This window comes from Acinetobacter terrae (genome assembly GCF_002135195.1).
GTDB classification, from domain to species: domain Bacteria; phylum Pseudomonadota; class Gammaproteobacteria; order Pseudomonadales; family Moraxellaceae; genus Acinetobacter; species Acinetobacter terrae.
In genome coordinates this window covers 57,672-173,014 of record NZ_NEGF01000005.1, presented here as the reverse complement: position 1 = coordinate 173,014, position 115,343 = coordinate 57,672, and the positions used below count along the sequence as shown (strand labels likewise).

General features: G+C 40.3%; 99 protein-coding genes, 2 tRNA genes and 1 pseudogene (2 of these 102 cut by a window edge). 52 read left to right on the top strand and 50 right to left on the bottom strand.

Annotation, left to right across the window (positions count from 1 at the left end):
• Together B9T23_RS07800 and B9T23_RS07795 are read left to right on the top strand one after the other, a co-directional pair.
• Positions 1-179, top strand: partial view of a hypothetical protein gene (locus tag B9T23_RS07800; protein ID WP_086193691.1) — the 3' portion only. 97 nt of this gene lie to the left of the window's left edge; only the last 179 of its 276 coding nucleotides appear in the window; its start codon lies beyond the left edge, outside the window; the stop codon is at positions 177-179.
• Between the two features lie 133 nt (positions 180-312).
• Positions 313-810, top strand: a complete 498-nt coding sequence (locus B9T23_RS07795) for a DUF2505 family protein (RefSeq protein WP_086193690.1) — start codon at positions 313-315, stop codon at positions 808-810.
• A gap of 49 nt (positions 811-859) precedes the next feature.
• Here the strand turns inward: B9T23_RS07795 and B9T23_RS07790 are convergent, their stop codons facing one another.
• Complete coding sequence (locus tag B9T23_RS07790; protein WP_086193689.1) at positions 860-2,200, bottom strand: MFS transporter; 1,341 nt, start codon at positions 2,198-2,200, stop codon at positions 860-862.
• A 122-nt stretch (positions 2,201-2,322) separates the two neighbouring features.
• Positions 2,323-2,526, bottom strand: a complete 204-nt coding sequence (locus B9T23_RS16955) for an amino acid transport protein (protein WP_086193688.1) — start codon at positions 2,524-2,526, stop codon at positions 2,323-2,325.
• A gap of 223 nt (positions 2,527-2,749) precedes the next feature.
• Between B9T23_RS16955 and def the strand changes: the two genes are divergently transcribed.
• Entirely contained in the window at positions 2,750-3,229 is a 480-nt protein-coding gene (gene def, locus B9T23_RS07780) for a peptide deformylase (protein WP_086193687.1), read from the top strand.
• Positions 3,230-3,664: 435 nt separating this feature from the next.
• Entirely contained in the window at positions 3,665-4,525 is an 861-nt protein-coding gene (locus B9T23_RS07775; RefSeq protein ID WP_165493764.1) for a GGDEF domain-containing protein, read from the top strand.
• 273 nt (positions 4,526-4,798) lie between these two features.
• Here B9T23_RS07775 and dhaK read toward each other — a convergent pair whose 3' ends face one another.
• The gene (dhaK, locus tag B9T23_RS07770; protein ID WP_086193685.1) at positions 4,799-6,529 is read right to left on the bottom strand and encodes a dihydroxyacetone kinase subunit DhaK; all 1,731 of its coding nucleotides are present in this window, start codon (positions 6,527-6,529) and stop codon (positions 4,799-4,801) included.
• A gap of 314 nt (positions 6,530-6,843) precedes the next feature.
• Here dhaK and B9T23_RS07765 point away from each other — a divergent pair.
• A pseudogene (locus B9T23_RS07765) lies at positions 6,844-7,209 on the top strand (endonuclease domain-containing protein); the annotation flags it as partial.
• Positions 7,210-7,295: 86 nt separating this feature from the next.
• Here B9T23_RS07765 and B9T23_RS07760 read toward each other — a convergent pair.
• Both B9T23_RS07760 and metH read right to left on the bottom strand, forming a co-directional pair.
• On the bottom strand, positions 7,296-7,898 hold the full coding sequence (locus tag B9T23_RS07760) for a TIGR02391 family protein (protein ID WP_228139739.1): 603 nt from the start codon (positions 7,896-7,898) through the stop codon (positions 7,296-7,298).
• 472 nt (positions 7,899-8,370) lie between these two features.
• A complete protein-coding gene (gene metH / locus B9T23_RS07755; RefSeq protein ID WP_086193684.1) occupies positions 8,371-12,063 on the bottom strand; it encodes a methionine synthase in 3,693 nt (1,230 codons plus the stop codon).
• Positions 12,064-12,493: 430 nt separating this feature from the next.
• On the opposite strand from metH, the gene B9T23_RS07750 reads away from it, so the two are divergent.
• Positions 12,494-14,113 carry an inorganic phosphate transporter gene (locus B9T23_RS07750; protein ID WP_086193683.1) on the top strand — a complete coding sequence of 540 codons (1,620 nt, stop codon included), beginning with the start codon at positions 12,494-12,496 and terminating at the stop codon, positions 14,111-14,113.
• 236 nt (positions 14,114-14,349) lie between these two features.
• Here B9T23_RS07750 and B9T23_RS07745 read toward each other — a convergent pair whose 3' ends face one another.
• The 3 genes from B9T23_RS07745 to B9T23_RS07735 all read right to left on the bottom strand — a co-directional run bounded on the left by B9T23_RS07745 (position 14,350) and on the right by B9T23_RS07735 (position 17,795).
• Positions 14,350-15,900 (bottom strand): hypothetical protein, encoded by a 1,551-nt coding sequence (locus tag B9T23_RS07745; protein WP_086193682.1) that lies wholly within the window; start codon positions 15,898-15,900, stop codon positions 14,350-14,352.
• Positions 15,901-16,067: 167 nt separating this feature from the next.
• Positions 16,068-17,018, bottom strand: a complete 951-nt coding sequence (locus tag B9T23_RS07740) for an ABC transporter substrate-binding protein (protein ID WP_086193681.1) — start codon at positions 17,016-17,018, stop codon at positions 16,068-16,070.
• Positions 17,019-17,177: 159 nt separating this feature from the next.
• Positions 17,178-17,795, bottom strand: a complete 618-nt coding sequence (locus B9T23_RS07735) for a rhomboid family intramembrane serine protease (protein WP_086193680.1) — start codon at positions 17,793-17,795, stop codon at positions 17,178-17,180.
• A gap of 159 nt (positions 17,796-17,954) precedes the next feature.
• Here B9T23_RS07735 and nfuA point away from each other — a divergent pair, with 159 nt between their 5' ends.
• From nfuA to B9T23_RS07720, 3 genes are all read left to right on the top strand, one after another.
• Positions 17,955-18,593 carry a Fe-S biogenesis protein NfuA gene (gene nfuA / locus B9T23_RS07730; RefSeq protein ID WP_067724307.1) on the top strand — a complete coding sequence of 213 codons (639 nt, stop codon included), beginning with the start codon at positions 17,955-17,957 and terminating at the stop codon, positions 18,591-18,593.
• A 172-nt stretch (positions 18,594-18,765) separates the two neighbouring features.
• Positions 18,766-20,799, top strand: coding sequence for a TonB-dependent receptor plug domain-containing protein (locus B9T23_RS07725; RefSeq protein WP_086193679.1), 2,034 nt, complete (start codon positions 18,766-18,768; stop codon positions 20,797-20,799).
• Between the two features lie 74 nt (positions 20,800-20,873).
• Entirely contained in the window at positions 20,874-22,166 is a 1,293-nt protein-coding gene (locus B9T23_RS07720; RefSeq protein ID WP_086193678.1) for a class I SAM-dependent methyltransferase, read from the top strand.
• 25 nt (positions 22,167-22,191) lie between these two features.
• On the opposite strand, the gene B9T23_RS07715 is transcribed toward B9T23_RS07720, so the two are convergent.
• Both B9T23_RS07715 and B9T23_RS07710 read right to left on the bottom strand, forming a co-directional pair.
• Positions 22,192-23,199: a hypothetical protein gene (locus B9T23_RS07715; protein WP_086193677.1), complete on the bottom strand. Its 1,008-nt coding sequence runs from the start codon at positions 23,197-23,199 to the stop codon at positions 22,192-22,194.
• Positions 23,200-23,213: 14 nt separating this feature from the next.
• Positions 23,214-24,245: an alpha/beta fold hydrolase gene (locus tag B9T23_RS07710; RefSeq protein ID WP_086193676.1), complete on the bottom strand. Its 1,032-nt coding sequence runs from the start codon at positions 24,243-24,245 to the stop codon at positions 23,214-23,216.
• 310 nt (positions 24,246-24,555) lie between these two features.
• On the opposite strand from B9T23_RS07710, the gene B9T23_RS07705 reads away from it, so the two are divergent.
• Positions 24,556-25,170, top strand: a complete 615-nt coding sequence (locus tag B9T23_RS07705) for a carbonic anhydrase (RefSeq protein ID WP_067724303.1) — start codon at positions 24,556-24,558, stop codon at positions 25,168-25,170.
• A 35-nt stretch (positions 25,171-25,205) separates the two neighbouring features.
• On the opposite strand, the gene B9T23_RS07700 is transcribed toward B9T23_RS07705, so the two are convergent.
• The gene (locus tag B9T23_RS07700) at positions 25,206-25,790 is read right to left on the bottom strand and encodes an arylesterase (RefSeq protein WP_407640419.1); all 585 of its coding nucleotides are present in this window, start codon (positions 25,788-25,790) and stop codon (positions 25,206-25,208) included.
• 56 nt (positions 25,791-25,846) lie between these two features.
• Here B9T23_RS07700 and B9T23_RS07695 point away from each other — a divergent pair, with 56 nt between their 5' ends.
• Both B9T23_RS07695 and B9T23_RS07690 read left to right on the top strand, forming a co-directional pair.
• On the top strand, positions 25,847-26,575 hold the full coding sequence (locus B9T23_RS07695; protein ID WP_086193674.1) for an ABC transporter ATP-binding protein: 729 nt from the start codon (positions 25,847-25,849) through the stop codon (positions 26,573-26,575).
• Between the two features lies 1 nt (position 26,576).
• Positions 26,577-29,039 carry an ABC transporter permease gene (locus B9T23_RS07690; RefSeq protein ID WP_086193673.1) on the top strand — a complete coding sequence of 821 codons (2,463 nt, stop codon included), beginning with the start codon at positions 26,577-26,579 and terminating at the stop codon, positions 29,037-29,039.
• 32 nt (positions 29,040-29,071) lie between these two features.
• On the opposite strand, the gene B9T23_RS07685 is transcribed toward B9T23_RS07690, so the two are convergent.
• The gene (locus B9T23_RS07685) at positions 29,072-29,884 is read right to left on the bottom strand and encodes a rhomboid family intramembrane serine protease (RefSeq protein WP_086193672.1); all 813 of its coding nucleotides are present in this window, start codon (positions 29,882-29,884) and stop codon (positions 29,072-29,074) included.
• 79 nt (positions 29,885-29,963) lie between these two features.
• Here B9T23_RS07685 and mtgA point away from each other — a divergent pair, with 79 nt between their 5' ends.
• Together mtgA and ppk1 are read left to right on the top strand one after the other, a co-directional pair.
• Positions 29,964-30,638, top strand: a complete 675-nt coding sequence (gene mtgA / locus B9T23_RS07680) for a monofunctional biosynthetic peptidoglycan transglycosylase (protein ID WP_086193671.1) — start codon at positions 29,964-29,966, stop codon at positions 30,636-30,638.
• A 112-nt stretch (positions 30,639-30,750) separates the two neighbouring features.
• The gene (gene ppk1, locus B9T23_RS07675; RefSeq protein ID WP_086193670.1) at positions 30,751-32,832 is read left to right on the top strand and encodes a polyphosphate kinase 1; all 2,082 of its coding nucleotides are present in this window, start codon (positions 30,751-30,753) and stop codon (positions 32,830-32,832) included.
• 83 nt (positions 32,833-32,915) lie between these two features.
• On the opposite strand, the gene B9T23_RS07670 is transcribed toward ppk1, so the two are convergent.
• The 5 genes from B9T23_RS07670 to rubA form a co-directional block, all read right to left on the bottom strand.
• Positions 32,916-33,434, bottom strand: coding sequence for a response regulator (locus B9T23_RS07670; protein WP_086193669.1), 519 nt, complete (start codon positions 33,432-33,434; stop codon positions 32,916-32,918).
• 422 nt (positions 33,435-33,856) lie between these two features.
• Positions 33,857-34,762, bottom strand: a complete 906-nt coding sequence (gene oxyR / locus B9T23_RS07665) for a LysR family transcriptional regulator OxyR (RefSeq protein ID WP_086193668.1) — start codon at positions 34,760-34,762, stop codon at positions 33,857-33,859.
• A gap of 6 nt (positions 34,763-34,768) precedes the next feature.
• A complete protein-coding gene (gene estB / locus B9T23_RS07660) occupies positions 34,769-35,716 on the bottom strand; it encodes an esterase EstB (protein ID WP_086193667.1) in 948 nt (315 codons plus the stop codon).
• 56 nt (positions 35,717-35,772) lie between these two features.
• Positions 35,773-36,951, bottom strand: a complete 1,179-nt coding sequence (locus B9T23_RS07655) for an NAD(P)/FAD-dependent oxidoreductase (RefSeq protein ID WP_086193666.1) — start codon at positions 36,949-36,951, stop codon at positions 35,773-35,775.
• 69 nt (positions 36,952-37,020) lie between these two features.
• Positions 37,021-37,185 carry a rubredoxin RubA gene (gene rubA, locus B9T23_RS07650; RefSeq protein WP_067723781.1) on the bottom strand — a complete coding sequence of 55 codons (165 nt, stop codon included), beginning with the start codon at positions 37,183-37,185 and terminating at the stop codon, positions 37,021-37,023.
• Between the two features lie 534 nt (positions 37,186-37,719).
• On the opposite strand from rubA, the gene B9T23_RS07645 reads away from it, so the two are divergent.
• Positions 37,720-38,262 carry an adenine phosphoribosyltransferase gene (locus B9T23_RS07645; RefSeq protein WP_067723782.1) on the top strand — a complete coding sequence of 181 codons (543 nt, stop codon included), beginning with the start codon at positions 37,720-37,722 and terminating at the stop codon, positions 38,260-38,262.
• A 44-nt stretch (positions 38,263-38,306) separates the two neighbouring features.
• Here B9T23_RS07645 and B9T23_RS07640 read toward each other — a convergent pair whose 3' ends face one another.
• Positions 38,307-38,813 (bottom strand): YqiA/YcfP family alpha/beta fold hydrolase, encoded by a 507-nt coding sequence (locus B9T23_RS07640; RefSeq protein WP_086193741.1) that lies wholly within the window; start codon positions 38,811-38,813, stop codon positions 38,307-38,309.
• Between the two features lie 300 nt (positions 38,814-39,113).
• Here B9T23_RS07640 and B9T23_RS07635 point away from each other — a divergent pair, with 300 nt between their 5' ends.
• Entirely contained in the window at positions 39,114-39,551 is a 438-nt protein-coding gene (locus tag B9T23_RS07635; RefSeq protein WP_086193665.1) for an SRPBCC family protein, read from the top strand.
• A 125-nt stretch (positions 39,552-39,676) separates the two neighbouring features.
• The gene (lysS, locus tag B9T23_RS07630) at positions 39,677-41,203 is read left to right on the top strand and encodes a lysine--tRNA ligase (protein WP_067723784.1); all 1,527 of its coding nucleotides are present in this window, start codon (positions 39,677-39,679) and stop codon (positions 41,201-41,203) included.
• A gap of 376 nt (positions 41,204-41,579) precedes the next feature.
• On the opposite strand, the gene trpS is transcribed toward lysS, so the two are convergent.
• Positions 41,580-42,593 (bottom strand): tryptophan--tRNA ligase, encoded by a 1,014-nt coding sequence (trpS, locus tag B9T23_RS07625; protein ID WP_086193664.1) that lies wholly within the window; start codon positions 42,591-42,593, stop codon positions 41,580-41,582.
• A gap of 196 nt (positions 42,594-42,789) precedes the next feature.
• Between trpS and B9T23_RS07620 the strand changes: the two genes are divergently transcribed.
• Positions 42,790-43,716, top strand: coding sequence for a DUF808 domain-containing protein (locus tag B9T23_RS07620; protein ID WP_067723786.1), 927 nt, complete (start codon positions 42,790-42,792; stop codon positions 43,714-43,716).
• Between the two features lie 51 nt (positions 43,717-43,767).
• Positions 43,768-44,673: a KPN_02809 family neutral zinc metallopeptidase gene (gene ypfJ / locus B9T23_RS07615; protein ID WP_086193663.1), complete on the top strand. Its 906-nt coding sequence runs from the start codon at positions 43,768-43,770 to the stop codon at positions 44,671-44,673.
• Positions 44,674-44,737: 64 nt separating this feature from the next.
• Here ypfJ and B9T23_RS07610 read toward each other — a convergent pair whose 3' ends face one another.
• Positions 44,738-45,295 (bottom strand): hypothetical protein, encoded by a 558-nt coding sequence (locus tag B9T23_RS07610; RefSeq protein ID WP_086193662.1) that lies wholly within the window; start codon positions 45,293-45,295, stop codon positions 44,738-44,740.
• A gap of 235 nt (positions 45,296-45,530) precedes the next feature.
• Here B9T23_RS07610 and B9T23_RS07605 point away from each other — a divergent pair, with 235 nt between their 5' ends.
• Both B9T23_RS07605 and B9T23_RS07600 read left to right on the top strand, forming a co-directional pair.
• Positions 45,531-47,030, top strand: coding sequence for a cation:proton antiporter (locus B9T23_RS07605; RefSeq protein ID WP_067723789.1), 1,500 nt, complete (start codon positions 45,531-45,533; stop codon positions 47,028-47,030).
• Between the two features lie 82 nt (positions 47,031-47,112).
• A complete protein-coding gene (locus B9T23_RS07600; protein ID WP_086193661.1) occupies positions 47,113-47,448 on the top strand; it encodes an MGMT family protein in 336 nt (111 codons plus the stop codon).
• A gap of 72 nt (positions 47,449-47,520) precedes the next feature.
• Here the strand turns inward: B9T23_RS07600 and B9T23_RS07595 are convergent, their stop codons facing one another.
• Entirely contained in the window at positions 47,521-47,961 is a 441-nt protein-coding gene (locus B9T23_RS07595) for a universal stress protein (RefSeq protein WP_086193660.1), read from the bottom strand.
• A gap of 616 nt (positions 47,962-48,577) precedes the next feature.
• On the opposite strand from B9T23_RS07595, the gene B9T23_RS16950 reads away from it, so the two are divergent.
• Positions 48,578-49,381 carry a hypothetical protein gene (locus B9T23_RS16950; protein WP_228145910.1) on the top strand — a complete coding sequence of 268 codons (804 nt, stop codon included), beginning with the start codon at positions 48,578-48,580 and terminating at the stop codon, positions 49,379-49,381.
• 60 nt (positions 49,382-49,441) lie between these two features.
• Here the strand turns inward: B9T23_RS16950 and B9T23_RS07585 are convergent, their stop codons facing one another.
• The 4 genes from B9T23_RS07585 to carA all read right to left on the bottom strand — a co-directional run bounded on the left by B9T23_RS07585 (position 49,442) and on the right by carA (position 55,365).
• Positions 49,442-50,068, bottom strand: coding sequence for a CatB-related O-acetyltransferase (locus B9T23_RS07585; RefSeq protein ID WP_086193659.1), 627 nt, complete (start codon positions 50,066-50,068; stop codon positions 49,442-49,444).
• A 344-nt stretch (positions 50,069-50,412) separates the two neighbouring features.
• The gene (gene greA / locus B9T23_RS07580) at positions 50,413-50,889 is read right to left on the bottom strand and encodes a transcription elongation factor GreA (protein WP_086193658.1); all 477 of its coding nucleotides are present in this window, start codon (positions 50,887-50,889) and stop codon (positions 50,413-50,415) included.
• A gap of 91 nt (positions 50,890-50,980) precedes the next feature.
• Positions 50,981-54,211: a carbamoyl-phosphate synthase large subunit gene (carB, locus tag B9T23_RS07575; RefSeq protein ID WP_086193657.1), complete on the bottom strand. Its 3,231-nt coding sequence runs from the start codon at positions 54,209-54,211 to the stop codon at positions 50,981-50,983.
• 14 nt (positions 54,212-54,225) lie between these two features.
• Positions 54,226-55,365 (bottom strand): glutamine-hydrolyzing carbamoyl-phosphate synthase small subunit, encoded by a 1,140-nt coding sequence (carA, locus tag B9T23_RS07570; protein WP_086193656.1) that lies wholly within the window; start codon positions 55,363-55,365, stop codon positions 54,226-54,228.
• Between the two features lie 310 nt (positions 55,366-55,675).
• Here carA and B9T23_RS07565 point away from each other — a divergent pair, with 310 nt between their 5' ends.
• Positions 55,676-56,149 (top strand): hypothetical protein, encoded by a 474-nt coding sequence (locus tag B9T23_RS07565; protein WP_067724245.1) that lies wholly within the window; start codon positions 55,676-55,678, stop codon positions 56,147-56,149.
• Positions 56,150-56,282: 133 nt separating this feature from the next.
• Here the strand turns inward: B9T23_RS07565 and B9T23_RS07560 are convergent, their stop codons facing one another.
• Both B9T23_RS07560 and yhbY read right to left on the bottom strand, forming a co-directional pair.
• A complete protein-coding gene (locus tag B9T23_RS07560) occupies positions 56,283-56,822 on the bottom strand; it encodes a DOMON-like domain-containing protein (protein ID WP_086193655.1) in 540 nt (179 codons plus the stop codon).
• 5 nt (positions 56,823-56,827) lie between these two features.
• On the bottom strand, positions 56,828-57,151 hold the full coding sequence (gene yhbY / locus B9T23_RS07555; protein WP_067724243.1) for a ribosome assembly RNA-binding protein YhbY: 324 nt from the start codon (positions 57,149-57,151) through the stop codon (positions 56,828-56,830).
• A 195-nt stretch (positions 57,152-57,346) separates the two neighbouring features.
• Between yhbY and rlmE the strand changes: the two genes are divergently transcribed.
• The 3 genes from rlmE to folP all read left to right on the top strand — a co-directional run bounded on the left by rlmE (position 57,347) and on the right by folP (position 61,014).
• Positions 57,347-57,997, top strand: a complete 651-nt coding sequence (rlmE, locus tag B9T23_RS07550) for a 23S rRNA (uridine(2552)-2'-O)-methyltransferase RlmE (RefSeq protein ID WP_067724242.1) — start codon at positions 57,347-57,349, stop codon at positions 57,995-57,997.
• A gap of 131 nt (positions 57,998-58,128) precedes the next feature.
• Positions 58,129-60,018 carry an ATP-dependent zinc metalloprotease FtsH gene (ftsH, locus tag B9T23_RS07545; protein ID WP_067724241.1) on the top strand — a complete coding sequence of 630 codons (1,890 nt, stop codon included), beginning with the start codon at positions 58,129-58,131 and terminating at the stop codon, positions 60,016-60,018.
• A gap of 138 nt (positions 60,019-60,156) precedes the next feature.
• Positions 60,157-61,014 (top strand): dihydropteroate synthase, encoded by an 858-nt coding sequence (folP, locus tag B9T23_RS07540; RefSeq protein WP_067724240.1) that lies wholly within the window; start codon positions 60,157-60,159, stop codon positions 61,012-61,014.
• Positions 61,015-61,062: 48 nt separating this feature from the next.
• On the opposite strand, the gene B9T23_RS07535 is transcribed toward folP, so the two are convergent.
• A complete protein-coding gene (locus B9T23_RS07535; protein ID WP_143222511.1) occupies positions 61,063-61,617 on the bottom strand; it encodes a hypothetical protein in 555 nt (184 codons plus the stop codon).
• Positions 61,618-62,056: 439 nt separating this feature from the next.
• Here B9T23_RS07535 and B9T23_RS07530 point away from each other — a divergent pair, with 439 nt between their 5' ends.
• On the top strand, positions 62,057-62,371 hold the full coding sequence (locus B9T23_RS07530) for a DUF5713 family protein (RefSeq protein WP_086193654.1): 315 nt from the start codon (positions 62,057-62,059) through the stop codon (positions 62,369-62,371).
• A gap of 28 nt (positions 62,372-62,399) precedes the next feature.
• On the opposite strand, the gene B9T23_RS07525 is transcribed toward B9T23_RS07530, so the two are convergent.
• From B9T23_RS07525 to B9T23_RS07515, 3 genes are all read right to left on the bottom strand, one after another.
• Entirely contained in the window at positions 62,400-62,792 is a 393-nt protein-coding gene (locus B9T23_RS07525; protein ID WP_086193653.1) for a hypothetical protein, read from the bottom strand.
• 106 nt (positions 62,793-62,898) lie between these two features.
• Positions 62,899-62,984: transfer RNA gene (locus B9T23_RS07520), tRNA-Leu, on the bottom strand.
• Between the two features lie 209 nt (positions 62,985-63,193).
• Entirely contained in the window at positions 63,194-63,925 is a 732-nt protein-coding gene (locus B9T23_RS07515) for a hypothetical protein (RefSeq protein ID WP_067724252.1), read from the bottom strand.
• A 353-nt stretch (positions 63,926-64,278) separates the two neighbouring features.
• Here B9T23_RS07515 and B9T23_RS07510 point away from each other — a divergent pair, with 353 nt between their 5' ends.
• Positions 64,279-64,788, top strand: a complete 510-nt coding sequence (locus B9T23_RS07510; protein WP_086193739.1) for a hypothetical protein — start codon at positions 64,279-64,281, stop codon at positions 64,786-64,788.
• 76 nt (positions 64,789-64,864) lie between these two features.
• On the opposite strand, the gene B9T23_RS07505 is transcribed toward B9T23_RS07510, so the two are convergent.
• From B9T23_RS07505 to B9T23_RS07495, 3 genes are all read right to left on the bottom strand, one after another.
• Positions 64,865-65,146, bottom strand: a complete 282-nt coding sequence (locus B9T23_RS07505; protein WP_086193652.1) for a hypothetical protein — start codon at positions 65,144-65,146, stop codon at positions 64,865-64,867.
• Positions 65,147-65,210: 64 nt separating this feature from the next.
• Positions 65,211-66,539, bottom strand: a complete 1,329-nt coding sequence (locus B9T23_RS07500; protein WP_086193651.1) for a hemolysin family protein — start codon at positions 66,537-66,539, stop codon at positions 65,211-65,213.
• Between the two features lie 128 nt (positions 66,540-66,667).
• Positions 66,668-67,657 carry a LysR family transcriptional regulator gene (locus B9T23_RS07495; protein WP_067724250.1) on the bottom strand — a complete coding sequence of 330 codons (990 nt, stop codon included), beginning with the start codon at positions 67,655-67,657 and terminating at the stop codon, positions 66,668-66,670.
• A gap of 803 nt (positions 67,658-68,460) precedes the next feature.
• Between B9T23_RS07495 and B9T23_RS07490 the strand changes: the two genes are divergently transcribed.
• Positions 68,461-70,062, top strand: coding sequence for an isocitrate lyase (locus B9T23_RS07490; RefSeq protein WP_086193650.1), 1,602 nt, complete (start codon positions 68,461-68,463; stop codon positions 70,060-70,062).
• Between the two features lie 100 nt (positions 70,063-70,162).
• Here the strand turns inward: B9T23_RS07490 and B9T23_RS07485 are convergent, their stop codons facing one another.
• Positions 70,163-70,537 carry a diacylglycerol kinase gene (locus tag B9T23_RS07485; RefSeq protein ID WP_086193649.1) on the bottom strand — a complete coding sequence of 125 codons (375 nt, stop codon included), beginning with the start codon at positions 70,535-70,537 and terminating at the stop codon, positions 70,163-70,165.
• Positions 70,538-71,046: 509 nt separating this feature from the next.
• Between B9T23_RS07485 and B9T23_RS07480 the strand changes: the two genes are divergently transcribed.
• The 3 genes from B9T23_RS07480 (at position 71,047) to B9T23_RS07470 (ending at position 75,336) form a co-directional block, all read left to right on the top strand.
• Entirely contained in the window at positions 71,047-74,148 is a 3,102-nt protein-coding gene (locus B9T23_RS07480) for a multidrug efflux RND transporter permease subunit (protein ID WP_067724232.1), read from the top strand.
• A 215-nt stretch (positions 74,149-74,363) separates the two neighbouring features.
• Entirely contained in the window at positions 74,364-74,954 is a 591-nt protein-coding gene (locus tag B9T23_RS07475) for a DUF4112 domain-containing protein (protein ID WP_067724231.1), read from the top strand.
• Positions 74,955-74,985: 31 nt separating this feature from the next.
• A complete protein-coding gene (locus tag B9T23_RS07470; RefSeq protein ID WP_086193648.1) occupies positions 74,986-75,336 on the top strand; it encodes a VOC family protein in 351 nt (116 codons plus the stop codon).
• 68 nt (positions 75,337-75,404) lie between these two features.
• On the opposite strand, the gene htpX is transcribed toward B9T23_RS07470, so the two are convergent.
• On the bottom strand, positions 75,405-76,310 hold the full coding sequence (htpX, locus tag B9T23_RS07465) for a protease HtpX (RefSeq protein WP_086193647.1): 906 nt from the start codon (positions 76,308-76,310) through the stop codon (positions 75,405-75,407).
• A 142-nt stretch (positions 76,311-76,452) separates the two neighbouring features.
• On the bottom strand, positions 76,453-77,322 hold the full coding sequence (locus tag B9T23_RS07460; protein WP_086193646.1) for a lytic transglycosylase domain-containing protein: 870 nt from the start codon (positions 77,320-77,322) through the stop codon (positions 76,453-76,455).
• 499 nt (positions 77,323-77,821) lie between these two features.
• On the opposite strand from B9T23_RS07460, the gene ttcA reads away from it, so the two are divergent.
• Positions 77,822-78,742: a tRNA 2-thiocytidine(32) synthetase TtcA gene (ttcA, locus tag B9T23_RS07455; RefSeq protein ID WP_086193645.1), complete on the top strand. Its 921-nt coding sequence runs from the start codon at positions 77,822-77,824 to the stop codon at positions 78,740-78,742.
• Between the two features lie 216 nt (positions 78,743-78,958).
• The gene (locus B9T23_RS07450) at positions 78,959-79,342 is read left to right on the top strand and encodes an SCP2 sterol-binding domain-containing protein (protein ID WP_067724226.1); all 384 of its coding nucleotides are present in this window, start codon (positions 78,959-78,961) and stop codon (positions 79,340-79,342) included.
• A 59-nt stretch (positions 79,343-79,401) separates the two neighbouring features.
• Here B9T23_RS07450 and B9T23_RS07445 read toward each other — a convergent pair whose 3' ends face one another.
• Positions 79,402-80,511, bottom strand: coding sequence for an MltF family protein (locus tag B9T23_RS07445; protein WP_086193644.1), 1,110 nt, complete (start codon positions 80,509-80,511; stop codon positions 79,402-79,404).
• 364 nt (positions 80,512-80,875) lie between these two features.
• Here B9T23_RS07445 and greB point away from each other — a divergent pair, with 364 nt between their 5' ends.
• Together greB and B9T23_RS07435 are read left to right on the top strand one after the other, a co-directional pair.
• Entirely contained in the window at positions 80,876-81,370 is a 495-nt protein-coding gene (gene greB, locus B9T23_RS07440) for a transcription elongation factor GreB (RefSeq protein ID WP_086193643.1), read from the top strand.
• Between the two features lie 90 nt (positions 81,371-81,460).
• Positions 81,461-81,550, top strand: a tRNA-Ser gene (locus B9T23_RS07435).
• 328 nt (positions 81,551-81,878) lie between these two features.
• Here the strand turns inward: B9T23_RS07435 and B9T23_RS07430 are convergent.
• Positions 81,879-82,841: a LysR substrate-binding domain-containing protein gene (locus B9T23_RS07430; protein ID WP_067724223.1), complete on the bottom strand. Its 963-nt coding sequence runs from the start codon at positions 82,839-82,841 to the stop codon at positions 81,879-81,881.
• Between the two features lie 248 nt (positions 82,842-83,089).
• Here B9T23_RS07430 and B9T23_RS07425 point away from each other — a divergent pair, with 248 nt between their 5' ends.
• The 5 genes from B9T23_RS07425 to epmA all read left to right on the top strand — a co-directional run bounded on the left by B9T23_RS07425 (position 83,090) and on the right by epmA (position 89,522).
• Complete coding sequence (locus tag B9T23_RS07425; RefSeq protein ID WP_086193642.1) at positions 83,090-84,313, top strand: acyl-CoA dehydrogenase; 1,224 nt, start codon at positions 83,090-83,092, stop codon at positions 84,311-84,313.
• Between the two features lie 236 nt (positions 84,314-84,549).
• A complete protein-coding gene (locus B9T23_RS07420) occupies positions 84,550-85,956 on the top strand; it encodes an MFS transporter (RefSeq protein ID WP_086193641.1) in 1,407 nt (468 codons plus the stop codon).
• Positions 85,957-86,000: 44 nt separating this feature from the next.
• Positions 86,001-87,230 (top strand): CaiB/BaiF CoA transferase family protein, encoded by a 1,230-nt coding sequence (locus B9T23_RS07415; RefSeq protein WP_086193640.1) that lies wholly within the window; start codon positions 86,001-86,003, stop codon positions 87,228-87,230.
• Positions 87,231-87,465: 235 nt separating this feature from the next.
• The gene (locus B9T23_RS07410; RefSeq protein WP_086193639.1) at positions 87,466-88,533 is read left to right on the top strand and encodes a 4-phosphoerythronate dehydrogenase; all 1,068 of its coding nucleotides are present in this window, start codon (positions 87,466-87,468) and stop codon (positions 88,531-88,533) included.
• A 2-nt stretch (positions 88,534-88,535) separates the two neighbouring features.
• Positions 88,536-89,522: an EF-P lysine aminoacylase EpmA gene (gene epmA / locus B9T23_RS07405; protein ID WP_086193738.1), complete on the top strand. Its 987-nt coding sequence runs from the start codon at positions 88,536-88,538 to the stop codon at positions 89,520-89,522.
• A 149-nt stretch (positions 89,523-89,671) separates the two neighbouring features.
• Here epmA and B9T23_RS07400 read toward each other — a convergent pair whose 3' ends face one another.
• The 6 genes from B9T23_RS07400 to ahcY all read right to left on the bottom strand — a co-directional run bounded on the left by B9T23_RS07400 (position 89,672) and on the right by ahcY (position 99,557).
• Complete coding sequence (locus B9T23_RS07400; RefSeq protein WP_086193638.1) at positions 89,672-90,907, bottom strand: multifunctional CCA addition/repair protein; 1,236 nt, start codon at positions 90,905-90,907, stop codon at positions 89,672-89,674.
• An 87-nt stretch (positions 90,908-90,994) separates the two neighbouring features.
• Positions 90,995-93,268, bottom strand: a complete 2,274-nt coding sequence (locus B9T23_RS07395) for an NADP-dependent malic enzyme (protein WP_086193637.1) — start codon at positions 93,266-93,268, stop codon at positions 90,995-90,997.
• 149 nt (positions 93,269-93,417) lie between these two features.
• Complete coding sequence (locus B9T23_RS07390) at positions 93,418-96,279, bottom strand: bifunctional diguanylate cyclase/phosphodiesterase (RefSeq protein ID WP_086193636.1); 2,862 nt, start codon at positions 96,277-96,279, stop codon at positions 93,418-93,420.
• 171 nt (positions 96,280-96,450) lie between these two features.
• Positions 96,451-97,167, bottom strand: a complete 717-nt coding sequence (locus B9T23_RS07385) for a 16S rRNA (uracil(1498)-N(3))-methyltransferase (RefSeq protein ID WP_086193635.1) — start codon at positions 97,165-97,167, stop codon at positions 96,451-96,453.
• A 29-nt stretch (positions 97,168-97,196) separates the two neighbouring features.
• On the bottom strand, positions 97,197-98,033 hold the full coding sequence (gene metF, locus B9T23_RS07380; RefSeq protein WP_086193634.1) for a methylenetetrahydrofolate reductase [NAD(P)H]: 837 nt from the start codon (positions 98,031-98,033) through the stop codon (positions 97,197-97,199).
• Between the two features lie 141 nt (positions 98,034-98,174).
• Positions 98,175-99,557, bottom strand: a complete 1,383-nt coding sequence (gene ahcY / locus B9T23_RS07375; protein WP_086193633.1) for an adenosylhomocysteinase — start codon at positions 99,555-99,557, stop codon at positions 98,175-98,177.
• Between the two features lie 235 nt (positions 99,558-99,792).
• Between ahcY and B9T23_RS07370 the strand changes: the two genes are divergently transcribed.
• The gene (locus B9T23_RS07370; protein WP_086193632.1) at positions 99,793-100,317 is read left to right on the top strand and encodes a cysteine peptidase family C39 domain-containing protein; all 525 of its coding nucleotides are present in this window, start codon (positions 99,793-99,795) and stop codon (positions 100,315-100,317) included.
• A 54-nt stretch (positions 100,318-100,371) separates the two neighbouring features.
• On the opposite strand, the gene B9T23_RS07365 is transcribed toward B9T23_RS07370, so the two are convergent.
• From B9T23_RS07365 to radA, 3 genes are all read right to left on the bottom strand, one after another.
• The gene (locus B9T23_RS07365; protein WP_086193631.1) at positions 100,372-100,884 is read right to left on the bottom strand and encodes a tetratricopeptide repeat protein; all 513 of its coding nucleotides are present in this window, start codon (positions 100,882-100,884) and stop codon (positions 100,372-100,374) included.
• Between the two features lie 313 nt (positions 100,885-101,197).
• Positions 101,198-102,172 (bottom strand): Tim44 domain-containing protein, encoded by a 975-nt coding sequence (locus B9T23_RS07360; protein ID WP_086193630.1) that lies wholly within the window; start codon positions 102,170-102,172, stop codon positions 101,198-101,200.
• 115 nt (positions 102,173-102,287) lie between these two features.
• Positions 102,288-103,676, bottom strand: coding sequence for a DNA repair protein RadA (gene radA, locus B9T23_RS07355; RefSeq protein ID WP_067724836.1), 1,389 nt, complete (start codon positions 103,674-103,676; stop codon positions 102,288-102,290).
• 284 nt (positions 103,677-103,960) lie between these two features.
• On the opposite strand from radA, the gene B9T23_RS07350 reads away from it, so the two are divergent.
• The 6 genes from B9T23_RS07350 to B9T23_RS07325 all read left to right on the top strand — a co-directional run bounded on the left by B9T23_RS07350 (position 103,961) and on the right by B9T23_RS07325 (position 109,665).
• A complete protein-coding gene (locus B9T23_RS07350; RefSeq protein WP_086193629.1) occupies positions 103,961-105,364 on the top strand; it encodes an amino acid permease in 1,404 nt (467 codons plus the stop codon).
• Positions 105,365-105,497: 133 nt separating this feature from the next.
• Complete coding sequence (lptM, locus tag B9T23_RS07345; RefSeq protein ID WP_067724839.1) at positions 105,498-105,725, top strand: LPS translocon maturation chaperone LptM; 228 nt, start codon at positions 105,498-105,500, stop codon at positions 105,723-105,725.
• A 38-nt stretch (positions 105,726-105,763) separates the two neighbouring features.
• Complete coding sequence (lysA, locus tag B9T23_RS07340) at positions 105,764-107,014, top strand: diaminopimelate decarboxylase (RefSeq protein ID WP_086193628.1); 1,251 nt, start codon at positions 105,764-105,766, stop codon at positions 107,012-107,014.
• A 6-nt stretch (positions 107,015-107,020) separates the two neighbouring features.
• The gene (gene dapF / locus B9T23_RS07335) at positions 107,021-107,866 is read left to right on the top strand and encodes a diaminopimelate epimerase (RefSeq protein ID WP_067724842.1); all 846 of its coding nucleotides are present in this window, start codon (positions 107,021-107,023) and stop codon (positions 107,864-107,866) included.
• 255 nt (positions 107,867-108,121) lie between these two features.
• Positions 108,122-109,018, top strand: coding sequence for a tyrosine recombinase XerC (locus tag B9T23_RS07330; protein ID WP_171263075.1), 897 nt, complete (start codon positions 108,122-108,124; stop codon positions 109,016-109,018).
• 260 nt (positions 109,019-109,278) lie between these two features.
• Positions 109,279-109,665: a hypothetical protein gene (locus B9T23_RS07325; protein ID WP_228145909.1), complete on the top strand. Its 387-nt coding sequence runs from the start codon at positions 109,279-109,281 to the stop codon at positions 109,663-109,665.
• Here the strand turns inward: B9T23_RS07325 and B9T23_RS07320 are convergent.
• Together B9T23_RS07320 and B9T23_RS07315 are read right to left on the bottom strand one after the other, a co-directional pair.
• Complete coding sequence (locus tag B9T23_RS07320) at positions 109,662-110,222, bottom strand: GNAT family N-acetyltransferase (protein WP_086193625.1); 561 nt, start codon at positions 110,220-110,222, stop codon at positions 109,662-109,664. The two genes, B9T23_RS07325 and B9T23_RS07320, sit on opposite strands and share 4 nt — an antisense overlap.
• 9 nt (positions 110,223-110,231) lie before the next feature.
• Positions 110,232-110,726: an Lrp/AsnC family transcriptional regulator gene (locus tag B9T23_RS07315; RefSeq protein ID WP_086193624.1), complete on the bottom strand. Its 495-nt coding sequence runs from the start codon at positions 110,724-110,726 to the stop codon at positions 110,232-110,234.
• A gap of 114 nt (positions 110,727-110,840) precedes the next feature.
• Here B9T23_RS07315 and B9T23_RS07310 point away from each other — a divergent pair, with 114 nt between their 5' ends.
• The 4 genes from B9T23_RS07310 to gyrA form a co-directional block, all read left to right on the top strand.
• The gene (locus B9T23_RS07310) at positions 110,841-111,446 is read left to right on the top strand and encodes a LysE family translocator (RefSeq protein ID WP_086193623.1); all 606 of its coding nucleotides are present in this window, start codon (positions 110,841-110,843) and stop codon (positions 111,444-111,446) included.
• A 500-nt stretch (positions 111,447-111,946) separates the two neighbouring features.
• Positions 111,947-112,696 (top strand): electron transfer flavoprotein subunit beta/FixA family protein, encoded by a 750-nt coding sequence (locus tag B9T23_RS07305; RefSeq protein WP_067724855.1) that lies wholly within the window; start codon positions 111,947-111,949, stop codon positions 112,694-112,696.
• A 17-nt stretch (positions 112,697-112,713) separates the two neighbouring features.
• The gene (locus B9T23_RS07300) at positions 112,714-113,646 is read left to right on the top strand and encodes an FAD-binding protein (protein ID WP_086193622.1); all 933 of its coding nucleotides are present in this window, start codon (positions 112,714-112,716) and stop codon (positions 113,644-113,646) included.
• 577 nt (positions 113,647-114,223) lie between these two features.
• Positions 114,224-115,343, top strand: the beginning of a protein-coding gene (gene gyrA, locus B9T23_RS07295) for a DNA gyrase subunit A (protein WP_086193621.1). It continues 1,889 nt past the right edge of the window; 1,120 of the gene's 3,009 nt are visible here — the first part of the coding sequence; the start codon lies at positions 114,224-114,226; the stop codon falls past the right edge of the window.

Genomic DNA, 115,343 nt, shown 5'->3' with positions numbered 1-115,343 from the left:
TCTCTGATTTCTATAAGGCTGAATGGTTGAATGATTTTCCAAAAGGCACCACATGGGCAGCTACAGGTTTGGATGATGGTGCTGAACAATTCTATGCAATCATTGAATATAGAAGCCATTTCCTCAGTATTTCCTGTTCCGGGAAAATTGAAATACATTGTGGCGTATATGGTCAATAGTTCGGTAGATACGGTCAATGACAGCATCACTAAAATTCAATTAAATAAAAAGCGACAAAATGCGCTAGATCAGTGATGATCAAATGGTTTATAAGTATTCAAAACGACCAATAAAAAAACAAAGGATAGAAAAATGGCACATCGTTTTACTGTGAATTCTACAATTCAGGGCGTTTCAATTGATGAATTTAAACGACTTGCATCAGATACAGCTTTGCACGAAGCAGTATGCAGACGTATTCCAGGTGAAAAATTAGAAATTATTGAATCTAAGATTCAGGGCGAGACCTATACTTTACGCCGTGCTTATAATTTAGATGTGAAGATTCCGGATATCGCAAAAAAACTGCTCAAAGATGCATTTCGTTTGAAGCGTACCGATATCACCAATTTAGAAGCTTTAACTTCGACCATAGAATTGGGTGCAAATTTACCTCTAGTAGCCAGTTGTGAACGTGCAGTAACAGGGGATGATCGGCAAATTCACATCACCTTAAATTGGCAGGTTAAGATTAAAGTCCCTTTGGTTGCAGGCATGCTAGAAAAACATGCTGAAGGGGAAATTCGTAAATTCAGTGATGTGGAAATCCAGATTGTTGAAGATGAATTAAAGAAAAATCTCTCTGCTTAATGATGATAAAAAAGCCCTTTATTAAAAGGGCTTTTTTATTTATGAATGATTAATCTTTTAAGGTATTGTGCGGTGTAGAAATTGCAGATGCTACTAAATCCTGTTTTTCAAATTTGGCTCTATAAAGCATCGCAGTAAAGAACGAGACCAAGCACACCACCCAAATGTAATACATTGCGCCAATATTGCTATATAGGCTTAACCATTGCACCAACGGTAAAGTAATACCACCCGCTATGGCATAAGCAACATTATAGGAAAATGAAATGCCCGAGAAACGGATTTGAGCAGGGAACATTTTCACCATACTGTAAGACACCATACCTACGGTTCCCGAGAACAAACCAAGCAACATGTACAGCATGAACACAGTTGATGGAGCGACATGTCCCAAGCTGTTATAAAAAATACCCGCAATGATCGCGACAGCGAGTGAACCGAATAAAATCACTTTGCCTGCGCCAAAACGGTCAGCCAACAGTCCTGCCAAAATACAACCCAGCATTTGCATGACAATTGCGGCACTTTGCATTTTAAAGGCATCGGCGCGTTCAAAGCCGAAAGCACCCACTAACAGGTTTGGCATGGCTAAAATCAGAACCACTACGCAAGCAGTCAGGAACCAAGTAAATAACATGCCAATCACCACCGCGGTTTTATGTTCTGCTAAAACCTGTTTCACCGGCATTTCTTTAGAAAGTTCTTTACGTGCTTGCATCGCCTTAAATACTGGGGTTTCTTTTAAATAACTACGCAAATAGAGCGCAATTAAACCGAAAATACCCCCGGCAATAAAGGGAACGCGCCAAGCCCAGTCATGAATTTCTGTTTCTGAAAATTTGATGGAAATAAACAAGGACATCAATGCACCGAGTAAAATCCCTAAAGATAGACCTGCGGTGAGTAAGCCATTAGCAAAACCAATTTTCTTTTCCGGTACGTGCTCGGAAACGAAAGTCCAAGCCGCAGGAATTTCCCCACCAATGGCAATGCCTTGTACCACGCGCATCAGCAATAACAATAATGGTGCGGCATAACCAATGCTTTCAAAGGTCGGCATCACACCAATCATTAAGGTCGGGAGCGCCATCAGTAAAATGGACAGGCTGAATAGGCGTTTACGTCCAATTAGGTCACCAAAATGTGCCATGACCACACCACCGAGTGGGCGGAAGAAGTAACCTGCGGCAAAAATACCGTAAGTGTTCAGCATTGCCCAAAAAGGACTTAAGCCACTTGGGAAAAACAGTTCAGAAATGATTTTGGCGTAAAAGACATAAATAACGAAGTCGTAGAATTCGAGTGCGCCACCGAGGGAGGAAAGTCCAAGGGTGCGTTTATCTTCACTGCTTAGACGTGCAGGCGCTTCCGTGCTGGTTGTATTGGTCATCGCAGGTACAAATAGTGATAAAGTTTTTATTCTAATCAATTGCTATCTATATGAAAAATAATTCTTTCTTCTGAGTTCGACAACTTAAATTTATGAATAATGACTGGTGATCTGTGTGGATATTAGAGTCTTACGAAGTAGGGCAAAAGAGAGAGGAGGATGCCGATCGTCGTTAGCATCGTGGTATTTTCCACAAAATAAGGAAAGATCATTAGTACCAAGCCACAAATCAAGGGCACAGTGACTTTTTGCTTTTTCCCATACAGAAAATAGCCTAAGCCTATTGAGCTAAAAAGAACACCAAGAAGAAGTTGGGCTGTGGTCATTATTTTATATTTATAAAGGATTTGAGCTGATTATAACCAAGTAAAATTAAAATAGACTTAAAAGATTTTGCTAAGGAATAGCCAACCTTGATCTGCAAGAAAGGTGAAATACAAGGATTAAAATTGCATATGATCGATCTGTTTTTAGCGTTAAAATTTATACAGAATTTGTGATTTAAAACAGTATTGGATTTAGCTTTATATCTAACAAGGGAATGAGTTTATGAGTACCATTTTACCTGTAGCACAGCGTGGTGAAGCCATTCTGAACTTAACAGCGGCTGAAGTGGCAAAGTCTGAGCTGAATAGTGAATGGCTAAATCAACTCGCTGTAGCTATGCATGCCACCATGACGGAACGTAATGGTGTAGGTATTGCCGCCCCTCAGGTTTATGTCTCTAAACGGGTGATTATTGTCGCTTCACGTCCTAACCTGCGTTATCCCGATGCACCTGAAGTGGATGCAGTGGTGATGGTGAATCCTGAAATTCTAGAAAGGTCTGAAGCAACTGTTCTGGGTGAAGAGGGGTGTTTAAGTGTCCCCGATGAGCGTGGGCAAGTGGCACGGGCGGAAACAGTTAAAGTGCGTTATTTAACGCTGCAAGGTGAACCAATAGAAACGATCTATAAGGGTTTTCCTGCAAGGATTGTGCAGCATGAAGTGGATCATTTGGACGGAGTGTTGTTTATTCAGCGGATATAAGTCTCAATTGTTTAATTTTTGTGCTATAAATATAAAGCAATAAAAATTTTAGAAATTATAAATATAGTAAGTAAGTCTATGAACTTGTTTAAAAAAATACATACGCTGATTTTTCATTATTGGGGCAGATTTAGGTTTCATATACTCGAATCTGATAATTTAATTATTAACTGGCCTAATTTTGATAAAGGGGTATTGCTCCTGATTTTTGGGGCATTTTGCCAAGTCAGTGCAATTAAATGGTATCTGGTCAGTTATTTCTCCGCTGAAAATGCTGTCTGGATTAATGCGGACTTTTTTTTCATCCGTATTATCAGTGTGGTTATGACTTTAATCATTTTTATCATTATAGTTGGCTTTAGCTTCAGATATAAAAGAAATAGAAAATTCCGGAGATTTATTTCTTATTTTTCGCCGATGTTCTTTGGTGGTACCATGATTTATGCGGGCTATACCATCGGTATTTACAGCCCCGCGACCATTGCCGGATTTATCAATATCGTCCTGATTGGACTGGTATTCTATTCACGAAAAATTATTTATAGTATTGCGATTCCTGCTCTTATTTTTATCATCATTATTAGTTACTTAACTTTTAATGGTGTGATTCGTTACGCCCCTGTGTTTAGTGATGCGCTTACTAATGGCGAGTTTTATCATAATGAATTCTGGATCGGAAGTATGGCGGAAGTTTATCTGCCGATCTTGCTGGTTTCGATTTTGTTTTTTGAAATTTTACTTTCGCAATGGCGTCGCCGTGAAAAAAATATTAAAAGAATGAGCCAAACCGATGTGCTGACGAATGTGTTTAATCGTCGTTATATTGGTGAACAACTCACCGCTTTAGAACGCAAGAAAAAAACAGCTTATGCGGTAATTTTACTGGATCTGGATCATTTCAAACTTATTAATGACCAATATGGTCATGAAGTTGGAGATATGGTTTTGCAACGTGTTGCTGCAATTTTATGTGCCACTACACGGGAACAGGATATCGTTGGGCGTTTTGGTGGTGAAGAATTTATTCTGATTTTAAAAGAACAAAACTTACAGCAAGCGATTGAGATTGCAGAACGTTGTCGTAAAATAATTGAGCAGGAAGAAATTCAGTTAGAAACAAAAGAGATTTTAAAAATGAGTGCAAGTTTTGGTGTAGCACTCTCTCAAACCACTTTAAATAAAGAACAGACCATTCGTCTGGCCGATCGAGCTTTATATTTGGCTAAACGGCAGGGCAGAAATCAGGTAAGAAATTATCTGGAATTAGTTAATAATATGCCTTCACCTATCTATTGAATTGGAATGTTGTTTTAGTTGGTCGATAGTGATTTTCGGATTTATAGGGTGTGATTCAAGTGATTACTAAAATAGCTATTCAAAATTAAAAAAATCCATTCCGACCTCCTTTAAAAAAAGGGGGTAGCCACGTAGTTTATTTAATCAGATGACATCTCTATCCTTATAAATAAAGGCTTAGAAGCTGATTAGATAAAAATCACAGAGTATCATTTTTAGGCTAAAAAAAGCACCGAATTAATCCGATGCTTTTTGGATGCTGTTCTATAAGGATTACTTAATATGTTCCGCAATGTCGGTAAAGATCACGCCTAATCCATGCGCACCAGCGTCTGGATAACCTAAGCTTCGGTCACCGACTGTTCCGGCACGGCCCATGCGTGCAACGATGTCTTTTGTAGACTCTGCACCTTGAACCGCAGCTTGTGCACCTAAAGTGAAGTTTTCTTTAAAGGTTTTATTTGTATTTGATGACCATGTATCGGCACAAGGAACCAATGCATCGATTAAGGTTTTGTCGCCAACCACAGCACCACGGCCAAATGAACGCTCGCCTGTGGTTTGAATACCTTTCACCGCATCTTGCAGCATCACGGCAAAGTCGGAAACTGAAAGTATTTCCTTTCCTTTAATCGATTTACTTGCTGCGCGGAAAGCTGAGCCCCAAATCGGACCTGAAGCACCACCACAATGTTCCATAATGATGATTGAGCAGTTCAGTAAGAAATCATCCATGTGTTGATATTGCACAAGCGCGTCCCATTGGCGTTTAAGCTGTTTAAAGCCTTTAGCAACACTCATCCCAAAGTCGCCATCACCCGCATGGGCATCTAATTCACAAAATGGCACTTCATTTTTAATGATGCAGGCACTCATCACATCGATCACATAGCGCATATTTTCAATCGTAAATTGTTCATTCACGATTTCGGCATGTTCTGCGTGAGTTTCAATATCTACATTTAAGGTACGTTCCGCTTTGAAATCGTTTATTGTAAATTCAATGGCTAAGGCCACTGAACCGTCCATTTTAAAGGTAGGGGTGTTGGCAGGTGCATCTAAATAGCTTTTCAGTTCATCATCTAATGCTAATAACGAAACGGATGCGCCCGCCATGTCGATACTGGTCATATAGTTACCGACAAAGGTACGGTAAATCTTAATCCCTTTTTTCGCTAACTGTTGGCAAACATCTTGATTGAACAGATAAAGTTCTTGCATTGGTGTTGAACCAAAGCCGTTAATGAGTACCGCAACTTCTGTTAAATCAGGACGATCGAGGAATAGATCATCGACAATGCGCTGCGCCAATTCATTTGAAGGCAGAATTTTTTCACGGCAGATACCTGGCTCACCATGAATCCCCACGCCATATTCCATTTCATCATCAGCCAAGGTAAAGGTTGGGGTTCCTTTGGCAGGTACCGTACATGAGTTAAAGGCAAAACCTAAGCTGGTGACATTGTCCGCTGCTTTTTGAGCTATTTTTTTAACACGTGCCAAGTCATAGCCTTTTGATGCAGCTGCGCCAGCAATTTTATGCACAAATACAGTGCCGGCAACGCCACGACGACCGACTGTGTATAGGCTGTCTTTGACTGCAATATCATCAGCGACTTTGACGTAATCAACTTTGATTCCATCATCGACGGCAAGGGCAGCACCATTCTGGAAATTCATCATATCGCCAGAATAGTTTTTAATGATCATCAGTACGCCTTTATCAGACGCAACTTGCTGCAAAGCTTTATAGACTTGAATTTGAGAAGGTGATGCAAATACATCACCGCAAACCGCAGCATCTAGCATGCCTTGTCCCACAAATCCTGCATGTGCAGGCTCATGACCGCTGCCGCCACCACTGATTAAGGCCACGTTTTGGTGTTTTTCTTTACGTGAAATAATTTTAGATGATTCATTGAATGCGAGTTCAGGGTGTGCGAGGACAAAACCTTTGCACATTTCGACAACGATGTTTTCAGCACCGTTCATTAATTTTTTCATTGAAACACCAATAGTTATGAATTTGGGAGATAAATTTATTGCCCTATTATTATTGAAAGCAGCGAATTTTGCAGACTTAAAACTGTAAGAATGCACGATTTAGAGTTAATGGGTTAGAAAAGGGGCAGTTTTTTCAGTACACTCATTTATAAATTTAGAATCCCTCCCAACCTCCCTTTCTTGCACTTCATTTAAAGCAATGCTTTAAGTCGTGTTCAGGGAGGAGCTGTCACGTAATTCATTTAATCACATGACAAAGTCCCTCTTTTGAAAAGAGGGATTTAGGGAGATTAAAATAAAAAGAGAAAATAAAAATGAAACCCTACAATAAAGACTTAAAACAAGCCTCACGCGAATTACGCAACAACATGACAGAAGCTGAGAAACTACTTTGGTCACGGCTTCGTGGCAAGCAAATTTTAGGTTTGCAGTTCTATAGACAGAAACCAATTTTAAATTTCATCGTAGATTTTTACTGTCCAGTAGCCAATTTGGTGATTGAGTGTGATGGTGGGCAGCACTATACAATTGAAGGTTTAGAAGCTGATTCTATTCGTGATGTTGCTTTGGCAGAGTTGGGATTGAGGATGTTGAGGTTTTATAATCAGCAGATTTTGAACGAAACGGATGTGGTGGCTCAAGTAATTTATGACGTGATTACTCAGTTATTAGAATCCCCCTTTGATAAAGGGGGACTTCACACGAATTTAATGAAGACATGGAATTCACGGAGTTCCTCCCTTTTTAAAGGGAGGTTAGGAGGGATTTATAAAGATGTTCCTTGGTATATTTTCATAGGTTCAATGACATTATCTAATTTGCGATGTATGAGTGAAATCATTGAAAGGATATCTAAAGCATCTTGCTCATTAATAGTCCACGTAATTTTTGGAGCGTGTGCTGTAGTATTTCTAAAAGTACCAAATACACCTTTAATTAAATTCATAAAACCCTTTTGCTCGCTTTCTTCACTTTCTGTCATTAAATTGCTTAATGCTAGATAGGGAATCTTTCCTTTAAAAGCAAGTGTTTGATCTATTAATTTTGCTCCATCAGAAGTTAAATTAGTCTTATTTCGGATTTTCTCTGCAATACTTTTAGTCGCCTCAAAAACAGCATGGAAATAGTTATCTACTAATAATTCTGCTTTACAAAATAAGAGGACATCATTATGAATAATTCTATCTATCAGAACTTTTTTAAGTTTAAGCGCACGTTCTTCAGCTTCAGACAGGGTTTTTGAAGCAGTAATTTGCTTAATGATTCCTGTATGTTCTATTTCTAGCCCTTCAAATGACAGTATAAAATTAAGTTGATTACGTATTTCATGAAACCATTCATGATTCTTAACATGTCTTGATGGTTTCATTATATGTTGGATAAAATTAATTAAGTTATTGGAATATTTATCATTTCTTTGTTTGAGTTCGAGAGCATCATATAACTTTTTTCTTTTTAGTTGAATTTAATTGAGGATCATAGATGTCACATTCGGCTAAATATTTAGATATTTGAGTACCAGTTAAACCATTAGCTGTATCACCTAAAACTTCACATACCGATTCTAAGCTTGCTAAGTCAAATTTTTTTATTATTGCCATTTGAAATTATTCAGTGAATATCTAATCGAGAATTTTAAATATTTATTTTGATAATATCAATTTTAATCCCTCCCAACCTCCCTTTAAAAAGGGAGGAGCTGTCACGTAATTTATTCAATCACATGATATCCCCCTCTTTTTTAAAGAGGGGGTAGGGGAGATTTAAAGATTCATAAAAAAACCCTCAAATGAGGGTTTTTTTACTCCCTCCTTTGAAAAAGGAGGGTTGGGGAGGATTAGTTAAATCTCAATCGAATCATCTAAGTTTGGCATTAACCAACGCTTCGCTTCATCCATTGACCAGCCTTTACGCTCTGCATAACTATCCAACTGATCCTGCGCAATCTTACCGACATTAAAGTATTCAGATTGCGGATTGCTGTAATAGAAACCGCTCACACTTGAAGGCGGCCACATTGCAAAACTAGAAGTTAGTTCGGTACCAATGGCATTGGTTGAATCCAACCAGCTAAACAAGGTCGCTTTTTCAGAATGTTCAGGGCAGGCAGGGTAACCCGGTGCAGGACGAATCCCGACATACTTCTCTTTAATCAGCTCATCATTCGACAATTGTTCAGAAGCTTGATAACCCCAGAACTCTTTACGAATACGCTCATGCAAATGCTCGGCAAAGGCTTCTGCAAAACGGTCACCTAAAGATTGCGCAAGAATGGCAGAATAATCATCGCCTTTAGCTTTGTATTCATGTGCCATTTCTTCCGCACCAAAAATCGATACGGTGAAACCACCCAAGTAATCTTCTAGCTTGGTATCTTCAGGTGCAATGAAATCTGCTAATGAGAAGTTCGGTTTACCTGAAACTTTGTCCGACTGCTGACGGGTATGCTCAAACTTGTGCGTTGCGGTTTGATTTTCATCGTAAATCGAAACCGTATCTGCACCGGTACGTTTTGCAGGAGCAAGACTGAATACGGCACGTGCATCAAAACGTTTGTTCTCTACAATATCTTTCAGCATGATTTGCGCTTGTTCATACAAATCAGTTGCGGCTTCACCGACCACTTCATCCGTCAGAATTGCAGGGAACTTGCCTGCCAAGCTCCAAGAGATAAAGAATGGTGTCCAGTCAAAATAAGGTACTAAAGTTTCAAGCGGATAATTTTTCAGAACTTGCTGACCAAGAACATTCGGCTTAGGCGGAACATAGTTCACCCAGTCAATTTTCACGCCATTGGCAATTGAAGCTGCATAAGACAGTTTTGCAGCTTTGGGTTGCTTGTTGGCAATACGCTCACGCACTTTGGCATATTCTTCACGGTAACCTTTAATGAACTCAGGTTTCATTTCAGGTGAAAGAAGTGAAGTCGCAACACCGACTGCACGTGAAGCATCGGCGACATAAATCACCGCATCATTGGAATATTGTGGATCAATCTTCACTGCGGTATGCGCTTTAGATGTGGTCGCACCACCAATCATCAACGGAACATGGAAACCTTTGCGCTGCATTTCTTTGGCAACAAAAACCATTTCATCCAATGACGGTGTAATCAAACCGGATAAACCAATAATATCGACTTTTTCATCAATCGCGGTTTGCAGGATTTTTTCCGCAGGTACCATCACGCCAAGGTCAACAATGTCATAACCGTTACAGCCCAGTACTACGCCTACAATATTTTTACCAATATCATGCACGTCGCCTTTAACCGTCGCCATCAGGATTTTACCTTTGGTCTGACCCTCGGTTTTTCCCGCTTCAATGTACGGGTTCAACCAAGCTACGGCTTGTTTCATTACTCGGGCCGATTTCACCACTTGTGGCAGGAACATTTTACCTGCACCGAACAAGTCACCCACCACGTTCATGCCCGACATCAACGGCCCTTCAATCACATCTAAAGGACGAGTCGCTTTTAAGCGCGCTTCTTCAGTATCGACATCAATATAAGCGGTGATGCCTTTAACCAGTGCATATTCAAGACGTTTTTCAACGGACTGTTCACGCCATTCCAGGTTTTCAGCTTCACGTTGCGCACCACCTTTACCACGGTATTGTTCTGCAACTTCAAGTAATTTTTCAGTTGCATCCTGACCGCTTTCACCTTGGTTTTGGTTCAGAACAACGTTTTCAACTGCAGCTTTTAATTCGGCAGGAATGTCATCATAAATCGCCAACTGACCTGCATTCACAATCCCCATGGTCATGCCTTGTTGAATGGCATGGTAAAGGAAGACTGCATGAATCGCTTCACGAACTGGTTCATTTCCACGGAACGAGAACGATACGTTGGATACACCGCCAGAAATCATGGCATGCGGAAGGTTTTGTTTAATCCAGCCGGTTGCTTCAATGAAATCGACTGCGTAGTTGTTGTGTTCTTCAATACCGGTTGCAACTGCAAACACGTTCGGGTCAAAAATGATGTCTTCAGCCGGGAAGCCGACTTCATTGACCAAAATGTCATACGAACGTTTACAAATTTCACGCTTACGTGCTGCTGTATCGGCCTGACCAGCTTCGTCAAAGGCCATGACAATGACTGCCGCACCATACTGACGGCAAAGGCGCGCTTTTTCGACAAACTCGTCATAACCTTCTTTTAAGGAAATCGAGTTCACTACTGCTTTACCTTGTACGCATTTTAAGCCAGCTTCAATAATTTCCCATTTTGATGAGTCAATCATGAGCGGTACGCGGGAAATATCCGGTTCAGAGGCAATCAGATTGAGGAATTTCACCATCGCTGCTTGTGAATCCAGCATGCCTTCATCCATGTTGATGTCGACAATCTGTGCGCCACCTTGCACTTGATCTAAAGCCACTTCCAAAGCTTCGGTATAGTTTTCTTCACGAATCAAACGGGCGAATTTTTTTGAACCAGTCACGTTGGTACGTTCACCGACGTTTACAAACAAGGAATCTTTGGTGATGTTAAATGCTTCTAGACCTGAAAGACGGCAAGCGGGTTCAATCTCAGGAATCTGACGCGGTTTAATGTCTTTTACTGCATTATAAATTGCACGGATATGATCTGGAGTGGTACCACAGCAACCACCGGTAATATTGATTAAGCCACTTTCTGCAAATTCTTTAAGGAATGCTGCAGTTTGTTCAGGGGTTTCATCATAACCACCAAACGCATTTGGTAAACCTGCATTGGGATGCGCGGAAATAAACACATCAGCGACATCACCCACAGTTTTGACGTGTGGACGCATCGCATCTGCACCCAAGGCACAGTTAAAACCAACCGAAAGCAAATCACCATGACGAACCGAGTTCCAGAACGCTTCAGCAGTTTGACCAGTCAGGGTACGGCCTGAAGCATCGGTGATGGTGCCGGAAATCATTAACGGCAATTCATAACCCAACTGTTTGAATACTTCTTTCACTGCAAAAATCGCGGCTTTACAGTTCAAGGTATCGAATACAGTTTCAATTAACAGAATATCGGCACCGCCTTCAATCAGGGCGTGTGTCGCTTCAATATAGTTTTCTTTGAGGGCATCGAAGGTAATATTACGAAATGCCGGGTCATTTACATTCGGTGAGATCGAACAAGTACGAGATGTCGGTCCAAGCACACCGGCAACAAAACGTGGTTTGTCTGGTGTTGAATATTTTTTACATGCTTCTTTGGCAATACGCGCGGCTTCAAAGTTAATTTCGTGAACCAAGTCTTCCATGTGGTAATCAGACATTGAAACACGTGTGCCGTTGAAACTGTTGGTTTCAATAATGTCTGCACCGGCATCAAGGTAAGCTTCATGAATGCCTTGAATAATCTGCGGTTGAGTGAGGACTAAAAGGTCATTGTTGCCTTTCAGGTCAGATGCCCAGTCAGCAAAACGCTCACCACGATAATCCGCTTCTTCTAGTTTATGGCGTTGAATCATGGTACCCATGGCACCGTCAATAATCAGGATGCGTGTGGCGAGAAGCTCTTTCAGGGTGGCAAGCGTGGACATAAATAACCCCAATCCGATGGAATACAAAATGGGCATTATTTTAACAGAATTAGACTGTATTAGAGGAATATTCAGCCGACTTAGTGCAGTACAGCTTAAAATAAGCCCATTTGTGCTGAATTTTTCATCGAATTGAAATATGACCCCCTTAACATTCAACATGGAAAAGAAAAAGTTGAGTGATTGCTTGATCGGAAAGATTTTTTATACATGTATCCAGGTACTTTGAAATATTGAGGCACAAACTATTTTGGGCTTTAAATATTTTTAAATGATGGATTTAAAACAGTTCCACTCCCCAAGATAAGGTGGAGTGATTTAAAATAAGTCAATTATTAAAAATTGGCTTTATATGACAGCTTTTTGTCATATAATTGTCACAATTAAATTGAACAATAAGGGGATTTTATTATCCCCTTGAACCGTCTGCATGAATTCTAATATTCCTCCCGTCCAAGATCAGGCGCATTCAGCACCCGCGAAATCGACGAATGTGCATGTTGCTACACCTAAATTTTTTATGCCGGTGTTTCTTACGGTTATTATTTCTACTTTGGTGTACATCGGCTTTCAACTTTCTGCCGATTTGACACATGTTCCTGCATTAAGTTTATATTCCGTTATTCTGTTAGCGACCGCCTTGTTAATCGCTTTAGGCTTTGAATTTGTTAATGGTTTTCATGACACTGCCAATGCGGTAGCGACAGTCATTTATACCAATGCCTTGTCTGCACCTGTTGCTGTGATGTGGGCAGGTTTTTGTAATTTCCTTGGGGTGATGGTGGCAAGTGGCGCAGTAGCCTACGGCATCATTGCTTTATTGCCTGTTGAACTGATCATGAATGTCGGTTCAGGTGCAGGTTTTGCCATGGTTTTTGCCATGCTGATAGCCGCTATTTTATGGAACTTGGGTACCTGGTTCCTGGGTATTCCAGCGTCGAGTTCACATACTTTAATCGGTTCGATTTTAGGTGTGGGCATCATGAACTACCTGCTGAATTCGGGTAATGGTGCCAGTGGTGTCGACATGGACCAAGTGCTTAAAGTCGGTAAAGCACTGTTGTTTTCACCTTTGATTGGTTTCGCTTTTGCTGCGATTTTATTTCTGTTGGTGAAGAAAGTCTTTAAAAGACAAATGGAGTTGTTCCAACCTCCAAAAGGCAATAAACCACCACCACCTTTAATTCGTGCTATTTTGATTTTTACCTGTACCGGGGTAAGTTTTGCGCATGGTTCAAATGATGGCCAAAAAGGTATGGGCTTGATCATGCTGATCTTGATCGGTTGTGTACCTTTGGCGTACTCATTGAATAAAAATCTGGACGCAAATCATATCCAATCATTTGAACAGTTATCTGTGCAAACTGCGGCAGTTATTTATCCAAATCATCAGGATATTCCTGATACACAAGCTCGTGAAGTGTTGACCAAATATATTCAAACTAAAGTGATGTCACCTGAAGTGGTGCCTGCTTTGGCAAGTTTGACCGATCACTTGGGTAATCACGTTGCCGAATATGGTGATTTAAAAGATATTCCAGAAAAAGAAGTTTCGATTATTCGTAATGATATGTACTTAAGCACGACGGCATTCAAGCGTTTAGATAAAGCTGAACAGCTTCCTGTAATGTCAGAAAGTCAAGCCAAGACAGTCAAGGAATACCGTAAAAACCTCGATTCATTCCTGCAATATATTCCGACCTGGGTAAAAGTGGCAGTAGCGCTTGCGCTTGGTCTTGGAACCATGGTGGGCTGGAAACGTATTGTGGTGACAGTGGGTGAGCGTATTGGTAAAAGTCATATGACTTATGGCCAAGGCATGTCAGCCGAACTTGTTGCCATGACGACTATTGCCGCAGCAGATGGTTTAGGTATGCCAGTATCGACAACACACGTATTAAACAGTGCTGTTGCAGGTACCATGGTGGCCAATAAATCTGGCTTAAACTTCCAGATGGTACGCACCATTCTTTCAGCATGGATTTTCACGCTACCTGCTACGATTTGTTTATCAGGTGGTCTGTTCTGGTTGTTCTTACAGTTTGTTTAAGATATCTGTTTGAAATAAAAAAAGCTGCAATTGCAGCTTTTTTTATGCTCATAAATAAAGTTCTTGTTCATCAGGGATGAGGACTATATTCCGCAAGGGGTGAGGGAATTATAGAATGTAATCTACCTCTCCCTTGCGAACTCAGAATATATTCTGAGGATTCTCATCTCCTTAAAAGGAGAAAGAACTTCTGTAAAATAATGAAGGAATATATTCAATAAAAGTAATAGGAAAAACTACTTCTTAAACACTTTTAACATCTTCTTGATCGGTAGTTTTTCATTGGCAAAGCCATACAGTGCAGCAAAAGGCAGTGCGGTACGCGCCAAATAAGCCACACGCCATAAACCACCATGGTTGGCACCTTTCATCATCAACTCTAATGGATGATCCAAAGGCGTTTCCGGATTCGCTACCGATTCTGGATGACGCAAATCATAAATCCATAATGCTGCCATCAGTGCATTGGTCGTTTCAGGATGAAAAGATTCAACATCAAACAAACTTGCACCATTAAATGCGGCTTTCAATAACGGATTTTTAGTCACCGAATGCGTAGTGGTAGAGGGCGCAATATTGATGCTGACACGTTGTCCATAATGACGTGCCAGAGTCGCGCGCCATTGCTGAATGCGTTTTGCCAAAGCATAGTTTGGACCTTGCTCCACCACCAAGCAGTCTGCAATTCCATATTCATGGCCATTATCACAGCTGATTAATGCATCCAGATTTTTCTTGAAAAAGTGTTGAGCAGAAATCATCGAAATGCTTTCACTGATGATACGTTGCGATTTTGAGCGCTGTAGTAACTTAAGATTTGAAGCCTCTACAATTTCTTTAGGAATGGCATAGACATCAGTCGGGGTACACATGAACATTAGACTGGTGTCAGCCTTTTGCTCACTGACATACTGCATAATGCTGTCCATGGCCATGGATACGCGGACGTGTTTTTCACCATCTAGATAGGCAATCGCTGCAAGGTCTAGCTGACGTTCACTCTGGATTAGCCAATGGGCAATTTCAGGGGTTTGAGTGAGTAAATCGGCCCCCAATTTTTCTTTCAGTGTGGCAGTTGGAGTATCTTCTGCCAATTTTTCCGCACAGGGTGCATATAGGGTGGCATTGCCTTGTTGGACGGTGTTTAAAATTCTGTCCCAAACACGGCTATTGGGTAAGTCGACGGCCACAATATTGGCTTTCCATTTAGACAACCAGGTCAGTGGGCCGGCTTCAGAACCTGCACCAAATAAGACCATGGTGCGATCAGAAAGATCAAACCATTCAGGATGTGCATGTGCAGCACGTAAAGCATCGGCATGGCTGGGCTCGATAATGCCTGCACCTTGCCAGGTTTGAATTTGATCGAGTAAAGCTTGACCTTGTAATTTTTGCCCTTTATAAGGCACATACCATTCAGGGGCCGACTCACTTTCACCTTTCAGCTGAACCGTATACAAATTGGCTGTATCGATATCCTTCATGATGTCTTTCAGTAAATAGCGCTGACCATTTCTATAAAAGTCAAAGCTATGATGGGCCTTGTGTAAGCCTTGTTTTGCAATGCTAATTGGATTATTGATGTTACGAATGCCTTGTTCAACCAAGGCTTTAAAATAGATAGGATAACGCTTACGCCAGTTTTTTTCCGCAAGGGCATTCATTGATGCCTTGTTGTCAACAATCGATAAAGCTTCAGCAATAATTTCTTTGCCTGTCTGGGAGCTGCTGGGTTTATTGCTGGTGGGATTGATAGGGAATTGAAGACCATCTAATGAAGTGGACATGCAAAAAATCTCGTTTTTTTGATCATTAATATACAGATGTCTACATTATCTATGCCAAATTGATTTGATGGGTAGCATTTAATGACAAAATTGTGTAAATCTTTTTCAAAAGAAACGGCAAAACAGGAGCCGAAGCTCCTTGATGTGTAAATATTATCATTTCAGTATTATTTAGAAATGCCTTCAGAAATTTCTTTCAGCATGAATGCAGTATTATCCAGACCTGCGCCAGTAATATACCAGGCATCAGCATTCACAAAAATAACGCGATTCTGTTTTACCGCTTGAGACTGCCCCAAAATAGGATGGGTTTTAATGCCTTCCTTGGTGGCATATTTCTGGGTATTCACCGCACCACGATCCAGCACAATCAAATAATCCGGATTTTGTTGAATAGCAGACTTTAACAGTTCAGCATTTTTCTTTTGTGCTGCTAAAGCTTCTGCAGATCCAGCTTCAGGGCGGGCAGTATCCGTTTTTTCAGTCAGCGGAAGAACAGATTTAAAACCCGTTAACTCATGGATAAAACCAAAACGGTCATTTGCTGCATGCGGCATATAATGATCTCCGACAGCAAAGAGCATCACTGCTGATTTATTGGCGGTATGTTGCTGCACTTTCATCTGTAATTGATCTAAATCTTTTAATTTTTTATCGGCAATATCTTCACGCTTAAAGGCTTTAGCGAGATTTAAGGTGCGATTTTTCAAATCACTCATGTAATGGTTGGTATTGGCAGAAAGGTCTACCGTTGCTGCAATTGGTTGCAAGCTTTCAAGTGTTTTCGCTGAACGACCACCGACAAAAATTAAATCGGGTTTTAACTGTTTTAATTGATCTAAATCAGGTTCAAAAAGACTTCCTGCTTTCACAAACTGAGCTTGATTATATGTGGCTAAGCTGCTTGTAAAAGTGGTTTTAGGCACAATTTGAGCCTGAATGTTTAAGGCATTTAAAGTATCTAAAATGGAGAGGTCATAGACTGCAATTTTTTTCGGCGTTTGTTTGAGTTCAATGTTTTGCTTTTCTGTTGCCAGATTGAAACTTGCACTATGTGCCAAACTATTCAATCCCACTGAAGCCAAAATGGTGCTTAAAAATAATGCCTGAGTTTTCATTCGCAAGTGATCTTCTCTTAAATTTGTGCGACAGGGTAACAAAGAAATTAGATTTATTAAATAATAATCATTAACAAATAGGAATTATTTTATTTTTTGCCGTAAAAAAAGACGCTGAAAATTCAGCGTCTTGGAATATTTATAAGTGAACAATAAACTTTAGAAAGGTAATTGGATCAACTTGTTCAAAAAGTGTGGAACAATACGAGGTTCAAGAATGATGGTCATGATCACCCCATATGCAGCGCCCCAAAGATGTGCACTATGGTTGATGTTGGAATTGCCACGCTTGCCTGACCAAATACTATAAGCGATATATAAAATTGCAAAAATAATTGCAGGCACAGGAATAAAGAACACAAAAATCAGTTTCCACGGCTCAAATAAAATATAAGCAAACAAAACTGCCGAAACTGCACCGGAAGCGCCTAGACTTGCCCATCGATGGTCATTTTTATGTTTGAGATAACTTGGAATAATGGCAACAATTAAGCCGCCTAAGTAGAACAATACAAAGCCAAGATCAAAAAAATACTGTCGGTAAAAACTTTCAATCACACTACCAAAAAAGAATAGCGTAATCATATTAAAGATTAGATGCGCGCCATCGGCATGGACAAAACCATGGGTAATAAAACGGTCATATTGCCCGCGTTGCATTGCAGGGGGCCAAAAAATAAGACGGCTCATGACCTTCTGATTTGAAAATGCAATCAGTGAAACAGCCACTGTAATCAGGACCAGGCTAACAGTATGGTTAATCGGTAAATCTAGCATAAAGTGCAAGTTCAACTTTTAAATATTTATACTTAATAATGCCATTAAATGAAGTGTTAAGAGGAACTTTTATAATAATTCCGACAATTTTAGTTGATTTTTTTTTATTACCCCGCATCTTCAGTTAAAATGATAACTTCAGCTTGAGGAAATATGATTATGTCGACTGAGAACATCAGCGCTGCAGTTGCAGAAGAAATTCCAAATTTATTGATTACGCCAACGGCACAAGAGTATTTGTTTGATTTGCTTGAAAAACAAAATACTCCGGGTATTGCTGTACGTATTTTTGTGGAAAATCCTGGTACGCCACGTGCTGAATGTTGTATGGCATATAGTGCACCTGAAGAAGTGATTCCTACAGACTATAAACAAGATTACCCAAATTTTGCGGCTTATATTGATGCTCCATCTATCCCATATTTGTTAGATGCGGTGATTGATTACAATAAAGACCGTTTTGGTGGTCAATTGACATTCCGCGCACCAAACTCAAAAGTGCCACGCGTAGGGGCGGATGCTTCGATTGAAGAGCGTATCACTTATGTACTTCAGTCTGAAATTAACCCGGGACTTGCAGGTCATGGCGGTAACTGTGCTTTAGTTGAAATTATTGAAGATGAAGAACATGGCCTGACTGCAGTATTGAAATTCGGTGGTGGTTGCCAAGGTTGTTCATCGATTGATTTGACCTTGAAACAAGGCGTTGAAACAACATTAAAACAACATGTCCCTGAGTTGGCACGTGTGGTTGACCAAACTGATCACAGCAATACTGAAGGTGCTTACTTCAAGTAAAACCTGAAAGTACTTTAAAAATAACCTCCTATATGGAGGTTGTTTTTTGCCTAAAAACCAAACTGTAATGAGAATGATTCCTATAATTAATTGCATTAAGTTTATTTTTTGTTACACTGTGAAACGAAAATTACATTACTTATCCATTATTTTGCCACTTGGGGAAACTTGAATGACCAAGCGTATTGTTCGATCTGCACTATCACTTTCAATTTTATCTGTTATTGCTTCGGTTACATTTGCAGCTGATCAAAAAACATCTGCTGTTGCTGAGCCAGTCAAGTTAGAAACCATTGTGGTCACCGCAAGTGGGCAAGCGGTAGATGTGAAATCAGCACCTGCTTCGATTAGTGTGGTAACAAGTGAGGATATTCAACGTCAACCCTTTAATAGTTTGTCTGAAGTTTTGAGTGACTTACCAGGTGTGACAGGTGGATATTCAAATGCAGGTGCGGGATCTAAAATTACATTTCGTGGCATGCCGGATAAATACACGTTAATTTTAGTTGATGGAAAACGTATTGGTAACCAATCTTTATTAGGTCATCGTCCTGATAAGGTGGATCAAGATTTAAACTGGATCACACCGGATATGATCGAGCGTATTGAAGTGATTCGCGGATCAATGTCAACCCTGTATGGTTCTGAGGCTGTTGGTGGTGTAATTAACATCATTACGAAAAAAATTCCGAACCAATCAGCAGGCAGTGCATCAGTTAACTATAGTAAACCTGATACCAGTACACGTGGTGAAACTAAAAGCTATGGTGCGACTTTAGCTGGACCAGTATCTGATACTGTTGGCTTCCGTTTGGGTGTGAACCGAACTGATCGCGCTGCAGATAGTGATACAGATGAAGGTACATCAGGTTCTGTAGCCGATACTATAAATGGTCGTTTAACATGGGCTCCAAATGATGTACATACACTAAATTTAGATGCTTCATGGGGCAATGATAAATCTGAAACTATTCCAGGTGCTGGTGAGCAATTTGGCTATGAAATGGAACGAGTGGGCTTAGGTATTGGTCATGAAGGTCGATTTGCTAATGGTCTAAATACAAATATTGATTTATATCACAATGAAATTCAAAACAATGACCAAAGCTTTGTCAATGACGACAAAGTTGAAACTAAAGCGATTGAAACTGTACTTGATTTAAAAGCAAGCCAGGAGCGTCAAGTTTTTGGTAAGCGTAATGATCTAACGATTGGTGCTCAATACAAATATGAGCAAGTATCTAACGCAAGCAATATGGGTAACTTGGGTTCAGATGTTAATGGTAATAAATTAGAAAATAATGACTTAGAGCCAGATACTTATTCTTGGTCGGTTTTTGCTGAAGATCAAATTCATTTACAAGATAATTTGATTTTGACCTTAGGCGGTCGCTTAGATAACTATGAAGCCTTTGATCTGAATTTTTCACCACGTGGCTATTTGGTTTATCATCCAACAGATGCTTGGACAGTAAAAGGTGGTGTATCACGTAGTTTCCGTGCACCAAACTTACGTGAGCGTTCAGGTACTTCAAGTACCGGGTCTATGGGCATGGGCTGCAGTTCATTAATCTCTATTGGCTATCCAGGTGGTGGTTGCCAAATGTTAGGAAACCCAGATTTAGACCCTGAAACAAGTACAAACTACGAAATTGGTTTTGGTTATGACCAGAATGGTTATGGCTATGAAATGACTTATTTCTTGAGTGATATTGAAGATTTAATGCAAAATAGTTTCCTTGGGCAAGCACCAGATGGCACTTGGTATACTACACAGCGTAACGTTGAAGAAGCGCGTACTAGTGGTTTGGAAATGACATTTAAAATGCCAATTACTGATTACTTACGTTTCACTGGTAATGCGACATATATGATCGAGTCCAAAAATAAAATAACAGGGGCTTCGTTACTTGAAACGCCTGAGTGGACTGTTAATGGTCTGTTATTGTGGGATGCTACGGACAAATTAAGTTTACATACAAAAGTACAGTATCTTGGTAAACAAGAGCTTCAAATTGGTGATACAACGCCAACCTTTGCAAAAGCGTATACCACGGCAGATATTGGTGCGAACTATAGCGTTAATGATTACTTAACAATTCGTGCTGGCGTGCAAAACATCGCTGGTGTCAAAGTCGATACAGGCAGTGATTACGGTACAAGCAACCCCGCTGTTTACTATGCAGGCTTTACGACTCGCTTCTAAGCCGAAAGTGTTTTAAGTTAAGGCAGCTCATTTTTATGGGCTGTTTTTGTTTTATAAGTTACAAGAGTTGGAATATGAACTTATTACAAGATGGTTATGTTGTTGATGTCCCTTACCCAACCTTTGTACATCGTCAGGCGATGCCTGGCTGGTTAAGCAACTTGGTTCAGCTTCAAGGTAATCAGGCCCCAGATCTGACTAAACCTTACCGTTATCTGGAATTAGGTTGTGCTATGGGGATTCATTTGCATCTTACAGCAGCGAGTAATTCACTTGGAACATTTTTGGGGGTTGACTTTAATGCACAACAATTAATGGTTGCAGAAGAAGGGTTGAAAACAACAAAAATTGATAATCTTGAATTTATCCATGCTAGTTTTTATGAATTATTACAACAAAATTTAGAGCCTTTCGATTTTATTGTTACTCATGGTGTTTGGTCGTGGATTTCTGCGGAAAACCAAAAAATTATGCTAGAACTCATTAATAAGTTTCTAAAGCCTGGAGGGATCGTTTATTGCAGTTATATGAGCCATCCAGGGGCGACAGAATTAAGTTCTATTCAAAAACTTATGTTTGAAGTTTCGCGTAATTTACAAGGTGATTCAGCTACAAAAGCCGTGCAAAGTTTATCACTTGTACGTAATATTGCTAAAAGTCACATGGGCTTGTTTGAAAAAATTCCACATCTTACTCAAACACTTACTGAATTAGCACAAGATAAGCCAAATTATATAGCCCATGACTTTTTATCTGAACATTGGGAGCCGCAGCATTCAGCAGATATGATTCGTGCATTTGGTAACTTTGATATGTCTTTTATTACGGGAGCTGGCATTGCAGAATATTTAGACCAACTAAATTTACCTCTAGATATTCGTAAAATTATTAAAAGCTTACCTTTAATTACAATGCAAGAAACAGTCAGGGATATTGCGCTATATACCTTACAGCGTCAGGATGTCTATGTTAAATCTCGTCAGCGCTTAAGTCCTGTGCAACAACAGCAATATCTTGAGCGAGCAGTGTTTGGTAATTTACCTCAGGCACCTGTGGGTAAAAGCCTCAAAAATGATACTAAAATTGGTAAAATTCATGATGCAGTCCCCATTTTTGAGCAAATTTTAAGTCTATTGGCACAGCAACATTTAACGTTAAGTCAATTATTGGCTCAGTTGTCTCCACAAATTTATGCAATGCAACTTAAAGACATAATTTTAGTATTGATGTGGGCCGGATACATACATCCTATAAATCCAACGCCAAACGCACCTTATATAACCGCAACGAATCAATGGATGCAACAGCAACAGTTACCTTGGCAAAGTTTAGCTACCTTTGGTACAGCTATAGATATTCAGTCATAAAAAAAGCCGCTTCAAGCGGCTTTTTTTATTGTTCAGCTTTTAAAATATTCTGTGCGGTTTCAGCATAATAAAACTTTTCTAAATATACTCTTGCACGTTCTCGTAAGTATTCAGATGAAACTAGCTTTTGAATAACAGGCGCTAACAATTGCTGTAATTCATGTTGAATTAAAGCTTCATCAATATTTAAGTCGCGTAGTAACAAGTCAAAACTACGCTGCTGATTACGAGTATACCAAGCATAGACACCATCATGAACTTGTTGTTTTAAATATTCTGTTTGACGCAGGTGATCCCAAATTTCATGCCCTAAACCTATAGTATTAGGCAGGTCTTGAACTTCAATATAATTCTTTAAGACCGTTAAAGGCGTATCTTTAATTTTATGCCACAGATTAGCCTGGAAGTGATAGAGCTTTTCATCATCAAAATGTTGATTTAGAACATGCTCACTCATGTGGCTGAGTTTTAAAATATTTTTTTGCAGATAATAGCCAATCGTTTCATCCAGATTGGAGTCGGTCACCGTTTCTAAAACCGATTTACCCATTTTCATAAAACGTGAAACACCAGGAACACGTTTTGCCATTACTGAATTATCTAAATAATCCTGAATTGAATGTTGAATCAATTGCGTGATCATGGCTGAAAAAGCTGGGCTATTGACCACGGTTTTAATTAAACGTTGACGATGTCCACTTTTACTCGCGACATATTGGGCAATTTTATCGACGGTGAGTACAGGAATCACATCCGCAATTTGAGTGCTTTCATTGGCGGGGTGAATTAAAGCAAAACGAAGATGTTCGGTAATTTGCTCAATTAAAAAAGTACTCGCAGGTGTGGCTAAAATCTGCTTTTGCAATAGCGCGTTGATTTGTTCAAATGACCAGATATCCTGCAAGGTTTGTTTTCTAAACCACTGATAGAAATTTAAAAATTCGCTTTGAATAGTGGCAGTATGTGAAAACTCCTGCTCTAAAAAGTCAAGATGAGCTTCAATCAATTGCTCAATCATCGGATGTTTCGGCATACTGTCTCTGCAAGCTAATTTAATGGGATAAGTTTATCAGCAAGTGGGTTTTTTAACTTTTGGGTTTTTGCTAGAAAAGGTAAATAGTGGTTCGCCACTTGTTGTTCTGCTTCTAAAATAGGCATGTGCCCGACATTATTTAAAATAACCGGGGCTTCGGCCCGCTTCAATAAAGATTGTAATTCATTTGCCGCTTCCACATTAATTATTTTATCTTGCTTGCCCCAAAGGATTAGCGTGGGGGCTTCAATGGTTTGCGTCATTCGGGCAAACGATTCAGGCGTATAAATACGACTCAGGGTGATTAATTGGTCAATCATTTTACGGGTTTGCACTGACTGAGAAATCAGCATTTTTTCTTGTGCTTTTTTAAAATAAATCGGTAAATCCGGTGGGCTTTGCATGACTTGACCCATCACATCGTCCAGATCGCCCGGTTTAGACACAATGAGATGCTTTAAAAAATAAGGGTCTTTGGTATAGGCAGTATTGGCCTGTTTATAGATCCCGGCGCTATTGAGTAAAAACAGACTTTGAGTATCAAATGGATATTGTGATGCATAAACAGTGGCAATGGAGCCGCCGAGTGAGTGTCCGGCAATATTCAGTTTATCTTCAACATTAATGGCTTCAACAAAACGGCGTAAGCGCTGCGTGACATTGGGAACAGACAGATCAAAATTATCTGCAACTTTAGTTTCACCATTGCCTGGAAGATCGGGAATGATCACGTGGTAATAGGGGGTTAAAAAATGTGCCACACCATTCCAGTTATCCCGATTTCCCGCCAAGCCATGAATGAGTAATACGGCAGGTTTATTGCTGAAGCCACCTTCACTATAGCTCCAGCTAATATCATCAATTTTAATGGTTTTACTGCGTAAGCCGGCTACATTACGTTCTTTCACTAAATAATTTTCTAATGAGAGTTGAGCATCATGGGGTGTTTTATTTGTTGTTGCATAAGAATAAACAGGCGTGCTGATAGAAAGTGCCAAGCACGTCATTTGCAAAAAGCGGGATAAAATCGAGTGAAGCGGTGTCATTGATCATCATCCTAATGTGTTAATGACGATAATTCTTTATACGCAATCATATAAAAATCATCTGATTTTTACTGCATTTTATTTTTTTAAAAATGTCTGTAGTGTATTGTAATTATTATTAAATAATTGTCACTGAATAGTTTTTTGAATTCCGTTACGTCAAGCTTGAAAAGTGTGCACCAGATCAAATTTATGAGCTAAATAAAATATTTTGTAACTTTGTTATTAATTAATCAGCTATTCTTTTTGCAAGTGACTTTCCAATTTCATCGCATTAAAATACTGTAACTTAAAACCTTGGAAGACCAGCATGCTAACAGCAGAAGAAGCTTTAGATCGTTTAAAAAAAGGGAACCAGCGTTTTGTATCGGGGGAAACGACACACCCCAAACAACTTTCACATCAGCAAAGGGCAGAAATGGCAGGGAATCAAAACCCCTTTGCCATCGTCTTGGGTTGTTCAGATTCTCGTGTTCCTGCTGAAATGGTATTTGACCAGGGTTTAGGCGATTTATTTGTCATCCGTGTGGCAGGTAATGTGGTTGCACCTTCACAGGTAGGCAGTGTGGAATTTGCTGCAGAACGTTATGATTGTGCTGTCGTGGTGGTATTAGGACATAGTCATTGTGGCGCTATTCAAGCGACCATTGATACCTTAATGAATCCAGATCATCCACCTTCATTAAACCTGATGTCTATTGTGAATCGTGTTCGCCCATCGGTTGAAACATTGATGCAAACTGAATTGAAAAATGATTTGGCTAAACTGTCGAAACATGCAGTTCGTTCTAATGTCTTTGCCTCTGTGAATCAGCTGCGTCATGGTTCTGCGGTTTTAGAATGCCTGATTGCCAAAGGTCAGTTGAAAATTGTCGGGGCAGAATATTCTCTAGAAACGGGTGAAGTTTTGTTTTTTGATTTTTAAAATCAAATTAAGCTTCAGACTGAATAAAAGGCGCTTTATAAAGCGCCTTTTATATAGGGATAAGCATTGTTCAGTAAAATGCTTTGTGCATTTGCATTGGGATGAACTAAATCCTGTTGCATCAAGTTTTTCTTGCCTGCAATCCCTTCTAAAAAGAATGGCAGCAATTTTACTTTGTACTGTTGACTGACAATCTTGTAATTTTTTTCAAAAGCTTTGCTATAGGCTGTACCGTAATTGGGTGGAATTTTCATTCCAAAAACCAGCACGTTGGCTTTAGCTTTCTGACTTTGTTGAATTAAATGAGCCAGGTTCTTTTGAATCAATAGCGGTGATTGACCCCGTAAACCATCATTTCCACCTAACTCAATCACTATAATATGCGGTTTATGGATTTGCAATAATTTAGGCAAGCGCGCCAAGGCACCGCTGGTAGTTTCACCACTGACACTGGCATTGACCACTTTATGTTGTTTCGGATACTGTTGCTCTAGACGTTTTTGTAATAAATGCACCCAACCTTGCTGTGCTTGTATTCCATAGCCCGCGCTAATACTGTCACCCAGAATCATAATGGTTTTAGCAGACACCATGACTGGAGCAAGACACAGGCTGAACATCGCCGAGCAAGCAAATACACGAGTTTTTAGATTGCGATTTTGCATATAGGGATTTTATGATCCAAGTGACGAGCGACAATTCCATCATGCCACAAGCAATAATTTCTGCACAGCAACTCACACAAAAGATAAAACTTCCTCAAAAGGAATTTATTATTTTCGAAAATTTCAGTCTGGACATTTTGGCGGGTGAACAGGTTGCCATTACTGGACGTTCAGGTTCAGGAAAATCGACCTTGCTCGGAATACTGGCGACCTTAGATCAAGCCAGCTCAGGAAAATTGGTGGTTTGTGGTGAATCAATTGCAGAGCTGAATGAAGAACAACGTGCACTGGTACGCTTAAAATATATCGGCTTTGTGTTTCAGTCTTTCCAGCTGTTGCCGCATTTAACTGCGGTAGAAAATGTGATGTTACCGCTGCGCTTACAGAAGAATTTTAATTTTGCAGCAGCTGAAAAAAAGGCCTTGGCTTTACTTAAAAAAGTCGGTTTAGAACGTCAGGCGACCCAAACGCCCAAAGTGCTTTCTGGCGGGGAACAGCAACGTGTTGCCATTGCACGTGCTTTAATTAGCGACCCGAAAATCATTTTTGCAGATGAACCCACAGGGAACTTAGACACCCAAACCGCCAAAGAAATTGAGAAACTCCTATTTCAGCTGAATCGTGAATTTGGCACGACCCTGGTTTTGGTCACCCATGATCCAACATTAGCCGCGCAATGTCAGCGCCATTTTGAACTGCTTGATGGTCGCTTGATTGAACATCGTAACGGTGAGGGCTGAAATGAATCCGCTATTTCGACCCTTGCTGACGCAAAGTTTTAAAAGTACCGGTGTCTACTTACTGATCATTGCTTTGACTTTGGCCATTAGTGCGACCACGGCACTAAAATTCAGTAATGAACAGATCCAAAATGCCGTGGCATTACAAGCTGCTGAAATGCTGGCAGGGGATTTGGTCCTGAGTGACAATCAGCCGCTTGAAAAAAAGTGGCAAGAAAAAGCCAATCAGTTATCCCTGAAACAGTCTGAAGTCACCACATTCAGTTCGATGGCGCATACCAATGACCAATTTGTTATGGTCAATGTGAAAGCCATTGATGATGCCTTTCCTTTGCGTGGCGAAATTCGGGTGGCACCACAGGCACAAAAAATTCAGGCAGGAGAAGTCTGGTTGAGTAATCGTGCCATGGATTTGTTGCATGTCAAAGTCGGGGATAGCGTCAATATTGCCGATGGGACATTTAAAGTCAGCGCTAAAATTGAACATGACTCCAATCAGGAATTGGGCTTTTCTGGTTTTTCACCTACGGTGATTATTTCCCAAGCTGATGTTGCCCGAACCAATGCCATTCAAGTCGGCAGTCGGGTTGAATATCGTTTATTAATGGCAGGGCCTGCCCAACAGACCAAACAGTTTGAACAGGATTTCAATCAGCTGCATAAATCCGCTCAAAGCAAAATAGACAATGAACAAAGCAGCCTGAAGCTGCGTAATGCCAGCGAAGGCAATACCCGTTTAATGAAGCCAATTGCCAATTTAGATACCTTTCTGCAACTTACCAATATTTTGACCATTTTGCTGTGTGGTATTGCGATTGCCTTAAGCAGCCAGCGTTATGTGCAACAAAATCAGGATAGCATTGCACTGATGCGCTGTATCGGGGCAACAAAAAGACAAATTCTTAGCGCGTATCTGACTTTATTGGGTGTGGTCTTAATTGTCGCAATGGCGATTGGTAGTCTGGCAGGTGTAGCGCTTGGGTACGGTTTGTTGCAACTGATGTTACAGCTGATTCCCCATCTGCAAATTGAATTTTCTGCCTTGGACATGTTACTTGGACCTTTACCGATTGCAATGCTGACCAGTGCAGTGGTGTTGCTCGGATTTATCGTGCCAAGTTTATGGCAGTTACTGAATACACCGCCTATTCGTGTAATTCGCCAGCAAGAAAAATCAGTGCAATCAATGCTATGGATGTTGCTGATGGGTACAGCCAGTCTGGTGCTGTTTAGTGTTGTCCTAACTGAAAATATGGTACTGACTGCTTGGGTAATCGGTGCAATTATCATCTTGTGTACTGTGCTGTATATGCTGATTTGGGGCTGCTTAAAATTAATTAAAAGCTTGAAATGGTCCATTTCAGCTTATATACGTGCGCCTTATCAAACCGCCTTTCAAATTACCGCTTTGGCACTGGGTCTAAGTTTAATTACCGTATTGGCGGTATTACGAACTGATTTGCTCGAGCGTTGGCAACAACAATTACCTGAAGGCACACCGAATCAATTTGTTTATGGTTTGCCACCGTTTGATATGCCTTTATTCAAGGCCCAGCTTGAGCAGCGGGGTTGGCACAGTACTCCACTTTATCCCAATATCCGTGGACGATTGGTGGCGAAAAATGATCAGCCTTTTGCGGAAAGCTTGCTTAAAAGCAATGAGTCTTTGCGCCGTGAACTCAATTTGACTCAAACGGCAGAATATCCTACGGATAATAAAATCGTGCAGGGTACAGCAGCATTGAAACAGGTCGGTGATGTATCAGTTGAAGTAAAAACAGCGGAAGAATTGGGCATTAAGATAGGTGATCGGCTCACTTTTAGTTTACCTGAAGGTTTGATTCAAGCCAAAGTCATTAACTTGCGTAGTGTCGAGTGGGAAAGTTTTAGTCCAAATTTTTTCTTTATTTTTGCACCCAAAACCATGGATGAAAATGCCGGTAGTTATTTAGGCAGTTTTTATGTGCCCGAACAGGATAAAAAACAACTGGTTTCCGTGATTCAGCAATTTTCCAATACGGTTTTTATTGATGTCAGTTTGATTCTGGATGAGGTGAAACGCGTGGTAAATGTGCTGGTGCAAATTATTACCATACTCGCGCTATTAGTCAGTGTCTCTGGAGTTTTGGTTTTAGTGGCCTGTTTGAACTTGTTGATGGATGAACGCAAACGGGAAGTGGCTTTGCTGCGCTCATTTGGCAGTTCCAAACAAAAACTAAAACAGATGATGAGTGTGGAGATCGGTTTTATTGGATTCATGGCTGGCGTGGTTTCATGTCTGTTTGCAGAAGTGATTAGCGCGATTGCCAGCTATAAAATGAATTTGACCATTCAGGCACATTGGGAAATTTGGCTGATTTTACCGATTTTAATGACTTTGGTTTGTGCCTTGATTGGACGATATCGCTTAAGTTATCTCTGTGATATTCCGCCATTACAAAGTTTGCGAGAGATGAATCAATAGTAGGTTCATCTCACAAAAATGATTCATTAACATTAAAAATGCAGTTGTGCGCGCATGGCTGCAAGAATTTGACGCCAAATGGGTTCAAGGATTTGCACTTGTTGTATGCAGTAATCATAAAACACATAGCACGTCACTATGCCTATACCCAAACCTAGAATAAAGCCTAAATTGGGTTTATGGATGCGTTGTCCTACGTACCAAATAACCGCTAATAACGCACCCATCAGCATGCCGCCAATATGGGCTGCATTATTAATTCCCGGCATGGTAAAGCCAATGAACAGGTTAATTCCCATCACCATGACCAAGGTTTTTTTATCTAAAATAAAGCGCTGCTTGGGTAAGATGGGCAATAAAGATAAAACGGTCAAAGCACCACCAATACCCATCACCGCACCTGAAGCACCTGCACTCACGGTAGGAAAAAGTTTAGGATCATTGGTTTGCAGCAGTTCAAAGGTATTTTGAATATCGATAAAGCCACTGAGTAAACTTCCCATCAGGCCTGCAAGAATATATAAACCCAAATAATAGAATCGGCCAAAAAGTTGTTCCGCCACACTGCCGAAAATATATAAGGCCCACATATTGAGCATTAAATGGATTAAACCAAAATGAAAAAACATGCTGGTAAATAGGCGAGTGGGTTCCTCTAAAAAGGTTAAAGGTGCATAATCAGCTCCCCAATGAATAGCGTCTACCAGACTTGGGCTGGTAATATTGACCCCCGTGAGCACTTGCCAGAGAAATAAACCGATATTGATGGCAATAAAAAGTGCAGTCAGCCACCAAAGATGAACCTCGGGTTTACTTTGAATGCGGGGAGGTGAAAGTTCAGCCATGCTATTCTTTTATAATCTTTGCTATATTCAGCTTCAAGCTTAGCACGAAAAAACAGATATTTTGGAGTAACTCACTGACATGAAAGCTTTTATTGTTCGTAGTTTGTTAATACTTGTCAGTTTGGTGCTTTTAGTACAACTTTGGATTTTTTCAAGTCTGGTGTGGTGGCGAACCCATTCGGTTGACACGACCATGATGATGCGTCTGGATTATTGGTCTGAACCCTCTAAGCCGATCAAACATCAATGGCGTGATTACGATCAAATCAGTGACTATCTCAAACATGCAGTGGTTGCCGCAGAAGATGGCAAGTTTCTGCAGCATCACGGTTTTGATTGGGCCGGCATGCAATTTGCCTTAGAACGTAATAAAGACAAAGGCAAAGTTGTGGCGGGTGGTTCGACCATTTCACAGCAATTGGCGAAAAATCTATTTTTATATAATAAGCGTTCATTTCTGCGTAAAGGTCAAGAAGCTGTTGCAACATGGATGATGGAGCGCGTCTGGACGAAACAACGTATTTTAGAAGTGTATTTGAACTCGGTTGAATTTGGCGACAATATTTACGGTGTGGAAGCAGCAACACAACATTATTTTGGCAAAAGTGCGAGAAGTTTAAGTCGTGAACAAGCCGCCTTTTTAGCTGCCATTTTACCTAATCCAAAATATTACCAAGACCACCGTGATGACCGAAAACTACAATACCGTAAACGTATGATTCAAAAATATATGCGTTATAGCAATATTCCTTAACAGAACACTGTAATAAAAAGCCCAAAATTTCGGGCTTTTTTTATGAAATTGTCATAATTTTGAAGCATACTTATGAAGATACGGATCACTTTCGAATAATCATAGGTTAGGTATGAATACTGCAGCAGGCCCATCTCCTACACAAACAGAATATACATATAACGATCGCTACATTAATCGTGAACTTTCTATTTTAGATTTTCATCTGCGTGTATTAGAACAGGCGGTTGACCCACTGCATCCTTTACTTGAACGCATGAATTTTTTGCTTATTTTCTCGCGCAATCTGGACGAGTTTTTTGAAATTCGATTTGCGGGATTGATGGAGCAGCTTGATTTAGGCAATGAAAGTCACAGTCCAGATGGTTTAACCCCCAAGCAAGTATTAGAAATTATTTCTAAAACAGCCCATGCTGCCATCGAACGCCAATACCGTATTTTAAATGAAGAAATTTTGCCAAAACTGCGTGAAGAAGATATCTGCTTTTTACGCCGTGGAGAACTCACACCTGCTCAATCTGCCTGGGTTAAGAAGTATTTCCAAGAACAAGTGGCTCCAGTTCTGACTCCGATTAGCTTGGATCCAGCCCATCCATTTCCACGTTTAGTGAACAAAAGTCTAAACTTTATTGTCACACTAGAAGGTAAAGATGCCTTTGGCCGTCAGATTGATTTGGCAGTTGTGCCCGCACCGCGTTCATTGCCGCGTGTGGTCCGTTTACCAGATGAACTCACCGATGGCAAAGAACATCATGTGATGTTGTCCGCCATTATTCATGAGCATGTTTCTGATTTATTCCCGGGTATGACCGCCACAGGTTGCTATCAATTCCGTGTAACCCGAAATGCAGACTTGGCTTTAAATGAAGATGTTGAAGATTTAGCTAAAGCTTTAAAAGGGGAGCTAAATTCACGTCGTTTTGGCCGTGCAGTACGTCTGGAAGTGACTCAAAATTGTCCTGAACATATCTATGAATATTTGCTGGATGAATTTGATCTCGAAAAAGATCAGCTTTATAAAGTAGCGGGTCCGGTAAACCTTGCGCGTTTATTATCGAATTTTAAACGTCCGCATTTACGTTATGATACCCATACCCCGATTATTCCGAAAGTATTGAAGAAGTCTGAAAATATTTTTTCTGCCATGCAGAAGCAAGACATTCTTTTACATCATCCGTTTGAATCCTTTGCACCAGTCATTAATTTATTGCGTGAAGCAGCACGTGATCCGCAAGTGCTCGCGATTAAGCAAACTTTGTATCGTAGTGGAGCAGATTCTGAAATTGTTCAGGTACTTGCAGAAGCGGCACGAAATGGTAAAGAAGTCACAGCGGTCATTGAGCTGCGTGCGCGTTTTGATGAAGAATCCAATATTGAAGTGGCGAATGTACTTCAAGAAGCCGGTGCAGTGGTGGTATACGGTATTGTCGGCTATAAAACCCATGCCAAAATGATTTTGGTGGTGCGCCGTGAAAATAACAAACTGGTGCGTTATGTGCATTTAGGTACGGGTAACTACCATGCAGGCAATGCCCGTATTTATACCGACTATGGCTTGCTAACCACCGATAAAGAACTGTGTGAAGATGTGCATCGCATTTTCCAGGAATTGACTGGTATGGGCAAAATGGCGAAGTTGAAGAAACTGCTTCATGCGCCATTTACCCTGCATGCTCAACTGATCAATTTTATTGATGAAGAAATCGCCAATGCCAAAGCAGGCAAGCCTGCACAAATCATTGTCAAAGTGAATGCACTCACTGAAATGCAGCTGATTAACAAGTTATATGAAGCTTCGCAAGCCGGTGTGAAAATTGATTTAATTATTCGTTCAATTTGCTGTTTACGTCCCGGTTTACCGGGGCTTTCCGAAAATATTCGTGTACGTTCAATTGTGGGGCGTTTCTTGGAACATACCCGCGTGTATTACTTTGGCAATAATGGCAATGCTCGAATTTACTGTTCAAGTGCCGACTGGATGGATCGTAATTTATTTAACCGTGTTGAAGCTTGTTTTCCAATTGAAGACCCTGCACTGAAAAAACGTATTTATCAGCAGGGTTTACTGACGTATTTAAAAGACAATCAGCAAGCATGGTTGTTGCAAGGCGATGGAACCTGGTTGCGTGCGACAGTCGCAGAAGGTCAAGAGCCGCATAATGCACAAAGAATATTATTGGATATCATAAAATAACTCACTCAAGTGTAAATGTAAAAATAAGGGAGTCTTTGGACTCCCTTATTTCTATGCGATGGAAATATTGAAAATAAAAAGATCTAATTTTTTAAGCAGGCGATTTTTCGATAAGTGCTTTTAATATTGCCTTCAATTTTATAAAGAGAGGTGAAAGTCTGCTCTGCGACTTGCTGCAGGTTCAGACCCGCTGATACTAAATTTAAAATTTCATATTCAATTGCGCTTAAATATATTGGCGTGTTGAGTTGAGCGGTGGATATTATTTGCTTAGATTCTACTTGATGTGACAAAATATATTGCGCCAAAACATGATGGATAGGTGCTCCACCGCGCAGAATGCTTTTAATGTTCTTTAAAATTTCTGCTTCAGTATTTTCATGAAAAATATAACCTTGTGCACCTGCTTGAATAGCATCAAACAGTAAAGAGGTCTGTTGTTGCGTTAAGACTACAATAACATTTGCATCGGGATGGATTTTTTTGAGTTGCTTGATAAATGTAATCGTTGCTATTTGATCGAGAGATAAATCTATCAAAATCAGGTTAGGTAAATGTTGTTGTAATAGTTGTTCAGCTTCAACAAGATGATTAGTACTCATAATTAATTCCGCAGGATAACCTAATCCAACGAGAACGCACTCTAATAGATGATTAAAGACGGGTTGAGATAGGAACAGGCAACATCAGTTCAGCCACTAGGCTATTCTCACACTGGTTTAGATTTTATTGAATAACTTTGCTATACAATCCCTAAAAGTACTATCCCAAGAACTAGGTAATTTATCGAATTGAAGTAAACTTAAGTATTTAGAAAATAATAAAGAATTAAAAAACTTGGTTTTATGATGAACTGTTTGTGATTAAGTTTTTTATTCAAAGTGTCTTAATTTTTCTCCATTAAGAAAAATCCCTATTTCTTGAATATTAAGCAATGAAATTTATTCGAGCAAAAATAGTGGACAGGAAGAGAATTGGGCAATAAAAAAAGGAGCAATTGCTCCTTTTAATATATGGCTTATTTTTAATGAAGATTTTGCGTGATTTTTTGCAAGATTTGCAATAGCACATCAAATTCACTTTGCAATGGCGTGCTCTTACGCGTGACCAAAGCGAGCGTGCGGCTTGGTGCAGCTTCAATTGCTTTAACCACTAAATCTGAATTGGCTTTAATCATATTGGTATGAATCGCAATTTCAGGAAGCAGGGTAAAGCCTAAATCAGCAGAAACCATTTCAACCAATGTAGGTAATGAACTTGCTTTTAAACGATGATCATTTTTACGTTCGCCAATTGGGCATGCACTTAAAACATGATTACGTAAACAGTGACCTTCTTCAAGCAACACTAAACGCGATAAATCTAAATCATCTAGAACTTTGGCATTATGCGCATTTTGATCGGATTTGTGATGCACCAAATAAAGATTTTCTTTCGCAATTTCAGCAACTTTTAAACCACGAGTGTCAAAAGGCAGTGCCAAAACAATCATGTCCAGATTGCCGTGTTCTAATTTTTCGACAATTTTTTCGCTTTGCGCTTCATACAAATGCAATTGAATTTTAGGAAGTTGTTTATGCACTTCATCTAAAAGTTTTGACAAAATGAAAGGTGCAATAGTGGGGATGATCCCTAAATGTAAATCACCAGTTAAAGGCTCGCTCATCTCACGACTTAATCGCATCAGATCTTGAGCATCAGCCAATAAAACACGGGCTCGAGCAACAACCTGCTCTCCAAGCGGAGTTAAACGTACATTTTGGCGGTCGCGTTCAACGAGGACTCCACCTAACAAACGCTCTAACTCCATGATCCCGCCTGACAAAGTCGATTGGGTCACAAATGAACGGCGCGCAGCTTCAGTAAAATGTAGCGTTTCAGACAGTGTAACGAGGTATGACAGCTGTCTTAAAGAGGGTAATGCAGCCATAGTGTCCTAATGTTTTGATTTAAAGTGATCAGCAAATAATCCGCTAAGATATGGAATAAAATGCGGAGGCATATCATGCCCCATTCCATGAATTAATTCAAACTTAGCATCTGTAATTGCCTTTGCAACTGCTTTGCCATGACTCGGTGGCAGTAAACGATCACGAGAGCCATGTACCACAAGGGTAGGTTGCTGAATTTGCTTACTCAATTGTAGCAAAGAACCGGTACATAATATTGCTAAAAATTGTTGAAGTACACCTGCTGGATAATAACTTCGTTGATATAGTTTACGTGCGGTCTGCATAATCTCGATTTGGTTGATATATCCAGGTGAACCAATAATGTTAAAAACTTTCACGCTATGATTGACAATACCTTCTTCATCAGTCGATTCGGGTCGACCGATCAGGCTTAAAAGCTGTTTTGGAAAAGGCGGTGGTAATAAAGGCTGATTGTTACTGGTAAACATTAAACCCAGATTGCTGACTTTTTCAGGATGCAGGGCTGCCAGAATTTGTGCAATCATCCCGCCCATTGAAGCACCAATCACAGAAACTTTGTCTAATCCTAGATGATCAATGAGTAATGCGGCATCTGCAGCCATATCATATAAATCATAAGGTGCGCCTTGATTATCTAAACCTAAAGCAAAGCGACCCATCAGTTTTAAGGTATTGAGGCGTGGACCTGAATGACGAATTTTTGACGACAGTCCAATATCGCGGTTATCAAAACGAATAACACGATAACCTTGGTCAATCAGTGATTTACAGAAAAAATCAGGCCAAAACAACATTTGCGCACCTAAACCCATAATCAGCATGATTGCAGGATGTTCAGGATTTCCACCCATTTCGACATGCAGCTCTATTCCATTGCTTAAAGTCACTTTGGTTTCGTGCATGAAAGAAGTATAGGGAGAGCCTGTAAAATTAAGTGCGCTATGATTCATTGTTGTTTTCCCCAAAAAGGACATTTTGCTTAAAAAATGTCCTTACTATTAAACCCTTAAACGGCTACAGGAATCAAGTCAGGTACAAGTTTAGTTAGAGCTAAACGTTGTTTTGCTGCAGTAGCGCCTAATAGAACAAAACCACGCAAGGTGTTTTGACTATCTAAAGCTTTGGCAATCATGCCATCTTCAAGTTCTTCTGTATCCCAGGTGACATCCACGCCCACGGGTGCAGGAAGTACAGTCAGGGGAGCGGTAGGGGTTTTGACGGCAACAGGCATCGCTGGATAATGCACATGCGTTTGTTCACCATTTAAAGTTTTCGCTAAAGCACGCGCCTGTTGCATGATCGGCATCACATACGGCAAGAGCAAACCATTCACTTCTGCACAGTCACCAATCGCATAGATATCTGGCTGATTGGTTTCTAAATGACCATTGGTCAAAATACCGCGACTGCAGTGAATATCAGCAGCTTTTGCCAACTCTACATTCGGCTGTAAGCCAATCGCAGAAAGTACAACATCCGCTACAACAGACTGGCCATTGGCCAAAGTAATTTGATAGTCACCATTTTCAACTTTAATCACTTTTTCAACTGTTGTACCGAGGACAAAGTGAATGCCAATAGCTTCAAGTTTTTCTTGAAAAGACGCCGCAACATAATCAGGAATAAGACGTCCTAAAGGTTGCGGAGCCAAATCAATCACCGTCACTTGATGTTCTGTGTTTTGTAAGTCATTGGCAAATTCACAACCAATCAGACCTGCACCCAGAATCACCACACGTTTATCGTGATGTTGAGCAAGATTTTTACGGAAGGCTTTATAGTCATCCAAATTATTGACCACGTGAATGTCATCACTGCCATCGCCGGCAATCGCTAAGCGAACAGGATTTGCACCTACAGCTAGAACCAGTTTTGAATAGGGGTGAGTGGTTTGTTGTCCATCTTTCTCTAAAATGAGTTGATGCTGTTCAGCTTGAATTTCTTTCACCCAAGTATGCGCTTCAATACGCATCTTCAGTTGATCACTCATTTTAAGTGCATCACCCAAAGCAATTTGCTCAGGTGCTTTTTTTCCGGCTAAAGCGTTAGACAGTGTGGGTTTAGCATAGTTTACCGCATCATCTGCACAAATCATGACCAGTTCATGCTCGGGATTTAGCTTACGAAACTCACGCGCTGCGGTATAGCCTGCCATACCCGAACCAATGATGACGATAGGATGCATAGTTTTCTCCAAACTGTTTTCTATAAGACCTAAAAAAAGACTATTCACTATGGTCTTTGGTATCAATTGTTAGAATTCAACCATTTCAAAATCAACTTTTGATACACCACAGTCCGGGCATGTCCAGTCATCCGGGATATCTTCCCATTTTGTACCTGCGACAATACCATCTTGTGGCCAACCTTCAGCCTCGTCATAAATCCATCCACAAACGATGCATTGATACTTTTTCATTTGACTCTCCAAAACACTGACTTGCTAAAATGTGAAGTCAGTAAAATCCCATACACAGCATGACTCTAATGATATGACTTTTAAGGTACATATTCAGTCAAATTTTTACGCAGTTCTAGCGTTAATGTAAAGCAAATATCCGAGTTTAATCGGTGAATTTGAAACCAGAATTGCCTAGCAGGACAAAACTTGTCATAAAAATAGCTAAATATGGTTTTTGTCTAACAATTTAAATTGAATCTGAATTTTAAAATGTCCATCAATCTATGTTGGGTTGAGAAGCTCCAGAAAGGACTTTATCCAGTTGAAAAGCCGGGTTTAGACTAAGGTCGGGGAGAAAAAATAAACAGAATTTTTTAAATAAATATTAGATAAATCTATATCTAATATTTATTTAAAAAATGAATATATATAAATCAATGGTTTGTGGTTTATTTGTTTGTTTTTCTAGGTTGTAGGTGTGCTCATTTACTGGTCATGAACGACATAAAGCGTTAAAATTCACTTATTCTCCTTTAAATTACTTTTCTCCCCATGAGCAATTTGTCTGCAACTTTGTGGTCTCACATTCGTACTGTCCAAGATTTCCCTAAACCGGGTATTTGCTTTTTCGATTTAACACCATTATTCATGAGTAATATTGGGCCGTTAACCGATGCTTTAATTGCCAGTATTCCTGCTGAAAAACTGGAACAAGTCGACAGTTTTGTCGCTGTAGAAGCACGTGGTTTTGTACTTGCAAGTTTGTTGGCTCAGCGTTTGGGCAAAGGCTTATTACTTGTTCGTAAAGCTGGAAAATTACCACCACCGGTTGTTGGTGTAGGGTATAGCCTGGAATATGGTATGGACCGTTTGGAAATGTCGGCGAATATCGAAGCGCAAAAAATTATTATTGTGGATGATGTTTTGGCAACTGGCGGCACTTTAAAAGCGGTGAAACAGCTGGTAGATAAATGCAACCATGAAATTTTGGGGGCGAGCATTTTCCTCGATTTACCTGATTTGCACAGTGACTTGGGTTTAGATGTCTGGTCTGTGTTAGATGATAAATCTCAGCCAGAACAAGAAGTCGCTTAATCGATTTGATGTCATAAAAAAGCCTTGGTTTAACCAAGGCTTTTTTATTTTTTTAGAAAATGCGTTTGCATATGCTGAATTAAACCATTTATGTTTTCTGGACTGGCTAAACGGTGATGTCCACCTTCTAAGGCTTGAACGATCATATAAGGTTCGAGCTGTTCTTGAACTGCATACATATCCAGTATTTCATCGCCTAATTCTAAATAGGCAATTTGCGCAATGTCATGTTCCAGATCTGCTTCATTAATTGGAGGGTAGTCTTCACGAAAATTTGGACTTAAGCTTGGATTGGCAATCACAGTTGGAATCTTGCATAAGGCCGACATTTTTAATGCCCAATACGCGCCTAAGCTATGTCCCACCAAAATTTCAGGTTTAATTTTGGCAATAATATCGCGATAAAAATCGGCAACCGTTTGAAAATTTAGATTGCGATAATCTATATCGATGCAATATTTTTGATTGGCATCAATGGCGTGGAAATTAGTGGATTCCCGAGAGGAATCTAATCCATGTAAAAATAAGATTTTCGAAGTGCATGTATTCATTGTTTTATAGTTCACACTGTTTTTTTTCACAAAGATGGAAAAGTTGAATAGTTTCCTTTTCAACCATTTTGCTCAAATTATTGTAGGTGACTATGAGGAATAATGAAGTTAGCTTTTGGTCTAAGATATGAATTCAAGAAAGTCAAATAAACCCACTTACAAAATAAATTATTGATTAAAAATAGAGAGATAAAAGAATAAGATTGTTGATCTCACAAGCAATAACAAAACCTGCGTATCACGCAAAAATAAATTTGGATAGCTTTGTATTTATAAGATGAATCTGAGCTGGGTGAGCCTATGGAAATTTTAAATTATGAAATTTTGATTCACGCCTCTCCACAAAAGGTTTGGCGGATTTTGTGGGATCCAGACACTTATACCGAATGGACACAATATTTTGCTCCAGGCTCATCTATGCATTCCGATTGGCAAGTGAATGGACGAACTGTTTTTCTCGATGCTAATGGCGATGGCATGGTTTCGACCATTACCGAACTTGAAGAATTTAAAGTTGTGACCTTTAAACACTTGGGTATGCTGGAAGATGGAATTGAAGATTTGGACAGTGAAAGCGTGAAAAAGTGGAGCGGTGTTTTAGAAAAATATGTGCTTGAAGATGTAAATGGCTCAACCTTGCTGAGTGTAGAACTGGAAACGTCTAAACAACATGTGGAATTGATGAATAATGGCTTAAAAAGAGGCTTTGAGATTGTCAAACAATTAGCCGAAGCTTAAAATGTAAATCAGAGAAAGTGGTGTTTAGCAAATCAATGCTTTTGTTTGGCAATAAGTCATACGAAATTTTTGCTAAATCTGCTATCCTATGCAACTTCCGTTTTTTACACATATTCGAGGCAGAGATGACGCAACATAACGCTCAATCGACTTCTGAACCACAAATTTCCGAAAACGATTTAATTGCACAGCGTCATGCCAAGTTAAAGCATATTGAAAAACACGCTAAGGAAAAGGGAACCAGCCCTTGGCCGAACACATTTAAGCGTGAACATTACGCTCAAGACTTACAAGAACAATTTGCTGATAAGTCTAAAGAAGAAATTGAAGCTGGTGAAAAGGTTTATGTAAAAGTTGCGGGTCGCGTGATGTTGAACCGTGGTTCATTCATCGTGATTCAAGACATGACTGGCCGTATTCAACTGTATGTTGCACGTAAAGAATTGGATCCAGAAGTACTGGCGACCATTAAAGGTTTAGACCTTGGCGATATTATTGCCGTTGAAGGTTATATTGGTCGTTCGGGTAAAGGCGATCTGTATGTTCATATCGAACATTTCGAACTTTTAACCAAATCACTTCGTCCACTTCCAGATAAATTCCATGGTTTAAACGATACAGAAATGAAGTATCGTAAACGCTATCTTGATTTGATGGTGAACGACGAAACACGTAAAACTTTTGAAATTCGTGCCAAAGTGGTTGCGGGTATGCGTGAATATTTAGCCAATGAACGCTTCATGGAAGTTGAAACTCCAATGATGCATGTGATTCCGGGTGGTGCTTCTGCGCGTCCATTTGAAACACATCATAATGCGCTGGATATGCCTTTGTTCTTACGTATTGCGCCTGAGCTTTACTTAAAACGTTTGGTTGTGGGTGGTTTTGAACGCGTATTCGAAATTAACCGTAACTTCCGTAATGAAGGCGTTTCGACTCGTCATAACCCAGAATTCACCATGATTGAATTCTACCAAGCGTATGCAGATTACAAAGACTTGATGGCTTTGACTGAAAATATGCTTGAAAAATTAGCGATCGACATTTTGGGTACGACAGATGTGCCTTATCAAGGTGAAGTATTCAGCTTTAAAGGCCCATTCAAAAAAATCTCAATGGTTGATGCAATTCTTGAACATAACCCACAATTCACACCAGAAAATGTGGCTGATCGTGAATTCTTGGCTAAATTTATTGAAGAAGAATTGAAAGAGAAAGTGAAACCTGGTTTTGGTCTAGGCAAACTTCAAACCATCGTATTTGAAGAAACAGTTGAGACTAAACTTCGTCAACCTACTTTCATTACAGAATACCCTGCGGAAACTTCACCGTTGGCGCGTCGTAATGACACTAATTCACACATCACAGACCGTTTTGAGTTCTTTATTGGTGGTCGTGAATTGGCGAATGGTTTCTCTGAATTAAATGACCCGATTGACCAGGCTGAGCGTTTCCAAGCACAAGTTGCCGAGAAAGATGCAGGTGATGATGAAGCGATGCATTACGATGCTGACTTTATTGAAGCACTTGAATATGGTCTTCCTCCAACAGCGGGTGAAGGTATTGGTATTGACCGCTTGGTGATGTTATTTGCTGATGCAGCAAGTATTCGTGATGTGATTTTATTCCCGCATATGCGTCATAAAAACTAAGTTGTGTTGAAATAAAAAACCCGCTTAAAAGCGGGTTTTTTATTTTAAAGACAGAATAAATGTCGATCTTAATCAGTATGATGATATTCATTGGAATTATAGAAATTTTAGACAAAAAAATACGCAATGATTGGGGTGACCACTGCGTAGAACAACGAATCTGTTTGCACAGTTTCGGTTAAGGAGAATGTTAGAACTCTAATGAGGTCTAAGCACTAAAAGTATAATAAAGTGAATGGTCAGTCATTTCATGATGATTTGAGTAAAGTTGTGTAAATTCAGGTTAATAACGATTGGTGAGTGTGATTTGTTGCTCATTATTTTGGCATAAAAAAGCCCTTCTATTAAAAAAGGGCTTTTCCTGTTTTAGGGGCTTTTAGAAGTGAAAAACACCTAATCCTGCTTTAACTTCATCTAGGGTTTGCTGGGTAATATCACGACATTTATCGGTACCGGTCTTTAAAATATCCATGATGTAATCAGGATCTTTTTGAAGTTCCATACGACGTTCGCGAATAGGCGTAATCAATTCTTTTAAAATCCCTTCAAGACGTTTTTTCACCGTACCATCACCTAAACCACCACGACGATAATGTGCTTTTAACTCTTCAAGTTCTTCTTTATTGGTATCGAAAGCATCTAGATAAGTAAATACTACATTACCTTCAACCTGACCTGGATCTTCAACACGAAGATGGTTCGGGTCGGTATACATCGCATTGACTGCTTTCTTGATGTCTTTATCAGAAGCATCGAGCACAATGGTATTGCCCAAAGATTTCGACATTTTGGCTTTACCGTCAAAACCAGGTAAACGACCGACATTTGAAAGCAATGCTTTGCATTCTGGAAGTAAGTCATGACCAATTTGACGATTCAAACGACGTACAATTTCGTTGGTTTGTTCAATCATTGGAATCTGGTCTTCACCCACAGGGACAACCGTTGCTTTAAAAGCGGTGATGTCGGCTGCTTGTGCTACAGGGTAGCAAAGGAAACCTGCCGGAATATCACGTTCGAAACCACGCATCTGAATTTCAGATTTAATGGTTGGGTTGCGCTCTAAGCGTGACACAGTCACAAAGTTTAAATACAACATGGTCAGTTCATTCAAAGCCGGTAAGCATGATTGAACACATATGGTTGTTTTGGTTGGATCAATACCCACGGCTAAATAGTCAGTTGCCACTTCAATAATATTGCGACGTACTTTTTCAAAGTTATCGGCGTTATCAGTTAAGGCTTGAGCATCGGCAAGGAGGAGATGTTGATGGTGAGAATCTTGTAGTCCTACACGTGAACGTAAAGAACCAACAAAATGACCTAAATGAAGTTGTCCGGTTGGGCGGTCGCCAGTCAAAATAACAGGACGATTGTCTTGATTACTCATTATCTCTCTATTCCAAAGTAGTTAGCACTACACGTATATGCTGATGAATGGCCTTATTGTACGGCATAATGTTTTTGAATGTCAGGCACAATGAAAACACAACATAGAAAAAATAAGAACAATTTAATGAAGTTGATACAGTTTTTTTAAATATTTATCTTTAAAATGCAAGATAGAAACTTTAAGGAAAACAAGAATGGCGAGTAGCTTATTAATATTATTAGATGATATTGCGACTGTTTTAGACGACGTTGCTGTCATGAGTAAAATGGCAGCCAAAAAAACAGCAGGGGTGTTGGGAGATGATCTGGCACTCAATGCTCAACAAGTCAGTGGTGTGCGTTCTGAACGTGAACTTCCTGTGGTTTGGGGTGTTGCCAAAGGCTCTTTTGTTAATAAACTGATTCTTGTTCCTCTGGCCTTGCTGATTAGTGTGGTCGCACCGTGGCTGATCAATCCTTTGTTGATGATTGGTGGTTTGTTTCTATGTTATGAAGGCGTGGAAAAAGTGCTGCACAGTTTGCAGCATAAAAAAGCCACCACCAAAGAAGCTGCTGAAGCAGAATTCAATGCCATTGAAACCGATTTAGCAAAGTTCGAGAAAGAAAAAGTCAAAGGTGCGATTCGTACCGACTTTATTTTGTCTGCTGAAATTGTGGTGATTTCATTGGGCACAGTGGCGACTGCTGCTTTTGGTACTAAAGTCATGGTGCTTTCAACCATTGCAATTTTAATGACGGTGGGTGTGTATGGTTTTGTTGCCATGATTGTCAAAATTGATGATCTGGGATTGTACTTAACGGAACAGGCATCGAGTTTCAAGCAAAGCATTGGACGTGGTTTATTAGCTTTTGCACCAAAACTGATGAAAACCCTGACCATTGTCGGAACCATTGCTATGTTCTTGGTCGGTGGCGGTATTATTACCCATACCATTCCATGGTTTCATCATTTAACTGAAGATTCAGTCGATCAAGTGCAACACATTCCAACCATTGGAAATATTATCGGTGCACTTACTCCAACTTTAATCAATCTTGGTATTGGTTTTGTTGCGGGCTTATTGGTTTTATTGGTGATTACCACCATTCAAAAGTTTTGGCCGAAATCAAAACAGGCATAATCACAAAAGCTCGCTAAAATAAGCTAAAAGCCAACTATAAGGAATATCACTATGCGCTGGAAAGGACGTCGTGTAAGTTCAAATGTGGAAGACCGCCGCGGTGGAGCCGGAGCTAAAGCAGGTGGTATTAGTGTTTTAGGCCTTATCGTTGCATTTGTGGCCTGGAAATTTTTTGGCGTTGATCCTCAGCAAGCCTATCAGGCAACCAAACAGGTGACATCCCAATCACAACCGGCTGAAACCAGAGGTTTGGATAATCCAACTCCGGAACAGCAAGAGGCGATGGATTTTGTCGGGACGGTTTTGGCTGATACAGAAGATACCTGGACTCAAGTATTCCAGCAGCAATTGGACGCACAGTATGTCGCCCCTAAACTGGTGATGTTCAGTGGCGTGGTGAATTCAGGCTGTGGAACGGCACAATCTGCGATGGGACCTTTTTATTGTCCGGCAGATCAGAAAGTTTATATCGATACTACTTTCTTTAAAGATATGCGTCAGCAAATGGGTATTTCGGGTGAGCAAAACAGCACTGAACTCTCACGCCAAGATCAGGCAGGCGATTTTGCTCAAGCCTATGTGGTTGCGCACGAAGTGGGACATCATCTTCAAACGTTGTTAGGTATTTCAGATCAAGTGCAAAAAGCACGTGCTCAATCCAGTGCAGTACAAGGCAATCAACTCTCTGTACGTCAGGAATTACAAGCGGACTGTTTTGCCGGAATTTGGGCGCATCATAATCAGCAACGTACCCAATTCTTGGAACAAGGTGATATTGAAGAAGCGATGGATGCAGCGCATAAAATTGGTGATGACTATTTGCAGAAACGCTCTACAGGACAGGTGGTTCCAGATAGCTTTACCCATGGCAGTAGTCAACAGCGCATGAAATGGTTTCAAACAGGTTTGAAATCCGGTCAGATCAATGATTGCGATACTTTTAATCAGGCGATTTAATTTAAATGCTCATTCAAGCATAAATAAAAAAGAGGATTTAAAATCCTCTTTTTTATTTTGATTTTTAGCGAGTTAAAAACTTTTTAAAGTTGCGGATAATTCGAATGGAGACGTAAAGTGCCGCAAGTGCAAATAGCACAATACTAAAAACAATATATTTTAAACTGGCAATATCCGCCTGATAAAACTGCTGAATTTGTTGGGTAGAATAAGACCATTGTTGCTGCTTATTAGTGCGACTATCTTGATAACGGATATTTTCAATATAATGCTGCTGACCCACTTTTAACAAATCGAGCTGCTGGATTTGTCTGGTATGCAGCTGGTTATATTCATCTGTACAAATATCTTGCAGATAATGCTCGCAGTTTAATTTAGCAATATAACCATTCTGGGCAATCAAAATAAAAATGGCTTGATCCGGTCGCTTATTATTGGACACTAAAACCAATTGTTCTTGATCGGTCGATTTGAGTGAGATGTGTTTTGCTTGCTGGAATTGCTGATCTGCTTGTAAAATTTCTTTGCTTTTTGAATAGGCACTGAAAAACAAAGCCAATGTAATGAGAAAAATTACAACTGCAAAAAAAAGTCGAAATATTGTTTTAACTGTTTGATGCATGAATAAATTCAACTTAATGTGGAGATTGAAGAAAGTGTTGCTACACTAAATGCTCAGATGCTTGTCTATGTTAAATCATTGCTAAAAATATGTAAAAAAACTTAACTATTTTGTTTGCTCTACAAAAAATCGTTAAACTGATTCAGTTAATAAATGTTATCTAATGAAATATTTTACTTGGAAATAGTTGGATGAATTCGCTTTATTCCAATGCATCGCTAAAATTGGAACTTTAATGGGAAATTTCTTTTTTCTTCAAGTCTTTACTGTCATTTTTGCACTTTCTATTGCCACGACAATTTTTAATAAACGTATCTTGGGGTTCCCGCAAGCCATTGGTGTGCCGATTGTCTCGGCGATCTTTGTCTTTATTTTACAATGGGGCGCAAGTTTACTCAGTGGTAATCAGTTTATAACAATTAATATTCACAATATTGAAGAAGCGGTTCGTCATATTGATTTTTATGACTTTTTAATTAATGGGGTAATTTGTTTTATCCTGACATCTTCCGCTTTAAAATTTAAAGTCTCTGATTTAAAAAGCCACTGGAAGCCGATTAGTATTTTGGCCAGTATTGCGCTGGTACTTTGTGCGGTCTTTTTCGGGGTGACTTTATATGGATATCAATTCCTGATTGGCAACCATGTCGATTTACTGGTTTTGCTGTTATTAGGTGCTGCACTTGGGGCAACTGATCCGATTGGAGTGAAAGCTGTTTTAAGTTCGGTACGTGCACCTCATCATCTGATTGTGAAACTCGAAGGCGAGTCACTGTTTAATGATGCCATGTGTATCGCCGTGTTCATGACCTTACTGAATGTATTACAGGGCGAACACTTTACCATTATTGGTACTTTAGAAACCTTACTCTATGAGATTGTGGTTGCAGTCATCATTGGTTGGGGGTTTGGTCTGGGGATTTTAAGACTGCTTCGTGGTAAACACGAAATGGAATCTTTAATCTTAACCACAGCATTGTTGGCATGTGGTTCATATCTAGTTGCCTTATTTGCGCATGCGTCTGCACCGATTGCCTGTGTCATTGGTGGCTTGGTGGTGGGGAATAAGTGGAAAGAAATTCTGCAAGAACGTGAAATTCGTGAAGTAAACCATTTTTGGCATACCGTTGAAGGCATCATCAATTCATTCCTGTTTACACTGATTGGTCTGGAACTGTTTATTCTAGATTTAAGCATCAGTTTGATTCTGGGAGGTATCGTCGCGTTCTTTATTCTGCATGCTTCGCGCTTTGCTGCAAACTATTTGTCATTTGCCTTTTTCCCCAATTTTCGCAACAAAAGCTATAACGGTAGTTTGGCTATTTTATCGTGGGGCGGGGTGCGCGGAGGGATCTCACTTGCCTTGATCCTGGCGGTTGCCAACGTTCCTGAACTGAGTGAATATAGTAGTATCTTAATTGGTTATACCTTTATTGCGGTATTACTGTCCGGTTTAGTTTGTGGGCTGGGTTTGCCCGCGGTAATGAATGCGTTTTATTACAACCCGAATGAAGAAACGACGGGTTTTAAAGGATGGTATCAACGCATGTGTCATAAAATGAACCGGAAAGGTTTCCAGTATATTGTCGGTGAGGATGCCAATGGTAATGAAACCATTACGGTTTATAATCCGGATGCCTTAATTGATGAGAAAGCTGAAGATGGTGTTGCGGTGATGCATAATCCGGAAAAGGTACAGGTTGTGAAGCGCTTGGAAAGTCCAGATAATTTCTAATTGTAAAGCCCTGATAAAAGAAGCCTTTTAAAGGGCTTTTTTTATGCTCCAAAGTTCAAACTGGATGATTTAAGGATAATCTATGCCACAACATTCAAGTGTTTCTAGTGATGAATTAGCCCATCAAATCTTGCAGGTGGTTGCTCTCATTCCTTATGGAAAAGTGGCTTCGTACGGACAAATCGCAAAGATGGCAGGGTTGCCGAAACATGCGCGTTTAGTGGGTTATGTTTTAAAGCATCTGGATGCTGATGCAAAAACTCCTTGGCATCGAGTGATAAATTCGCAAGGAAAAATTAGCCTAAGTAAAGTGGATGATCGTGGTGACAATATTCAACGCTTGAAATTATTAGAAGAAGGCGTGATGGTGATTGGAGATAAAATTAATTTAAAACAATATCAATGGATAAATGATTGATAATAGCAATAAATGCTTTGGAGTTAGTAATTTCCCACCTTTAGAAAAAGATGGGAAAGGCCAGGCTAATTATTATTCACGGACAATCAGTACAGGAATATGTGATTCACCCAGTAAGCTTTGTGCGACACTGCCGAGGAATAGTTTTTTGAAGCCGGTACGACCATGAGAACCAATGATAATCAGGTCTGCATGATTTTCTTCTGCAGCTCTGATAATTTCACGATGAATTACTTGCCCTTCAAGAAGCTTGGTTTTTACCTCAATCCCTTTTTCATGAAATTTTGCTTTTGCGGCATCCAGCGATTCAATAATTGCTGCACGCGCACGTTCAATTAAATCATTGGTTTGATTGGCAGAGATATATTCTGCTGCAATATAGGGGTCAAGTGATAAAACTTGAACCACCGTAACTTTACTGCCAAATGCTTTAGCAAGTTCAACTGCCTTTGCTACCGCTGCATATGCAGTTTCTGAACCGTCCACTGGAACAAGAATATTGTGATAAGCCATGGGGAATTTCTCCTTATAATCATTACTTAAATAGATGCTTTTAGCAATATGATTTATTGTGTATTAAAACAGGTTAAAACTAGATGCTAGTTGTATTTCCGATAAAACAAAACCTAGTAATTTCATAGGGATATTTTACTTCCCAAAAAGATTTTATAAATTAATCTAACATGGATTGGTTGGGAAATTAGAGGGTTTAAAACTAAAGTATGATGAAATTGTAAGCAGATTTTTAATTTGAAATTATATGTAAAAAAATAGGAAAACTGCATTTGAAAATTGTCATATCATAAGTGTAGTAACTTATTAATAATGAATTAGAAATGACTGAAATAAAGCAATTGAATTGGCAGCGTGACAGTTTTGAAAAAGCATAGCAGTAAGAATCGCGGAATCGAAAATGTCTGAGTACTCAACTTAGCAATTATGTTAATTACTCAAAGTGTAGCTCTGTTGATTAGAGCGTAGTATTCATAATGCTCGGGTCACAGGTTCAAGTCTCATCTTAGCCACCATATTCTGAGAAAGCCCACTCCGATTGAGTGGGCTTTTTTATGCTTAAAATAATGAATGTGATTATACTAATTGAAATGTAAATAAATGAATTTTAATAAAAATGCTTAAACGTGATGAAGTTGGTAGATGGTTTAAAAAGTATTTAGGTAGTTGTCTTTCATGGGCGATTACGGTTGCTTGGCTAATTTTTATTTACTTTAAAATTCATAATGGAATCTTGCCTACAGATTTAAATGAGTTTGGTGATTTTATTGCAGGTGCTTTTGCCCCACTAGCATTCTTTTGGCTAGTAAGAGGCTTCTATCAGCAAGGTAAAGGACTTGAACAAAACTCAGAAGCTTTGAAATTGCAGGCAACAGAGCTAGAGAAAACGACTAAAGCTTTAGAATTGCAAGTACAAGAAATGAAGGCCTCTGTAAAACAGCAGTCACGCTTAGCTAAAGTATACGAAGAGGAGCTTCAGCAGAAACATTTTCAGGTTAAGCCAAATCTTGAATATAGTTTTAAACAGATTGCAAATTTTACTAAGAATGAACCTATTTGCGATGATGAGTACGAAGATAGAATTATCGAGTTTGAATTAGTAGTTAAAAATGTAGGAGAGACAGCCAGAAATTTACTAGTTAAGTCAATTAACAATACAGCATATATTAGAAAGTTTGAAATAACATTTCAGCATTTAGATGTTTTAACTATTGAGTTTGATATAAATGGTCAATGTGCTACATCGTTAAATGAAGAGGAAGGAGTTTTAACCTTTTTATTAGAGATTTCATATCAAAATGTATACGGGAAAGGATATGAAGATCACCTTACTTGTGGGGTGGAAAGTATTTTTGATAATGAGACAGAACAAATATATTTAAGTACGACATTAGAAACACTGCATACAAATAAGTATTAGTACGAAAGATTTAAATCGTATATTAGTTCTAGACTTATCTTGAGAGGAATAACTGAATCGTTATTCATTATCTAAATCTAAAAAATTAACTAATTTATCAATATCATCCGTCTGCAATTGCTCACGCATTTTTAAAAACTGTTTTTCATCCAAATCATATAACTTAAGTGAAAGCAGTTTTTTTATATCTTCTTCAGGAAAACGGTACTTAATAATTTGGGCAGGTACACCGCCGACAACAGCGTAAGGCGGTACATCTTTGGTCACGACTGCGCCTGTGGCAATAACAGCACCTTCACCAAGCGTTACACCTTGCATAATCATGGCACGTGAGCCAATCCAGCAACCATCACCAATAACTGTGTCTCCAGCAGGCACAAAACTGCGTGTATCGAACGGAAACGCTGAAATCCAGTCAGTACGATGCAACTGGTTACCACCCATCATAATCACGCATTCAGCGCCAAAACAGACGAAATTACCGATATGTAATTGGTCAATCGGTTTCTCTACGGTCGCAGGCTTGTCATGTAAGTAACGGACTACACAGCGTTCAAAACCTTGGTCCCAATAAGCTGAATAGTAAGAGTAATTTCCCTTGATATGGATATTTGGATTTTTCACTGTTTTTGAGATGAATTCAAATTCACACCAGTGTTTAACAGGGGAATTGATCAGATTATCCATAGATAAATGTGCAGCGTGGGAGATTGGGGGATTATAGCTTATGAAAGCCTTTCATTGTTAAGAGTAAAAGTCCCCCTTTGAAAAAGGGGGATTTAGGGGGATTCTGAAAATCATCTCCCTTAAAAAGGAGAGGGAATATTCCGGGAAAGTTTTAAGTTAATGCACAATGTTTAATGTGTAATGAAAGTTCCTTCTTCCTTTGGGAGAAGGTTAGGATGAGGGGGATTTAAAAAGTAACCTTTTCCTTGCACAGCAGTGCTGCTCATCTCCTGAAAGGAGAGGGAAAAGTAGGCAATAAAAAACCCCTCAAGAGAGGGGCTTTAAAAAGTATTCAATCTTTAAAATTAAAGATAAGCAACTTTCACAATTTCGTATTCCACTTCGCCTTGAGGCGTTACGATTTTTACTTCGTCGCCTTCGCTTTTGCCCAAAAGACCACGAGCGATAGGAGAGTTCACAGAGATCTTGTTGATCTTAAAGTCTGCTTCATCATCGCCTACAATTTGATAGGTCTTTTGTTCTTCAGTGTCTAGGTTTTCAATCGTTACTGTTACACCAAAAACGACACGACCGTTTTGTTCAAGTGTTTTAACATCAATCACTTGCATTGCACCGAGTCTACCCTCGATGTCTTGAATACGGCCTTCACAGAAACCTTGTTGCTCGCGAGCAGCATGGTATTCCGCATTTTCTTTTAAATCCCCATGTTCACGCGCTTCAGCAATTGCCGCAATAATACGTGGACGATCAATACTTTTTAACTGATGTAATTCTTTCTCTAGGGCAATTTTGCCTTCGGGAGTCATAGGATAACGTTTCATTGTTGTCCCTCTAAGTGAGTATAAAAATTAAGGGTTTATAAATAAAAAAAATCCCGTCACCAATAAGATGACGGGACTTATCGGTAATTTATTAACCTACTGTTAAATCTTGCAAGCGGTATACATCCATTGGCAATTTAATTGCTAAGGCTTGGCATACAGCATCAGCACCATTCAAGGTTGTGGTGTAATACACTTTACCTTGAAGCGCAGAGCGACGGATCGAGAACGAATCCTGCTGAGCTTGTTTACCTTCAGATGTATTGATAATGAGGTGAATCTCGCCATTTTTCAAGCGATCTACGATATGAGGGCGACCTTCGGTTACCTTATTCACACGTTCACATGCAATACCCGCTTCAGTAATCACTTTATGCGTACCACTTGTTGCTACAAGTTTGAAACCGTAATCAACAAGTTGTTGCGCAATGCGTGCAACATGCGGTTTATCTGACTCACGTACAGACAAGAATGCGTGTTTCACTTCACCTTCGGTTGGTTTACCTGGCAAGCGATCATTCGAGCCTAACACAGCTTTATAGAATGCTTCACCAAAAGTTGTACCCACACCCATCACTTCACCTGTAGATTTCATCTCAGGTCCAAGAATTGGGTCAACACCAGGGAATTTCGCAAATGGGAACACAGCTTCTTTAACAGCGAAGTGAGTCGGGATAATTTCTTTCGTAAATCCTTGAGATACCAAAGACTGACCCGCCATACAACGTGCAGCCACTTTCGCCAAAGACTCACCGATACATTTAGAAACGAAAGGCACGGTACGTGATGCACGTGGATTCACTTCCAGAATGTAAACGTCGTTGCCTTTAACTGCAAACTGTACGTTCATCAAGCCAATTACGCCAAGCTCTTTCGCCATGGCAACAGTTTGACGGCGCATTTCGTCCTGAATCTCTTGAGATAGAGAGTAAGGAGGAATAGAACATGCTGAGTCACCAGAGTGAATACCGGCTTGTTCAATGTGCTGCATGATACCGCCAATCACCACGTCTTTACCGTCAGATACACAGTCAACATCGACTTCGGTTGCATCATCAAGGAAGTGGTCAAGCAATACAGGCGCTTCGTTAGAGGCTTGAACTGCATCACGTAAGTAGCGTTTCAATTCGTCATCGTTATAGACGATTTCCATCGCACGGCCACCAAGCACGTATGAAGGACGTACTACAAGTGGGTAGCCCACTTTAGATGCTTCAGCCATACCTTCTTCAGCAGATTTTACAATGCTGTTGCTTGGTTGACGAAGTTGCAGGCGTTGAATCATTTGTTGGAAACGTTCACGGTCTTCTGCACGGTCAATCGCGTCAGGTGATGTACCGATAATTGGTGCACCAGCTTCTTCTAAAGCACGAGCCAATTTAAGCGGAGTTTGACCACCGTATTGCACGATAATGCCTTTAGGCTTCTCGATACGCACGATTTCAAGTACATCTTCCAGGGTAATTGGTTCGAAGTACAAACGATCTGATGTGTCGTAATCCGTAGAAACCGTTTCAGGGTTACAGTTCACCATAATGGTTTCATAACCGTCTTCACGCATTGCAAGCGCCGCGTGTACACAGCAGTAATCGAACTCGATCCCTTGACCAATACGGTTAGGACCGCCACCAATCACCATGATCTTGTCGCGGTTCGATGGATTTGCTTCACATTCTTCATCGTAAGTTGAGTACATGTAAGCAGTATCAGATTCGAATTCTGCAGCACAGGTATCGACACGTTTGTAAACAGGGGTCACACCCAAGTTCCAACGGTGTTTACGGAATTGTTTCTGTGAAATACCCATCAAATCTGCAATGCGAAGATCTGATAAACCTTTACGTTTGAACGAACGGATATTGTCCGCATTCAAATCACCAAAACCTAAAGTTTTGATTTGGTTTTCAGTTTTGATGATGTCTTCGATTTGGATCAAGAACCATTTGTCGATGTTGGTCGCAGCAAACACTTCGTCTAAAGTGAAACCATGACGGAAAGCATCACCGATAAACCAAATACGTTCTGGACCAGGTACTTTAAGTTCTTGAAGAATTTTCTCGCGTGCGCCATCAGCACCGACTTCGAGTTTTTCGTCAAAACCACATACGCCCACTTCAAGACCACGAAGCGCTTTTTGCAAAGATTCTTGGAAGTTACGGCCAATCGCCATTACTTCACCCACAGATTTCATCTGTGTAGTTAGAATTGCTTCAGCTTGTGGGAATTTCTCGAAGTTAAAACGAGGAATCTTCGTCACAACGTAGTCGATTGCAGGTTCGAATGATGCAGGTGTTGCACCGCCAGTGATGTCATTTTTCAATTCATCAAGGGTATAACCCACAGCCAATTTCGCTGCAATACGTGCAATTGGGAAACCAGTTGCTTTAGATGCAAGTGCAGATGAACGCGATACACGCGGGTTCATCTCGATCACAACCATACGACCGTCTTTCGGATTAATACCGAATTGAACGTTCGAACCGCCTGTTTCCACACCAATTTCACGTAGAACCGCAATCGATGCATTACGCATGATTTGGTATTCTTTGTCTGTCAAGGTTTGCGCAGGGGCAACAGTGATTGAGTCACCTGTGTGAACACCCATAGGGTCGAAGTTTTCGATCGCACACACGATGATACAGTTGTCGTTTTTGTCACGAACAACTTCCATCTCATACTCTTTCCAACCAATCAATGATTCATCGATTAACAGTTGGTGAGTTGGCGAAAGGTCGAAACCACGTTCACAGATTTCAATGAATTCGTCACGGTTGTAAGCAATACCACCGCCTGAACCACCCATAGTGAATGATGGACGAATAATAGAAGGGAAGCCGAGTTTTGCCTGAATCTCGAATGCTTCTTCCATGGTGCTTGCAACAGCAGCACGTGGACATTCAAGACCAATACGACGCATTGCGTCATCAAACAATTTACGGTCTTCAGCCATTTCAATGGCATCTTTACTCGCACCGATCAATTCAACATTGAATTTTTCTAAAATGCCGTGTTCATCAAGTGCAAGTGCACAGTTCAATGCTGTTTGACCACCCATAGTCGGAAGGACAGCATCTGGACGCTCTTTCTCGATGATTTGTGCAACAGTCTGCCAAGTAATCGGTTCGATATACGTTGCATCAGCCATTGACGGGTCGGTCATAATGGTCGCTGGGTTAGAGTTCACCAAAATAACACGGTAGCCTTCTTCACGAAGGGCTTTACATGCTTGCGCACCTGAGTAGTCAAACTCACATGCTTGACCGATCACAATCGGACCCGCACCAATAATTAAGATGCTTTTAATGTCTGTACGTTTAGCCATGATCGCTTCCTTAATTACTTCTTAGACGCTTCGATAAGTTCGATGAAATGATCGAACAAAGGGGCACAGTCATGTGGACCAGGACTCGCTTCAGGGTGACCCTGGAAGCTGAACGCTGGTTTATCCATGCGATGCATACCCTGCAGGGTTTGATCGAACAATGAGATGTGCGTCGCTTTCAGGTTTGCAGGTAATGTATCAATTTCCACTGCAAAGCCATGATTCTGAGAAGTAATCATCACTGTACCATCTTCAAGATTTTGTACAGGATGGTTTGCACCGTGGTGACCGTGAGGCATTTTCACAGTTTTAGCGCCAGAAGCAAGCGCGAGGATTTGGTGACCTAAACAGATACCAAATACAGGTAAGTTTGTCGTTTCAACAATAGTTTTTACAGCTTCAATTGCATAATCACATGCAGCTGGATCGCCAGGACCGTTCGACAGGAACACACCGTCCGGATTTAATGCGAGAACTTTTTCTGCAGGCGTTTGAGCTGGAACTACAGTTAGTTTGCATCCGCGATCAGTCAGCATACGTAAGATGTTGGTTTTGACACCGTAATCATATGCAACAACATGGAATTTAAGTTCAGGTTGAGAGAAGCCTTGACCAAGTGTCCATGAACCTTCGGTCCATTCAAAACCTTCTGGGTCGCAACATTCTTTCGCAAGGTCTAAACCGTTCAGACCGCCAAAGGCACGTGCTTTTTCTAAAGCCTCTTCTTCTGTAATGTTGTCACCCGCTAGGATGCAACCATTTTGCGCACCTTTCGCACGTAAAATTCGTGTCAATTTACGGGTGTCAATATCGGCAATCGCAACAACATTGTGTTGTTGAAGGTATTCACCCAAAGATTGATTCGCACGGAAATTGCTATGCAATAAAGGAAGGTCACGGATAATTAAACCGTTTGCCCATACTTTATGAATTCGACCTGACTCAGCGTCTTCATCATTACAACCTGTATTACCAATATGCGGGTAAGTCAAAGTCACAAGTTGCTGTGCATAACTCGGGTCAGTCAAAATTTCTTGATAGCCAGTCATTGCTGTATTAAAAACGACTTCACCAGTCGTACTACCCGATGCACCGATAGACGTACCTTTAAAGATCGTTCCATCTGCGAGGGCTAAAATGGCGGGAGTGCTCAAACCAAAGCTCCTGAAATTTAGGCTGTAAAAAAGCGAGAAGACGAAAAAAAAGGAAGGCTATTTTTTTAACCAACCCTCCTATGTCTGCTCGCTTGAACTTAACACGGCATTATACGCAGTCGACCTGTTGAAGTCCATGCTATTTATGCCGAATATGTAAGATAAATGCCTTGTGTTTTGAACGGAAGTCTGTTTTTGAGACAGTGTATGTAAAATGTAAGCAAATGATAATTGTCAGACAAATCAAAACTTAAATTTTATCGAATCGACTAGTCTGTATCTCTCATGTAATAACTCTAGGAACAAGGCCATGACTACAGAACAAAAACAAGTTAAAGCTAAACCTGCCTTAAAAGAGGTGGTCGCTGAGGGTGCTGAAAAGTTGGAACAAGCATCTAAAGAGGCACAGCAAAAAGTAACAGAAGCGGTTCACGAATCGGCTGAAACTGTTAAGGCTGAAGCGAAAGAACTACAGGAAAATGTACACGATCAAGTGCAAAATCTGAAACAGGATATTCTTCAGCGCATTGACACCATTAAGAAACAACTGAATTTTTCACAAAAAGATTTAGCTGAATTAAAGGAGTTTGTGAAATCTGAATTCAATGCTGTGATTGATGATTTATCAAAACTGGGTAAAGAGTTGAAAGACGATGTCAGTCAAATTTCTGTTAAGCATAAAGATCATTTAACTGAAACCTTCAAGCGTTCAAAAGAACATACTTTAGATGTCTGGAAAAAAGTGTCAGAGAAAGCTGAGGAAAAACCACCTGTAAAAAGCTGATTTATATTTCAGGCATAAATGCCAGATTAGGGGGCAGGAAATATGCAATATTTCCTCAATCTAAGGATTGAGAGCATAAAAAAGTGAGGTCGTATGCCTCACTTTTTTATTTGTCGAATATCAGTGTTACGCTTTAGAACTGATGTAGCCAATCACGTTTGTTGTGAAAGTCTGCATGAGGACTGCTGTGTTGCATCGCATAGTATTGATCACCTTGCGATGTTTTAAGTACAGCACTTAAACCCAAGAACATATTCGACCATTGTAATTTGTGCTTTAACATAAACTCGGTCAAATCCAGGCTCACATTCAAACCGTAATGTGTGCGTTTTAATTGATTGAGTTCAATGTCAGTTGCAGCTTGTGGAGGCATCTCTTCAGGATAACGATATTCCTCAAATTGATAGACCTGCCAAGCTTGTGAAGGGGAGAGGTTAATTTCTCGATAAAAATCTTCACCGTGAACGCCAATAAAAATTTCATAACAGGTATTTTCCCATAAGAAATCTTGACGTGGATTACCTTGCACCAAGTCAGGCCATTGCATGAATTGATTTGGATCACGTAACCAATAGCCCACATTTATACTATATGAGCCTTGTTGTTCAATCGCGCCCACTAAAGAGATGGATTGAAAGCGACGATCAAAAGCGTTAAGTTCGTAACTGGCCATACAGCTTAGTTAGACAAATGTGCGTGGCGTACAAGGTTCGAAAGTTTTGGATTTTGTTTTGCAGCTTTTTTATAAAGCAATACAATTTTACCAATCGTTTGTACAATTTCAGCGCCAGTCACTTGAGCAATTTCGTTAATTGCAGCAACACGTGCTTCGCGATCTTCACCGGCAATTTTAACTTTAATCAGTTCATGATCATTTAAAGCACGGTTTGTTTCTTCGATGACATTTTCAGTCAAACCTTGACCGCCAAGCATAACCACTGGGTTAAGTGCATGTCCGATTTGACGCAAACGCTTGCGTTCCTGAATTGATAAAGCAGCCATAAAGATAACCTAATTTTAAAAACGGCTTAGTATAGCAAATGTCGGGTTTAAACGCTTTATATTCTGTTGAAAAAATCAATTTCGATTATTGAAAAAAACATACCAAAGATCAGATTTAGATACAGATGTATACTGCAAGGTCTGTGTTTTTCACGTACAATCATGAATTAGAAGTTTTTTATTATTTAGAGAGTTATGGCGACACGCATTACCAACCAAAAGTTATCAAAAAGCAGTCGAGATTGGATGCGCGAGCACTTAGACGATCCGTTTGTGAAAAAAGCACAGAAGGAAGGCTATCGTGCGCGTGCTGCTTATAAGCTTCTTGAAATGCAAGAAAAATATAAAATTATTAAGCCAGGTATGACCGTGGTCGATCTGGGTGCTGCCCCAGGAAGCTGGTCGCAAATTGCCGGAAAATTGGTCGGCGATAAGGGTTTGCTGATTGCTTCAGATATCTTGGAAATGGATGCATTGCCTGATGTCACCTTTTTACAAGGTGACTTTCGAGAAGAAGAAGTTTTTGAAAAATTGTTAAATCTTTTAAACGGACGGACCGTAGACGTTGTAATTTCAGATATGGCCCCCAATACATCAGGTAACAAGGCTGTAGATCAACCGCGTCAAATTTACTTGTGTGAACTTGCTTTAGATTTCGCCACCAAGGTTTTAGGACCTAAAGGGCAGTTTGTAGTCAAGGTTTTCCAAGGCACAGGATTTGATGAATTCCGTAAACAAGTCGTAGATAGCTTTGATGTATTAAAGACAGCAAAACCTGCTGCTTCACGTGCCCGTTCTAAAGAAGTATTTTTGATCGGACAAGGGCGCAAGAAGGCTTCTAAATAAAGTTTACTTGCCAAGACGTTAAAAATTGTGCATTTTGTACATTTTTAAAATATTGCAAAGCTGATCTTCAGCTTAAATTAAGGTCACCCGTTTTGGGCATGATCAAATTAGATTGATATGGGAATAAAGCTTTGAGCGATCTCTTCAAGAATGCCGTATTGTGGCTGGTTATACTGGGTGTGCTGATTCTGATTTTCAGCAACATCAGTGACCGCAATCAACCGACTGCAATGAATTATTCAGAGTTTGTTTCAGCGGTGAATGCTGGTCAAATTAAGCAAGTCACAATTGATGGTGAAAGAATTCGTGGTGAAAAAACAAACGGTTCAGAGTTTGAGAGTATTCGTCCTGCGATTCAAGACCCTGAACTTATGCCAAGCCTCATTAAACATGGTGTTGTCGTAGAGGGTACTGCTCCTGCGCGTCAAGGCTTGTTGATGCAACTTCTTATTGCCAGCTTCCCTGTACTTTTGATCATTTTGTTATTCATGTTCTTTATGCGAAACATGGGTGGTGGTGCAGGTGGTAAAAGTGGCCCAATGAGTTTTGGTAAGTCAAAAGCAAAAATGCTTTCTGAAGACCAAATTAAAGTCACTTTTTCCGATGTTGCTGGTTGTGATGAAGCTAAGCAAGAAGTTGTGGAAATTGTCGATTTCCTGAAAGATCCAACCAAATTTAAACGTCTCGGTGCAAGTATTCCTCGTGGTGTTCTAATGGTCGGTCCTCCAGGTACGGGTAAAACTTTAATTGCGAAAGCTATTGCTGGTGAAGCAAAAGTTCCGTTCTTCAGTATTTCCGGTTCTGACTTTGTTGAAATGTTCGTGGGTGTGGGTGCGTCTCGTGTCCGTGACATGTTTGAACAAGCAAAACGCCATGCACCATGTATCATCTTTATTGATGAGATTGATGCAGTTGGTCGTCACCGTGGTTCAGGTACTGGTGGTGGTCACGATGAGCGTGAACAAACACTGAACCAGATGCTGGTAGAAATGGATGGTTTTGAAGGTAACGAAGGTATTATCGTTATCGCTGCAACCAACCGTGCAGATGTACTGGATAAAGCCTTACTTCGTCCGGGTCGTTTTGACCGTCAAGTGATGGTGGGTCTTCCTGACATTAAAGGTCGTGAACAAATTCTGAATGTTCACATGAAAAAATTGCCTTCAGTCACAGGTGTAGATGTAAAAGTTCTTGCACGTGGTACGCCTGGCTTCTCAGGTGCACAATTGGCGAATCTTGTAAACGAAGCGGCACTTTTTGCTGCACGTCGTAACAAGAACACAGTCGATATGCATGACTTCGAAGATGCAAAAGATAAGTTGTATATGGGGCCTGAACGTAAATCGATGGTGCTGCGTGATGAAGAGCGTAGAGCAACGGCTTACCATGAAGCAGGTCATGCGATTGTTGCTGAAAGTTTACCAGGTACAGACCCTGTGCATAAAGTAACGATTATGCCGCGTGGTTGGGCTTTGGGTGTAACTTGGCAGTTACCTGAGTTTGACCAAACTAGCCATTATAAAGACAAAATGTTGAATGAAATTTCAATTTTGTTTGGTGGTCGTATTGCTGAAGAAGTATTCATTAATCAAATGTCTACAGGCGCATCAAACGATTTTGAACGTGCAACCAAAATGGCACGTGCAATGGTAACCAAATACGGCATGTCTGACAAAATGGGCGTAATGGTCTATGAAGAGGATGCACAGCAATCTTTCATGGGCAGTATTGGTAGTCGCAGTATTTCTGAAACTACGCAACTAGAAGTAGATCGTGAAATTCGTCGAATTCTAGATGAACAGTATAAAATTGCACGCGATATATTGGAAAGTAAGAAAGATGTTGCTCATGCGATGGTGAAAGCGTTGATGGAATGGGAAACTATTGATCGTGACCAAATCCGTGACATCATGGAAGGTCGTGAACCTCAACCACCTAAGGTGTATATTGCTGAAAATCCAGTGATTGATGTAACACCTACTGATGGTCCAGCAACACCTCCACCATTACCTGCAAGCTAATCGTTTAGGTTTGGTGTGAAAAAAGAGTCTCAATTGAGGCTCTTTTTTATGCTTGAAAGTTTAGAGTTTGAAAAGATTTCAGTAAGAATAAAAGCAACTCTTGATACACTATAAGTTAGATATTTAAGGAGAGTTGTTATGCGGTTGATGCCATTACCAAAACGAGTATTACAATGTGGACGACTAAGTCTGGATTTATCTCAACCGCATGTCATGGGTATATTGAATGTCACTCCAGACTCTTTTAGTGATGGTGGAAAGCATAATGCAAAAGACCAAGCCATAACCTATGCACTGCAAATGATGGCTGATGGAGCGACTGTGATTGATGTAGGTGGTGAATCCACACGTCCAGGGGCATCTGCGGTAGAAGTGGATGAAGAAATACGCCGTGTAGTGCCTGTAGTAGAAGAATTATCAAAGCATGATGTGATTATTTCAATTGATACTTCACAACCAGAAGTGATGAAGGCAGCAGTCCAAGCGGGTGCACATATCTGGAATGATGTTCGCGCATTAACACGTCCGCAGGCACTTGAAACTGCGGCTGAACTGAATATACCTGTCATAATCATGCATATGCGTGGCGAACCAACGACCATGAATAATTTAGATCAATATGATGATGTAACGACAGAGGTGATTAAAGAGCTACAGCAGCGTGTCGATGATGCGATTCAGGCTGGAGTAAAACCTGAAAATATCATGATTGATCCTGGTTTTGGTTTTGCTAAAAATGCACAGCAAAATTTAAAATTATTAAATGAATTTTATAAATTAAATGATATGGGCTATCCCATTTTATCTGCACTTTCTCGGAAGCGTTTTATTGGCGAGGCACTGGGTGGGGCTGATGCACAAAATCGTGCCGTTGGTTCTGTTGCTGCTCATTTATTCAGTATTCAACAGGGCGCTTCAATGGTACGTGCACACGATGTCAAAGCGATGTCGGATGCAATTAAAGTTTGGAATGCAATGAATAATCTAGCTGTATAAATAAGAAAAAGCTCGATAAGGTATCGAGCTTTTTGCTTTAAGAGCTGATTATTTTCCTTTGTTCTCAAGCGAAGAATGGTGAACAACAATTCGTAATTTACCTGCATTATCTTTTACAAATTTCCAGGTTTTATCTACAGTCGTCACTTCACCATTCTTATTGGTGAAGTGAACTTTCCCTAAAGTGGTCGCACTGTTACCCGATATATTTATAGCTGCATTATCGATTTCGCAATTTTTCCACCCACCGAGTGCAAACCCTTTGTCACTAGGGAAATTTGGATTTCCTCCCACGAAATAAGACAAAGCCCCTTCTTTTGTAGTTCTGAATGTTTGTGGATTGGTTGTTAATGTGGGTTTAAATAAAACAGGGCCATCCTGATAAAAATATGCTGTATCAATCACCTTGCTTGCGAGATCATTTGCTGCCTGTTTTCCGCTTTTATCGTAGGTTGAACTGATATCAAGTAATGATTTACACCAAGCTTGTTGTGCCGCTATTACTTCGGGTTCAGAAATAATATTTTTTTGAGTATCTTGCGTTGGTGTTGTAGAGCATGCTGTTAATGTTATTCCAAGAAATGTAACTAAAATGGCTTTCATAACATTTCCCTATAAAAATTATGTTTTTATTTTATAAAGTAACTTTTATTTAAATCATAGTAATGCTATCGAATGTATCGAAAACTCCACCAAACCCCTACATTAAATTAAAAATTTTAAATAAATTAGTTATTTACTTTATATGGTGAGAAAGGTTGCAGGTCTAATTATCTTTTAGTATGCCCTAACTACAGAAAGTAAGAGCAAATATGAAAATAATCCATTTTAGGTTTTGATAGGGCAGGTTAATATTTTAGAAAAGCGATGAGCGATACAATTAAAGTGTGGCAGGTAATGAGCCAAGCTTAATTGCATGCAAGAAGTGTGAATAAAGTAGAGTGCGGGTAAAAACCACTCTATTTTTTGTGCTTTGGTTTGGTAATTTTGTTGCTTTGTGTTATACAGGCTCGCTTTAATGCGTGTCTTTTTTGAGTTTTGTATGTTTGAAGATTTACTTCTCCCGATGTTTGATGACGAATATTATCCCGATATTCTGGTGGCTGAAGTTAAGCAGACTATTAAACAGTTTGCGAAGAAAGTAGCAAAGTCTGATTTGTCTGAAGTGGAAATTTATCGTTTTGCTGCCGAAACCGTTGTTTTGATTAATAAGATGAAACCACAGTTTGAAGATCTAGATTCATCCTTAGATGATACTGCAGCCGATTATATTGCTGAAGCCATGATGATGGTGGTACAAGATCACGGTTATATGGATATTGAAATGGAAGAATTGGTATCCAATAGAGAGTGGTAAGTCACTCTCTATCAGTTAGTTTGATATTCTAAGATTTATTTAAATCAGACAATAGTTTGGATAGATGACAACTTTCTTTGGGATGGATCTCTGCTATTCCGTCCACACTTAAGTAACGTTTTTCATTTTTTAGGTAAGCGCTTGCTCTTAAATTAAGCCAAAAATTTGGCTCTTGTTGCAGGAGTGTGCGAATCCGTTTTTCATCTTGTGTATGATTAAACTCAAGCAGATATGGATCTTTGCCTAAAGTGCAGTGATGTAAGATAAGCTGATCTTTATCTTGGGTAATCGTTCCAGAAAATAAAGAATAAATGACTTGAGTCGGTGCTTTAACTTCTGGCTCTGCTGCATAAGCAAAGCATGAGGTGAACAATATAAACAGGCTGCAATAGAGCATGCGTTGTAAGTTATTTGTGTTCATTTTTATTATTTCTTTTTATTGGTTTGATTGTATTTTAATAATTTAGGCATAAAAAAACCAGCTTATCGCTGGGTCTTTTATTGCACCATTTTAAGAAGTATTAAAATGGTGCCCGAGGCCAGACTCGAACTGGCACGCTTTGTGGGCGGGGGATTTTAAATCCCCTGTGTCTACCGATTTCACCACTCGGGCATGTGCGCAATAATAGAGGACGAAATAAATATTGGCAAGTATCTTTCGGTGTGTTTGCTTTCTTTTCAATCAATTCATGTATTTATGGCTATAAAATAATTCATTTTTACGATTTTTCGAAATCATCATTATTTTCCCCTTGATTGAGGACAGCAAAGAATAATCATTTTCTAAACGAAATCTAGATTAGGAAACACAGCTTTTGATATTTACATCAAGCTATCTAAATAGGTTTCGACATCAACATGTTTATGGGCTTTACACAATTCATTTTCATAACGAATCAGCTGAATATGTAGCTCGATAAACTTTTTTTCTTGTCGTTGAAGGGCATGACGCGCCTTTGAATTTTTTGCACTCAATAAAATTTTAAATTTAATTTTTAAAATTTGTTTATATGACCAAAAGCATATTCGACGTGTTTCTTGTAGATAAAAATATTGCTCATTTTGAGTGCCTTCACGGAACATATTTTCCTTATAAAAGCGTACAAAACCAAAACTTAAGGCAAAGAAAAACAGAATAATTTCTAAAAAAGTACTTTCAATATAAGCAATATTAATGGTTTGAAGCACAATCAGCACAGCGAGTTTAATCGGGGTGTGACGCAGGTGTTGATACAGCGAGGTTGAACTATGTTTGATTTGCTTGATGACGAATGGAATGTAGAGCATAAACAGCAACATAATGGCTAAAACAGCAATGCCATGCGAGCGAAAAGTATCAAATTGGGGGAATTGAATCGAAATAAAATGGCCCAAACTCATCGAAAGTGAGATAAAAATCATCGCTGCAAGAACCCATGGAATCAGTTCTTTAAGTTCATCTAAAATACCCTTGGTTTTGATCATGCTATAAAACAAATAATTTCTTTTAAACGCTGTCGGGTGTTGCTCCCGCATTTGTTTTAAGAAAAGGGCGGTTTGTTTATTGCTGATCATAAGAATTAAAGGGGGCATAAAAAGTAAATGTAATATAAATGATTTAACAGAATATGACAGAGAAAAAGTAGCCTAATCTTTTATAAATGGAGAGCAAAAAGTATTTCCTGTTAACTTTTGGCTATTTAACTCGAGTTCAGCTTTTTAGATAGATCTATTGCTGTGTACTGATAAAATTATAAGTTTTAAGTCGCTCAAGATATTTTCGTGTCGCTATATCAATAGTGCGATTTATAACTATTGTTTTTAGCTCCGTAGCGAAAGAAGAATGTGCTGAAGCAGATTTTATTCCTGTATTAAATGATGAATTATGCGAAAATAGACCTTTATTATTTTTTGTCCAAGGACAGTTTATGACTGATCAATCTCCTGAATCTTTAAGCGATATCGAAATTTTAGACATTTTACAGTCCATGAAAGACGATGTGCTAAATACTGAAGCGAAAGAGATTATCCTTAATGGGGGTAAAGCTGGTCGTCAAGAAGCACATAAACAGGCAATTGTTGCTTTGCATGATACTTTTGAAAAAAACTTTGTTGAAGCAGTGACTTTGGCATTAGGATTAAATGCCGGCCAAGCTAAAAAAATTAAATATAAAAAAGATCGTATTCGTATTTTAAAAGTACGTGGTATTGATTACATGGCGATTGATGGTGCTGAAACAGCTCAAGTTTTATCACAAGTTGCGCAAGCGATTCTGCGTGAAGACGCAATTGTAACGCGCGATCTACACAATATTTTCCCCTTCTGGAAAGAAGGCTGGCCAATGGTTCAGTTTGATAATGCATACAAAATTTTAGAAGAAGATATTAGTATTCACTATGCTCTCGTGATTGAGAACTTGATTGAAAACTTTAAATAATCTTCATTGAATGCTCTTCATTGAAATGAAAAAAAGCACCTGTTGAATGGTGCTTTTTTATATTACATTGGATTTTTTATGGATAAAGCCAAGCCAATAATAGACTGATTGGCCAAATAAAAAGTCTCCACCAGGTGATTAATGGATTCCAGAGAAACTCACCCATACGCAGGGTTGAATCATAACTTTTCCGATCACGTTCATAGCTATTGGGTGTAATCCACCAAGCGAAAATCAGCAGTGCAATCGCAATGAGAATGATCAGTGGCTGTTGTTGTTTTGCAAAAAAATAGTAAATCATATAAATGCCAGAATAAAAACTTAAGCAGGCGAGTAATGCTGAAAAGGAAATATTCATTCTCATTATCCAGTTTTATTGTTTTTAGTAGTGATCTTATATTCAATAAAAAAGAAAAAGCAGATTACTCTGCTTGTTCCTGACTTTCAGTTTCTGCTGGTCTTTCAAGTAGCCGCGTTACCAGTAATTGGTCAATTTTAAAATGATCGACATCCACCACTTCAAATTTATAAGCACCAAATATCACTGCATCTGCAGGGCGTGGAATCTTGCGCAATTTATACATCATGAAACCGGCGATGGTTTCATAGTTTTCATCATCCGGCATTTCATCAATTTCAAGCGCATGCTTGATGTCTTCAATTGGTGTGCTGCCATCAATCAGCCATGAATTATTGTCACGTTTGATGATTTGCTGATCCTCTTCAATCGTCGTCACCCAGTCGCCCATCACGGTAATCATAATGTCGGATAGGGTGATCACACCGACCACTAGCGCATATTCGTTAATAACAACCGCGAATTTTTCCTTGGTTGAACGGAAGCGATCCAGTAATTCAGATAAAGTTAAAGTATCTGGAATGGTCAATACACTACGAATGGTATTTTCATTCAGTTGAAGTAAAGACTGATTGTTCAGAATGCGGACTAAAATATCCTTGGCATCAATATAGCCAATCACATCATCAATATTTTCACTACAAACCACAAATTTGGAATAAGGATATTCTGCCAGTTTTTGGCGAATACTGGCTTCAGACTCTTTTAAGGTAAAGAACACCACGTTTTCACGTGTGGTCATACTTGAAGGTACATTGCGTTCTTCAAGTTCAAATACATTTTCAATGAAATGGTGTTCTTGTTTTTGTAGTACGCCAGCTTGTGCACCCGCATCCATCACTGCAGAAATATCAGCAAAGGTAATATTGTCATCACGGATGGTATTAATTTTAAACAAGCGGAACAGCAAATTCGCGATGGCATTGATGCCCCAGGCCAATGGCTTGCAAATTTTGATGAAAACTTGAATCGGGTTAATCACAGAAACTGCAATTTTTTCTGGTGCAATCATGGCCATGCGTTTTGGCATCAAGTCTGCAAAAAGAATAAACAGCGAAGTAACTAAGCTAAAGGAGAGGATAAAGCCAATGTTTTCAGTCCATGGACCTTGATAAATGCGATTTACAAAATTTACGATATAGGGGCGAAATGCTGCTTCACCCAAGATACCACCGAGAATGGCAACCGCGTTTAAGCCAATTTGCGAAGCCGCAAAGAAATCAGCGGATTGTTCTTGCAAGTCTAAAACTTTTTGGGCGCGTTCCTCGCCAGCTTCTGCAAGAATTTTAAGTTTGACCTTACGTGCACCGGCAAGGGCAATCTCGGTTAAAGAGAGAAAACCGGCTCCGGCAATCAGTATCGCGATGATGAGGATATTCTGGAAAAGGCTCACGAATCCACCTGTAGATCATCATTATTATGGAGTATTTTTAACACAAAAAGACTAGAGGTAGTAAGGAAATTACTACCTTGATTAGCACAGTATAATCTTAAAAAAGAAGAATTTAAGAATTTTTACGATTAATAGTGAGAAAATTGTGAGTTATTCATTAGAAATTCACGATTTTCTTCTTCAATCATTTGACGGGCTACATACAGAATCAGCTGACGTAACCAGCGGTGTGCAGGATGATGATGCAATAACGGGCACCATGCCATTTTCAATTCAAATTCTGGAATATAAAATGGTGGGTCTTTAATCAGCAGGTTTGGATTGTTGGATTGTAGTTTTGCAATACGACTTGGCAGCGTTGCAATCAAATCAACATTGGATGCCAAAAGCGCAGGCATTTGATAATGACGGGTAAAAACAGAAATCTTACGTTTTTGACCAATACGTTCTAAAGCTTGATCAATCCAGCCAAGACCGGCCTGTTTATCAGGATTGACACCAAAGCCAACACCCATACCGGTTTTAGACACCCAGATATGTTGTGCATCTAAATAGCTTTTAAGATTTAAGTTTGCGCTAGCAGGGTGTTTGTTGTTGAGCAAACACGAAAAACTGTCACGCCAAACCAAGACCTGATGGAAACTTTGTGGAATTTCATTGAATCGGTTAATGGCTAAATCAACTTTACCCTGTTCCATATCACGGTAAGACACGTCACTTGGGGTTAAAAAGTCGAGAACGACATTCGGAGCTTCTGAACGCAATGCTTTAACCAGACGAGGGACTAAAGTCGCTTCGGCATAGTCAGAGGTCATGATGCGGAAAACGCGATTCGAGGTATAAGGGCGGAATTCTGTACGAGGTTCCAAAATCATCGACAAGTCAGAAAGCGCATCACGAATACGAGGTTGTAATTCTAAAGCACGTTCTGTCGGTGTCATGCCTTCAGAAGAACGGATTAAAAGCGGATCATTAAATAAATTACGTAGACGACGTAAAATATTACTCATAGCGGGTTGGGTAACACCCAATTGTTCTGCTGCGCGGGTAACATTTTTTTCACGTAAAAGAACATCAAGGTAAATTAATAGATTGAGATCGACCCGCTCCAGATTCATATAAAAAATACCCATAATAAAACCATGAAATTATGTCAATTATGCCATAAGCAGTAAGGCTTGTGTAGGAAATATGATGAAAAAAAAGCCGGCCTAAAAGGGGTTTTGTTACGATATTGGCTATTCTTATAAGCTGTGAATTCTCGGTGATTATCAATTGAGTTTTAAGCAGATTGAAATATGAGTTTGATGATTTGTATCTCTGCAATACTGAATTTAAAAGCTCGAATTGCGGCTCATGCAATTGCATCAAATTGACAGGTTTTAATTGGATTGAATTTCCTTAAATAGAATGGGATTTTAAATGAAAATTTGTATTTCATAAATTTATCGGGGAAAAGCAGATCGGTCTTTTTACAGCGAAGGTTTTGAATGCAGAAAAAGATAAGGGCACTTTATTTGATGAAATAAAATGCAATTATATTTTTAAAATAATGACGATAAAATAAGAGAGATGAGATAAAAACGAGAATACTGCTCTTTTTTATTAAACCCTATACTTAGGTCTAATGAAGAATAAAACAGCATATTGATTATTTGTTATACAAAAAAAGACTTTTTCTATTTTAAATATAATTTTAAAAATTAGTAACTTATAGAATTTAGTGACAATTATAATTAGACTTTAATCTACATATTTTTTAAATAAATACTGAAGATTCTTGCAGACTATTGGATTAATTATTTGACTGCATCTAAGCTGTGTCCATAGCAACGAAGCGCTCTAAATCTGAACAAATCAATATCTTGCAGATTTAGTCCTTTGATTGATGAAATCCTAAAATTATACACAGGAAAATATCATGACTACATACCAAACAGCGGTAGATGCAATCCGTGAATTAAAAGCAAAATTCGGAAGCACATGGCGCGATATCAGCCCAGAAGATGCTGCGCGTATGCAAATGCAAAACCAATTCAAAACTGGTCTTGATATTGCTAAATATACAGCTGCTATTATGCGTCGTGATATGGCTGAATATGATGCTGATTCTAGCAAATACACTCAATCTTTGGGTTGCTGGCACGGTTTCATCGCACAACAAAAAATGATTGCGAACAAAAAATATTTCGGTACTACTGATAAACGCTACATCTACTTATCTGGTTGGATGGTTGCTGCACTTCGTTCAGAATTCGGTCCACTTCCTGACCAGTCTATGCACGAAAAAACTTCAGTACCTGCTTTGATTGCTGAAATCTACACTTTCCTTCGTCAAGCAGATGCAAAAGAATTAAACGACTTGTTCCGTGCGCTTAAAAAAGCAAACGAAGCGGGCGATACAGCTAAAGCTGCTGAAATCACTGCTCAAATCGATGGTTTCCAAACTCATGTTGTTCCAATTATTGCGGACATCGATGCTGGTTTCGGTAACGAAGAAGCGACTTACTTACTTGCTAAAAAAATGATCGAAGCGGGTGCTTGTGCACTTCAAATCGAAAACCAAGTATCTGATGCTAAACAATGTGGTCACCAAGCTGGTAAAGTAACAGTTCCACACGAAGACTTCATCGCTAAGATTCATGCACTTCGTTATGCATTCTTGGAAATGGGTCTTGATGACGGTATCATCGTTGCGCGTACTGACTCTGAAGGCGCTGACTTGACTCAAAAAATCCCAGTGGTTAAAGAGCCAGGCGACATCGCTTCTCAGTACATCAGCTACTTAGAAACTTCTGAAATTGATATTTCTGAAGCGCAAGAAGACGAAATCCTAATCAAACGTAACGGCAAATTACACCGTCCTAAACGTTTACCTTCTGGCCTTTACCAGTTCCGTGCTGACACTCAAATTGATCGTGTTGTACTTGACTGTGTATCTAGCCTTCAAAACGGTGCTGACTTACTTTGGATTGAAACTGCGACTCCAAACGTTGACGAAATCGCTCACATGGTTAACCGTGTACGTGAAACAGTTCCAAATGCTAAGCTTGTTTACAATAACAGCCCATCATTCAACTGGACTTTAAACTTCCGTCAACAAACTTATGACCGTTATGTTGCTGAAGGTAAAGACGTTTCTGCTTACGACCGTGCTAAGTTAATGAGCGCTGAGTATGACGAAACTGAATTGGCTGCTGACGCTGACGAAAAAGTTCGTACATTCCAAGCGGATGCTTCTCGTGAAGCGGGTGTGTTCCATCACTTGATCACACTTCCGACTTACCACACTGCAGCTCTTTCTACTCATGAGCTTGCTAAAGGTTACTTCGGTGAAGAAGGTATGCTTGCTTATGTTGCTGGCGTACAACGTAAAGAAATCCGCGGTTCAATCGCATGTGTTAAACACCAAGCAATGGCTGGTTCTGACATCGGTGATGATCACAAAGAAATCTTCGCTGGTGATAACGCGCTTAAAGCTGGTGATGACTCTAAAAACACAATGAACCAATTCGGTGGTTAATCCTCCCGAGTGATTCAAAAAAAACCCTGCGAAAGTAGGGTTTTTTTATTGCTTTTAATTGAAGGAAAAGCAGTAGGATTTTTATTTTTGTATCATTCAATTATGGAATTAAAATAATCAGCCATGTAAAGAAAATAATCGCCAGTGCAACAAATTGTGCAGCACTGCCCATATCTTTGGCATTTTTTGAAAGCTCATGTCTTTCCAAAGAAATACGGTCTACTACAGCTTCAATCGCTGAATTAAATAATTCAACAATCAGTGCCAATAAACACACAGCAATCATCACTGCTTGTTCTGCGCGTGATACATTCAGAAAAAAACTGATGGGAATCAGAATCAAATTTAAAAATAAAATTTGTCGAAAGGCGGCTTCATTGATAAATGCAGTTTTAAAACCTGCAATGGAATAATGAGTGGCATTAATCACACGCTTAAAACCGGTTTTGCCTTTGTATGGAGAAGATTGATTCATGGCTTAATTTTTTTTGCTAAATTTTAGGCAAGATAGATCATAAGGCTTAAATATGGCTTAATTCTAAAAAACTGGAAAGTTATATTTTTATATTACAAAAAATGAAGCATAAAAAGATTTAACAATGACAGAACGATGATTGGTGATACTTTTTAATTAGCATGGATATTAAAAAATTCCGATATTGAGCTTGTAGGTAGAAATAAGGGGGTTGCTGAATTTTAGTTAAATAAAATTGCCCTATTCCAAGCCCAGTCTTTTCTTTTTAATGAAATTACTTTGTAAAATAATCTATTCACAGTCTAATGGTAAAGATGAAGCATACGCTTAGCGGTTGATTAAGCGGTATATCTTCATAGTTTCCCCTTATTTATGGAGAAAAATAAGATTTCATATCCATGATATTGTGTTTTTAACTTTTAGTTACTGTATAGCAGCTTTAATTTGCTATTTTAGAACCAGTTTTTATTGCCCAGTTCTACCACCTACTTATACTGCGATTACGTCATATGCTGTCGAAATATTTTATTCAACGACCTATTTTTGCTGGTGTATTGGCCATTGTTGTCATGGCACTGGGACTTTTTGCAGTCATTAATTTACCGGTAGAGCGTTATCCAGATATTGCTCCACCCAGAATTGCGATTAGCGCCACTTATTCTGGTGCGGATGCCGAGACCGTTGAAGAAAGTGTCACCCAAATTTTAGAACAGCAAATTAAAGGCTTGGACCATTTACTTTATTTTAGTTCCAGCAGTGACTCTACCGGTCGTAGCCGGATTAATATCAGCTTTGAAAATGGCACCGACCCGGATACTGCCCAAGTTCAAGTACAAAATGCCATCAATAGCGTCGTGAGCCGATTACCTGAAGATGTACAGCGCCAAGGGGTGAATGTATTCAAATCTCTGGGTGATACTCACATGGTGATTGGGCTATATGATGAAACCAGAAAAAGCAGCAATATTGAATTATCCGATTATTTGTTAAGTTATTTAGAGGCGGAAATTGCCCGTGTAGATGGTGTGGGTGAAGTTGATGTATTTGGTTCGCAGTTTGCCATGCGAATCTGGCTGGATCCAAATAAACTCAAACAATACAAGTTAATTCCCAGCGATATTCAGAAAGCCGTAGAAGCACAAAATACCCAGGTTGCAGCGGGTGGAGTTGGCGAGTTACCGGTATTAGAAGAACAATACTTAAATGCCAAAGTCACATCAGGCACACGTTTAAAAACGGTTGATGAATTTAACAATATTATTCTCAAGTCTAGCCAATCCGGCGAATATGTCTATTTAAAGGATGTTGCCCGTGTAGAAATTGGGGCGGAGAATTACCAATCCTATAATACGACCAATGGCTATCCATCAGCCGGTATGGCAGTTTCCCTGGCATCCGGTGCCAATGCCATTCAAACCTCAAAACTGATTAATGAAACGGTCGAGCATATTTCCAAAACATTGCCCAAAGGTTATAAGCTGGTCTATCCAAATGACAACACACCTTTTGTTCAGCAATCGATTCATGAGGTGGTAAAAACCTTATTTGAAGCCATTTTGCTGGTGATTGTGGTGATGTTTATTTTCCTGCAAAACTGGCGTGCGACCCTTATTCCTGCGATTACTGTACCGGTGGTGATTCTGGGTACTATGGCAGTGTTATATGTGCTGGGTTTGAGTATCAATACCTTAACCCTGTTTGCCTTGGTGCTTGCAATTGGTCTGCTGGTGGATGATGCGATTGTAGTAGTCGAAAACGTTGAACGGCTGATGCATGAACAAGGTTTAAACGCCAAGCAGGCATCGATCCAGTCCATGCAAGAAATCAGTGGCGCATTGATCGGGATTACCCTGGTGCTGACTGCAGTATTTATTCCCATGGCATTTTTTGGTGGTTCTGCAGGGGTGATTTACCGTCAGTTCTCCATGACTTTAGTTACGGCGATGACTATCTCTCTGGCAGTTGCTTTAATTCTGACTCCTGCATTGTGTGCATTGGTGTTAAAACCGATAGAAAAACCTTATGGCTGGGCAAATCGGTTTAACAATGTGCTTAATCAGGTAAAAAGAAAATATCTTAAACTGTCTTCTTTCACCATTCAAAACCGCCTGATTACTTTGGTCGTGGCTTTGGCTTTAGTCAGTGTTTTTGCCTTGTTTTACCGTGCATTGCCCACCAGCTATTTACCCAATGAAGATCAGGGTTCACTCAGCCTGCAAGTGACTTTACAAGACAATGCCCCGATGACCAAAACCATTGAAATGGGGGAAACGGTTCGTCGTTATTTTCTGGAAAATGAAAAAGACAATGTGGATTTGGTGATGCTGCGTTATGGTCGAAACCGTACCGGAACTGGGCAGCATTTGGCACAGGGTTTTATTAAATTAAAACCCTGGGATGAACGTTCTGGCAAAGAAAATACTGCCGATGCTATCAAGGAGCGTGCGACCCAGTTTTTCCGTAAAAACCAGAATGCACGCATAACTGTTTCTATGCCACCGGTGGTCAATGGTCTGGGGGATACCAGTGGCTTAAACCTTTGGGTTCGCGATATTGATGGTCAGGGGCGCAAAGTTTTAACGCAAAAATTTAACCAGCTTAAAGAAGATTCGAAACAGTATTCATCATTTGAAAACATGGATAAACGAACCGCACCTGAAAAAGCCAATCTTAAAGTGACGATTGATCAAAGAGCTGCAATGGCTTCAGGTTTAACTCCAACTGATATTAACAGTACGCTGTCCGCAGCTTTGGGGGGCAAGTACATTAATGACTTTATTGATCGAGGACGGATTAAAAGAGTCATTATGCAAAGTGATGCGGCTTATCGTGCTAAACCGGAAGATTTGCAATATTGGTCGGTCAGAAATAGCAATAATGAAATGGTGCCATTCACCAATTTTTCTCAAGTTCAGTGGTCGGGTGCACCGGAAATTGTCAACAGGTTTAATGGTTATACTGCCATCGAACTAGAAGCCGAAAAAAGCTCCAAGGCAAGTTCTGGGGAAGCGATGCAGGATATTGATCAGCTGGTCAGCAAAGTTTCCGGAATTGATTTAGCCTGGAGCGGTGTGTCTTTCGAAGAACGGAAATCAAGTAATCAGGCACTATTGCTTTATCTGATTTCAATTGGCTTCATTTTCCTGTGTTTGGCGGCTTTATATGAAAGCTGGTCGATTCCTACTGCTGTATTGAGTGCCATTCCTTTGGGTGTTGGTGGCAATATCCTGTTCAGTTATTTTGCTGGATTTCCTAACGATATCTATTTCCAGATTGCGTTACTGACTACCATTGGCTTGTCATGTAAAAATGCCATTTTAATCGTGGAGTTTGCCTCACTTGCCCAGACGCAAGGACGCAGTGTGATTGAAGCGGCTTTGGAAGGGGCGAGTCTGCGTTTACGCCCGATTCTAATGACTTCATTGGCTTTTGGTGCAGGTGTGATTCCATTGGTATTTGCCTTTGGTGCGGGAGCGGTCAGTCGTCAAGAAATTGGAGTGAGTGTCTTAGGTGGGGTAATTTTTGCCACGATCTTGGTACTGATTTTTATTCCATTTATGTATGTCCTGATCCGGACTGTCTTTAAGGGCAAAGCTCAACCGGAATCTTGAGTAATCACGATTATCTCATAGGCATTCTCAGGATGCCTATCGAGTAATTAATTGATCGCTGCATTTTATGAGCCAAAAAATGTGCTCACTATAAATCTTGATTTGTTCTGGCAGAGCATTGAACTGCTTTATTAATCATATCGATACACAGCATGCAGAAAAGATATGGTGTAATCTCAAGTATTTAGATAATGCTTTCCTTGGAATTGAGGCCTATGTCAGAGCAACAACAAAAAAAACTCAGCCAGCAAGAGGTGGTGCGTCTAGAGCGGGATTTAGCCAAGTTTGCCAATATGATGGACTCGGTGGTGCGTATTCCGTTTACCAAGCAAGGGGTCGGGGCAGATGCCGCATTAAGTACCATTCCTGTCGCAGGTGATGTCGCAGGTTTTGTATTGACCTGCTACGCGATTTATAAAGCCAGGCAAATAGGGGTGCCACAAAGCAAACTCAATTCGGTGATGAAATTGGCCATGGTAGATGCTGTGGTCGGTTTTATTCCTGTGCTGGGAACCGTGTTTGATATTTTTATTCGTCCAAGCCGTAAAGCCTTAACCATTGTGCATGAGCATATTCGAGAGGAATATCAGATTCACAGTGATTCACATGTGGTGCATCCATTTTTGCATGAAAGCCTGGAGCATAAACAACAGAGCTCAGCCTTTTGGCGAAATCCTGTGGTGGCTTGGCTGTGGTTACATATTCCTGATCTTTTAGGGGGAATCGTTTTGGTGCTGATGCTGATTGCGATGTGGTTAGGTTTGAGCTGGTTATGGCAATGGTTTCAAGGATTGAGTGCTTTTTGATTTTGCTCGATAAGATTTAGGGATAAGAACCATGGATTATATTGCTGCGAATTTACCCGCGATCAATTTTGACGCGACATGTGATTTTTATCGCATGCTTGGTTTTCAATCTACCTATCAATCTAATGAATGGATGATTCTGCATCGTGGTAGTTTAACTCTGGAATTTTTTCATCATCCAGCGCTCGATCTTAAAAGCTCTTGGCATAGTGCGTGTATTCGGGTTGAGGATTTGCCAGCACTTTATCAAGCATGGCAGGGTTTAAATTGGGCGGCATTTTCACAAGCTCGAATCACGGATATAGAACATTTGGCTGAAATAGAGATGTTCTGTGTCATTGATATCAACGGCAGCTTATTACGTTGCATTCAACAACATTAAAAAAAGCCTCCATTTCGGAGGCTCTTTTTATATCAATTTAATCAACCAGTATTTTTAATCAAACCATATTATGGGCAGTTTAACTGATGTAATGCAGCCACACGTTGTTCAATCGTTGGGTGAGTTTGGAACAAAGCCGCTAAGCTGAAACCTTGTTCTTTACCTTCCGCAATTGCAAACGCTTTCATTTCTTTTGGCATTTGATCAGGCAGTTCTGATTCTGCCTGTAAACGTAACAATGCTGAAATCATGGCTTGTTTACCAGCTAAACGTGCACCAGCTTCATCGGCACGGTATTCACGGTGACGTGAGAACCACATCACGATAGAAGATGCCAAAATACCAAACACGATATCCAGTACGATAGTAATACCGAAGTAAGCCAGTCCCGGTGCTTCGCCATCTTCACGACCAAACACGTTACGGTCAATAAAATCACCGACCACACGTGCAAAGAACATGACGAATGCATTGACGACACCTTGAATCAGAGCCAGGGTCACCATATCACCATTGGCAACGTGACCAATTTCATGCGCAAGTACCGCACGAAGTTCGTCTTTGTTCATTCGTTCGAGTAAACCCGTTGAAACGGCTACTAAAGCGTCGTTTTTGTTCCAACCTGTTGCAAAAGCATTGGACTGGTAAGAAGGGAAGATGCCCACTTCTGGCATATTGATACCAGCGCGTTGCGATAATTGCGCAACTTCTTGTAATAACCATGCTTCTGCTTGATTACGAGGCGCATTGGGATCAATAAGCTCTGTCCCAGTGGTTTTTTTCGCCATCCATTTTGACATGAACAGGGAAATGATAGAACCAACCATACCAAAGACAAAACAGATGACCAATAGGTTGCCTAGATTTAAGCCACCCGCGCCATGGTAACTACCGACACCGAAGAGTGACAAAATAATGCCAGCTACAACCAGTACCGCGAGGTTGGTAAGCAAGAACAAACCAATCCGCATCATTGAGAGAATCCTCTTATAATAAAAAAATAATCTGATTTATGAATCAAAAATCATCTACTAAATATGAGGTGTAAGTCTTAAAAATTCAAGAAGAAAAATAAGTAATTCTGTTAGAGGATACAGATTTCAAAAAATGACTTTGTTAGTCGGTAATTGAAATTTTGGCAGACGCCGTAGCATGTGCCGTGGCATAAGAACCTATAGGGGCATCGGTAAAACGACCATCAGAAGCCATGATGATTTGACGTTGCGCACTGTAATGAGATGTAGAATTTGATGAAGATGATTCATTAGAACTCGATTGCGCGATAATTTTTCCATGTTCAGCGTGATGGTCATTGCTTGAACTTGTACTGGTCGCAATTCCATTTGAGTATAAGTTGCTATAACGACTGCTGACCCGTCTTACATAATCCTGCGTTTCTTTAAATGGGGGAATACCGCCATATTTTGCCACATTACCTTCACCGGCATTATAGCCGGCTAAAACCAGCGAGGTGTTACCGTTAAAACGCTTCATCAGCCAAGACAAATATTTTGCTCCAGCCATAATATTCTGCTGGGGATCGAATGCATTGGAAACATTAAAGCGTCGTGCCGTTGCAGGCATCAGTTGCATCAGTCCTTGTGCACCGACAGGTGAACGTGCATTCACATTAAACCCAGATTCAGTATGCATGACTGCTTTAATTAAGCCTTCAGAAATACCGTGTTGTGACGCCGCTTGTTTAATAATAGGGTCAAAGGCATTTTTATTGCGACTATAGCTTGGAAGCACCGAGGCTTCAGACGAACCCCAGTTACTATAACTATGGATATTACTGTCCGGATAATACGTCTTTTTTTCCACTTTTAAATGATTATAGCGACCCTTTTTGTTAGTGAGTAGGGTCGTGCCATTCGATTCTTTTAACTGGTAGATGGTTTGACCGGCATAACTGGTCGATGCAACAGAACCAACTGTCACACACCCCAAAAAATAAAGTCCCATGCTTACAATGTTATTTTTCATTTTTTTATATAGAAAAAAATCTGCTCCAGACAGTTCAACAGGAGTTTAACAAAAAAACACACAATTAAAAGCGTTCTGAAACTTATTTCTCTGCAAGTTTGTAAAAAGCAAGGGCTAATTGCAGAGATAGTAATCAAAAAATATTTTAATTTTTTTTAATCAGGATAACTTGACACTATTAAGCTATTGATTTTTATTGAAAATAAAATTGATCAAAAAATGATCAATTTAAATAGAAGCCTTAAACAATAGGTCAGACACCTTGTCAAGCCTTTTGAAATCCACAAAGTTATCCACAGGTTTTGTGGACAACTGTGGAAAAGTACAATTGGTAAGCATTGTGGCTAAAATTTGAACTGCACCGTCCAAAATAACATGTGGTTGATTACGTGAAAATGACAACAATAATCAATTTTCAGAAATTACATTCTTTTGGTGCGATGTGAGGCTGAATCGGATAAAATTGCGCGGTATTTTTATTTATGGGTAAATCTCGTCTATGTACTCGCCAGTTGAGTCCGAACAAGGATTTAATTTCAAACCAGAACTGCCAACAAGTTCGGCATATTACCGTTTGTTGAAAAAGCTTCGCCGCCAAGTCGGTCATGCCATTCGTGATTTTAAAATGCTCGAAGAAGGTGACAAGGTGATGGTATGTATTTCTGGTGGTAAAGACAGTTATACCTTGCTCGACATTATGTTGCAGTTTAAACGCATTGCACCCATAAACTTTGATGTCGTTGCGGTTAACCTAGACCAAAAGCAGCCGGGTTTCCCTGAAGATGTCTTGCCACGTTATTTAGAAGAAAATAACATTCCATATTACATTCTGGAAAAAGACACCTACAGCATTACCAAAAAATTGACCCCTGAAGGTAAAACGTATTGTGCAGTGTGCTCACGTTTACGTCGTGGTTCGTTATATGGTTTTGCCCAGGAAATTGGCGCGACCAAAGTGGCTTTGGGTCATCACCGTGATGATATTATGGCAACTTTCTTCCTAAACTTGTTCCATGGCGGCAGCTTGAAAGCCATGCCACCAAAACTCTTGTCATCAGACAAGAAAAATATCCTGATTCGTCCACTGGCTTATGTGGAAGAAAAAGATATCGTCAAGTATGCAGAAATGCGTCAGTTCCCAATTATTCCGTGTAACTTATGTGGTTCACAGGAAAATTTACAGCGCGCGATGATCAACAATATGTTGCGTGAATGGGATGCTCAATATCCAAAGCGTTTACATAGTATTTTTGGTGCCATGCAAAACGTATCACCTTCACAATTGGCCGATCGTGAACTGTTTGACTTTGAAGCTTTAGATGAACAACGTGAAATTGATTTCACCAGTAGCTGTTCAACAGAAGATGAATCACAAAGCAAGCGCATCAATATGGTGAATTTAGGCTTTGCTGCTGAATAATGGTTGCGGTAGACACCAGTTTTAGGATTGGTGTCTATTTTATGTATCTGATTTAGTTAAATAATGTATTGAAAATATAAAAATTGAACGTATCGTGCAAAAAACTTTAAGCAGAAAACAATTTTACATGCTATAACAAGCGTCAAGCATAAATAGCTTCACAAAGATGTTGTCTGGATAGGCGACACAAATGAACTAATAAATTGAGGAAAGATCATGCCTACCTTTTTAACTGATGATTGGTTTTCAAATGTAGAGAACTTAACTGCTCAAGCTGGTGACTTAAACTTGCCACCTGCACTTGCAAATTTAGCAATCAACTTAGTGGTTACAGATTCACAAGGCAATACAGAATTGTCTTTGGATGGTGGTGCAATTAAAAAAGGTCTATCTCCAAATGCTAAAACTACTTTGAACATGGATGGTGAAACCCTTCGCAAAGTGTTCCTTGAATTTGATATGGCTGCTGCTATGCAAGCATTCATGACAGGCAAAATTAAAGTTCAAGGCGATATGTCACAATTGATGGCTTTACAAACTGCTAAGCCAAGCCAAGAACAAAAAGATTTATTTAAGAAAGTGCTTGAGCAAACCACTTAAGAACTTTTAAGCATAAAAAAGCTTACCCAAGGGTAAGCTTTTTTTATATTTAGAAGATATTAAATATTCACTAACTGTGTCGTTTTAATATGTTCTAAATAAGAGCGGATACGAGTTACATACTGTACCGCTTGACGATAACGACCATTGCTGGCTTTGTTACGATCTAAATAACTATATAGATTGACCCAATTATTTGGATTTTTACCCTGTGCACGAATGCGATTTTGAATCTGATTAACGGCACCTGGTCCCATATTGTAAGCAACAAGTGCATACCAGTTACGATCAGGATAAGGAACATCTGTAAAACGACTTAACATCTGGTCGTAATATTTCGCCCCACCTTCAATACTTTGAGCAGGATCCGTTCGGTTACTCACACCCATAGCTTTTGCGGTACTGTTGGTCAGCATCATTAAACCACGAACACCGGTAGGCGATACAGAATTGGGTTTTAAATACGATTCCTGATAACCAATTGCTGCTAATAGGTGCCAATCTAAATCATATTTTGCAGCTGTATTTTTAAAGCTGGCTTTATAAATAGGCATCCGTTGATTTAAATCACGCTGAATGCTATCCCATGATTCTTCTTGAACCGCATTCTGGTTGTAGAATGAAGCCAATTGACGAATCGAACCAGACTGTTTGCCCTGACAGACAAAACCACTTGCAGTTTGTGTGAGTGGATCATCTGCATGTTTAAATACCCAATTCAGCTTTGTATTTAAGCCATTTTGTTGCAAGCTGCCGATATCACCACAGGTTGCTGAAAAAGAAGTCAGACGCTTCTGTTCAATAGAACTAACATCTGCTGTCGTCATGGCAAAGTTGGCCTTACCTTGCGATACCCATTTGAGTGCTGTCGCGTTATCAGGCACAGTTTTAAACACCAGTTTGACGTTTAAGCTGTTGGCATAGTTACGCGCGAGGTCATAACCAAACCCATGTAGATGCGCGCCATCTTTAAATACTGTGGTCGAATTTTCCACTGAAACGACGGTGAGTTGCTTGCCGTTGACTACAGAATCGTATTGGTACGATTTACTTGCATTAATACTATGAAATGGAATTAACAGGGTACTGAACGCAAGAATTTTTAATGAGAGAGAAGATTTTAAAGAGTTAAGGCAAAGCCTCACCCCAGAAGTTGAACTACTGTGCATGTTGTCTCCGCTACAAGTAATTTATGCCCTATAAAGCAAAGGCGAACATGCCTCAAGCTTTTTCAAGTTTGATAAATTCAATAAGGGTTGGGCAGTCATGACGTCATTCAAAATGACATTAGATTAAAAGGAGAATAATGTAGAATTTCTACATAGATTAAAAAGTAAGCGATTTAAAAACATGCGCGAATAATAAGGGTGAAAAATAAACTTGTCAAATTTTGTACTAAACTTTTTAGAGATATGTAACATAAAGAGTTAATTTAATTGAAGAATTAATTTTATAAACTTTAGTTGTGTGTAAATAGCGGATAAAATAGGCCACTCTTGTAAGCAAATTGTAAGCATAACATCAAAAAATACTATGAAATCTAACTTAATTACACGTTCTGGACATGACAAACTGGTCGCAGAATTACAGCATTTGTGGCATAAAGAACGTCCAGAAATCACCCAAAAAGTGAACTGGGCGGCGAGTCTCGGCGATAGGTCGGAAAATGCTGATTACCAGTACAACAAGCAAATTTTACGTAAGATTGACCGTCGTGTTCGTTACTTGGGCAAGCGTTTAGAAGAGCTTAAAATTATTGATTTTTCGCCTGAGCAAGAGGGCAAAGTGTATTTTGGTGCCTGGGTGGATATTGAGAATGATGAAGGTGAGCAAAAAACCTTACGTATTGTCGGCGTAGATGAAATTTATGATCACCATCCACAGCATATTTCAATTGATTCACCTATGGCACGCGCTTTACTTGGAAAACAAGTCGATGATGAAGTTGAGGTACTGACACCATTAGGCAAGAAACAGTGGTATATCAATCAAATTCGTTATGAAAAGCCTGAAAATTCAGCAAATTAATGCATTTTGATTTTATTTTAATCACTCGGTAAGAAAAAAGCATAAAAGTGTTTGCCAAGATGGGTTTTTATTTATATCATAGCCGCCATTGGAAGCGTGGCAGAGCGGTTTAATGCACCGGTCTTGAAAACCGACGAGGGTGTGAGTCCTCCGTGAGTTCGAATCTCACCGCTTCCGCCAAATTCAAAACCCCGATCATTGATCGGGGTTTTTTATTGCCTAAAATTTTTATTCATAAAAAAACTAAAATATAAATAAAGAAGAAAATTAGATAAATTTGTGCATATCCAGTGGATACAAATGACTTAAAAGATTGAATGTAAAAGTCTTTAAGCGGGTACTTATTGAGAGTGGATTATTAAGATTTGCGAATGTTGCGGAAGGGAGGATTGTTTCACGCAGTGCAAATACATATTTTATTATGATTAAAAGCAAACACTGAAGAATCCTGCTATCAATTCATCATAGATATCTCAGCTGAACTAAAAAAGCATAGAGATGAGTCGTTTTATTCTTCTATATTTCTATCATTTTGAGTGGATGAAAGCAGCAATTCTTGTTGAATCCAATCGATAAATTTTTGGATCAGCGGAGAGGATTCTTGACTAGAATGTACTAAATAATAAGAACGGCTTCCTTCCAGTTTTTTACTTGATGCAATAACTAATTCTTTGTTGTGTAATTCTGGGTTAATCAGTATTTGTGGAATGAGTGCCATGCCCATCGATTGCTTGGCTGCAACCGCCAACATGGAGAACAGTTCATGTCGATGACCATCATAAGATTTTGGATGAAATATTTGATGTGTTTTAAACCATTCATGCCAAATGGTCGGGCGGGTGGTTTGTTGTAACAGTGGAAGTTGGATGAGCTGTTCAGGACTTAAATCATAACTATATTCATTAATCATTTGTGCATCTGGAAAATTTTTTAAAATAAGCTGAGGGGAGCAAACAGCAATCAGGTCTTCTTTCATTAGGTAATGGGTTTGTACACCTGGCCAGTGTGCAATTTGTTGTGGTGTTCCGGCATATATGGCGGCATCAAATATCGTTTCATTAAAGAGAAAGGGTTTGGTGCTGGTTTCCAAATGCACGGTAATTTCAGGATAAATTTCATTAAAGCGGTGCAATTTGGGGAGCAGCCAGCAGGTTGCAAAAGTAGGCACCACGCCTAATTTTAGAGTTCCCCCTAGACCTTTGTGCGCCATAATATCTAAAGTGCTTTGCTCCAGACCCAATAAATAGGGTTTGATCAGGCTGTAATACTGCTGTCCTGCAAGGGTGAGTTCGACCCCATGCCGGGTACGGGTGAACAATTCAAGTTTAAGAAATTCTTCGAGTTGCTGAATTTGCCGCGACACCGCACTTTGGGTAATACACAGTTCTTGTGAGGCATGCGTATAACTGGCATGTTTAGCCGCAGATTCAAAACACAATAAACTTTGTAAAGATGGGATGTGACGACGCATAGATAAATCCTTTTATCTGAACCAGATATTTTAAAATGGCATATGAAGATGCGAAACCTATTCAACTTTAGTCTAAAAAACAAACAATGCCTGATAAATACAGTCGCTAAATCCATTGTTATCTATCTGGTTAAAATAAGATATGCGTAAATGGTATATCTGCATGCAAATTTATCGTTTGAAAGAATCATTTTTCCGCCATAGCATCGAGTCAGATAAATAGAACATGATATCGAGCAGAGGAAGCGATGAATCAAATGATCAATATGAAAAAAACAGCAAAAGTTCAATTTAACTGGCAAGACCCGTTTTTAATCGAACAGCAATTAACTGAAGAAGAGCGCATGATTCGCGATTCTGCACATGCCTATTGCCAGGACAAATTGTTGCCTCGTGTACTTGAACAGTTCCGTCATGAACAGACCGATGCTTCCATCTTTCGTGAGATGGGCGAGTTGGGTCTGCTTGGCCCTACGATTCCTGAACAATACGGCGGTGCAGGTTTAAATTATGTCAGCTATGGTCTGGTAGCGCGTGAAATTGAATATGTCGATTCAGGTTACCGTTCCATGGCCAGCGTACAAAGCTCGCTGGTGATGGTGCCAATCAATGAATTTGGTTCTGAAGAACAGAAACAGAAATACTTGCCTAAACTTGCAACGGGTGAATACATTGGTTGCTTCGGCTTGACCGAACCGGATCATGGTTCCGATCCAGGCAGCATGATTAGCCGGGCCAAAAAGGTAGAGGGTGGTTATCGTTTATCTGGTGCGAAAATGTGGATTACCAACAGCCCGATTGCCGATGTCTTTGTGGTTTGGGCCAAAGAAGTATCGGAAGAAGGTAATGTCGGGGAGATCCGCGGCTTTATTCTGGAAAAGGGCTGGGAAGGGCTTTCAGCCCCTGCGATTCACGGCAAGGTCGGTTTGCGTGCCTCGATTACCGGTGAAATCGTGATGGATAATGTCTTTGTTCCAGAAGAAAATGCTTTCCCGGAAATTCGCGGCTTACGTGGTCCGTTTACCTGCCTGAACAGTGCACGTTACGGCATCGCTTGGGGTGCAATGGGAGCCGCAGAGTTCTGCTGGCATACCGCACATCAATACACCATGGACCGCAAGCAGTTTGGTCGTCCGTTGGCAGCAAACCAGCTGATTCAAAAGAAACTGGCAGACATGCAAACCGAAATTGCCTTGGGTCTACAAGTCGCACTCCGTTTCGGCCGGATGAAAGATGAAGGTATCGCTTCGGTTGAAGGCACTTCACTGATCAAGCGTAATAACTGTGGTAAAGCCCTGGATATTGCACGTTTGGCACGTGACATGTTGGGCGGCAACGGGATTAGCGATGAGTTTGGTGTGGCGCGTCATCTGGTCAATCTGGAAGTGGTGAATACCTATGAAGGTACCCATGATGTGCATGCCTTGATTTTAGGACGTGCACAAACAGGTATCGCCGCATTCGGTAACTAATTTAGTTCTTCAATTCAGGATGTTCATTCGTGGGCATCCTGGAGACGTTTTGTCTCAAAAAAAAATCAATAATTAACTTTAATTAAAGGATTCATCGTGAAACATTCTTGTAAATCTGTGCATTTTTAAGCTTAAAGTTCAAACGGAATGATAGAAAAACAATAAAGAACCTCAGGCAAATGTAGAGAAAGAATAGGACTGCCGATGACTCATTTGGGAAAATGAGGGATATAGAAATGAATAATGATATACAGGCTGGAGCAGGAACGCTCAGCAGAAAATTGCCATCCAATGTAGGCACAGCGCATCGTATTCATAAAAATACCTGGAAAATTGCATTTGTTTTTGCATTTATTTCACTGGTGATTGATGGTGTTGACATCATGCTGTTGTCATTCAGCTTAACCAGTTTAAAAGCTGAATTTGGCTTAACTTCATTTCAAGCGGGTATGCTGGGAAGTTCATCACTTGCAGGAATGGCGCTTGGTGGAATTACGGGCGGATGGGCATGTGATAAATTTGGTCGTGTCAAAACCATTGCCTGGTCTGTGGTTTTCTTTTCAATCATGACCTGTATTTTGGGTTTTACTCAAAGTTATGAGCAATTCATGATTCTGCGCTTTATAGGTGCATTTGGTTTGGGTTCGCTATATATGGCGTGTAATACGCTCATGGCGGAATATGTTCCTACCAAGTATCGTACAACCGTTTTAGGCACATTGCAGACAGGTCAAACCGTCGGTTATATCGTAGCGACTTTGTTAGCAGGGGCAATTATTCCTGATCATGGTTGGCGTATGTTGTTTTATGTGACCATTATTCCAGCTGCATTTGCACTTATTTTCATGCGTTTTGTACCTGAGCCTGCATCTTGGCAGGAAGCAAAAATAGAACAATTTAAACGTAAAGAATTGAAAATTGAGCCTACAGCTGAAGCAATCACTGCAAAAGCTCCTTCTGAAAGTGTGTATAAACGTATTTTTGGGCATACCCAGCACCGCAAAATGTTCTTGTTGTGGATGAGTACCGCTGCCTTTTTACAGTTTGGCTATTACGGTGTAAATAACTGGATGCCAACCTATTTAGAAACTGAACTGAATATGAACTTTAAAGCTTTAACAGGCTATATGGTCGGTGCATATACAGCGATGATTCTCGGTAAAATTATTGCAGGTTATGCCGCAGATAAATTGGGTCGTCGGGCAACTTTTGTATTTGGTACCGTCACGACAGCAGCATTTTTACCTGTCATTATCTTCTTCAATACACCCGACAATATCGCTTATTTATTGATTACCTTTGGTTTCCTCTATGGAATTCCATACGGTGTAAATGCAACCTATATGGCGGAAACCTTCTCGACCGATGTACGTGGTACAGCCATTGGCGGTGCTTATAACATGGGACGTTTAGGCGCTGCGATTGCACCAGCCACCATCGGGATTATTGCTGCAGGCGGTTCATTCACCATGGCCTTTATTGTGATGGGTACTGCTTACTTTATTGCCGGTGTGATTCCAGGCTTCTTTATCCGTGAACGTCAGTATGATCCACAGCAATCTTCATTGGTGACGGCAACAGATACAGAACAGAAAATACCGAGTACCTTGGCAACCACAGCAACAACACTTAGCGCTAAATAATAAAAATAGCCAGCAGCGACCTCTGCTGGCTTTTGGAGTAGAACATGAGTGCATTACAAGGAATTCGAGTTTTAGATTTAAGTCGTGTACTGGCGGGTCCATGGTGCGGGCAAATTCTGGCAGACCTTGGCGCAGAAGTCATTAAAATTGAACGTCCAAAAGTTGGTGATGACACCCGTATGTGGGGCCCGCCGTGGATGTTGGATAATCAAGGGGCCGCAACCCGTGAATCGGGTTATTACCAATGTGCCAACCGCAACAAATATTCAGTCGCTATAGATATTGCAAGTGAAGCTGGGCAGGAACTCATTCGGGAAATTGCCAAAACGGCCGATGTGGTGATTGAAAATTATAAAGCCGGTTCATTGGAAAAATACGGTTTAGATTATGCATCTTTAAATGAACTTAATCCGAACTTGGTCTATTGCTCCATTACCGGATTTGGTCAAACTGGACCGCGTGCAGAAGAACCGGGTTATGACTTTATCATTCAAGGCATGTCGGGATTGATGAGTATCACCGGTGAAAAAGATGAACTTCCGGGTGGCGGTGCACAAAAAGTCGGTGTAGCCGTGGTCGATATTCAAACCGGGCTGTATGCCACTGTTGCCATTCAGGCGGCTTTATTGGCACGTCAGCATACGGGGCGTGGCCAATACATTGATTTATCCTTATTGGATGTTGAGGTTGCTACACTTGCCAATCAGGGTATGAATTATCTCACTACTGGTGTATCTCCCAAACGTATGGGGAATAATCATCCGAATATCGTGCCGTATCAAACCTTTAAAGCAAAAGATAAAGAATTTATTATTGCCTGTGGCAATGACAAGCAATTTAAAGATTTGTGTATTGCGATTGGTCTACCCGAGTTATTGGAAGATAAAAAATTCCAACGTAATCAGGATCGGGTTAAACATCGCGATGAACTGATTCCATTACTGTCAGAGTATTTCTTGGCTAAAAATGCCGAAGATTGGGTCACTGCAATTCATGCGGTAAAAGTGCCGGTCGGAGTGATTAACTCAATAGAAGATGCATTGAATGAGCCACAAATTCAATCTCGTGACATGGTAGTGGATGTCGCACATCCATTAAATAATCAATTTAGAATGATTGGTTCACCGATTAAGTTATCCGATACACCGGTTGAATATAGGCATGCTGCGCCGCAGTTGGGTGAACATACCGAAAAGATTTTGTCGCAATTTAAAACTCAGAATGAATTAAGAGCTTTAAAGGCGCAGGGCATTATTGATGGTGCAGTGGCTTAATCCATTGGATTGAAGTTTTAGTGATTCCTGTTTTGACCGGATTTTTTACAGAATTCGGTCTTTTTTTGGAGGGGGAAATTGTATTTGGGGTTAGGGCTTACTTAGCAGCAAAGATATTAAAATTTGGATATTCATTTATTTATATCGCTTAAAGAATCTACTCTATAATTAACTTGCATAGTCAGATTTGCCGCCAAGCGTTATCATAGCGGTATTCATGTCATTGGAACGCGCTATGAAAATCGTTGCAGATGAAAATCTGGCCTTTACCGAATATTTCTTTGCAGATTTTGGAGAGATTCAGCAAGCAGCAGGGCGTAGTTTAACCCATGTAAATGTACAGGATGCTGAAGCCTTGCTGGTTCGTTCTGTGACCCAAGTAAATGAACAACTTATTCAAAATACCGCACTTAAATTTGTCGGCAGTGCCACCATTGGTACCGACCATTTGGATATTCCTGCTTTAGAAACACACAATATCGCATGGTCAAATGCGGCAGGATGTAATGCGCAGGCGGTGGCTGAATATGTGATTACAGTACTGTTATATTTACAACCCAATTTAATCGAGAAAAATGAACAATTCACCCTCGGTATTATAGGTCTGGGCAATGTCGGTTCACGTTTAACCTATATGGCTAAATTGCTGGGCTGGAATGTGATTGCTTATGATCCCTTCGTACAGCGTGAATCTGTGAATCAAGTTGAATTAGCAGAATTATTCAAAACAGCAGATGCCATTTCTATTCATGTACCCTTAACCAAAACCGGAGAGCATCCGACTTTTCATTTGATCAATGTGGATGCTTTGGCACAAATGAAGCCTGAAGCGATATTGATTAATTCAGCACGTGGCCCCGTGGTCGAGGAAGCGGCACTGATTGCGGATATTGAAAAGACCAAACGCCTAGTGGTTCTGGATGTGTTTGAACATGAACCTGAAATTTCAGAACAACTCTTAAATCTGATCCGTTTGGTCACGCCGCATATTGCGGGCTATAGCTTAGAAGGCAAAGCGCGTGGCACGCAAATGATTTACGATGCTTTCTGCAAAACCTTTAATTTTACTGCAGATAAAAAATTTGAAACTCAATTGCCACTCTGCGAGCAATATTTTCAAGATCAAGATTTAAAACAGGTGCTGAAACAATATCTGACTCATATTTATGATATTGCACGTGACGATGCCAACCTGCGTGCCTGTTTAAAAGAGGGCAAAGTGGATCAAAAAGCCTTTGATTATTTACGTAAAACCTATCCCTTACGCCGTGAATGGGCAGCGCACGGAGGCCCGAAAGCATGAACATGGCAAATACAGAAACCCTCAATTATCAACCGACCTGTGATATCAAGGCGCTAAAAGCCCGTGCCAAAATGTATGCACAAATCCGTCAGTTCTTTGCTGAACGGGATGTGCTTGAAGTCGAAACCCCAATATTGTCACAAGCAGGTGTCACCGATGTGCATCTAGCATCTATTCAGGCTCAGCGTCATCTCGGTGGTCGCAAACACACCCATTATCTGCAAACTTCACCTGAATTTGCCATGAAGCGATTATTGGCCAGTGGCAGTGGTCCAATTTACCAAATTTGCAAAGTCTTTCGTGATGATGAACATGGACGAAAACACAATAGTGAATTCACCATGCTGGAATGGTACCGTCCAAATTTAAGCTTGAAAGAACTGATGTTTGAAGTCACCGACTTGCTCAATGTGACTTTGGCGCATCGTTTTGGTGAAGTCCGTCCAACTATTTTAAGTTACAAACATGCCTTTATGGATCGTCTGGATCTCAATCCATTACAAGCCAATTTAAAACAGCTCAAAGACTGCTGTAACCGGGTCGGTTTAAATCTGGATTTGGGTGATGACCGCTTGGGATATATCGACCTGTTATTTTCACATATGGTTGAACCGAGTTTGGGTTTCGATACTCCAGTATTTTTAACCGATTTCCCACCTGAAATGGCATCGCTTGCCAAAGTTAAAGTGGATGAAGAGGGGGAACAGGTTGCAGCACGTTTTGAGCTTTATATTGAAGGTTTGGAATTAGCGAATGCCTATGATGAACTGATTGACGCCACAGTGTTACGTTCCCGTTTTGAAGCCGATAATCTGGAACGTGAAAAGCTTGGCTTACATGTCATGCCAATTGATGAATATCTACTGGCGGCTTTACCACATATGACTGAATGTTCAGGCATCGCTTTAGGGATTGATCGTTTATTAATGGTCGCGACTGAACAGATGAAACTGGAAAACGTGATTACTTTCCCTGCGGATGTTTCTTAATTGTATTTCTAAAAAATCCTATAAATCCCTCCCTTACGTAGCAGTGCTACTCACCTTTAAAAAAATGAGGAACTTTTCCCTCCCTTTAAAAAGGGAGGTTAGGAGGGATTAAAAGAAAAAGCTTCTCAAACGAGAAGCTTTTTTATGAGCTATACAGCAGCAATAATCTGCCGGGCTTTTAATTCTTCAAGTGCTTGAATACGGCGTTGAATCAACATTTCACCGATATCAGGACCACTAATATCGGGTGGTAAATCCTGCGCTTTAATGCCACGAACCACTTCCATGGCATCTAGTACATATTGAGATTGTGGATATTCACGATCTTCCAGGCCAAGGCGGCCACGTGAATCACATTCACAGGCTTGAACATAAGCTTCAACGCGTTCAGGGCGACGCAAAACATCCAATCGTTGTAATAAGCGCCATAAAGTCCCCGGTTTCAAGCTTAAGGCTTGATGACATTTTAAATGTTCTTTACAGACCGCAATGGCAAGTTGCTTGGTGTTGGTGGGAACTTTGAGGCGATCACAAACTTCGGTTACCGGTTTGACACCCCGTTCTTCATGCATGATATGACGCGGCAATTCATCTGCCGGAGTCAATGCCTTACCTAAATCATGAACCAGAACGGCAAAGCGTACATCCAGTGAATAATTGGCTTTACAGGCTTGTTGTAGCGACATCATGGTATGAATGCCGCTATCAATTTCCGGATGATATTCAGGACGTTGTGGAATACCGTATAAAGCATCGAGTTCTGGGAACAGGACTTTTAACGCACCACAGCGACGTAGCGTTTCGAAATATTCATCGGCATGATCTTCCATCAAGGCACGAGAGGTTTCTTTCCATACCCGTTCAGGCGTTAATGCCTGTAATTCACCTGATTCCGCCAACTGTTGCATCAATGCCAAAGTTTCAGATGCCACGGTGAACCCAAGTGATTTATAACGCGCTGCAAATCGTGCGATACGTAAAACGCGCAGCGGATCTTCGACAAAAGCATTGGATACATGACGTAATATTCGATCGGTTAGATCTTGCTGCCCTTTATAAGGGTCGTATACGTTGCCATCTTCATCCATCGCCATCGCATTAATGGTCAGGTCACGACGGATCAGATCATCTTCGAGGGTTACACTCGTATCTGTATAAAATTCAAAGCCATGGTAACCCTGACCGGATTTACGCTCGGTACGGGCTAAAGCATATTCTTCTTTTGTTTCGGGATGCAAAAAAACAGGGAAATCTTTACCTACCGGCTGATAGCCCTGAGCAAGAAGTTGTTCAGGTGTTGCACCCACAACCACATAATCTTTTTCGTGATAGGGGTGACCGAGTAAGTGATCACGTACTGCACCGCCTACTAAATAAACTCGCATGAAAAAACCTCTATTCTTCAAGCAATCATGCTACAGAATAGAGGTTTTCTCAAGTAAAGAACCTTAGCTTTTTGCTAAAGTTAAATACTAGCCTTCTTGTGACTGTTGAATTTCAGCAACTGTCAACGCTGTCATATTTACCACACGACGTGTTGTTGCAGTCGGTGTCAAGATATGTACAGGTTTTGCAGCACCCAACAAAATTGGGCCAATCGTTACATTGTTACCTGAAGTCGCTTTCAACAGGTTAAATGAAATGTTTGCTGCATCAAGGTTTGGCATGATAAGTAAGTTTGCAGAACCTTTGAAACGTGAGTTCGGGAATGCGAAATGACGAATATTTTCATCAAGTGCAGCATCACCGTGCATTTCACCTTCGACTTCAAGTTCAGGTGCAATTTCACTTAAAATTTCAAATACTTTACGCATTTTTTGTGCGCTTGCATCGGTTTGGTCAGAACCAAAGCTTGAATGCGATAACAACGCAATACGTGGAGTCACACCAAAACGACGCACTTCTTCAGCCGCCAAAATGGTCATTTCAGCCAACTGTTCAGCCGTTGGATTGGTATTCACATAAGTATCGGCAATGAACAAGTTACGATCTTGAAGCATTAACGCATTTAGGGTAAAGAATGTGCTACGACCTTCTTTTAAGCCAATCACGTTTTTCACGAAATCCAAATGAATGTCATAGCTTGAATAGGTACCACAAAGCATACCGTCTGCATGACCGTGTTTCACTAACATTGCAGCAATCAAGGTAGAACGACGACGTGCTTCACGATGTGCGTATTCAGGTGTTACGCCTTTACGCTGCATGATTTGGTAGTAATCATCCGCAAAAAATTCGTAATCTGGATTGTTCTCTTGATCCACAATTTCAATGTTCACGCCATGTTCAAGACGCAAGCCCAATTTTTTGATGTTTGCTTCAATGACAGCAGTACGACCAACAAGAATTGGGAACGCTAAACCTTCATCTACCGCAATTTGAACTGCACGAAGCACACGAAGATCTTCACCTTCCGCATATGCAATGCGTTTAGGCGCTGTTTTTGCTTGGGCAAAGATCGGTTTCATCATAAATGCAGAGTTGTATACAAACTCAGACAATTTTTGACGATATGCAGAGAAATCTTCGATCGGACGAGTCGCCACCCCAGAATCCATTGCAGCTTGTGCAACAGCAGGGGCAATTTCAAGAATTAAACGTTGATCAAGTGGGCGTGGGATTAAATAGTCACGACCAAATGATGCAGATTTTTCACCATAAGATGCTGCATCTGCTTCAATGTGTGCCATACGTGCAATCGCATGTACGCAGGCAATTTTCATTTCTTCGTTAATGGTGGTTGCACCAACGTCTAAGGCACCACGGAAGATATACGGGAAGCAAAGTGCATTGTTTACCTGGTTTGGATAATCCGAACGACCGGTTGCCATAATCACGTCAGGACGAACTTCATGTGCATGTTCAGGTAAAATTTCTGGATCTGGATTTGCCAAAGCAAAAATGATTGGATTTTCAGCCATTACTTTAACCATTTCTTTGGTCAAAATACCTGCCGCTGAAAGTCCCAAGAACATATCCGCACCAGCAATAACGTCTGCTAATTGAGTGCCTTCAATATCTTGAACATAACGTTTTTTCGATTCATCCAGATTGTCACGTTTAGTCGTCAACAAACCGCGTGAATCGGCAACGGTAATGTTGTGTTTGTTTGCACCTAAAGCACAAAGCAAATCTAGACAAGACAATGCAGCTGCACCAGCACCTGAAGCGACAATTTTAATCTCTTCAATTTTTTTGCCAGTCAGTTGTAAAGCATTGAGTAAAGCTGAACCCACGATGATAGACGTTCCATGTTGATCATCATGGAACACAGGAATATTCATGCGTTCACGAAGTTTTTTCTCAATATAGAAACATTCCGGTGCCTTGATATCTTCAAGGTTAATACCACCAAAAGTAGGTTCTAATGCAGCCACGATGTCCACAATTTTGTCTGGATCGTTTTCAGCAATCTCGAGGTCAAATACATCTACACCCGCGAATTTTTTAAACAGTACGCCTTTACCTTCCATAACTGGTTTAGATGCTAAAGGACCGATGTTACCCAGACCTAAAACTGCAGTGCCATTAGTTACAACTGCAACAAGGTTGCCACGTGCAGTGTAAAGTGCTGCAGTTGATGGGTCGCGTTCAATCTCTAAACATGGTGCTGCGACACCCGGAGAGTAAGCAAGCGCTAGGTCATGTTGGTTGACCAGCTGTTTACTTGGCGTAACACTGATTTTCCCTGGTGTTGGATATTCGTGGTAGTACAAAGCTTGCTGTTTTAATGATTGATCGTCCATCTGTATCTCTATTGTTACTTGAGTTGCCCAGCCCGAGCTGGTGGTGGTTTTTTGCTTAATTTAATTGAATATAACATTTGTTGCGACCTTAGCACAGTCGCGAATATGCCATTTTCAAGCAAACTGATATTTAGGCGTGTCGACTTATATTAAGAAGGTATAAGTCGATGTTGTTCCAGGAAGGTTGTTGCTTCACTTTCGGGTAAAGGTTTTGAAAACAGGAAGCCTTGAGCAATATCACATTCCAGATCTTGTAGATACTGAAGCTGTTCCTCGGTTTCAATACCTTCTGCAACCACGACCATGCCCATGGCTTTGCCCATGGCAATCATGGCACTGACAATGGCTTCTTGCTTATTTTGCCCAATTCTGGAGATAAAGCTGCGGTCAATTTTTAATATATCAATCGGAAAATCAGCAAGATAAGAGAGGGAAGAGTAACCTGTTCCAAAATCATCCAGCGAGATATTGATCTTCCGTTTCTTGATTTCATCAAGCAGATTTTTAACCGTAACCGAGTTTTCAAGCAATGATGATTCGGTAATTTCAAGCTCTAGGCTCGAGCCTGAAATTTTGTAGGTTTGAATAGCATGATCGAGGTCTTCGAGTAACTGTCCACGTTGCAATTGCTGTGCAACTACATTGACCGAGACACATATATTATTAAAGCCTAAGTCATTCCAAGCCCTAATTTGTTTAGCGGTTTGTTGTATAACAATTCTGCCAATATCCGAGATCAAACTGGTTTGCTCTGCAAGGGGAATGAACAGGTTCGGTGGGATAATGCCTTTGCTTGGGTGATTCCAGCGAACCAAAGCTTCAAAACCATAAATGTTTTGGTCGCTAAAATTAATTTTTGGCTGATAGTAGACAATCAGTTCATTGTTGTTAATGGCAAGTCGTAAATCGCGTTCCAGATAAATCCCTTGCTCAAGTAAGGCAGTATTTTTATTTGAGTAGAAACGGATGGTATTGCCACCTAAGCTTTTCGCTTCCGTTAATGCCTGTTCAGCACAATTATTCAGGTAATCCAGTTGGCGGCCATTTTCTGGATAGAAAGCAATTCCCATAGACAGGGTAATAATATGATCCTGACCAAAAATGTTAAAGGGTAGGGAGAATGCCTTGCTCATCCGTTCACAATGGTGCTGAATTGATGGGCGAATATGCGAAATTTCGTAGACGATGGCAAAGTCATCACCATTTAAATGGGCGACCAATAATGCTTCAGCATTGGTGAGCCGTAGTCTTTGCGCCACTTGGCGTAACAGTTCATCACCACCGCTATTGCTCAGAAATTCATTCAAAGGTCTAAAACGATCGATATTCAGACGAATCACAGCGAGCTGTTTAATCGAATCCTTTTGACTGACTAAATATTGATGTAGTTGATAGTTGTAATAAAAGCGATTCGGCAGGTCGGTTAGTGGATCGTAATTTTCCAAATAAGACAGACGTTGTTCTTGTAGCTTACGTTCAGTTAAATCAGAAACGATACCAATATAGTGGGTGACACGATTTTTTTCATCAATAATGGCATTAATCCGCATCCAGACTGTAAGTTCTTTACCAGAAAGAAATTTTTCATTGAGCTCACCATCAAACTCACCCATTTTATCGAGTTGATTGATGATGGCAGAATGGCTGTTTCTTTGTTCTGCCTTATAACTTGTAGCAATATCAAATAAATGTTTGCCAATAATCTGGTCGTGGGTGAAACCTGTCAATTGTTCATAGAACGGATTGACGTCGATATAGCAAAGTTGTTCATCAAGAATGAAAATCCCTTCAGCAGCTTGTTGAAGCACACTTGCTGCAAGTTTTAAACGTTCCTGATCGGTACGTTCTTGATGAATGTCACGACGAATACCGACCATACGCAGAGGCTTATTATTGTTCGGGTCACGCGCAATGACTCTACCAATATCATGGACCCATTTCCATTTGCCATTAGTATGTTGAATTCGATAAGTGGCTTCATACTGATCGGTTTGACCGCGTAAATTTTGCTTCATCGAGGTTTGGAAGTGTTCGAGATCATCGGGGTGAATGATGCTTTGCAGCTGATTATGATGCTGTTTTGAAGGTTTCAAAGTTTTTTGATGCTTAGAGTCGGTAACTAAAATTTCCCGATCTTTAATATTCCAGTCCCAAGGTCGAAGTCCCGCAACTCCATGTGCCAACATCAGATTTTGTTGCTGATTTTCCAGATCAGCATTCATTTTAGCAATATCAAAAGTTCGCTCTTTGACTTTTTGTTCAAGCAATTGATTGTTCAATTGAAGTTGTAATTCGATATCTTTGGATCTATTAATTTCAGTTTGTAATTGCTGACATAACTTATCTGTCCAGAGAACCTGTTGTTCGGCATTTTTAACCAAGCGATTATTTTTCGAATACAGTGCAGAAATGCGTTTATGAATACGCGTCGTAGAGTTGGCACACAGTAAAATGACAATAAGAGTGAAATTGATCGTTAAATAAAATAAATAATTAGAGGTTTCTATTGTAATAAACTGTGAGGCAAGATAAGGAAAAATGGCTGGAATAAAGGCCAGACAAAAATAATTTAGACGTTGGGTTAAGAAAGTCAAGGCAAAGGCTTGGCTTACAATCAGTAATAACGCTGAGAGGATTAAGGCATTCACGTAGCTGAAATCAGGGTTATATTGCGGTAGATAGTAGTAAATCAGACCAATACCAATAGCAATACAGCTTCCTATTGCCAAACATTGAAATTGCAGCCAGCGATGTGCGTGATTTAGTGTGAAATTATGGGGCTTAAAATAGATACTGATAATAAGCAAACTTAGACAACTCAACAGTTCAGTCGCAATAAACCAAAGATTGAAATAGAAAGATGGTTTTGTAAAATAAAATTGGTAAATGCAATAAACATATAAGGAAACGATCAGAATACTGACGAGAAAGAATCGACTGAGTCGAATCGTATTGGTAATTTGAGCAGCACTCACATGCTGTTTAACATACTCGTCTTGAATATCTGACATAAAAGCAGAAACCTTATTTTTGTTTTGCGATAAATTGCTTTCTAAATATTAATCGTGTTTAAAAAAACTAAACTGTATTTTAAATATACATTTGTATCTTGAAATCAAGATTAATAATGTTATTGAGAAAAATCAATCGAATCAGGTACTATTTATCTAAAATCAGATGAACTATACAGTTACTTTATAATTTAAAATAGATAAAGCAACGATTGGGGCAGTTTCTGTGCGTAAAACGCGATTGCCAATACACCAATTAATAAATCCAGCATCGTTGGATAATTGTATTTCAGCTTCACTCAGTCCACCTTCTGGACCAATTAAAAGTGCAATATCAGGTGTAGCGTTGGCTAAAACATCGACTTGATCTTTATTGGGTGCAAGCACTAATTTTGTAGTAGGTAGTTCACTGGCTAACCAGTCTGGTAAAGAGATCGGTGCTAAAACTTCAGGGACTTTATTCATCCCGCATTGCTCACAAGCAGCGATGGCAATACCTTGCCAGTGATCAATCTTCTTTTGATCACGATCATATTTAAGGCGCATCTCGCAGCGTTCTGAGGTGAGGAGCTGGATTTTTGAAACACCCAGTTCAACTGCTTTTTGAATGGCATAATCCATGCGATCACCTTTACTCATCACTTGACCAAGTAGAGCTGTGAATGCAGGTGTACGATCATCAGGGTTGAATGTGTCGACAGAAACGCTCGCTGATTTTTTTGAAACTTCAACAAGCGTCACGTCATATTCACCACCTTGTCCATTGAACAAGGTGGCTTTTTCACCGACTTGTGCGCGTAACACTTTCACCCAATGATGAAAAACCGTTTCGGTTAATTCAACATTCATATTAACAGCCAAATCAGCCTCAATATAAAAACGCGGCATTCAGTATTACTCACAAATCAGATAAAAAATTAAGCTAAACCGAGATCAGTCACGAGTTGACGTGTTGGATCTGTGGTGTTCATGGTGTAGAAATGCAAGCTTGGCGCACCGCCTGCAAGCAGACGTTCACATAATTTCACCACAACTTCATGACCAAAAGCCTTAATTGAAGCGGTGTCATCACCATAAGTGGCTAATTGCTTGCGAATCCAGCGCGGGATTTCAGCACCAGTACCATCTGCGAAGCGAATCAGGTTGCTTGCATTGGTAATCGGCATAATGCCCGGAGCCACAGGAATGTTCACGCCTTCCTTTTGAATACGATCTACAAAGTAGAAATACGCATCTGGATTAAAGAAGAACTGTGTTAAAGCGGCATTAGCACCGGCATTGGCTTTTTCGACAAAGTGTTGAATATCTTGATCAAAGCTTTCTGCTTGTGGGTGCATTTCAGGATACGCTGCGACTTCAATAATGAAGTGATCACCTGAATGTTCACGGATGAAACGTACCAGATCTTGTGCATAAGGCAATTCACCCAAGCCCACCTGACCAGAAGGTAAGTCACCACGAAGCGCAACAATACGGTTGATGCCTTTTGATTTGTACAAATCAAGCAACTCGGCAATACGTGCTTTGTCATCACCAATACAAGACAGGTGAGGAGCTACAGGTGTGCCTTTGCCATTGAAGTCATTGATTGCAGCGAGTGTGCGTTCACGCGTAGAACCACCAGCACCATAAGTTACAGAGAAAAACTCAGGATTTAGTAGTTGTAATTCTTTATGAACAACACGAAGTTTTTCCGCACCAACATCAGTCTTGGTCGGAAAAAATTCAAACGAAATTGGGACACGCTTGGTCATTTTTCAAATCCTTTTTTATCAATACTTTTGTTTTTTATTGCCCTCATCCCGACCTTCTTCCAGAGGGAGAAGGAGGACCTCAATTCGAATTAAATTGAGAAAGTTCCTCTCCTTAAAGGAGAGGTTAGGAGAGGTCAAAACTTAGTATTTATAAGTCTCAGATTTGAATGGACCTTCAACTTGAACACCTAAGTAATCAGCTTGTTCTTGAGTCAATTGAGTCAAGACCCCACCGAAACCAGCAACCATTGCAGCAGCCACTTCTTCATCCAATTTCTTAGGAAGTAGTTCTACACGAATTGCAGCTTGTTTTTGCTCTTCAGGAAGATCAGCAAATTTTTCAGCGAACAAATGCATTTGACCCAATACTTGGTTAGCAAATGAACCGTCCATAATGCGTGATGGGTGACCCGTTGCATTACCCAGGTTAACCAAACGACCTTCAGAAAGAAGAATCAAATAGTTGCTTTCATCTTCTGAACGATAAACCTGGTGTACTTGAGGTTTAACTTCAACCCATTTGTAACCACGCAAGTAGTTGGTATCGATTTCAGTGTCAAAGTGACCGATGTTACATACCACTGAACCTGCTTTTAATGTATCTAACATCGCAGAGTCACATACGTGGTAGTTACCCGTAGTCGTTACGATCAGGTCAGTATTTTGAAGAAGATCAACATTGATGTCTTCTTTCTTACCAGTTTGTACGCCGTTTTTGTATGGAGATACAACTTCGTAACCGTCCATACATGCTTGCATTGCACAGATTGGATCGATTTCAGTTACGCGAACAATCATGCCTTCTTGACGAAGTGATTGAGCAGAACCTTTACCTACGTCACCATAACCGATAACAAGCGCACGACGACCAGACATCAACATGTCTGTACCGCGTTTGATTGCATCGTTAAGAGAGTGGCGGCAACCGTATTTGTTGTCGTTTTTAGATTTAGTTACTGAATCGTTTACGTTGATTGCAGGAACTTTTAAAGTACCGTCACGTAACATTTCATAAAGACGTTGCACACCAGTGGTGGTTTCTTCAGTCACACCGTGGATTTTAGCAATCAGTTCAGGATATTTTTCATGAACAACAGCAGTCAAGTCACCGCCATCATCAAGAATCATGTTGGCATCCCAAGGCGTGCCATTTACATTGATTTGTTGTTCAAGACACCACATGTATTCTTCTTCAGTTTCGCCTTTCCAAGCGAAAACAGGAATACCGCGCGCAGCAATTGCAGCAGCAGCGTGGTCTTGAGTAGAGAAAATGTTACATGAAGTCCAGCGAACTTCAGCACCCAATTCAACCAGAGTTTCAATTAAAACTGCAGTTTGAATGGTCATATGAATACAGCCGAGAATTTTCGCGCCTGCAAGTGGTTTTGCTGCTGAGTAGCGTTTACGCAAACCCATTAGCGCTGGCATTTCTGCTTCAGCAAGTTTGATTTCTTTACGGCCGTAATCAGCAAGTGAAATATCGGCAACTTTATAATCTGTAAATGAAGCATTAACCGCGTTCATCAGGATCTCCTAGAGAAAAAATAGATTGGATCGTTATGTTCGCGGATGCCGTTTTTGATCAAAACCAGTATTTCATAGAAGTTTTGACCGAATCGTCGAGCCTAGCGATTTCACATTTAGTGCCTGTGAAAAAGTCGCAGCATCCCTCGACTAGCGGGCTATTGTACTTGGAAAATGATTTTGTTCCAATCGAGAATTGATTATTATCAGCACAATCATATTTTGGATGAAAATTATGGCTTTAGAAATGCCTGAAGAATTAGCGAATCTAGAAGCAAATGGGGGGATTTTTGCGGTATGGATGTTGCTGCAACATTTAGGTATCGATGCTGATATTCAGCAACTTGTAGATGTATGTGGGTATGATTCGGAAAATGGCACGACGACCATAGGCTTAGCTGTAGGGTTAAAAAAGTTTGGTTTTAATGTTCAGTTTTATACAGATCATGACCCTGATCTTCAGGAGAGTGAAAAACTCAGTTACCAAGAAGCTGAGCAACTCAATTTGCCCATTCTCCCAGCGTTAAATTATCAGCAAATCCAACAAGCATTTGATCAAAATAAATTTGTGATTGTCTATTACGACACATTAGAAGATGTGGGTAATCACTCACTTGTTTATGATGTAAATGCGGATGAAATCTGTTTCTTTGACAGTTTTGATCCGATGCCTGCTTTAGTTTTTGAGCAACAACGTAAAGCGGAAGGGATTTGCCGACAAGTGATTGTTGTTGAAGAAAATGATTATATTGCGAGTTAATATTTAAAACTGTATAAAACAAAAGCCCATCATTTAATGGGCTTTTTAATCCAATTATTCTTCAGCAGATTGAGCTTTATCATGCCAATAATCAGCTTTTTCATCATCCACATCTACACCCAAACCATGTTCATAAATGCAGGCTAAATCACGCATGGCTTGAACTTCACCCAGTTCAGCGGCTTGCTTGACCAATTCAACAGATTTGGTCACATCTATTTCCACCACATCGCCACGACGGTAAAAACTCGATAACTCTAAAATAGCAGCAGGATGTTTATGTTTCACTGCTTGTTCTAACCAGCGGTAAGCATGTTCAAAATAGGTTTTTGCTTCCTCCGGATCTTCTTCCAAGATGTCTTTTGCATAAAATGCATAACCTTCACCCAGCCAGTACATGGCTTCAACATGACCCAGTTGAGCGGCTTTGAGTGCCCATTCTTCAGCAAGTGCAACATGTTCATCATTTTCACTTTGCATATAAATTTCAGCAAGCTCAAATTGTGCATCACGATTGCCAGCCATTGCACGGTTAAAAAGTTCGGTAGAAATAGGGAGATCAGACATTAAAAAATCCAGAGCGCATAATTGCTATAGCCTAAATGTTTGGTACAAAAAAGCCAATCTGAAGATTGGCTTTTTACACTTTTCAATTTTAGATAAGGTAAAGGATAGTGCTCGCGACCAAAATAATCGCCGTTGCAATTTTAACCTTCTTAATCTTTTATTCAAAATAACTCAAACATAAGCCAACCAACAAAACAGAGTAGATAAATATGATCAGCTTAGAGGCGGTTTATAGAAGATTTGAATCAAATCTTCTTTTATAGAATTCATAAAAAAACAGCGACCGAAGTCGCTGTTTTTAGTTCAAAAGACCTTAAGCCTCTTGTTGAATACCGGCAACCAACCAATCTTGGTTAGAACCTGCAGGTTTGGTGAAATGCCAAACTTCTGCAAAAGGTTGCGGTAAGCTGTTTAAATCTTCGCTTACTGTACCCGTGAAACGTACGCTCACCACATATTGACCATTTTCATTTGCAGAATCGACCACCATCGCATTGAGGTTGGAGAATTCAGCAACATCTTGGTCTTGGTTGGTCATAATGTCGTTATACATAGACTGATAAAGATCAGGCGTTAAATAACGTTGAATTTCAGCAATGTTACTTGCGGTATTCATAGACTGAATATGGTTAAAGCGCTGACGGGCAACACGCAAGAATGCAGCAGGTTCAGTACCATCTGGCAATTGATTGCCATTGCTGGTTGAAGCACTACCAAATGGAGCTTGAGTTGCTGCACCTGCAGAACCACCTACTGACTGACCAAAAATATTGCTGTTGTCATTTGACGTACGTGGTGCTGCATTTTGTTGACCAAACGGTGCTGTATTTCCAGCATTGTTTGGTGCATAAGGATTGTTAGCGGCTAGTTTTTTTTTTGCCCCGAATTTACGGAACAAGAAGAATGCGACTGCAGCTGCTAGAAGAATCCAGATCCAGCTTGGAAGTCCGCCTTTTTCTTCTTGCTGCTGTTGTACTGTAGCATCAGCACCGCTTGCAGCAGGTTTGTCATCCGCCATTGCATTCGCCGCAACTGCACCAATCGCAGCACCAGCAACACCAGCAGCAACCATTTTACCTACGCCAGAACCCGATTTCTGAGCAGGTGCGGTAGTCGGTTGTGGGGCAGGAGTAGCTTGACGCGGTTGTTGGTAAGACTGGGTTGGAGCAGCAGAACGACTCATACCATGGCTTTTACCACCACCTGCACGTTTCGCTTCAGCCATTGGTGCGACCACCAAAGCTGCCATTAAAAGACCTGCCATCAAACCACGCTGTCGAACTTCCATCGAATTTTTCCTAAATAAAAAAAGTAAATTATAGCCCTATAGTTATGCAGTCATTTGCACCGAATTTCAATATCAAATTGGTGTTTTTTTTACATAATCTTTCATATGTCTAAGCCTAAGCCAATTCTTCACTTAAGCTCATGGCTTCGCTTAATGCTTCATGTAAGCGTGCCACTGAAATAATCTGAACATTAGGGATTGGTTTTTGTGGGGCATTGCCTCTAGGCAGAATAATGTATTTAAAACCATGCTTAACCGCTTCTTTTAAACGTTCCTGACCATTCGGTACAGGGCGAATTTCACCCGATAGCCCCACTTCGCCAAACACAGCCAGTTGCTGAGGTAATGCTTTACCGCGCAAGCTTGAAGCACAGGCCAGTAAAACCGCAAGGTCAGAACCTGTTTCGGTAATTTTTAAACCACCGACGACATTGACATAAACATCTTGTCCTGCAGTTTGTACGCCACCATGACGATGCATCACCGCAAGTAGCATATTCAATCGGTTTTGATCTAAACCTAAGGCTACACGACGCGGTTGACCATGGGCATCATCCACCAAAGCTTGGACTTCAACCAACAGTGGGCGAGTGCCTTCGCGGCTAATCATCACGATAGAACCGGGGATGGCTTCATCATAACGACTTAAGAAAATAGCGGATGGATTGGAAACTTCACGCAAGCCTTTCTCGGTCATGCCAAACACGCCCAATTCATTGACTGCACCAAAACGGTTTTTTACCGCACGAATCATGCGATAACGTGAGTCAGATTGCCCTTCAAAATACAAAACGCAATCGACCATGTGTTCTAAAACACGCGGACCCGCTAAAGCACCTTCTTTGGTCACGTGCCCCACAAGAAATAATGATGTGCCACTATTTTTAGCAAAACGGGTCAGTAATGCGGCAGATTCACGAATTTGGGAAACACCACCGGGTGCAGATTGCAAGGTTTCTGTATACAGCGTTTGAATCGAATCGAGAATCGCCACAGCAGGACGTACTTGTGCCAAGACTTCACAAATCCGTTCTACACAGGTTTCTGCCATGACTTGAAGATGGTCAGTTGGTAACTCCAAACGATGGGCACGTAACGCCACTTGCGAAAGCGATTCCTCACCGGTGACATAAAGCGCAGAGCTTTTTGCAGATGCCATGTGGGTCGCGGTTTGTAAAAGAATCGTGGATTTACCAATCCCGGGGTCACCGCCAATCAGCACCACAGAACCCGTCACCAATCCGCCACCTAGAACACGGTCAAATTCACTAATGCCAGTCGCTAAGCGTGATTCATGTGAAACGGAAACTTTATTTAAGGTGGTAATATTTGCCGCTTGACCTGCATATCCGCCTATTTTCGGTTGTGCACGATGGGACACGGTTGGCTCAACACGGACTTCAGTCAGACTATTCCATTCGCCGCAATCTGTACATTGACCTGCCCATTTAGGATGGTCAGTTCCACATTGTTCGCAACGGTACACAGTTTTGACTTTGCTCATTGGAGTGTTATCTATATAAATAAGAAGATTGATGAGAAATGTAGCAATAGCTGTATGGAAATACAATTTTTTGCATAAAATCTCGCCAATCTATATGTTGGCACGTAAACTGCTAAATTTAAGGGAAATGCACAAAGCAATACAAAAGGGACTGAATTTGAATGAAAAAGCAACAGAGACACACTTAGGCTTGAAAAATATTAAATAATCGCTCAAAAAACTTTATTTATTTTTTTTAATTTGAGCTACTTTTATCACACGAAATTTGAGAGACGAAAATAACAATGTCAAATGAAAACCCGAGTTCATCTGCTGCACAGGGTGAACTACAGCGAAGTTTATCGAATCGGCATTTGCAACTTATTGCGATTGGCGGGGCAATTGGTACAGGTTTATTCATGGGTTCGGGTAAAACCATCAGCCTGGCCGGACCTTCAATTCTGATTATTTATATGATTATTGGTTTTATGGTTTTTTTGGTCATGCGTGCGCTTGGCGAATTGTTACTGTCTAACCTGCAATACAAGTCTTTTATCGATTTTGCGACAGATTTAATCGGTCCTTGGGCGGGCTATTTTGTTGGCTGGACCTATTGGCTATGCTGGATCACGATTGGTATTGCTGATTTATCCGCGATTATTTATTACCTGCAATTCTTTAACGGAGGGCTGCCGTTTACGCCTGGCGAAGGGGTCATGATCAGTATCGCGGCCATTGTCTTTATTATGGGTTTGAATCTGGTCACGGTAAGATTATTCGGTGAATTAGAGTTCTGGTTTGCCTTAATCAAGATTATCGCGATTGTGGTGCTGATTGCTGCCGGTTTATGGATGATCTTTACCGGATTTACCTCTACCGCAGGTGAGATAGCTTCATTTACTCATCTTTGGTCACATGGCGGCATATTCCCAACAGGGGTGACTGGCTTCCTGGCAGGCTTCCAGATTGCGATCTTCGCCTTTGTCGGTGTAGAGCTGGTCGGTACGACTGCAGCTGAAACCAAAGATCCCGAGCGTAACTTGCCTAAAGCGGTCAACTCGATTCCGATTCGTATCATCATTTTCTATGTATTGGCATTGGTTATTGTTATGTCGGTAACACCATGGAATAAAATTGATCCAACGATTAGTCCATTTGTAAACTTGTTTAGCCAAGCAGGTATTGCAGCAGCAGCGATTATCATGAATCTGGTGGTGTTATCGTCAGTTATGTCATCCATGAACAGTGGTGTATTCTCGACCAGCCGTATGCTGTTCGGTCTGTCACGTGAAGAGCAAGGTCCAAAAGCATTTGGACATTTAAATAAGCGCGCGGTTCCTGCGAATGCCTTATATTTCTCTGCGATTTGTTTATTACTGGGTGCTGCACTTCAGTATTTTGTACCCAATACCGTTGAAGCCTTTACTTTGGCAACCACGCTTTCAACCATCTTGTTCATCTGTGTCTGGTTGATGATTATCTGGAGTTATATTGTTTACTATAAAACTCGTCCAGAATTACATGCCAAATCAACCTTTAAATTACCGGGTGGATTGTTGACCTGTTGGGTGGTGATCATCTTCTTTATTGGCATGATTTACGTGTTGTCTTTAGAAGCAGATACCATGCGTGCCTTAATGGTGAGCCCAATCTGGTTCATTATTTTGATTATTGGTTACTTTGGTTTCTACAAACCGAAACATAAATAAGCCACTTGTTTTTGAAAAACGCCAGTCTGAAACTGGCGTTTTTTTTTAACTAGCGATAATCTCTAGCGTTTAGCACTTTGGTCACGGCGGTGATCGAGTTATACTTCTTCGAAAACATAGGATAGGTGGTCAGATGCGCCTTGTCATTTGCTACATCAGTTTGTTGGCAACAGGTTTTGCCTTGGTCGGTTGTGGTCAGTCTGGAGCTTTGCAGTTACCGAGTGATCAGAATTACGACAAGCGTTCGAAATATTTGTTATATCCCAATGTCGATTCAAAACAGCAGTCTGAACAGAAAGAAGCATCTGAACAGAAACCGCTGGTAGCACCTACTGAGTCTAATCAGCCTTCAACCCCTTAGCTTTTAACTGCTAACGCTTTCATAGAAAGGATACCTTCATGAGTTTTACCCGCATTAATGGGGTTCTGCACGCAGAGCAATGTTCGTTGCAACAACTTGCGCAGCAATTTGGCACGCCACTTTATGTTTATTCAAAAGCAACTTTTGAAAAGCATTATCTCGATATGGATCGTGCATTTAGCTTTATCGATCATCAAATTTGTTTTGCGGTAAAGTCGAACTCTAATATTGCGGTATTGAATGTACTGGCGAAGCTGGGTGCAGGTTTTGATATTGTCACTGGCGGCGAGCTTGCACGTGTACTGAAAGCGGGCGGTGAGGCAGCTAAAATTGTGTTCTCTGGCTTGGGTAAATCGGAAGCTGACATTAAAAAAGCGCTGGAAGTCGGAATTGCCTGCTTTAACGTTGAATCCTATGCAGAGCTGGATCGCATTCAAAAAGTGGCGGCAGAGGTAGATAAAAAAGCCCCAATTTCTTTACGGGTAAACCCAGATGTCGATGCCAAAACCCATCCATATATTTCGACAGGTTTAAAAGAAAATAAATTCGGCATTCCATCGGATAGCGTATTTGAAACTTATCAATATGCAGCCTCTTTGCCGAATCTGGACGTAGTTGGTATCGACTGTCATATCGGTTCGCAATTGACCGAAACTCAACCTTTTGTCGATGCGCTTGATCGCGTGATCATGATGATCGAGAAATTGAAAGAACTCGGGATCAATCTGAAACACATCGATATCGGTGGTGGTTTGGGTGTGACTTATAAAGATGAAGTTCCACCAACTGTTGTCGAGTATGCCAATGCACTGAAACCGGCTTTAGAAAAACTCGGTTTAAAAGTGTATATGGAACCGGGTCGTAGCATTTCTGCCAATGCGGGTGTGTTACTGACCAAAGTTGATTTGTTGAAACCGACCAATCACCGTAACTTTGCCATTATTGATGCGGCAATGAATGACCTGATTCGTCCTGCTTTGTACGAAGCATGGATGGATATTCAGGAAGTCACTCCACGTAGCGATGTTGAAGCAAAAGAGTGGGATGTGGTGGGTGCAATCTGTGAAACTGGTGACTTCTTGGGTAAAGAGCGCAAGCTTGCACTGAAAGAAAATGATGTGCTTGCAGTATTGGGTGCGGGTGCATACGGTTTCGTGATGAGCTCGAACTACAACAGCCGTGGTCGTGCTGCTGAAGTGATGGTCAATGGTGATCAGGCACACTTGATTCGTGAGCGTGAAAGCATTGAATCATTGTGGGATAAAGAACGCTTGTTGCCAGAGGAGTAATTCGAGATGTTTTTAGAATTTACTAAAATGCATGGTCTGGGCAATGACTTTATGGTGGTTGATCTGATCAGTCAGCGCGCTTACTTGGATACCATGACCATTCAGCGTTTGGCTGACCGTCATTTCGGTATTGGTTTCGATCAGCTACTCATTGTTGAACCGCCAGATCTTCCAAATGTCGATTTTAAATATCGTATCTTTAATGCCGATGGTTCTGAAGTAGAGCAATGTGGCAATGGCGTTCGCTGTTTTGCACGTTTTGTGCATGAACGTCAATTGACCACGAAAACCAAAATTAAAGTACAAACCAAAGCCGGTATTGTTGAGCCAGAACTGGGTCAAAATGGTTGGGTTCGAGTGAATATGGGCTATCCAAAATTCTTGCCGAACCAGATTCCATTCCTTGCTGACGCACCTGAAAACTTATACAGCTTAGCCCTAGCCAATGATGAAAGCATTATCATTGATGTGGTCAATATGGGTAATCCGCATGCGGTGACTATCGTTCCGGATGTGCTTACCGCTGATGTTGCGGGTATGGGGCCTCAAATTGAATCGCATGAGCGTTTTCCACAACGCGTCAATGCAGGCTTTATGCAAATCATTGATGAAAATCATGCGCGTTTACGTGTGTTCGAACGTGGTGTAGGCGAGACACTGGCATGTGGCACAGGCGCTTGTGCGGCTGCGGTTTCAGGTATGCGCCGTGGCTTACTTGGAAATGCGGTAGAAATTGAACTTGCCGGCGGGAAGCTGCAAATTGAATGGCGTGAAGGTGATGTGGTTTGGATGACAGGTCCAACAGCAAATGTCTATGAAGGTCGTATCGATTTAAGTTTTTACCAACAATAAAACCCATGATTTGTCTGAAAAAGCACTGTCATCATGATGGTGCTTTTTTATCTGTGGAATCATGGATTGTGCAAGTTAAAAATCAAATAGATATAATGAAAAGAAAGAGCGTATCCTATGATGTGCTTGATTGTTGAATCTAAGCGAGTTAAACCTGAATAATATAATCGCCGTTGATAGCACCGATTAAATACAGTGAGAAAAAACGTGATTGATCCAGAGATGCAGATACGTTCTCCTGCTGATTTATTGCTGATGTGGTTAAAAGAAAGAGAAATTCAAAATCAGTCCAAGCATACTTTGCAGGCCTATGAACGTGATGTCTCGGATTTTTTAAATTTTTGTGAAATCAAAAAACTCAATTTAGCAGATGTTGAATCAACTGACTTACGTGAATTTTTGGCCCAAAAAGTGGAACAGCAGCAACTGAGCTCTAGCAGTCTGCAACGGCTTTTATCTTCCATTCGTCAATTCATGAAATGGGCCGAGCAAGGGCAATATCTGGCTTTTAATCCCGCTGATGATTTTCAGTTAAAACGTCTACCTCGACCGCTGCCCGGTATGGTTGATATTGAAACCATTAATCAAATTTTAGATCAACCCAAACCTGAAAAACCCATCGAACAACAAATGTGGTTACGTGATAAAGCGATTTTAGAATTGCTTTATTCTAGTGGTCTGCGATTGGCAGAAGTACAAGGCTTACGCATTAAAGATATCGATTTTAATAGGCAACTGTTACGCATCACCGGTAAAGGCAATAAAACGCGTGTGGTGCCTTTTGGTTCTAAAGCCAAAGATGCGGTGATGTTGTGGCTGCAAGTTTATCCTTTATGGAATGGTGACTTTGTCCCTGATGCGAATGTGTTTATTACGCAAAAAGGTAATCCGCTAGGTGCGCGACAAATTGAAAATCGGGTTAAATTACAGGCACAACGTGCCGGGGTAAACGTCGACTTGCATCCGCATTTATTACGTCATTGTTTTGCCAGTCATATGTTGTCGAACAGCGGAGATTTGCGCGCTGTACAAGAAATGTTGGGGCACAGCAATTTAACCACAACGCAAATCTATACCCACGTTGATTTTGACCGTTTAGCACAAGTCTATGATCAGGCACATCCGCGTGCACAACTCAAAAAATCGCAGTAAATATCTAAAGAAATCTAAATTTTGTCTTAAAATGATTCTGGATTTTTTCAGCAAAAGAACATAAATTAATGAAACTTAAATAAATCTAGCGGTAGTATTGCGCAATATCGCTGGCGTTTTAAACTATTGTAGAATAATAAAAAGCCAATTTATCAGGTATAAAAATCAACTATAAACAGGTAATAGGTGGCATGAATAATGCTGAATAATGAAGTTATTTGTTGTTTCACTGGATGTTACACAAAGTTTGGAAGTCAAAAATGATAGGGAAAACAATGATCTCAGATATTCAAGAAAAATATGATTTATTGAGTAATGAGCAAAAAGAGATTTTTGCAGGCTATGGTTTGCGTCAGGTTAAGCATTTTGTTGAAATAAGTTTGCCCAATATTGAACCATCTTTACCAGAAAATACCCAGGTCCAAGGCATCAATGCTGAAGGTAAGGTACAAGCGCTCAATACTAAGACACAACAAGGCTATATCTGGATTTCAGACTTGCAATGGCAGGAACGACCGATTGCTACGGTGGATGTTGATTTAAAACAAGACTTTTTAGAAGTGTGGGAGATATTTAATCTTCAAGAATATGATCTGATTGATTTAAGCCATATTCACCGTGATTTTTTACAACATTATCATGTTTAATGGGTTGTTTTAGTCTGCCTAAATTGAGCATTATCTATTTGATAAAGCACATGTCTTTGCAAGGGACTACTGTTATCTAAAGCAGGGTGATTGAAGTAGTCTTTAAATTGCATGCCTAAACGTTGCATAACGGCTTGAGATTTTGTGTTTTGTACTGCGGTGAATGCAACCACTTGGTCTAGCTTGAGTGAATCAAAAGCAAAGTGTAAACAAGCCGTTGCAGCTTCGGTCGCAAAACCATTGCCCCAATATTTCTGCTCAAGTCGCCAAGCGATTTCGGTACAGGGCGAAAAGGTAAATTGACTGGGCTGGGCATTTAATCCTGTGAAGCCAATAAAATCCCCACTTTGTTTTAATTCGACTGCCCAGAAACCCCAGCCTTGAGTTTCAATAATTCTTTGAAACTTATGCGCTAGCACATCACTTTGTTTCGGAGTTAAACAATGGGGAAAATAACGCATCACTTCAGTGTTAGAGTTCAATGCATAAAACGGCTTGAGATCAGAATCTTTCCATGGTCTTAAAATTAAACGCAATGTCTCAAGCTGTATGCTCATCCTGTCCTCCTAAAGATCATCCAGTGGAAGCTGGAAACTCTGTTTAATAATCTGACTGGGTAAATCCGTTTTGACACTGGTAATGCCATTTTTCTTGGTTAAATGCGTGGACTGAAATTTACGATAACTTTCCAAGTCGGGTACCACCACTTTTAGCATGGCATCACATTCACCTAAAATAATATAGCACTCCATCACTTGAGGCAGTTCTTTCATCGCCTCGATAAAGCAATCGATCGTTTCAGCATCCTGACCCACCAACCAGATACGTGAAAACAGAATTAGTTGTAAACCAATTTTTTGTGGGTCAACCACGGTGGTGTAATTTTGAATGACACCGGCTTCTTCGAGCAATTTCACTCGACGCAAACAAGAAGATGGTGACAACCCAATTTCACGGGCAAGATCGTTATTTTGCATGCGCCCATTATTTTGCAATGCACGAATGATATTTTTATCGGTACGATCCAGCTTTACTGAAATAGATTTAGAAGATAGTTTCATAAATTAGAATATAATTCGAAAAATAATCATAATTATAGAATAATTTGAAATCCTATTTTGTGGTATTTATTCGATACTAATTTCCACTTTCAAGACATGGAAAGGGAAAAGGAAATGTCTGTATTTGCACTGTTTGCCTTAACGGTTATCCCGCTTATTTTTACACCTGGACCAGATATGTTGTTTATCTTGTCACAAGTGATGGGGAAAGATGCAAAAGCAGGCATGATGGCAACGGTCGGGGTTTGTCTGGGATATTTAGTCCATTCTGTTTTGGTGGCCTTAGGTATTGCAGCTATTATTGTTTCCTTCCCAGTGTTATTTGAAACTATTCGTTGGCTCGGGATTGCTTATCTATTATTTTTGGCTTTTAGTTTAATCAAGTCGGTTTTTAGCAATAAGAAATTGGCGATTGAAAACAAAAGCACATCGAAACCAATTCAAAAAGGCTTTTTTACTGCTTTGCTGAATCCAAAAGGCATGTTGATTTACTTTGCAATTTTGCCGCAATTTATCAATAAAGCCGGAGACACCGTGACGCAAGGTTTGATCTTATCGTTTATTTTTATCGGATTGATCTTTGTGGTGTACTGCAGTTTGAGTTTGATTTTTGCCAAAATCACCCAAAAAACCCAGATCGATGCACGTAAACAAAAATGGATTGATGGCGGTTCGGGTGGTTTATTAATGCTTGCTGCAACCTGGTTAATCATTCATTGACACGTCTATAAAAAGCATGTCATCACGACATGCTTTTTAAGTAGAACGGGATTTGCAAATTAAAACTAATTTATTACCAGTTTATTCTAAAAAAATGATCATTTTTGCTACAACTAGAGCAGGGAAAAACCTCTTATCTGTCTTAAATGACAGTTCGCAACTTTGTGGTTTGAGCAAGAAGGCTAAGCTGTTCGAGCTAAAAAATAATCGAAAACAAGGGGTAAATCAGAACTTTTGATGAAGTTAATTAGATAAAAACATAATAAAAATCAATGTTTAAAAATAAATAAATATTGAGCGAATTCATCTTAATAAAAACACTTCAAAAAAAATATGAACGCCTAGTTCAAGTAATTTACGCATTTTTACAGCTCTTTCGATAATTGTGACTTGACCGAAATGCCATACACATTGCAAGATAGGGCACCTAAAAATTTTTAAGTGAAGAGTTATTCTAACTTTTCTCAACATTTACTTTTGCTAAAACAGCCGAGGATTACATGAAGGCTCTTGTTGCTGTAAAACGTGTGGTTGATGCCAACGTTAAAGTTCGCGTTAAACCGGACAATAGTGGGGTAGACCTGACTAACGTTAAAATGTCGATCAACCCATTCTGTGAAATCGCAGTGGAAGAAGCGGTTCGTTTAAAAGAAAAAGGAACAGTTTCAGAAATCGTTGTGGTTTCTATCGGTCCTAAAGAAGCGCAAGAACAAATCCGTTCTGCTATGGCTCTGGGTGCTGACCGCGGGATCCTGGTAGAGACTGCTGACGAGATTGGTGCACTTGAAGTGGCTAAAATCTTGAAAGGCATTGTAGAACAAGAAAAACCAGAACTGATCCTGCTCGGTAAACAAGCGATTGATGACGACTCGAACCAGGTGGGTCAGATGCTTGCTGCTTTACTGGGTGCCGGTCAAGGTACATTTGCTTCTGTCGTTAATGTTGCTGGTGATAAAGTTCAGGTTACGCGTGAAGTGGATGGTGGTTTACAGACGGTTGAATTGAACCTTCCTGCAATTATCACCACGGACTTGCGTTTGAACGAGCCACGTTATGCTGCTCTGCCAAACATCATGAAAGCGCGTAAAAAACCGCTGGATGTGAAGTCTCCTGCAGATTATGGCGTTTCAGCGACCACTAAACTTAAAACAGTGAAAGTTGAACCACCAGCAGAACGTAAAGCTGGCGTACAAGTGAAATCTGTTGACGAGCTTGTTGCAAAACTTAAAAACGAAGCGAAAGTGATCTAATACAGAAGGATAAAATCATGAGTATTTTAGTTATCGCTGAGCACGACAATAAAGCACTAAACGCTGCTACTTTAAACGTTGTTGCTGCAGCTCAAAAAATCGGTGGTGATATCACTGTATTGGTTGCTGGTTCTGGCGCTCAGGCCGTTGCTGACCAAGCGGCTCAAGTGGCGGGTGTCAGCAAGGTATTGCTTGCTGACAACGCGGCTTATGCACACCAGTTGGCTGAAAACGTGGCTAAACTCGTTGCCGAGTTAGGCAAGGGTTATAGCCATATCCTGGCTGCATCTACCTCAAATGGTAAAAACGTATTGCCACGTGCTGCTGCACTTTTAGACGTCAGCATGATCACGGATATCGTTGCGGTTGAAAGCGCTAAAACTTTCAAACGTCCAATCTATGCAGGTAACGCCATTGCAACGGTAGAATCTTCGGAATCTGTTGTGGTTGCCACTGTTCGTGGTACTGCATTTGATCCTGTCGCGACCACAGGCGGTTCTGCGGCAGTTGAAGCGGTAAGCGACGTTCAAGATGCGGGCATCTCTAAGTTTATTTCTGAAGAGATTGTTAAATCTGAACGTCCTGAACTCACAGCTGCGCGTATTGTGGTGTCTGGTGGTCGTGGTGTGGGTTCAGGTGAAAACTATCACACCATCCTTGATCCATTGGCGGACAAGCTGGGTGCTGCTCAAGGTGCTTCACGTGCTGCAGTGGATGCTGGCTTCGTTCCTAACGACATGCAAGTGGGTCAAACAGGTAAAATCGTTGCACCTGACCTGTACATCGCTGTCGGTATTTCTGGTGCGATTCAGCATTTGGCGGGGATGAAAGATTCTAAAGTGATCGTTGCGATCAACAAGGATGAAGAAGCGCCAATCAATGCGGTTGCTGACTACTGGTTAGTGGGTGACTTGAACACTGTAGTTCCAGAATTGGTTTCTAAAATCTAATTTCTGAACACAGTTCAAAAAGACGCTCTTGCGCAAGCAGTGAAAGCAATGCTTTCCTGTTTTGCTCAGGGGCGTTTTTTATTGTTGAAATTTTTTAAATAAATCATAGCTGATTTAACCGATTCAAGATTGAAGTGTTTTCATACCTCATTTGAATGCTTAAGCGAGACTTATGGCTTTCCCGATAGATATAAATTCGCGCCATTTCTAAGTGGTTTGGATGGATGTTTGGATAGGTTACTCGTCATTGATTCTGTATGCAGATAAATGAGCAAAATGAGCAGCTCAATGCAACAAGATTTTGAGGTATTTGGTTGTGTAGATTTGAATTAAAGTCAGTGAAAAAATGAACTAATTCACATAAAATGCCGACAATTAAAAAAGATTAAAAAATAAACGATAAATTGTAGAAAATTAACAAGATTAAGATGGCTTATAAGAGACAAAAACAACAGAATTTATGCTATAATTTACGGCTGTATTTAGACTTTAACTCAGCTTATTTTGGGTTAATTTTTTGCTAGATTGATTATATAAAACGAGCAGTTCCAAATACTGTTTGTAATAAGGAGTATGCATGAGCCTATCGGAAATCCGACCGATTGCCATTGAGGATGAACTCAAAAGCTCATATCTCGACTATGCCATGAGTGTTATTGTTTCTCGTGCATTACCAGACGTGAGAGATGGCTTAAAACCCGTTCATCGTCGTGTGCTTTTCGCTATGCACGAGTTAGGCAATGACTACAACAAAGCGTATAAAAAGTCTGCCCGTGTGGTGGGTGACGTAATCGGTAAATATCACCCGCATGGTGACTCAGCTGTTTACGAAACCATTGTACGTATGGCACAAGAATTTAGCTTGCGTTATCAATTGGTCGATGGTCAGGGTAACTTTGGTTCTGTAGATGGCGATAGTGCTGCGGCAATGCGTTATACCGAAGTTCGTATGCGTAAGCTCACGCATGAACTTTTGGCTGACCTGGAAAAAGATACAGTCGAATGGGAAGACAACTACGATGGCTCTGAGCGTATTCCTCAGGTCATGCCAACCCGTGTACCAAACTTACTGATTAACGGTGTTACCGGTATTGCAGTGGGTATGGCGACCAATATGGCGCCGCACAACATGACTGAAGTTGTGAATGCTTGCCTTGCCTATGCCAATGATCCAAATATCAGCATCGAAGGTTTGATGCAACATATTTCTGGTCCAGATTTCCCTACAGGCGGTATTATTTACGGCAAATCGGGGATTGTGGATGCGTACCGTACCGGTAAAGGCCGTTTGCATATTCGTGGTAAATATCACTTCGAAGAAGATCCGAAAAACGGTCGTATCACCATTGTATTTACTGAAATTCCATATCAAGTCAATAAAGCAAAAACGATTGAACGTATTGCTGAACTCGTAAAAGAGAAAAAACTTGAAGGGATCTCAGAACTTCGTGACGAGTCTGATAAAGACGGGATGCGTATTGCGATTGACTTAAAGCGTGGCGAAAACGCTGAAGTGATTGTAAATAACCTGTTCCAAAATACGCAACTTGAAAACTCTTTCAGTATCAACATGGTCTGCCTGGACAACGGTCAGCCGAAGTTGATGAACCTGAAAGACATCATTGCGGCGTTTATCCGTCACCGTCAAGAAGTGGTTACACGTCGTACCATGTACGAGTTACGCAAAGCGCGTGAAC

Bases quoted from the DNA above. Each gene is read 5' to 3' on its own strand.
- B9T23_RS16950 (WP_228145910.1), top strand. From the start codon at position 48,578: ATGCTTAAACGTGATGAAGTTGGTAGATGGTTTAAAAAGTATTTAGGT.
- B9T23_RS07415 (WP_086193640.1), top strand. From the start codon at position 86,001: ATGAGTGCATTACAAGGAATTCGAGTTTTAGATTTAAGTCGTGTACTG.
- oxyR (WP_086193668.1), bottom strand. From the start codon at position 34,762: ATGGCTGCATTACCCTCTTTAAGACAGCTGTCATACCTCGTTACACTG.
- def (WP_086193687.1), top strand. From the start codon at position 2,750: ATGAGTACCATTTTACCTGTAGCACAGCGTGGTGAAGCCATTCTGAAC.
- estB (WP_086193667.1), bottom strand. From the start codon at position 35,716: ATGAATCATAGCGCACTTAATTTTACAGGCTCTCCCTATACTTCTTTC.
- htpX (WP_086193647.1), bottom strand. From the start codon at position 76,310: ATGATGCGGATTGGTTTGTTCTTGCTTACCAACCTCGCGGTACTGGTT.
- B9T23_RS07565 (WP_067724245.1), top strand. From the start codon at position 55,676: ATGACTACAGAACAAAAACAAGTTAAAGCTAAACCTGCCTTAAAAGAG.
- B9T23_RS07365 (WP_086193631.1), bottom strand. From the start codon at position 100,884: ATGTCTGATCTCCCTATTTCTACCGAACTTTTTAACCGTGCAATGGCT.
- B9T23_RS07305 (WP_067724855.1), top strand. From the start codon at position 111,947: ATGAAGGCTCTTGTTGCTGTAAAACGTGTGGTTGATGCCAACGTTAAA.
- lysA (WP_086193628.1), top strand. From the start codon at position 105,764: ATGAGTTTTACCCGCATTAATGGGGTTCTGCACGCAGAGCAATGTTCG.
- B9T23_RS07760 (WP_228139739.1), bottom strand. From the start codon at position 7,898: ATGAAACCATCAAGACATGTTAAGAATCATGAATGGTTTCATGAAATA.
- B9T23_RS07535 (WP_143222511.1), bottom strand. From the start codon at position 61,617: ATGAAAGCCATTTTAGTTACATTTCTTGGAATAACATTAACAGCATGC.
- B9T23_RS07300 (WP_086193622.1), top strand. From the start codon at position 112,714: ATGAGTATTTTAGTTATCGCTGAGCACGACAATAAAGCACTAAACGCT.
- B9T23_RS07595 (WP_086193660.1), bottom strand. From the start codon at position 47,961: ATGGCTTATCACAATATTCTTGTTCCAGTGGACGGTTCAGAAACTGCA.
- B9T23_RS07370 (WP_086193632.1), top strand. From the start codon at position 99,793: ATGGCTTTAGAAATGCCTGAAGAATTAGCGAATCTAGAAGCAAATGGG.
- B9T23_RS07790 (WP_086193689.1), bottom strand. From the start codon at position 2,200: ATGACCAATACAACCAGCACGGAAGCGCCTGCACGTCTAAGCAGTGAA.
- B9T23_RS07445 (WP_086193644.1), bottom strand. From the start codon at position 80,511: ATGCACAGTAGTTCAACTTCTGGGGTGAGGCTTTGCCTTAACTCTTTA.
- folP (WP_067724240.1), top strand. From the start codon at position 60,157: ATGCGGTTGATGCCATTACCAAAACGAGTATTACAATGTGGACGACTA.
- metH (WP_086193684.1), bottom strand. From the start codon at position 12,063: ATGTCCACGCTTGCCACCCTGAAAGAGCTTCTCGCCACACGCATCCTG.
- B9T23_RS07685 (WP_086193672.1), bottom strand. From the start codon at position 29,884: ATGGCTGAACTTTCACCTCCCCGCATTCAAAGTAAACCCGAGGTTCAT.
- B9T23_RS07605 (WP_067723789.1), top strand. From the start codon at position 45,531: ATGGGAAATTTCTTTTTTCTTCAAGTCTTTACTGTCATTTTTGCACTT.
- B9T23_RS07325 (WP_228145909.1), top strand. From the start codon at position 109,279: ATGATAGGGAAAACAATGATCTCAGATATTCAAGAAAAATATGATTTA.
- B9T23_RS07635 (WP_086193665.1), top strand. From the start codon at position 39,114: ATGGAAATTTTAAATTATGAAATTTTGATTCACGCCTCTCCACAAAAG.
- B9T23_RS07505 (WP_086193652.1), bottom strand. From the start codon at position 65,146: ATGAATATTTCCTTTTCAGCATTACTCGCCTGCTTAAGTTTTTATTCT.
- B9T23_RS07525 (WP_086193653.1), bottom strand. From the start codon at position 62,792: ATGAACACAAATAACTTACAACGCATGCTCTATTGCAGCCTGTTTATA.
- B9T23_RS07395 (WP_086193637.1), bottom strand. From the start codon at position 93,268: ATGGACGATCAATCATTAAAACAGCAAGCTTTGTACTACCACGAATAT.
- B9T23_RS07515 (WP_067724252.1), bottom strand. From the start codon at position 63,925: ATGATCAGCAATAAACAAACCGCCCTTTTCTTAAAACAAATGCGGGAG.
- B9T23_RS07740 (WP_086193681.1), bottom strand. From the start codon at position 17,018: ATGAAAACTCAGGCATTATTTTTAAGCACCATTTTGGCTTCAGTGGGA.
- B9T23_RS07720 (WP_086193678.1), top strand. From the start codon at position 20,874: ATGAACTTATTACAAGATGGTTATGTTGTTGATGTCCCTTACCCAACC.
- B9T23_RS07430 (WP_067724223.1), bottom strand. From the start codon at position 82,841: ATGCGTCGTCACATCCCATCTTTACAAAGTTTATTGTGTTTTGAATCT.
- B9T23_RS07690 (WP_086193673.1), top strand. From the start codon at position 26,577: ATGAATCCGCTATTTCGACCCTTGCTGACGCAAAGTTTTAAAAGTACC.
- rlmE (WP_067724242.1), top strand. From the start codon at position 57,347: ATGGCGACACGCATTACCAACCAAAAGTTATCAAAAAGCAGTCGAGAT.
- ttcA (WP_086193645.1), top strand. From the start codon at position 77,822: ATGTACTCGCCAGTTGAGTCCGAACAAGGATTTAATTTCAAACCAGAA.
- B9T23_RS07390 (WP_086193636.1), bottom strand. From the start codon at position 96,279: ATGTCAGATATTCAAGACGAGTATGTTAAACAGCATGTGAGTGCTGCT.
- radA (WP_067724836.1), bottom strand. From the start codon at position 103,676: ATGAGCAAAGTCAAAACTGTGTACCGTTGCGAACAATGTGGAACTGAC.
- B9T23_RS07360 (WP_086193630.1), bottom strand. From the start codon at position 102,172: ATGGAAGTTCGACAGCGTGGTTTGATGGCAGGTCTTTTAATGGCAGCT.
- B9T23_RS07400 (WP_086193638.1), bottom strand. From the start codon at position 90,907: ATGCGAGTTTATTTAGTAGGCGGTGCAGTACGTGATCACTTACTCGGT.
- B9T23_RS07475 (WP_067724231.1), top strand. From the start codon at position 74,364: ATGTCAGAGCAACAACAAAAAAAACTCAGCCAGCAAGAGGTGGTGCGT.
- trpS (WP_086193664.1), bottom strand. From the start codon at position 42,593: ATGAGTAATCAAGACAATCGTCCTGTTATTTTGACTGGCGACCGCCCA.
- B9T23_RS07495 (WP_067724250.1), bottom strand. From the start codon at position 67,657: ATGAATCTGGAGCGGGTCGATCTCAATCTATTAATTTACCTTGATGTT.
- mtgA (WP_086193671.1), top strand. From the start codon at position 29,964: ATGAAAGCTTTTATTGTTCGTAGTTTGTTAATACTTGTCAGTTTGGTG.
- B9T23_RS07795 (WP_086193690.1), top strand. From the start codon at position 313: ATGGCACATCGTTTTACTGTGAATTCTACAATTCAGGGCGTTTCAATT.
- B9T23_RS07410 (WP_086193639.1), top strand. From the start codon at position 87,466: ATGAAAATCGTTGCAGATGAAAATCTGGCCTTTACCGAATATTTCTTT.
- lptM (WP_067724839.1), top strand. From the start codon at position 105,498: ATGCGCCTTGTCATTTGCTACATCAGTTTGTTGGCAACAGGTTTTGCC.
- B9T23_RS07470 (WP_086193648.1), top strand. From the start codon at position 74,986: ATGGATTATATTGCTGCGAATTTACCCGCGATCAATTTTGACGCGACA.
- B9T23_RS07655 (WP_086193666.1), bottom strand. From the start codon at position 36,951: ATGCATCCTATCGTCATCATTGGTTCGGGTATGGCAGGCTATACCGCA.
- yhbY (WP_067724243.1), bottom strand. From the start codon at position 57,151: ATGGCTGCTTTATCAATTCAGGAACGCAAGCGTTTGCGTCAAATCGGA.
- B9T23_RS07745 (WP_086193682.1), bottom strand. From the start codon at position 15,900: ATGTCCACTTCATTAGATGGTCTTCAATTCCCTATCAATCCCACCAGC.
- B9T23_RS07510 (WP_086193739.1), top strand. From the start codon at position 64,279: ATGACTGATCAATCTCCTGAATCTTTAAGCGATATCGAAATTTTAGAC.
- B9T23_RS07485 (WP_086193649.1), bottom strand. From the start codon at position 70,537: ATGAATCAATCTTCTCCATACAAAGGCAAAACCGGTTTTAAGCGTGTG.
- B9T23_RS07320 (WP_086193625.1), bottom strand. From the start codon at position 110,222: ATGAGCATACAGCTTGAGACATTGCGTTTAATTTTAAGACCATGGAAA.
- B9T23_RS07700 (WP_407640419.1), bottom strand. From the start codon at position 25,790: ATGTTCAGCCTGTGTCTTGCTCCAGTCATGGTGTCTGCTAAAACCATT.
- B9T23_RS07710 (WP_086193676.1), bottom strand. From the start codon at position 24,245: ATGACACCGCTTCACTCGATTTTATCCCGCTTTTTGCAAATGACGTGC.
- B9T23_RS07645 (WP_067723782.1), top strand. From the start codon at position 37,720: ATGAGCAATTTGTCTGCAACTTTGTGGTCTCACATTCGTACTGTCCAA.
- greB (WP_086193643.1), top strand. From the start codon at position 80,876: ATGAAATCTAACTTAATTACACGTTCTGGACATGACAAACTGGTCGCA.
- carB (WP_086193657.1), bottom strand. From the start codon at position 54,211: ATGGCTAAACGTACAGACATTAAAAGCATCTTAATTATTGGTGCGGGT.
- nfuA (WP_067724307.1), top strand. From the start codon at position 17,955: ATGTCGACTGAGAACATCAGCGCTGCAGTTGCAGAAGAAATTCCAAAT.
- B9T23_RS07315 (WP_086193624.1), bottom strand. From the start codon at position 110,726: ATGAAACTATCTTCTAAATCTATTTCAGTAAAGCTGGATCGTACCGAT.
- B9T23_RS07350 (WP_086193629.1), top strand. From the start codon at position 103,961: ATGTCAAATGAAAACCCGAGTTCATCTGCTGCACAGGGTGAACTACAG.
- B9T23_RS07585 (WP_086193659.1), bottom strand. From the start codon at position 50,068: ATGGATAATCTGATCAATTCCCCTGTTAAACACTGGTGTGAATTTGAA.
- dhaK (WP_086193685.1), bottom strand. From the start codon at position 6,529: ATGAAAAAATTAATGAACGGTGCTGAAAACATCGTTGTCGAAATGTGC.
- ppk1 (WP_086193670.1), top strand. From the start codon at position 30,751: ATGAATACTGCAGCAGGCCCATCTCCTACACAAACAGAATATACATAT.
- B9T23_RS07420 (WP_086193641.1), top strand. From the start codon at position 84,550: ATGAATAATGATATACAGGCTGGAGCAGGAACGCTCAGCAGAAAATTG.
- B9T23_RS07715 (WP_086193677.1), bottom strand. From the start codon at position 23,199: ATGCCGAAACATCCGATGATTGAGCAATTGATTGAAGCTCATCTTGAC.
- B9T23_RS07425 (WP_086193642.1), top strand. From the start codon at position 83,090: ATGAATCAAATGATCAATATGAAAAAAACAGCAAAAGTTCAATTTAAC.
- B9T23_RS07560 (WP_086193655.1), bottom strand. From the start codon at position 56,822: ATGGCCAGTTACGAACTTAACGCTTTTGATCGTCGCTTTCAATCCATC.
- greA (WP_086193658.1), bottom strand. From the start codon at position 50,889: ATGAAACGTTATCCTATGACTCCCGAAGGCAAAATTGCCCTAGAGAAA.
- epmA (WP_086193738.1), top strand. From the start codon at position 88,536: ATGGCAAATACAGAAACCCTCAATTATCAACCGACCTGTGATATCAAG.
- dapF (WP_067724842.1), top strand. From the start codon at position 107,021: ATGTTTTTAGAATTTACTAAAATGCATGGTCTGGGCAATGACTTTATG.
- metF (WP_086193634.1), bottom strand. From the start codon at position 98,033: ATGACCAAGCGTGTCCCAATTTCGTTTGAATTTTTTCCGACCAAGACT.
- B9T23_RS07735 (WP_086193680.1), bottom strand. From the start codon at position 17,795: ATGCTAGATTTACCGATTAACCATACTGTTAGCCTGGTCCTGATTACA.
- B9T23_RS07600 (WP_086193661.1), top strand. From the start codon at position 47,113: ATGCCACAACATTCAAGTGTTTCTAGTGATGAATTAGCCCATCAAATC.
- B9T23_RS07775 (WP_165493764.1), top strand. From the start codon at position 3,665: ATGATTTATGCGGGCTATACCATCGGTATTTACAGCCCCGCGACCATT.
- rubA (WP_067723781.1), bottom strand. From the start codon at position 37,185: ATGAAAAAGTATCAATGCATCGTTTGTGGATGGATTTATGACGAGGCT.
- B9T23_RS07460 (WP_086193646.1), bottom strand. From the start codon at position 77,322: ATGAAAAATAACATTGTAAGCATGGGACTTTATTTTTTGGGGTGTGTG.
- B9T23_RS07640 (WP_086193741.1), bottom strand. From the start codon at position 38,813: ATGAATACATGCACTTCGAAAATCTTATTTTTACATGGATTAGATTCC.
- B9T23_RS07725 (WP_086193679.1), top strand. From the start codon at position 18,766: ATGACCAAGCGTATTGTTCGATCTGCACTATCACTTTCAATTTTATCT.
- lysS (WP_067723784.1), top strand. From the start codon at position 39,677: ATGACGCAACATAACGCTCAATCGACTTCTGAACCACAAATTTCCGAA.
- ypfJ (WP_086193663.1), top strand. From the start codon at position 43,768: ATGCGCTGGAAAGGACGTCGTGTAAGTTCAAATGTGGAAGACCGCCGC.
- B9T23_RS07490 (WP_086193650.1), top strand. From the start codon at position 68,461: ATGACTACATACCAAACAGCGGTAGATGCAATCCGTGAATTAAAAGCA.
- B9T23_RS16955 (WP_086193688.1), bottom strand. From the start codon at position 2,526: ATGACCACAGCCCAACTTCTTCTTGGTGTTCTTTTTAGCTCAATAGGC.
- B9T23_RS07610 (WP_086193662.1), bottom strand. From the start codon at position 45,295: ATGCATCAAACAGTTAAAACAATATTTCGACTTTTTTTTGCAGTTGTA.
- B9T23_RS07310 (WP_086193623.1), top strand. From the start codon at position 110,841: ATGTCTGTATTTGCACTGTTTGCCTTAACGGTTATCCCGCTTATTTTT.
- B9T23_RS07530 (WP_086193654.1), top strand. From the start codon at position 62,057: ATGTTTGAAGATTTACTTCTCCCGATGTTTGATGACGAATATTATCCC.
- B9T23_RS07620 (WP_067723786.1), top strand. From the start codon at position 42,790: ATGGCGAGTAGCTTATTAATATTATTAGATGATATTGCGACTGTTTTA.
- B9T23_RS07330 (WP_171263075.1), top strand. From the start codon at position 108,122: ATGTGGTTAAAAGAAAGAGAAATTCAAAATCAGTCCAAGCATACTTTG.
- B9T23_RS07750 (WP_086193683.1), top strand. From the start codon at position 12,494: ATGAATTCTAATATTCCTCCCGTCCAAGATCAGGCGCATTCAGCACCC.
- B9T23_RS07670 (WP_086193669.1), bottom strand. From the start codon at position 33,434: ATGAGTACTAATCATCTTGTTGAAGCTGAACAACTATTACAACAACAT.
- B9T23_RS07705 (WP_067724303.1), top strand. From the start codon at position 24,556: ATGCTAACAGCAGAAGAAGCTTTAGATCGTTTAAAAAAAGGGAACCAG.
- B9T23_RS07385 (WP_086193635.1), bottom strand. From the start codon at position 97,167: ATGCCGCGTTTTTATATTGAGGCTGATTTGGCTGTTAATATGAATGTT.
- B9T23_RS07480 (WP_067724232.1), top strand. From the start codon at position 71,047: ATGCTGTCGAAATATTTTATTCAACGACCTATTTTTGCTGGTGTATTG.
- B9T23_RS07450 (WP_067724226.1), top strand. From the start codon at position 78,959: ATGCCTACCTTTTTAACTGATGATTGGTTTTCAAATGTAGAGAACTTA.
- ahcY (WP_086193633.1), bottom strand. From the start codon at position 99,557: ATGAACGCGGTTAATGCTTCATTTACAGATTATAAAGTTGCCGATATT.
- B9T23_RS07695 (WP_086193674.1), top strand. From the start codon at position 25,847: ATGATCCAAGTGACGAGCGACAATTCCATCATGCCACAAGCAATAATT.